The 115,343-nt window shown below is 39.4% G+C and carries 98 protein-coding genes, 1 tRNA gene and 4 pseudogenes (1 of these 103 running past the window's edge); 44 read left to right on the plus strand and 59 right to left on the minus strand.

Features of this window, described 5'->3' with window-relative positions; genetic code table 11:
• Nucleotides 1-467 (minus strand): annotated as a pseudogene (locus tag EZ449_RS13375) (IS1634 family transposase); the annotation flags it as partial.
• Nucleotides 468-567: 100 nt separating this feature from the next.
• On the opposite strand from EZ449_RS13375, the gene EZ449_RS22685 reads away from it, so the two are divergent.
• From EZ449_RS22685 to EZ449_RS13435, 13 genes are all read left to right on the plus strand, one after another.
• Complete coding sequence (locus EZ449_RS22685) at nt 568-738, plus strand: hypothetical protein (RefSeq protein ID WP_165499758.1); 171 nt, start codon at nt 568-570, stop codon at nt 736-738.
• Nucleotides 739-888: 150 nt separating this feature from the next.
• Nucleotides 889-1,386: a cupin domain-containing protein gene (locus tag EZ449_RS13380; RefSeq protein WP_131559600.1), complete on the plus strand. Its 498-nt coding sequence runs from the start codon at nt 889-891 to the stop codon at nt 1,384-1,386.
• 136 nt (nt 1,387-1,522) lie between these two features.
• Nucleotides 1,523-2,251, plus strand: a complete 729-nt coding sequence (locus tag EZ449_RS13385; RefSeq protein ID WP_131559602.1) for an acyl-CoA desaturase — start codon at nt 1,523-1,525, stop codon at nt 2,249-2,251.
• A 455-nt stretch (nt 2,252-2,706) separates the two neighbouring features.
• Nucleotides 2,707-3,039, plus strand: a complete 333-nt coding sequence (locus tag EZ449_RS13390; protein ID WP_131559605.1) for a DUF1475 family protein — start codon at nt 2,707-2,709, stop codon at nt 3,037-3,039.
• 66 nt (nt 3,040-3,105) lie between these two features.
• Nucleotides 3,106-3,900 carry a DUF1295 domain-containing protein gene (locus tag EZ449_RS13395; protein ID WP_131559607.1) on the plus strand — a complete coding sequence of 265 codons (795 nt, stop codon included), beginning with the start codon at nt 3,106-3,108 and terminating at the stop codon, nt 3,898-3,900.
• Nucleotides 3,901-3,938: 38 nt separating this feature from the next.
• Nucleotides 3,939-4,991 carry an SAM-dependent methyltransferase gene (locus EZ449_RS13400; protein WP_131559609.1) on the plus strand — a complete coding sequence of 351 codons (1,053 nt, stop codon included), beginning with the start codon at nt 3,939-3,941 and terminating at the stop codon, nt 4,989-4,991.
• Between the two features lie 39 nt (nt 4,992-5,030).
• Nucleotides 5,031-6,314 (plus strand): NAD(P)/FAD-dependent oxidoreductase, encoded by a 1,284-nt coding sequence (locus tag EZ449_RS13405; protein ID WP_131559612.1) that lies wholly within the window; start codon nt 5,031-5,033, stop codon nt 6,312-6,314.
• A 356-nt stretch (nt 6,315-6,670) separates the two neighbouring features.
• The gene (locus tag EZ449_RS13410) at nt 6,671-7,489 is read left to right on the plus strand and encodes a DUF1365 domain-containing protein (RefSeq protein ID WP_131559614.1); all 819 of its coding nucleotides are present in this window, start codon (nt 6,671-6,673) and stop codon (nt 7,487-7,489) included.
• A gap of 11 nt (nt 7,490-7,500) precedes the next feature.
• Nucleotides 7,501-8,739 (plus strand): SAM-dependent methyltransferase, encoded by a 1,239-nt coding sequence (locus EZ449_RS13415; protein WP_131559616.1) that lies wholly within the window; start codon nt 7,501-7,503, stop codon nt 8,737-8,739.
• Between the two features lie 285 nt (nt 8,740-9,024).
• Complete coding sequence (locus EZ449_RS13420; RefSeq protein WP_131559618.1) at nt 9,025-11,487, plus strand: TonB-dependent receptor domain-containing protein; 2,463 nt, start codon at nt 9,025-9,027, stop codon at nt 11,485-11,487.
• Between the two features lie 311 nt (nt 11,488-11,798).
• A complete protein-coding gene (locus EZ449_RS13425; RefSeq protein WP_165499759.1) occupies nt 11,799-14,930 on the plus strand; it encodes a SusC/RagA family TonB-linked outer membrane protein in 3,132 nt (1,043 codons plus the stop codon).
• Nucleotides 14,931-14,941: 11 nt separating this feature from the next.
• Entirely contained in the window at nt 14,942-16,378 is a 1,437-nt protein-coding gene (locus tag EZ449_RS13430) for a SusD/RagB family nutrient-binding outer membrane lipoprotein (RefSeq protein WP_131559621.1), read from the plus strand.
• Nucleotides 16,379-16,461: 83 nt separating this feature from the next.
• Nucleotides 16,462-18,543, plus strand: a complete 2,082-nt coding sequence (locus EZ449_RS13435; RefSeq protein ID WP_131559623.1) for a S9 family peptidase — start codon at nt 16,462-16,464, stop codon at nt 18,541-18,543.
• 217 nt (nt 18,544-18,760) lie between these two features.
• Here the strand turns inward: EZ449_RS13435 and EZ449_RS13440 are convergent, their stop codons facing one another.
• On the minus strand, nt 18,761-20,395 hold the full coding sequence (locus EZ449_RS13440) for an ABC transporter substrate-binding protein (RefSeq protein WP_131559625.1): 1,635 nt from the start codon (nt 20,393-20,395) through the stop codon (nt 18,761-18,763).
• Nucleotides 20,396-20,441: 46 nt separating this feature from the next.
• On the opposite strand from EZ449_RS13440, the gene EZ449_RS13445 reads away from it, so the two are divergent.
• Nucleotides 20,442-20,894: a substrate-binding domain-containing protein gene (locus EZ449_RS13445; RefSeq protein ID WP_131559628.1), complete on the plus strand. Its 453-nt coding sequence runs from the start codon at nt 20,442-20,444 to the stop codon at nt 20,892-20,894.
• Nucleotides 20,895-20,981: 87 nt separating this feature from the next.
• A complete protein-coding gene (locus tag EZ449_RS13450) occupies nt 20,982-22,055 on the plus strand; it encodes a DUF2891 domain-containing protein (RefSeq protein ID WP_131559630.1) in 1,074 nt (357 codons plus the stop codon).
• 64 nt (nt 22,056-22,119) lie between these two features.
• Here EZ449_RS13450 and EZ449_RS13455 read toward each other — a convergent pair whose 3' ends face one another.
• The 8 genes from EZ449_RS13455 to EZ449_RS13490 all read right to left on the minus strand — a co-directional run bounded on the left by EZ449_RS13455 (nt 22,120) and on the right by EZ449_RS13490 (nt 33,018).
• Nucleotides 22,120-23,871, minus strand: coding sequence for a HAMP domain-containing sensor histidine kinase (locus tag EZ449_RS13455; protein ID WP_131559632.1), 1,752 nt, complete (start codon nt 23,869-23,871; stop codon nt 22,120-22,122).
• Between the two features lie 228 nt (nt 23,872-24,099).
• Nucleotides 24,100-25,221 carry a sensor protein KdpD gene (locus tag EZ449_RS13460; protein WP_131559635.1) on the minus strand — a complete coding sequence of 374 codons (1,122 nt, stop codon included), beginning with the start codon at nt 25,219-25,221 and terminating at the stop codon, nt 24,100-24,102.
• 91 nt (nt 25,222-25,312) lie between these two features.
• The gene (locus tag EZ449_RS13465; RefSeq protein WP_131559637.1) at nt 25,313-26,383 is read right to left on the minus strand and encodes a porin; all 1,071 of its coding nucleotides are present in this window, start codon (nt 26,381-26,383) and stop codon (nt 25,313-25,315) included.
• A 232-nt stretch (nt 26,384-26,615) separates the two neighbouring features.
• Nucleotides 26,616-27,176 (minus strand): K(+)-transporting ATPase subunit C, encoded by a 561-nt coding sequence (locus EZ449_RS13470; RefSeq protein ID WP_131559640.1) that lies wholly within the window; start codon nt 27,174-27,176, stop codon nt 26,616-26,618.
• A gap of 100 nt (nt 27,177-27,276) precedes the next feature.
• Nucleotides 27,277-29,304, minus strand: a complete 2,028-nt coding sequence (kdpB, locus tag EZ449_RS13475; protein WP_131559642.1) for a potassium-transporting ATPase subunit KdpB — start codon at nt 29,302-29,304, stop codon at nt 27,277-27,279.
• 124 nt (nt 29,305-29,428) lie between these two features.
• Nucleotides 29,429-31,147 carry a potassium-transporting ATPase subunit KdpA gene (kdpA, locus tag EZ449_RS13480; RefSeq protein ID WP_131559644.1) on the minus strand — a complete coding sequence of 573 codons (1,719 nt, stop codon included), beginning with the start codon at nt 31,145-31,147 and terminating at the stop codon, nt 29,429-29,431.
• A 37-nt stretch (nt 31,148-31,184) separates the two neighbouring features.
• A complete protein-coding gene (locus tag EZ449_RS23500) occupies nt 31,185-31,262 on the minus strand; it encodes a potassium-transporting ATPase subunit F (RefSeq protein ID WP_082468366.1) in 78 nt (25 codons plus the stop codon).
• A 418-nt stretch (nt 31,263-31,680) separates the two neighbouring features.
• Nucleotides 31,681-33,018 carry a sigma-54-dependent transcriptional regulator gene (locus EZ449_RS13490; RefSeq protein WP_131559646.1) on the minus strand — a complete coding sequence of 446 codons (1,338 nt, stop codon included), beginning with the start codon at nt 33,016-33,018 and terminating at the stop codon, nt 31,681-31,683.
• A 254-nt stretch (nt 33,019-33,272) separates the two neighbouring features.
• Here EZ449_RS13490 and EZ449_RS13495 point away from each other — a divergent pair, with 254 nt between their 5' ends.
• The 10 genes and pseudogenes from EZ449_RS13495 to EZ449_RS13540 all read left to right on the plus strand — a co-directional run bounded on the left by EZ449_RS13495 (nt 33,273) and on the right by EZ449_RS13540 (nt 43,662).
• The gene (locus tag EZ449_RS13495; RefSeq protein ID WP_131559648.1) at nt 33,273-35,741 is read left to right on the plus strand and encodes a PIG-L family deacetylase; all 2,469 of its coding nucleotides are present in this window, start codon (nt 33,273-33,275) and stop codon (nt 35,739-35,741) included.
• 63 nt (nt 35,742-35,804) lie between these two features.
• Nucleotides 35,805-36,026, plus strand: coding sequence for a hypothetical protein (locus EZ449_RS13500; RefSeq protein ID WP_131559650.1), 222 nt, complete (start codon nt 35,805-35,807; stop codon nt 36,024-36,026).
• Nucleotides 36,007-36,441, plus strand: coding sequence for a putative toxin-antitoxin system toxin component, PIN family (locus EZ449_RS13505; RefSeq protein WP_131559653.1), 435 nt, complete (start codon nt 36,007-36,009; stop codon nt 36,439-36,441). Before EZ449_RS13500 ends, EZ449_RS13505 begins: the two co-directional genes overlap by 20 nt.
• Nucleotides 36,442-36,559: 118 nt before the next feature.
• Nucleotides 36,560-38,251 (plus strand): sodium:solute symporter, encoded by a 1,692-nt coding sequence (locus tag EZ449_RS13510; protein WP_131559655.1) that lies wholly within the window; start codon nt 36,560-36,562, stop codon nt 38,249-38,251.
• A 35-nt stretch (nt 38,252-38,286) separates the two neighbouring features.
• Entirely contained in the window at nt 38,287-38,805 is a 519-nt protein-coding gene (locus EZ449_RS13515) for a DUF2911 domain-containing protein (RefSeq protein WP_131559657.1), read from the plus strand.
• 746 nt (nt 38,806-39,551) lie between these two features.
• A complete protein-coding gene (locus EZ449_RS13520) occupies nt 39,552-41,636 on the plus strand; it encodes a glycoside hydrolase domain-containing protein (RefSeq protein ID WP_131559659.1) in 2,085 nt (694 codons plus the stop codon).
• 94 nt (nt 41,637-41,730) lie between these two features.
• Nucleotides 41,731-41,922 carry a hypothetical protein gene (locus EZ449_RS13525; protein ID WP_131559661.1) on the plus strand — a complete coding sequence of 64 codons (192 nt, stop codon included), beginning with the start codon at nt 41,731-41,733 and terminating at the stop codon, nt 41,920-41,922.
• A gap of 629 nt (nt 41,923-42,551) precedes the next feature.
• Nucleotides 42,552-42,809, plus strand: a complete 258-nt coding sequence (locus EZ449_RS13530) for a hypothetical protein (RefSeq protein WP_131559664.1) — start codon at nt 42,552-42,554, stop codon at nt 42,807-42,809.
• Nucleotides 42,767-43,126, plus strand: a pseudogene (locus EZ449_RS13535) (OmpA family protein); the annotation flags it as partial. The gene EZ449_RS13530 and the pseudogene EZ449_RS13535, both read left to right, overlap by 43 nt.
• An 80-nt stretch (nt 43,127-43,206) precedes the next feature.
• Nucleotides 43,207-43,662, plus strand: coding sequence for an NUDIX domain-containing protein (locus tag EZ449_RS13540; RefSeq protein ID WP_131559666.1), 456 nt, complete (start codon nt 43,207-43,209; stop codon nt 43,660-43,662).
• On the opposite strand, the gene EZ449_RS13545 is transcribed toward EZ449_RS13540, so the two are convergent.
• Nucleotides 43,659-44,762 (minus strand): DNA alkylation repair protein, encoded by a 1,104-nt coding sequence (locus EZ449_RS13545; RefSeq protein WP_131559668.1) that lies wholly within the window; start codon nt 44,760-44,762, stop codon nt 43,659-43,661. The two genes, EZ449_RS13540 and EZ449_RS13545, sit on opposite strands and share 4 nt — an antisense overlap.
• Nucleotides 44,763-44,915: 153 nt before the next feature.
• Here EZ449_RS13545 and EZ449_RS13550 point away from each other — a divergent pair, with 153 nt between their 5' ends.
• From EZ449_RS13550 to EZ449_RS13560, 3 genes are all read left to right on the plus strand, one after another.
• Entirely contained in the window at nt 44,916-45,767 is an 852-nt protein-coding gene (locus tag EZ449_RS13550) for an NAD(P)-dependent oxidoreductase (protein WP_131559670.1), read from the plus strand.
• A gap of 93 nt (nt 45,768-45,860) precedes the next feature.
• The gene (locus EZ449_RS13555; RefSeq protein ID WP_131559672.1) at nt 45,861-46,100 is read left to right on the plus strand and encodes a hypothetical protein; all 240 of its coding nucleotides are present in this window, start codon (nt 45,861-45,863) and stop codon (nt 46,098-46,100) included.
• An 8-nt stretch (nt 46,101-46,108) separates the two neighbouring features.
• Nucleotides 46,109-46,708: a hypothetical protein gene (locus EZ449_RS13560; RefSeq protein WP_131559674.1), complete on the plus strand. Its 600-nt coding sequence runs from the start codon at nt 46,109-46,111 to the stop codon at nt 46,706-46,708.
• Nucleotides 46,709-46,721: 13 nt separating this feature from the next.
• On the opposite strand, the gene EZ449_RS13565 is transcribed toward EZ449_RS13560, so the two are convergent.
• Nucleotides 46,722-48,068, minus strand: a complete 1,347-nt coding sequence (locus EZ449_RS13565) for a hypothetical protein (RefSeq protein WP_131559676.1) — start codon at nt 48,066-48,068, stop codon at nt 46,722-46,724.
• A 205-nt stretch (nt 48,069-48,273) separates the two neighbouring features.
• On the opposite strand from EZ449_RS13565, the gene EZ449_RS13570 reads away from it, so the two are divergent.
• On the plus strand, nt 48,274-48,663 hold the full coding sequence (locus EZ449_RS13570; RefSeq protein WP_131559678.1) for a BlaI/MecI/CopY family transcriptional regulator: 390 nt from the start codon (nt 48,274-48,276) through the stop codon (nt 48,661-48,663).
• Between the two features lie 33 nt (nt 48,664-48,696).
• Nucleotides 48,697-50,604 (plus strand): M56 family metallopeptidase, encoded by a 1,908-nt coding sequence (locus tag EZ449_RS13575; RefSeq protein WP_131559680.1) that lies wholly within the window; start codon nt 48,697-48,699, stop codon nt 50,602-50,604.
• Between the two features lie 275 nt (nt 50,605-50,879).
• On the opposite strand, the gene EZ449_RS13580 is transcribed toward EZ449_RS13575, so the two are convergent.
• The 7 genes from EZ449_RS13580 to EZ449_RS13610 form a co-directional block, all read right to left on the minus strand.
• A complete protein-coding gene (locus EZ449_RS13580) occupies nt 50,880-52,169 on the minus strand; it encodes a GntT/GntP/DsdX family permease (protein WP_131559682.1) in 1,290 nt (429 codons plus the stop codon).
• 26 nt (nt 52,170-52,195) lie between these two features.
• Nucleotides 52,196-52,378, minus strand: coding sequence for a hypothetical protein (locus EZ449_RS13585; protein WP_131559684.1), 183 nt, complete (start codon nt 52,376-52,378; stop codon nt 52,196-52,198).
• A gap of 39 nt (nt 52,379-52,417) precedes the next feature.
• Entirely contained in the window at nt 52,418-52,804 is a 387-nt protein-coding gene (locus EZ449_RS13590) for a lipocalin family protein (RefSeq protein ID WP_262711135.1), read from the minus strand.
• A gap of 205 nt (nt 52,805-53,009) precedes the next feature.
• Nucleotides 53,010-53,279 carry a helix-turn-helix domain-containing protein gene (locus EZ449_RS13595; protein WP_225872327.1) on the minus strand — a complete coding sequence of 90 codons (270 nt, stop codon included), beginning with the start codon at nt 53,277-53,279 and terminating at the stop codon, nt 53,010-53,012.
• A gap of 466 nt (nt 53,280-53,745) precedes the next feature.
• Nucleotides 53,746-53,937, minus strand: a complete 192-nt coding sequence (locus tag EZ449_RS13600) for a hypothetical protein (protein ID WP_131559686.1) — start codon at nt 53,935-53,937, stop codon at nt 53,746-53,748.
• Nucleotides 53,938-54,267: 330 nt separating this feature from the next.
• Nucleotides 54,268-56,802 carry an ABC transporter permease gene (locus EZ449_RS13605; RefSeq protein WP_131559688.1) on the minus strand — a complete coding sequence of 845 codons (2,535 nt, stop codon included), beginning with the start codon at nt 56,800-56,802 and terminating at the stop codon, nt 54,268-54,270.
• The gene (locus EZ449_RS13610) at nt 56,795-57,484 is read right to left on the minus strand and encodes an ABC transporter ATP-binding protein (protein WP_131559690.1); all 690 of its coding nucleotides are present in this window, start codon (nt 57,482-57,484) and stop codon (nt 56,795-56,797) included. The genes EZ449_RS13605 and EZ449_RS13610 overlap by 8 nt, the downstream gene beginning before the upstream one ends.
• Before the next feature lie 68 nt (nt 57,485-57,552).
• Here EZ449_RS13610 and EZ449_RS13615 point away from each other — a divergent pair, with 68 nt between their 5' ends.
• On the plus strand, nt 57,553-58,269 hold the full coding sequence (locus EZ449_RS13615; RefSeq protein ID WP_225872317.1) for an arylesterase: 717 nt from the start codon (nt 57,553-57,555) through the stop codon (nt 58,267-58,269).
• A gap of 30 nt (nt 58,270-58,299) precedes the next feature.
• On the opposite strand, the gene EZ449_RS13620 is transcribed toward EZ449_RS13615, so the two are convergent.
• The 5 genes from EZ449_RS13620 to EZ449_RS13640 are packed head-to-tail and all read right to left on the minus strand — an operon-like array spanning nt 58,300 to nt 65,921.
• Nucleotides 58,300-59,868 carry a hypothetical protein gene (locus EZ449_RS13620; protein WP_131559692.1) on the minus strand — a complete coding sequence of 523 codons (1,569 nt, stop codon included), beginning with the start codon at nt 59,866-59,868 and terminating at the stop codon, nt 58,300-58,302.
• Nucleotides 59,868-61,727: a glycosyltransferase family 2 protein gene (locus EZ449_RS13625; protein WP_131559694.1), complete on the minus strand. Its 1,860-nt coding sequence runs from the start codon at nt 61,725-61,727 to the stop codon at nt 59,868-59,870. The genes EZ449_RS13620 and EZ449_RS13625 overlap by 1 nt, the downstream gene beginning before the upstream one ends.
• A 1-nt stretch (nt 61,728) precedes the next feature.
• Nucleotides 61,729-62,559 carry a hypothetical protein gene (locus tag EZ449_RS13630; RefSeq protein WP_131559696.1) on the minus strand — a complete coding sequence of 277 codons (831 nt, stop codon included), beginning with the start codon at nt 62,557-62,559 and terminating at the stop codon, nt 61,729-61,731.
• A gap of 4 nt (nt 62,560-62,563) precedes the next feature.
• The gene (locus EZ449_RS13635) at nt 62,564-64,561 is read right to left on the minus strand and encodes a cellulose biosynthesis cyclic di-GMP-binding regulatory protein BcsB (RefSeq protein WP_131559698.1); all 1,998 of its coding nucleotides are present in this window, start codon (nt 64,559-64,561) and stop codon (nt 62,564-62,566) included.
• Nucleotides 64,562-64,577: 16 nt separating this feature from the next.
• Complete coding sequence (locus tag EZ449_RS13640) at nt 64,578-65,921, minus strand: ATP-binding protein (RefSeq protein WP_131559700.1); 1,344 nt, start codon at nt 65,919-65,921, stop codon at nt 64,578-64,580.
• Nucleotides 65,922-65,971: 50 nt separating this feature from the next.
• On the opposite strand from EZ449_RS13640, the gene EZ449_RS13645 reads away from it, so the two are divergent.
• Entirely contained in the window at nt 65,972-67,045 is a 1,074-nt protein-coding gene (locus EZ449_RS13645; protein ID WP_165499760.1) for a glycoside hydrolase family 5 protein, read from the plus strand.
• 1,183 nt (nt 67,046-68,228) lie between these two features.
• On the opposite strand, the gene EZ449_RS13650 is transcribed toward EZ449_RS13645, so the two are convergent.
• From EZ449_RS13650 to EZ449_RS13660, 3 genes are all read right to left on the minus strand, one after another.
• Entirely contained in the window at nt 68,229-68,837 is a 609-nt protein-coding gene (locus EZ449_RS13650; RefSeq protein WP_131559704.1) for a GIN domain-containing protein, read from the minus strand.
• Between the two features lie 444 nt (nt 68,838-69,281).
• Nucleotides 69,282-69,368, minus strand: a tRNA-Ser gene (locus EZ449_RS13655).
• A 143-nt stretch (nt 69,369-69,511) separates the two neighbouring features.
• Nucleotides 69,512-69,946 carry a DoxX family membrane protein gene (locus tag EZ449_RS13660; protein WP_131559706.1) on the minus strand — a complete coding sequence of 145 codons (435 nt, stop codon included), beginning with the start codon at nt 69,944-69,946 and terminating at the stop codon, nt 69,512-69,514.
• Nucleotides 69,947-70,243: 297 nt separating this feature from the next.
• Here EZ449_RS13660 and EZ449_RS13665 point away from each other — a divergent pair.
• Nucleotides 70,244-72,806: pseudogene (locus EZ449_RS13665) on the plus strand (glycosyl hydrolase); the annotation flags it as partial.
• A gap of 201 nt (nt 72,807-73,007) precedes the next feature.
• Nucleotides 73,008-73,484, plus strand: coding sequence for a glycosylhydrolase-like jelly roll fold domain-containing protein (locus EZ449_RS23095; protein WP_225872328.1), 477 nt, complete (start codon nt 73,008-73,010; stop codon nt 73,482-73,484).
• A gap of 113 nt (nt 73,485-73,597) precedes the next feature.
• Here EZ449_RS23095 and EZ449_RS13670 read toward each other — a convergent pair whose 3' ends face one another.
• Nucleotides 73,598-74,017, minus strand: a complete 420-nt coding sequence (locus tag EZ449_RS13670; RefSeq protein ID WP_131559708.1) for a response regulator — start codon at nt 74,015-74,017, stop codon at nt 73,598-73,600.
• A 212-nt stretch (nt 74,018-74,229) separates the two neighbouring features.
• Here EZ449_RS13670 and EZ449_RS13675 point away from each other — a divergent pair, with 212 nt between their 5' ends.
• Complete coding sequence (locus EZ449_RS13675) at nt 74,230-74,655, plus strand: hypothetical protein (protein WP_131559710.1); 426 nt, start codon at nt 74,230-74,232, stop codon at nt 74,653-74,655.
• A gap of 53 nt (nt 74,656-74,708) precedes the next feature.
• Here the strand turns inward: EZ449_RS13675 and EZ449_RS13680 are convergent, their stop codons facing one another.
• Entirely contained in the window at nt 74,709-75,095 is a 387-nt protein-coding gene (locus EZ449_RS13680) for a hypothetical protein (RefSeq protein ID WP_131559712.1), read from the minus strand.
• 480 nt (nt 75,096-75,575) lie between these two features.
• On the opposite strand from EZ449_RS13680, the gene EZ449_RS13685 reads away from it, so the two are divergent.
• From EZ449_RS13685 to EZ449_RS13705, 5 genes are all read left to right on the plus strand, one after another.
• Entirely contained in the window at nt 75,576-77,135 is a 1,560-nt protein-coding gene (locus EZ449_RS13685; protein WP_131559714.1) for a glycoside hydrolase, read from the plus strand.
• A gap of 721 nt (nt 77,136-77,856) precedes the next feature.
• On the plus strand, nt 77,857-78,051 hold the full coding sequence (locus tag EZ449_RS13690) for a cold-shock protein (protein ID WP_131559716.1): 195 nt from the start codon (nt 77,857-77,859) through the stop codon (nt 78,049-78,051).
• Nucleotides 78,052-78,704: 653 nt separating this feature from the next.
• Nucleotides 78,705-78,929 (plus strand): response regulator transcription factor, encoded by a 225-nt coding sequence (locus EZ449_RS13695; protein ID WP_131559718.1) that lies wholly within the window; start codon nt 78,705-78,707, stop codon nt 78,927-78,929.
• A 598-nt stretch (nt 78,930-79,527) separates the two neighbouring features.
• Complete coding sequence (locus EZ449_RS13700; protein ID WP_131559720.1) at nt 79,528-80,721, plus strand: glycosyltransferase; 1,194 nt, start codon at nt 79,528-79,530, stop codon at nt 80,719-80,721.
• Nucleotides 80,721-81,536, plus strand: coding sequence for a glycosyltransferase family 2 protein (locus tag EZ449_RS13705; RefSeq protein WP_131559722.1), 816 nt, complete (start codon nt 80,721-80,723; stop codon nt 81,534-81,536). Before EZ449_RS13700 ends, EZ449_RS13705 begins: the two co-directional genes overlap by 1 nt.
• Here EZ449_RS13705 and EZ449_RS13710 read toward each other — a convergent pair.
• From EZ449_RS13710 to EZ449_RS13820, 24 genes and pseudogenes are all read right to left on the minus strand, one after another.
• Entirely contained in the window at nt 81,533-82,576 is a 1,044-nt protein-coding gene (locus EZ449_RS13710; RefSeq protein ID WP_131559724.1) for a hypothetical protein, read from the minus strand. The two genes, EZ449_RS13705 and EZ449_RS13710, sit on opposite strands and share 4 nt — an antisense overlap.
• Before the next feature lie 3 nt (nt 82,577-82,579).
• Nucleotides 82,580-83,905 (minus strand): PIG-L family deacetylase, encoded by a 1,326-nt coding sequence (locus EZ449_RS13715; RefSeq protein ID WP_131559726.1) that lies wholly within the window; start codon nt 83,903-83,905, stop codon nt 82,580-82,582.
• Complete coding sequence (locus EZ449_RS13720; RefSeq protein ID WP_131559728.1) at nt 83,892-85,043, minus strand: acyl-CoA dehydrogenase family protein; 1,152 nt, start codon at nt 85,041-85,043, stop codon at nt 83,892-83,894. The genes EZ449_RS13715 and EZ449_RS13720 overlap by 14 nt, the downstream gene beginning before the upstream one ends.
• On the minus strand, nt 85,040-86,131 hold the full coding sequence (locus EZ449_RS13725; RefSeq protein ID WP_131559730.1) for a glycosyltransferase family 4 protein: 1,092 nt from the start codon (nt 86,129-86,131) through the stop codon (nt 85,040-85,042). The genes EZ449_RS13720 and EZ449_RS13725 overlap by 4 nt, the downstream gene beginning before the upstream one ends.
• Before the next feature lie 448 nt (nt 86,132-86,579).
• Nucleotides 86,580-86,813 (minus strand): hypothetical protein, encoded by a 234-nt coding sequence (locus EZ449_RS13730; protein ID WP_131559732.1) that lies wholly within the window; start codon nt 86,811-86,813, stop codon nt 86,580-86,582.
• Between the two features lie 321 nt (nt 86,814-87,134).
• Entirely contained in the window at nt 87,135-88,076 is a 942-nt protein-coding gene (moaCB, locus tag EZ449_RS13735) for a bifunctional molybdenum cofactor biosynthesis protein MoaC/MoaB (protein WP_225872318.1), read from the minus strand.
• Complete coding sequence (locus EZ449_RS13740) at nt 88,045-88,488, minus strand: molybdenum cofactor biosynthesis protein MoaE (RefSeq protein ID WP_131559734.1); 444 nt, start codon at nt 88,486-88,488, stop codon at nt 88,045-88,047. The genes moaCB and EZ449_RS13740 overlap by 32 nt, the downstream gene beginning before the upstream one ends.
• A gap of 10 nt (nt 88,489-88,498) precedes the next feature.
• Nucleotides 88,499-89,602: a HesA/MoeB/ThiF family protein gene (locus EZ449_RS13745; RefSeq protein ID WP_131559736.1), complete on the minus strand. Its 1,104-nt coding sequence runs from the start codon at nt 89,600-89,602 to the stop codon at nt 88,499-88,501.
• 2 nt (nt 89,603-89,604) lie between these two features.
• Nucleotides 89,605-89,835 (minus strand): MoaD/ThiS family protein, encoded by a 231-nt coding sequence (locus EZ449_RS13750; RefSeq protein WP_131559738.1) that lies wholly within the window; start codon nt 89,833-89,835, stop codon nt 89,605-89,607.
• Between the two features lies 1 nt (nt 89,836).
• Nucleotides 89,837-90,334 (minus strand): molybdopterin-binding protein, encoded by a 498-nt coding sequence (locus EZ449_RS13755; protein WP_131559740.1) that lies wholly within the window; start codon nt 90,332-90,334, stop codon nt 89,837-89,839.
• Nucleotides 90,335-91,075 (minus strand): sulfite exporter TauE/SafE family protein, encoded by a 741-nt coding sequence (locus EZ449_RS13760; protein WP_131559742.1) that lies wholly within the window; start codon nt 91,073-91,075, stop codon nt 90,335-90,337.
• Nucleotides 91,076-91,078: 3 nt separating this feature from the next.
• Entirely contained in the window at nt 91,079-92,257 is a 1,179-nt protein-coding gene (locus tag EZ449_RS13765; RefSeq protein ID WP_131559744.1) for a molybdopterin molybdotransferase MoeA, read from the minus strand.
• 5 nt (nt 92,258-92,262) lie between these two features.
• Nucleotides 92,263-93,243, minus strand: a complete 981-nt coding sequence (gene moaA, locus EZ449_RS13770; RefSeq protein WP_131559746.1) for a GTP 3',8-cyclase MoaA — start codon at nt 93,241-93,243, stop codon at nt 92,263-92,265.
• Nucleotides 93,240-93,821 (minus strand): nucleotidyltransferase family protein, encoded by a 582-nt coding sequence (locus tag EZ449_RS13775; RefSeq protein ID WP_131559748.1) that lies wholly within the window; start codon nt 93,819-93,821, stop codon nt 93,240-93,242. Before EZ449_RS13775 ends, moaA begins: the two co-directional genes overlap by 4 nt.
• Complete coding sequence (locus tag EZ449_RS13780) at nt 93,818-94,927, minus strand: XdhC family protein (protein WP_131559750.1); 1,110 nt, start codon at nt 94,925-94,927, stop codon at nt 93,818-93,820. Before EZ449_RS13780 ends, EZ449_RS13775 begins: the two co-directional genes overlap by 4 nt.
• Before the next feature lie 299 nt (nt 94,928-95,226).
• The gene (locus EZ449_RS13785; protein ID WP_131559752.1) at nt 95,227-97,464 is read right to left on the minus strand and encodes a xanthine dehydrogenase family protein molybdopterin-binding subunit; all 2,238 of its coding nucleotides are present in this window, start codon (nt 97,462-97,464) and stop codon (nt 95,227-95,229) included.
• Nucleotides 97,465-97,488: 24 nt separating this feature from the next.
• Nucleotides 97,489-98,508 carry an FAD binding domain-containing protein gene (locus EZ449_RS13790; protein ID WP_131559754.1) on the minus strand — a complete coding sequence of 340 codons (1,020 nt, stop codon included), beginning with the start codon at nt 98,506-98,508 and terminating at the stop codon, nt 97,489-97,491.
• Entirely contained in the window at nt 98,501-98,776 is a 276-nt protein-coding gene (locus EZ449_RS23390) for a (2Fe-2S)-binding protein (RefSeq protein WP_317130436.1), read from the minus strand. Before EZ449_RS23390 ends, EZ449_RS13790 begins: the two co-directional genes overlap by 8 nt.
• A 30-nt stretch (nt 98,777-98,806) precedes the next feature.
• Nucleotides 98,807-99,010, minus strand: a pseudogene (locus tag EZ449_RS23395) (2Fe-2S iron-sulfur cluster-binding protein); the annotation flags it as partial.
• Nucleotides 99,011-99,129: 119 nt separating this feature from the next.
• Nucleotides 99,130-99,570, minus strand: coding sequence for an EamA family transporter (locus EZ449_RS13800; protein WP_225872319.1), 441 nt, complete (start codon nt 99,568-99,570; stop codon nt 99,130-99,132).
• A 383-nt stretch (nt 99,571-99,953) separates the two neighbouring features.
• Nucleotides 99,954-102,080, minus strand: coding sequence for a xanthine dehydrogenase family protein molybdopterin-binding subunit (locus tag EZ449_RS13805; protein ID WP_131559758.1), 2,127 nt, complete (start codon nt 102,078-102,080; stop codon nt 99,954-99,956).
• 17 nt (nt 102,081-102,097) lie between these two features.
• Nucleotides 102,098-103,111 (minus strand): FAD binding domain-containing protein, encoded by a 1,014-nt coding sequence (locus EZ449_RS13810; protein WP_131559760.1) that lies wholly within the window; start codon nt 103,109-103,111, stop codon nt 102,098-102,100.
• Between the two features lie 15 nt (nt 103,112-103,126).
• Entirely contained in the window at nt 103,127-103,906 is a 780-nt protein-coding gene (locus EZ449_RS13815; RefSeq protein WP_131559762.1) for a (2Fe-2S)-binding protein, read from the minus strand.
• 448 nt (nt 103,907-104,354) lie between these two features.
• Nucleotides 104,355-105,272, minus strand: coding sequence for an alpha/beta hydrolase (locus EZ449_RS13820; RefSeq protein WP_165499761.1), 918 nt, complete (start codon nt 105,270-105,272; stop codon nt 104,355-104,357).
• 796 nt (nt 105,273-106,068) lie between these two features.
• Here EZ449_RS13820 and EZ449_RS13825 point away from each other — a divergent pair.
• Together EZ449_RS13825 and EZ449_RS13830 are read left to right on the plus strand one after the other, a co-directional pair.
• Nucleotides 106,069-106,629, plus strand: a complete 561-nt coding sequence (locus EZ449_RS13825) for an AAA family ATPase (RefSeq protein ID WP_131559766.1) — start codon at nt 106,069-106,071, stop codon at nt 106,627-106,629.
• Between the two features lie 59 nt (nt 106,630-106,688).
• Nucleotides 106,689-107,003, plus strand: coding sequence for an ATPase (locus tag EZ449_RS13830; protein ID WP_225872320.1), 315 nt, complete (start codon nt 106,689-106,691; stop codon nt 107,001-107,003).
• A gap of 547 nt (nt 107,004-107,550) precedes the next feature.
• Here EZ449_RS13830 and EZ449_RS13835 read toward each other — a convergent pair.
• Both EZ449_RS13835 and EZ449_RS13840 read right to left on the minus strand, forming a co-directional pair.
• Entirely contained in the window at nt 107,551-109,248 is a 1,698-nt protein-coding gene (locus EZ449_RS13835) for an SWIM zinc finger family protein (protein ID WP_131559768.1), read from the minus strand.
• Nucleotides 109,249-110,228: 980 nt separating this feature from the next.
• On the minus strand, nt 110,229-111,281 hold the full coding sequence (locus EZ449_RS13840; RefSeq protein WP_131559770.1) for a DUF5694 domain-containing protein: 1,053 nt from the start codon (nt 111,279-111,281) through the stop codon (nt 110,229-110,231).
• Between the two features lie 499 nt (nt 111,282-111,780).
• On the opposite strand from EZ449_RS13840, the gene EZ449_RS13845 reads away from it, so the two are divergent.
• Both EZ449_RS13845 and EZ449_RS23100 read left to right on the plus strand, forming a co-directional pair.
• Nucleotides 111,781-112,038, plus strand: coding sequence for a DUF4142 domain-containing protein (locus EZ449_RS13845; protein WP_131559772.1), 258 nt, complete (start codon nt 111,781-111,783; stop codon nt 112,036-112,038).
• A 311-nt stretch (nt 112,039-112,349) separates the two neighbouring features.
• A complete protein-coding gene (locus EZ449_RS23100) occupies nt 112,350-112,577 on the plus strand; it encodes a hypothetical protein (RefSeq protein WP_131559774.1) in 228 nt (75 codons plus the stop codon).
• A 205-nt stretch (nt 112,578-112,782) separates the two neighbouring features.
• Here EZ449_RS23100 and EZ449_RS23105 read toward each other — a convergent pair whose 3' ends face one another.
• The 4 genes from EZ449_RS23105 to EZ449_RS13865 all read right to left on the minus strand — a co-directional run.
• On the minus strand, nt 112,783-113,052 hold the full coding sequence (locus EZ449_RS23105; protein ID WP_225872321.1) for a hypothetical protein: 270 nt from the start codon (nt 113,050-113,052) through the stop codon (nt 112,783-112,785).
• Nucleotides 113,053-113,124: 72 nt separating this feature from the next.
• Entirely contained in the window at nt 113,125-113,391 is a 267-nt protein-coding gene (locus EZ449_RS23110) for a hypothetical protein (protein ID WP_225872322.1), read from the minus strand.
• Nucleotides 113,392-114,454: 1,063 nt separating this feature from the next.
• Nucleotides 114,455-115,051: a mobile mystery protein B gene (locus EZ449_RS13860; RefSeq protein WP_131559776.1), complete on the minus strand. Its 597-nt coding sequence runs from the start codon at nt 115,049-115,051 to the stop codon at nt 114,455-114,457.
• A protein-coding gene (locus EZ449_RS13865; protein WP_131559778.1) for a helix-turn-helix domain-containing protein crosses the window boundary here: on the minus strand, nt 115,042-115,343 show its 3' portion. Its footprint extends 163 nt past the window's final position; only the last 302 of its 465 coding nucleotides appear in the window; the start codon falls outside the window, past its right edge; its stop codon occupies nt 115,042-115,044. The genes EZ449_RS13860 and EZ449_RS13865 overlap by 10 nt, the downstream gene beginning before the upstream one ends.

Consider the following 115,343-nt stretch of genomic DNA (forward strand, 5'->3'; position numbering starts at 1 on the left):
TGTTGCGTATTATAGAGCTTATCCATATAACGATAGATTTTACCCAAATGAAGATCTTCGTCAAAATGTGCCTTCAGGTATTCAATCGTTGCAGATTTGCTCATAGGCTGATCTAGTCTTGAGATAACCAGTTGTCTCAGGATATAATCATCTATCGCATCATATCCAATTGAATCATATACTCTATTTAGTATAAGCTGAGTGCCATTGTGAAGGATATTTTCAATATTGGAAAGCAGGAGGTTGGTAACGTACGCTTCATCTGTCTCCTGGGTATGCTGCTCGAATAAACCTTCTCCCTTTACCTGATTATCTGCCCAGATCTTGCCTTCCTTGTAAAAACGTTCAATCTCGGCCTCATCCCTAGAGACACCAATTGTCTTAACCTCCTTAAATTTACCTTGAACCTTGACCGCTACCACAATGCTAGTGGTGCCAGAACGGTTCTTTTTTTTGCGAACAAACATGCCTAAAGATAGTTCTTAATCGCCTTGCGTCACCCAAATTGGTGATGCAAATACCGTAACTAACATAAGATCAAGTCGTTGTGAAATTTATTAAAAAATCATGGCGAAGTCAGGACAAATTGTAGAAGTACATGGCGGAACAATATGGTTTGAAAGTAATTTAGATCGTGGAATTGCATTTTACATTAATTGCAAAAAATTTTACGGGTTGTTGGTAAAAAGATATGTTGAGTTTGGAGTCAAAAAGAATTCAGTTTTTGAAAGATCTTGATCACTGTTTATACAATTTAAAAAATAAAATGGCCGAAAGGGGTTTTTTAATTTATAAGCATTATTTTTGCGGCAATTATAGAACCACATTGGCAAACTTTGCCGCCAGTGAATAACCAGATAATCATTATAAAAAATAAATTCTTTACCCATGACAAACGACAAAAAAGAAATATTCGATAGCGTTGCACAACGTTTAAAAATTGAAGGTTTTAATGTAGTAAACCGCGATGAAACTCGTCCTTGGGGTGGTTTCTTTGTAATTGATGAAGCACAGGCACAACAATTTGCAGATACTTATTTCGATGGATTAGATGTTGAAAGCTTAAAAATCGGAGGCAAATTAAGTCCGAAGATTTTAATAGTTGCCCCAAACACACGCCTTTCGTGGCAATATCATCACCGTAGAGCCGAAATTTGGCAAGTGGTTACAGGTACCGTTGGCATTAAAACCAGCGAAACCGATGAAGAAGGTGAAGTGAAAAAATATGCACCAAAAGACCAGATTAAATTACAACAAGGTGAGCGTCACCGTTTAATTGGTTTAGATGATTGGGGTGTTGTTGCAGAGATTTGGCAACATACTGATGCTTCAAACCCATCAGATGAAAGCGATATCGTTCGCGTTCAAGACGATTTTGGTAGATAATAAATTTTTTGTTTAGAATCCTGTTCGAAAAATTTGAACAGGATTCTTCTTGTTCTTATATTCCTAAACAGGTGGTTTATTAACTATCGAAAACTAAACGTCATAGATTTACGTTTATTAAGCATACACACAATACATGATTATCCTCATTTTCTTTCTTTGCCATTGGTTTTTATCTCTATTTAGTCAAACCTTTTTTCTTCACCGTTATTCATCGCATAAGATGTTTAAAATGGAGCCTTTTTGGGAAAAATTCTTTTATTTGATATTATTGATTTCTCAAGGTTCATCTTTCTTAAATCCAAGGGCTTATGCCATTTTGCACCGTATGCATCATGCCTATAGCGATACAGAGAAAGACCCACATTCGCCTCATTTCTTTAAGGATGTTTTTGGGATGATGATAGCTACAAAAAACATGTACATGAATTATCTGCAGTTTAAAATACAGCCAGAACCTGCGTTTCAAGGTAATTATCCCGAGTGGCCTGTTGTGGATAAGATTGGAAATTCGTGGTGGTGGAGAATTACTTGTGGTTTGTTCTACATTGGTTTTTACATCATGTTTGCCAACCATTGGTGGTTGTTTATTTTATTGCCAGTCCACTTTTTAATGGGACCCTTGCATGGTGCAATCGTAAATTGGTGTGGACATAAATATGGTTACTCAAACCATGATAACGATGACCATAGTAAGAATTCTTTACCTTGGGATTTCCTCTTGATGGGCGAGCTGTTTCAAAATAATCACCACAAGAAACCAAATAGCCCTAATTTTGCGACTAAATGGTGGGAGTTTGACCCAACTTATCCTGTGATGAAATTCTTGCATTGGGTGAGAATTATTAAGATTAGAAAGGTATAGCCCTTGTCCTGGCCGGACAGGCTTTTTTCTTTTTTACAACAAAAATAAACTAAACCGAGCTTTGCAGCGAGCTCATTAATGCAATTAAAACAATAAGGGCTGATTAATAAATTGATGGCTGAAAATTTTTGTTCTGAAGTCTGTACTTTGGCTTGAGTACTGCGTACCCAAAAATTTGTTTGGCCGGATTGAAGTTAAATGGAGATGTAATACTTAGGCTTGATATGATGGAAAACATGTAGGTAACGCAAATTTCCTAGCGTTTTTTATCTTGGACCTGTCGAGAGGCAATTTTAAATAATGAACTGCACATCGGTTTTCTGACAATGACCTGTGTTAACTAAGGGACAGGAACGAGCGTCCCGATTTTTTTATCGGGATAAAGTGGATGGCGGGGCTATCGGAACCGATTTAATAGAACCTTGCTTTTCTAATAATATTTAAATTTCCTCATCATGATAAATTTCTTGAAAATCGTTTTCTCCGCATTGTTTGTATTCATGTGCTATAAGGTAATTTCTACTTCTTTAGAAAGCAACCTTTTTGAACAGTGGGATTTTCTTGGTAGTATCCCTTGGATGCGTGCCACCCTTTGGGATTTTTACGCCAACATCTTCATTATCACACTGTGGATGTTTTATAAGGAAAAAAGCATTATTCTTAAAATCTCTATCACAGTTTTGTTCGTATGTTTAGGTAGTATAGCAACCTTGGCCTATGTTTTGGTCTATTTATTCAAACTAAAAGAGGGCGAGGGTGTTAAAGAATTGCTGGTAAATAAAGGTTAAAAGTTAATGGGCAATGGTCTGATAGCTTTATAGCCATTAACCATCAAGCCAAAACTATTAACCCGAATGGACTATAGAAATCTACTTTTTATTGCGCTTATCTCCCTTATTGCTTGTTGTGGCATAATGGCTGTTATTTGGCTTTGGGCTAAACGCATCAAAAACGCTGGTGTTGTCGATGTTTTTTGGGCGTTAAACTTCCCTGTCATCACCATCATTACTTTCTTTTTAGCGGAGGGATTTCAAACCCGAAAAATATTAATCTGTTCTATTTTTCTGCTTGCAGAGCTGCGGCTTGGCATTCATTTATGGCAAAGAGTAATTGGTCATTTAGATGAAGAAGAGGGAAGATACCAACGACTGCGCAGCGAATGGGGCGATAAAGCCGATAGAAACTTCTTTGTTTTCTTCCAATTTCAGGCCATTTCAAATGTGCTCCTTGCTATTCCATTTTTCATTATCACGGCGAATATTTCAACTAAAATTTCCATTTTAGAATATATTGGTTTGGCCATTTGGGCAGTTGCTTTTTTAGGCGAAATGATTGCCGACAGACAACTTGCCGCCTTTAAGAAAGACCCGAAAAACAAAGGCAAGGTTTGCGATACGGGGTTGTGGTATTATAGTCGCCACCCCAATTATTTCTTCGAGTGGTTAACCTGGATGGCTTATTTCATCTTTGCGTTGGCATCTCCTTGGGGAATTTTGGCCATCATCAGTCCTGCGATTATTTTATATCTATTAACCAAAGTAACGGGCGTTCCCAATAATGAAGAACAAAATTTAAGGAGTAAGCCCGAGGCTTATAAAAAATATCAACAAACAACTTCTTCCTTTTTTCCGTGGTTTAAGAAAGCTTAAAACCTTAAACCTTTTACCTTACAACCCTCTACCTTGATATGTGGTACGATAAACTTTTAGAAAACGATAAACTTCCTGATTCAGCTTTGCGATTGGGCATTAGAAAACTTTGCAAACAGCGTTTAGATGATGAAACTTTAGGCGATGAAGAGCTGCAGCAAGAGAAATTTATGGATTTGGTTGATGAATTAAAACAATCGCCAATTGCCGTTAATACTGCTGAAGCCAATGAGCAACACTATGAATTGCCTACTCAGTTTTTTCAATATTGCTTAGGTAAAAACCTGAAATATAGTAGTGGATATTGGAAACCTGGTGTTAAAGATATTGATACATCAGAAGATGATATGTTGGCTTTAACTTGCAAACGGGCAGATTTACAAAGCGGACAGAATGTGTTGGAGTTGGGCTGTGGCTGGGGTTCTTTATCGTTATACATGGCGGCGAAGTTTCCTAAAAGCACTTTTACGGTTGTTTCAAATTCGGCTACACAGAAAATCTTCATTGATGAAACTGCAACGCAAAGAGGCATCCAAAACTTAACGGTTTTAACTGCCGATATGAACACTTTTACCATCGCCGATACTTTCGATAGGATTGTTTCTGTAGAAATGTTCGAGCACATGCGTAACTATAAATTCTTGCTGAATAAAGTTGCTGGTTTCTTAAAACCTGATGGAAAATTGTTCGTTCATATCTTTACCCACAAGATTTTAGCCTACAAATTTGAGGTTATTGATGAAACCGATTGGATGAGTAAATACTTTTTCACGGGAGGAATTATGCCCTCGAACCATTTGTTTTTCTACTTTAATGATGACCTTAAAATTGATAAGCATTGGGTAGTAAACGGAACGAATTACGGCAAAACATCCGAAGCTTGGTTAAGTAACATGGATAAGCATAAAAAAGAAATTATGCCGATTTTAGAAAATACTTATGGTAAAAACCAAGCCGTGAAATGGTGGGTTTACTGGCGGTTATTTTACATGAGTTGCGCCGAATTGTTTAATTATAATAAGGGTAACGAATGGATGGTTTGTCATTATTTGTTCAGCCCCACCCAGCTTAGCTCAAGGGGAGGAGCATAAGGAGCCTAAAAATAATTTACAAATAGCGGTTAATTTTATATGAACGATTTAAACTCCTCCCCTTTGGGGAGGTCGGGAGGGGCCAAGCTCGCCATTATTGGCTCTGGGATAGCAGGAATGGGTTGTGCCCACAAGCTGCAACACAAATACGATATTACAGTTTTCGAGAAAGCTGATTATATTGGCGGTCATACGAATACCATTACGCTCGAAGAAGATGGCAAACCCATTTATCTGGATAGTGGTTTTATGGTTTTTAACTATCATACCTACCCGAATTTGACAGAAATGTTCACAGAAATCGATGCGCCCGTAATCAAAACGGATATGTCTTTTAGTGTTCAGTTTTTGCCAAAAAAATTAGAATACAGTGGTTCTAGTTTAAATCATTTATTCGCACAGCGGAAGAATTTGTTCAATTTTTCTTATTTGAAAATGTTGATGCAGATTAACCGTTTCAACAAGCAAAGCGTTGAAATTTTAGATAAACCAGAGTATCAGGATTATTCTATCGGGAAGTTTTTTAAAGAGTTTGGGTACAGCGATGATATGCTTTGGCAATACCTGATTCCGATGAGTGCCGCGGTTTGGAGTGCGCCAATAGAGCAGATTTTAGATTTTCCTGCAGTTTCGCTGATTCGTTTTTTTAAGAATCATGGCTTTTTAGGATTAGATACACAACACCAATGGTACACATTGAAAAACGGAAGTCAGGCTTACCGCGAAAAACTGATTGCGCCATTTCGTAATAGAATCAAAATCAATAATAAAATCGTTTCCGTTCGTAGATTGGAGAATGGAAAGGCTGAAGTAGAAAATTCAAAAGGCGAAAAATTCGAGTTTGATAAGGTAATAATGGCTTGCCATGCCGACCAAACTTTCGATATTGTCAAAGATAAGACAGCTTTAGAAATCGAGTTTCTTTCGAAGTTTAAATATCAATTAAATAAAGCAGTGGTGCATACCGATGAAGACCAAATGCCTAAAGCTAAATTGGCTTGGAGCAGTTGGAATTATCGGGTAGAAAAGCAAGGAGAAAAACTTTTGCCGAGTACGATCTATTGGATGAATAGTTTGCAGGGCGTTTCTAAAAAAACAAATTATTTTGTTTCGATTAACCCAACGGGAAGCTTAAATCCTAATAAAATCCTAAAGGAAATCGATTATAATCATCCATTGTTTGATGTTCCTGCCATGCAGGCGCAAGAACGGTTGCATGAATTAAATCAGAACGGGCCTGTTTATTATTGTGGGAGCTATTTTAAGTATGGTTTTCATGAAGATGCGTACAAAAGTGCGGTGGATTTGTGTAGGGAACTTTAATTTGCTACCGTCATTTCGACCGCAGTGGAGAAGTCTTTCAAAATAACTATTTTTTGTCCTAGCCAGACAGGCTTTTTCTTTTTGATGTAAAAAAGACCTGCGAAGCAAGCTTGAACACAGATGAAAAAATATAAACTTGTGAAAACGCAAAAAAAACCGGCTGAAAATTTTTCTTTTAAAGTTAATGGTTTGGCTTTGACAAGCTATTCCGAAAAATTTGTTAGGCCGGATTAAAGTAGAACGGAGATGGGATGGTTGGACTTAGTTAGATGGAAATGCACGTTGTTAAGCATTTTGCCTATTCATTGCCGTCGTGCTTCAGCCCACGGATAAATAAGAAAATTTTGTAAATTGGAATGGAAATGCAACTAAACTCGTCTATCTATACCGCCAAAGTAATGCATCATCGTATTGCGCCAAAAAAGCATTCTTTTTGGTACAACGTGTATATGTTTTATATCGATTTGGATGAGATAGATTTGTTGGCAAAAAAACTTCGGTGGTTCAGTAGAACTAAGTTTAACCTATTTTCTTTTAGAGATGCTGAGCATTTGCAATTGCCTAAGGGAAATCCTAATAAGGCAAAAAATACTCGTCAGCATTTGGAAGATTATTTGAAAGGATATGGAGTTAATGCTGCAAGTTATAAAATAAAACTGCTGACTAACCTGAACGTTTTAGGTTATAATTTTAATCCAGTTTCTTTCTACTATTGCTTTGATGAGGATGGAAGCCCTGTTTGTTGTGTGGCCGAAATCAGCAATACCTATCGCGAAATGAAGCTTTTTTTCTTTGGAAAAGAAGAATTAGATGGTGATACTTTCAGAAAAATTACTACAAAATATTTTTATGTCTCTCCATTTATAGATCATGATGATTCGTTCGATTTCAATTTAAAAGTACCAACCGACAAATTGGATATCAAGATTGATGATTTGGATAAATCGGGGAAAAAGTTCTTTTTTACCACTTTAAAAGGAGATGAAAAACAACTTACAAATGCCAATCTGTTAAAATGTTTCTTCTCCATTCCACTAATTCCACTGCAAATTATGGGTATGATCCATTGGCAAGCTTTTAGATTATGGTTAAAAAAACTCTCTTTCCATCCAAAGGCCGAAAACCCTGAACTACAACGCAACGTATATAAACCTTATAAACCGCAAACAAAATAGATTAAAAGATTATGAATACGCTTACCGCTACTAAAACATCGACTGGTTTTTATGAAAGGGTTGTGCTAAATGCACTTTCTAAAATGAATTTAGGAAAATTGGAACTTTCTTTACCATGTGGTGAAACCCTAGTTTTTGGGAACGGTGAAGATAAGATTTCGGCAAGTATTCAAGTAAACCACCCAGATTTCTTTAAATCGATAGCATTGTATGGCGATATTGGTTTCGGTGAAGGTTACACATCTGGTTTATGGGATACTTCAAACATCACCAATGTAATTAAGTGGGTTATTCTAAATATAGAAAACGCTCCTTCTATTACAGGGAGCAAAGTAAAATCAGCTGCTTTGAATCTTTTTAAATTCGTAAATAAGTTAACTCATGTACGAAGAGCAAATACTTTAGCAGGTTCACAAAAAAATATATCAGAACATTACGATTTAAATAATGATTTTTTCGCCACTTTTTTAGATAATACAATGACTTATTCTAGTGGTTATTTTAACCCCGAAGGTTTAAGTCTGGAAGATTCTCAATATGCCAAATACGATAGGTTAGCAAAACAACTTAAGGTTAAAGCTACTGACCATGTTTTGGAAATTGGTAGCGGCTGGGGCGGAAACGCAATCTTTCTCGCTAAAAATTATGGTTGCAAAGTTACTTCTGTTACCATCTCAAAAGAACAACAAAAATTGGCGATTGAACGCGTAAAAGAGGAGAATTTGGAGGATAAAGTTACTATTATCATTCAGGATTACCGTAAAATTGAAGGAACCTTTGATAAAATTGTTTCCATAGAAATGTTGGAAGCTGTCGGTCATCAATATCTGGAAACCTATTTTGAGAAATGCCAGCAACTTTTAAAGCCTGAAGGGATTTTTGCCTTTCAGGTGATTACTTCACCGGATTGCAGGTATGATAAGCTAAGAAGCGGCGTAGATTGGATTCAAAAACATATTTTCCCAGGATCTCTATTGCCATCGGTTGCGGCAATAAATAAAGCTATCAATAATACAGGCGACTTAACCATGGTCGATTTAAAAGATATGGGTTTAGATTATGCCAAAACACTTCACCTTTGGTATTTGGAATTTAACAAACATTTGGATAAAGTTAAAGCCTTAGGCTTCGATGAAACTTTCATTCGCAAATGGAATTATTACCTAAATTATTGTGAGGCGGCATTTGCCATGCGTAACATTAACGTAATGCAACTGGTTTATTCGAGACCAAATAATATCTCCAGATGATGTAAGATGGGAGATGGATGATGGAATAGTTGATCTAAGAATAAATTAAGATGGATAATGGGCGAGGAGCTTGTTATCCATTTTTTGCATTTGGCCGCCATTAATCTTACATTTTCCATCTTCCATGATTTCCCGTTTTCCATCTTTTGTCATCTTCCTTAAATTTTTGCCGATAAAATTCGCACCTTTGCCGACTAAATTTACGCAGTCGCATAAAAAGTATTCTTCACCATTGTAACAAATGGCAATTTGTGTCGACTAATAACCAAAGATTAACAAACTAACATGAAACGAATTTTACTCCTAATCCTATCCTTAGGTATATTTATTAATGCTCAGGCACAGTTTCCTGCAGGTGGCTTTGGCGGAGGTGCACAAAAAGCAACTGTTACGGGTCGAATTACTGCCGTAATATTGGATTCAATAACCAAGCAACCAATTGATTATGCTACAATATCATTAATCAAGGTTAAGGATAATAAATCGGTAAATGGAGGTGTAACCGATCCAAAAGGAAAGCTATCACTACTTAATGTGGCTCCTGATTCCTATAAATTAATGATTGGCTTTATGGGCTACAAAACCAAATCTATCTTGGTTACTACAACCCCGACAAAACCCGATAATAATTTAGGAACTTTATATATCTCTTCATCAGAAAACGCTTTAGCCGATGTTCAGGTTCAGGGTACAAAAGCAATTATCGAGAATAAAATAGATAGAATGGTCTACAATGCCGAGGCTGATGGAACCAACGCTGGTGGCGATGCTACCGATGTAATGCGTAAAGTACCTATGCTTTCGGTTGATCCGACAGGAAATATTCAACTACGTGGTGCAGCTGTAAGGGTTTTAATTAATGGAAAACCATCTGGTACCATGGCAAGCAGTGTTGCCGATGCATTAAAAATGATTCCTGCTGAGCAGATTAAAAGTGTAGAGGTAATTACCAGTCCCTCGGCTAAATACGATGCTGAAGGTTCAGGTGGTATTATTAATATTATCACAAAAAAATCTAATGCTCAAGGAGTTTCTGGTAGTATAAGTGCCGCAGCAGGTACGCGTCAAAATAATGGTGCGTTTAACCTAACAGCAAAAACCGGAAGGTTAAGCGTTAATACTAGTTTAGGCACTAATTTGGCCTATGCCCAAGATTCGAGAACAGAGTTTATAACCAATACCGTTTACTCAAATGGAACTACTAATAACATTGTGCAAAATGGTGTTTCTAAATGGAGCCGAAATGGTTATAATGGAAGTGCAGGTTTAGATTACGATTTTAATGCCTACAATAACCTTAGCACCACAGTTAAGCTCAATAACTTTTCTAACGGTGGCCCAGGTTCATCAACCTACAACATAAACGGTTTTCCATCTACCAATATCAGTGATATGGATATGACTTTTAATAACTTAGATTGGAATGTTGATTATCGAAAAACAAGCAAAAAGGAAGGGGAAGAATTTTCAATTTCTGCGCAGCTTTCATCTGGCCGTACGCCAACAAGTTTTAGCAATATCCTTATTCCTGATGGTGCTACAACGGGTATAGAGCGTATAAGCAATAATACTGGTAAAAATAATGAATATACAGCTCAAACAGATTATACCTATCCATTTAGCAAAGCTGTTGTTCTAGAAGTTGGAGCTAAAGGTATTTTCCGTGATATAAAAAGCCAGTTTGATGTTTCTGCCCAAGATTTTGATTATAACCAGAACGTTGGTGCAGGTTACGGTGTAATTAGTTTCGATTTAACAAAAAAGATAAAAGTTAAGGGAGGATTAAGGGCAGAATATACACAGATCGATTTTAATACTCAAAACAGTGGCGTTCAGAAAAACGATTATTTTAATTTATTTCCTAGTGTTATTGTATCGCAAACATTAAAAGGAAGTACAACACTTAAACTAAGTTATAACAGGAGGGTACAAAGACCTACGCAATCTTATTTAAATCCATTTAGAAATGAAAGCGATCAATTCAATATACAACAAGGTAACCCACAATTAAACCCAGAATTAAGTGATAATTTAGAGCTTGGTTATTCTACTTTTATTAAAGGGTCAGTTATCAATGCATCGATTTTTTATCGCCGTACTGGTGGGGTAATCGAAAGTTCTATTTCGCCAATAAAAGAATTAAATCCAACCACAAATTTATTGGTTGATAAAACTTTAACATCTTACATTAACGTGGGTACGGCAGAAACCTATGGTTTTAACCTTTTTGCATCTTACAACATTAAACCAAAATGGACCTTGATGACAAATTTTGCTGGTAATACTTACTCGGTAACCAACAATGAGACCAATATCAATACGGGTACCTATTTTAATTTCAACTGGTTTGTACGTTCTGCCTATGGTTTTGGTAAAGGCTATAATTTTGAGCTTTTCAATGTTATTACCTCTAAAAGACGTACTTATCAAGGGTCAACAGATCCATTCTACATTTATGGCGGATCTATTAAAAAAGATATCTTAAAGAAAAAGGGAAGCATTGGTCTTAACGTTTTAAATCCTTTCACTAAAGATTTACACATAAAAACAGTAAATAATGCAGTAAATGCAACAGGTAAAATTTACCAAAGTGCCAACATTTATTATCCGTTACGCTCCTTTGGAGTTAACTTTAGCTACACTTTCGGTAAGCTTAAGTTTACGGAGAAAAAGAAAATCAAAAACGACGACGTGAAGCAAGATCAACAGCAGCAACAAGGTGGTGGAATGGGTGGTGTACAAAATTAAAAACCCAATTTAATATATATTGTAAAGCCTTTCTGTTTTTTAGAGAGGCTTTTTTTTTGTTAATCGTAATTTTTATTGGGTTTGCCTTAAGCAGTAAAGTGGATTTGTGATTCTAACTTTCTTAATCTTCTATTCTTGGTATGATGAATAAGGTTTGCTAGTAAAAATGCATGTTTTTGCAGTATATATGCAGGATTATGCAATAATAGCGCATATAATATTGTTATTTGGTCTTTTATTGTGCGTGTTTTTTGTTCTGAAAAACCATATATTGCATTTAACTAACAATCGTTAACCTAAATAATAGAGATATGAAAAAAATCTTTACATCACTCTTTTTCCTGTTTATTTTACTTATGGGCATATCCTCAATGGCTCAGGTAAGAACAGTAACTGGGAATATTACCGCATCAGATGATGGCGGGCCTTTACCAGGGGCAAGTATAAAAATTAAAGGAACTACCATAGGTACCTCTACCGATGGAAATGGTAATTTTACGATTTCAGTTCCATCAAACAGTGCTATTCTTTCGGTTAGCCTTATTGGTTATAAGACACAAGAAATTACCGTTGGAGATAAAACAACCATTGCAATTTTGCTGGCTTCTGATTCGCAGCAATTGCAGGAGGTTACGGTTTCAACTGCTTTAGGGATTACTCGTCAGGCTAAATCTTTAGGTTATTCGGCACAGCAAGTAAATAGTGCAGATTTAAATTTTAATCATCAACCCAACTTGGTAAATGCTTTACAAGGAAAAGTTGCTGGTGCTACAATATCCAGTACAGGCGGTGGCCCAGGGCAAGGCGCAAGTATTAGGATTAGGGGAGTAAACTCCATCGATCCAAATATCTCTGGCGATCCACTTTATGTAATCGATGGTGTTCAAATTGATAATTCAACCTCAACCCTTGGGGCAAATCCAGATGGTAGTGCTTATGGTGCCAGAGGCGTAACCAATAGGGCCTCCGATGTAAACCCTGAAGATATTGAAACCATTAATATTCTGAAAGGTGGTGCAGCAACTGCTTTGTATGGTTTAAGAGGGGCAAATGGGGTTGTAGTAATCACTACCAAAAGAGGAAAGCAGAATGGTGTACAAGTTAATTTTAATAGTAGTTATGGTTTTGATCAAGTATTGATCAGTCCAAAAGTACAAACAGAATATACTCAGGGTGTGTTGGGTGCTTATACCAATCCTCCTGGCGGAATTGGACCAGCATGGGGTCCAACAATTGCTGAAGCTAAATTAATTGATCCAACACATCCTGATCAGCTTTTTAACAACTATGATCAAGCTTTCGGTACAGGCCAACAAGTAAAAAATTCGGTTTCACTTACTGGTGGAAGCGATGCAATTAAGTTTTTCTCATCTATTTCTCAGCTTTATCAAAAAGGGATGATGCCCAATACGGATAATAAGAATTTATCTGCAAGATTAAATACCGACCTGATCATCAGTCCTAAGTTTAAAGCTTCCGTTAATATGAATTTTACAAATTCTGGCGGTTATACTTATGCAGCTGATAGATTTGGAGAGGGTTTAGCCTATTTCTCGCCGCGATACGATGTGTCGGATTACCAGAATGCAGATGGTTCTCAAAAATATCTTGGAACTAATAATCCAATCTGGGGTACCGCGAATAATAAGCTCAAAGGCGATGTTAATCGGTTCATTGGTGGAGCCAGCCTAAGCTACGATCCTGCAAAGTGGCTGAATTTATCTTACCGTTTTGGGATAGATACCTACAATGATAACCGCGTAAGAACTGCTCGTGGGCCAATGTACACGGGTGAGGCCATGTATGATAACCTTCAAGGTTTTTATGGAGAATACAATACGAAATTTAGAACTTTGAACAGTACCGTTGTGGCCACATTTACTTCTAAATTGGGCGAGGATATTACCGGTACATTGAGGTTGGGACAAGAACTTTATGACAGGAGGATTAAAGAAATTGGAACCTTGGGTAGCATATTAGGTATTTATGATTTCTTCAATCTTTCTAACGCCGGCGTACTTACTCCAAGTCAAAATATTAGACAAAAACGCTTGGTAGGTTATTTTGGTGAAGCCACCTTTGAATATAAAAACTATTTGTTTTTTACTGTAACCGGAAGAAATGATATTACCTCAACCTTGCCAAAAGAAAGTAGATCCTTCTTTTATCCATCTGCAAGTTTAAGTTACGTATTTTCTGATCAATTTAAATTGCCTACCGTAATCAGCCAGGCAAAATTGAGATTATCTTATGCCCGTATTGGTAAAGACGCTTCGGAATATTCAACTTTTACAGGCTATACGCCATACTCTGCCTTGCCAACAGGTACAGGTGGTTTAACAATTGCATCTAACCTCGGTAATCCAGATTTGCTGCCAGAGTTTACCAATACTTATGAGGCAGGTTTGGAAATGTCATTTTTCAAAAATCGTTTAGGATTTGATTTCACCTACTATTATTCATTGAGTCAGAATCAAATTATTCAAACCCAAATCTCCTCAGCTGTGGGTTATGTAACCAAATCAATTAATGCTGGAGATATTAGAAACCGTGGTGTGGAATTGGTTATAAATGGCAAGCCTATAGTTGGTAAAGATTTCAATTGGAGTGTTAACCTTAATCTTTCTGCAAACAGAAACAAAGTGCTCTCTATGCCTAATGGTATATCAGAAATTGTTTACGGTGCAGCAAGGGGTTATGGAAATGCAGGGGTAACCATGAAACTTATTGAAGGACAACCTTATGGTAACATTTACGGAAGTTACTTCCAGAGGTATTCTGCAACGCCACAAGATCCAATTTTATTAGATAAAAATCTACCTTTATTAATCGGAGCCAATGGTTTTCCAATTATCTCTGGCGGAACACAAAGATTATTAGGCAACTCTCAACCAAATTATATTATTGGTCTAGGGAATACATTCAACTACAAAAATTTCAGTTTGAATGTGTTGTTTGATGCTCGATTAGGTTTTGAGAAATATAACTGGCTAGAAGATTTTTATTCGGCCTTTGGTTTGCCAGATTATACCACTGATAGAAGATCGTTTAAAACTTTTGAAGGAGTGCTTGCAAATGGAACACCAAATACCAAGCAAGTATGGCTAGGGCAAACAACCGGTCCTGATGGAGTTAATTATGGTGAAGGCTATTACCGTATCTATTACAGAAATGTTTCTGAACCATTTGTAAGTGATGCCTCATGGGTGCGTTTACGTTCAGCGAGCTTATCTTATCGCTTCCCAGAAAAGTGGTTACCTAAAAAAGCAATTAAAAATGCTTCACTATCAGTAACTGGAAATAATTTATGGTTGTGGACACAATATTACGGAGTTGACCCTGAATCGAGTTCTTATGATTCTGGTAGCAACAACGATGGATCAGCAGGTTTCACCTATCCATCAGCCCGTACCATTATGTTTACGCTTAATGTTGGATTTTAAATAGAAAAACGATGCAAAAAATTATAAAATATACACTGCTTTCAGCAGCAATTGCAATGTTGGGTTTGCAAAGCTGTAAGGATAGTTACTTCGATAAATTGTCTAACAATCCAAATCAAGTAGCCGCCCCATCCTTAAATGCACTATTGGCTACCTCAACTTACAAAGCTGGTAATAACAATTTCAATGTGGCGAGTATTATTGTTCCTTATGTTCAATATACGGCTAATCCAGCGGCTAATGGTGCAGGAGATACTTATCAATCTATTGATTTTAGCGGTACTTGGGATGCGCTTTATTTTGCCATGGCTGATGCAAATGAAATGAAGAAATTGGCAATCACACTCAATTCAAGTGAATATAAGGGCGTGGCCGATGTACTTATTGCTTACAACTTGATGATGGTAAACGACTTATGGGGAGATGCTCCGTTTTCTGAAGCATTTAATATCAACAATTTAGTGCCAAAATACGATAAGCAGCAAGAAGTTTATACTTCTACAATGGCACTTATTGATGAGGCAATTGTAGAATTGGCAAAAACAAATTCAGCTGTTAAACTGGCAGCAGCAAGCGATTTAATTTATGGTACAACTGCAGCTACAGAAAGGTCAAATTGGCTAAAAATGGCCTACGCATTAAAAGCAAGACTTTTAAACAAGGTGAGTAAAACATCATCATACAATCCAACTGCTGTTTTGGATGCAGTAAGTAAGTCTTTCGCAAATAATGATGAAGATGCCAGAATGCAAACTTTTAGAGAAAGAAATCCTTGGGCAAACGTTGCGCTAAATAATGCAAACCAATCATTAGGCGGATGGCTTTCTGAGCAATTGATAGATGCATTGAGAGGTGTTACTTACCCAGGAGTTATTGATCCAAGGCTTGCAAAGATCACTGATAAGACCGTTGATGGGACTTATATCGGTACAGTTAACGGAGCTGGTAATCGTCCGCCAGGGGCAAATACTTTAAAAAATGAAAATTATATTTCTCAAAGTTCTCCATGGAGTGGGCTTACCTCTCCAATATTTATTGTTACTTATGCGGAGTTGAAGTTTATCGAGGCAGAAGCTGCATTTGATACGGATAGAACAAGATCGTATAATGCTTATTTAGCTGCAATACGTGCTAATATGGATAAATTTCAGGTTTTAGCTGCTGATAAAGAAGCTTATGTAACTTTGCCAAGTGTTTCTGTAGGCGCTGCAGCATTAACAAAGGATTTAATCTTTAAGGAAAAATATATTGCAACCTATTTAAATCCAGAGGCCTGGAATGATGCTCGCCGCTTTGATTACAAGTATAAAGATTTTGGTATGCCAATGAATGCAGCACTTCCAACATTTATTCGCCGATTGGATTATCCTCAAGGCGAAAGAAGTAAAAATGGTGCTAACGTTCCAGTAGAAGTGCTAAGAACTACCAAGTTATGGTGGGATCAGTAACAATCTTGTAAAAAACGAACCTTTCGAGTCCTAATCATCTATTGGTTAGGACTTTTTTATAATTTATCTTCCAAACAATAACAATGAAAAAGCCCTTATTTATTTTGCTTTTCTTCTTTTACTCGGCCATTACATCTGCCCAGTCTTTTACACTGAAATCTGTCCTAAGTTATCCATTTCCCACGCAATTGGTTGCTTCGCCAATGGGTTCTAAAATTGCATGGGCAGCAAATGAGCAAGGAAAACGAAATATTTACATTGCCGAAGCCCCATATTTTAAGGAAGTAAAGCTTACTAATTATACCGAAGACGATGGACAGGAATTAACAAGTCTTTCTATTTCTGCAGATGGAAAATGGATTGTTTTTGTAAAGGGTGGAGATCATGGCGGTAGGGATGGTGGCCCTGTAAATGCAGGCTCTTCACCAATTGCCCCCAAAGTGCAAGTATTTTCAATTCCTTATACAGGTGGAAATATCAATACATTAGGCGAGGGAGATAATCCTACGATATCTCCAAATAATACTGAGGTTTTATTTGCAATTGCTGGCCAAGTAAAATCTGTTGCTATCGATGGTTCTTCGCCAGTTAAAAATCTTTTCTTTGCAAAAGGAATCACCTCGAGTTATAAGTGGTCGCCCGATGGTAAGCAAATCGCTTTTGTAAGTAACCGAACAGACCATTCATTTATTGGTATTTACACTGATCAAAAATCTCCCATTCAATGGTTAATGGCATCATTTTCTAAAGATAATTCACCCGTTTGGTCTCCAGATGGAAAGGAATTGGCATTTATTAGAACACCAGGAGTTGGTGGAGAAATAGATTCGGTTTTATCCAAAAAACATCAACCTTGGGCAATATGGAAAGTGGATGTAACAAGTGGAATGGGCAAGCAGATTTGGAAAGCACCCGAAACCATCCGCGGCTCTTATCCATCAATCGACGGCGGTGCAAACCTCAATTGGGGCGATGGAAAAATTATATTTAGCTCTTATGAAGACGGCTGGCCACATTTATATTCTATGAATACCGATGGATCAAAGAAAGTATTACTTACCCCAGGCAATTTCGCCGTAGAAAATGTAAGGCTAAGTAACGACAAAAAAACATTGGTATTCGCTGCCAATTCTGGCACTGATAGCGATGATCTCGATCGACGGCACATTTATAAAGTTGCTGTAAATAAGGCTAATATGCAAGCTTTAACTTCTGGAAAAGGGATTGAGGCTTATCCAATTATTTCTGGAGATAACAGTACATTCTATTGTTTGAGTTCTACTGCAGAAAGACCGCTTTTGCCAGCAGTTCTTGGGCCTAATAAAATCATTAAATTGATTGGTGAAGAGCTTATCCCCAATGATTTTCCGATTAAAGAAATGGTTATTCCTCAACATGTAAGCTTTATGGCAGCTGATGGAAATACAGTTTACGGTCAGTTATTTTCGCCAAAAAAAGCTCGACAAAACCACCCCGCAATAGTTTATGTTCATGGTGGACCACAAAGGCAGATGTTTTTGGGTTGGAACCCGATGGATTATTATTCTATTGATTATGCATTAAATCAATACTTGGTTAACTTAGGATTTACGGTTTTGTCCGTTAATTACCGTTTAGGTTTGGGCTATGGCTACGATTTTCACAAACCCTTAAATGCAGGCGCACAGGGTGCTTCAGAGTATCAGGATATTAAGGCCGCGGGAGAATGGTTGGCCAAACAGCCAAATATCGACGGCAAAAGAATCGGAATTTATGGCGGTTCTTACGGTGGTTACTTAACCGCACTTGCATTAGGTAGAAATTCGAAATTATTTGCTGCGGGAGTAGATATTCATGGCGTAAACAATCGATTCAGCAATAATGCAAGCGAAGGAAAGGCTCCTGCACCAGATGCAGAATTGGCTGCAAAAATTGCTGCAGACTCATCACCTATTACCTACATCAACACCTGGACTTCGCCTACGCTGATTATCCATGCAGATGATGATCGAAATGTGGCTTTTAGCCAAAGTGTAGATCTAGTTAAACGTTTTGAGGATAAGAAATTTGAGTTTGAGTTTTTGGCAATTCCCGATGATACACACCATTGGATGAAATTCTCCAATGGCTTAAACGTGAGTGAAGCAACAGCAGAATTTTTGAACCGCAAGTTAAATGGGAAATAAAGGCTACTGTTGATTTTTTGCAAAGCAAGGACAGTGCTAATTTTAAGATTTGTTCTTTCTTTCCGCTGTATCCCCGAAGAAAAATCGGGGGATGCCGCTGCAATAAGGTTTAGCAACCTAATTCCGGCAAATAACTCAGACTAAAACAAATCATATATCCCCCCAATAGACAAAGCAAACTTATGTGTTCTTTTATTCCTTTTGTGGTCAATTTAAACTAGTTTTTCTTTATTTTTTTAAGTGTCATTAAACTCAGCGGATTAAAAGCATAGCCACTAATGTTATTTTGGAGCATCACCACCGATTGATCATAAAACAACGGAACAACCGGAGAGTAATCCATTACCATTTGGTCCATTTTACGGTAAAGCTCAAATCGTTTTTCGTTATCGGGTTCATAATAGCTTTGCTCAAACAATTGATCAAATTCCTTATTGTAAAAGGCAGTATAATTTGGTCCGTATGGAACCTTGTTTTTGGTATAGAACATGGAAAGAAAATTCTCTCCATCAGCGTAATCAGCTAGCCACGATCCACGAAAGAAATTCACATTGTTCTTCGACATTAAATCCCGTAAACTCGAACTCGGACTAACGTCAATTTTGGTTTTAATTCCAACCGCAGTAAGTTCACCCTGGATAAACTCAATCAAATCCTTGTAAGTTGTGGTGGTATTTAGTGTTATTTCAGGTAAATCCTTTCCCTCCGGAAATCCCGCTTCGGCCAGTAATTTAGCTGCTTTGGTAGGGTTATAAGCATATCCATGAACGGCTAAGCTATCAAAGCCGGGCATTCCTTTAGGTATAAACCCCGATGTAGCCGCTATGCCGATACCGTTTCTTAAATATTTAATCAGCTTATCCCTATCAATAGAATAGTTGATGGCCTGCCTAATTTTTTTAATTCTCAAAGGCGAATTCTTTACAATGGCTAAGCTACTATCCACCAAAATCCCAACATATTCTGTACATAAATACGGGCTTTTTGTCAAGGTAAATTTCCCTTTATACTTCGAACTCATCTTGCCGCTTTTAGTCAAGATATCATCGCGGTAACTGCCATCAACATTATAGTAAAAGTCGAGATCCTTTTTTAAGAAACTCATAAATCCACTTTGTTTATCGGTGATGAAAGTTGCCTTAACAGCATCCAAGTAAGGAAGCTGAATGCCTTTTTCATCTTTTTCAAAATAACGATCATTTTTTAGCAACACCAAAATCTCGCCCTCTTTCCAATATTTAAACTGGAATGGCCCTGTCCCAACTGGGTGACTTCTAAAATCCTTGCCATAATGCTCCACCACTTCTTTGGGTACAACAGAGCAATATTGTGTGGTAAGCAAACTCATAAAAGGCGGGAAAGGTCGAACGAGTTTGATTTGGAAAGTAGAATCATTTATCGCTATAAAATTCTCTTGATCTTTTACCTTATCACTAAAAATCCATCCACCAGAAGAGGCAACTTTTGGATCGATTAAGCGATAAAAACTATAAGCAAAATCACTGGCTACAACTTTCCTACCCTTACCATTCTTAAATATAGGATCATCGTGAAAATAAACATCACTTCGAAGATTGAACGTGTAGGTAAGTGCATCATCAGAAACCTGCCAAGTTTTTGCAATACAAGGAATGGTTTGCAGCGAAGAATCAATTTGTACCAAGCCATTGAAAATCTGGTTGGTCATCCAAATGGCATTTTGGTTTCGGGCAAAAGCAGGATCGATAGAGGTTAAACCTTGATCGAGGTTGATATTAAAAACCTTTTTGTTCTTATTATCGGCACTTTCCTTGCAAGAGAAGATTAGGGCACAGCAAAAAATCCAAAATATATATTTAAATGAGCCTCGCATGAGTTAAGGAATGTTATTTTTGCACAAATTAATAAATTTAATGCAAATGTCTTTTTTAAACGATTTATTTATTGGCCTCGATGCCGCTAAACAGGAAGAATTACAAGAACGTTTAGATTTAGTAGAACACAAAATTAAGTTTATGGATAAAATGCCAGTAGCTTGTTTGGATACTAACAATAATCCAAGTTATTTTCTTTCAGAAGAAATTGCTTTAGCAGGCGGTAGGTTAGAAACCGACGTTTTAGGTGCAGCATTTATCATTTATTATGAACCAGAAAAAACCTTGACAGATTTAATGAGGGAAGTTCCAGCTGTTTTAAGTGCAGACTGGCAAGCGGTAAAAAATAATCGAATTATCTTATTGAATGATGATATAACCCGAGAGCGATCGGCAGAAAGTGCAGTTGCCCTCATTGAGGATGTTGCGGAAATGCTACATCCTGGTTCATTTATTTTTGGCCACGAGGGTGATAAATGGATTAGATTTGGAGTATAAAAAAAAATGGATGATGGACAATCGTTCCTGAAAACATTCATCAGTTCTAGGTTGATCAGTATCATAAATTCTCAAATTCATTTAACCATGAAAAAAATCTTTGCTGTAAGCGTTCTTGTCCTATCATTTCTTATTTCAAATGCCCAGGTTGTACCAACATTAACAGCTGATGTTGCTGAAAAACTTTCCAAAATGCCTTTAGGTTGTATAGGTCAGGAGTTCCCAAACAAAACCTCGCATGTGGTAAATACTGCCGTTGATGGTCGATTGTTGCCCAGCGAATTGCATCCTGCTTTTTTTGGTTGTTTAGATTGGCACAGCTCGGTTCATGGCCATTGGATGCTTTTAAGGTTGTTGAAAACTGTTCCAGATCTTAAAAATAAGGCAGAAATTATTGCTCAATTGAATAAAACCCTTATGCCAGAAAATATGAGGGCAGAGGCGGAATATTTCACAAAATATCAGGTAGCCAATACTTATGAACGCACTTACGGTTGGGCCTGGTTGTTAAAATTAGATCAAGAACTTTACACTTGGGATAATCCTGATGCTAAAAAGTGGTATGCTGCCATGCAACCCCTGACACAGCAGATCCTAAAGCTTTGGAAAGCCTATTTGCCGAAACAAACTTACCCGAATAGAACTGGTGTACATCCAAATACTGCATTTGGGTTAGTTTTTGCATTAGATTGGGCAAGAACTTTCAAAGATGTTGCTTTCGAGAATCAAATTGACGATAAGGCGAAGGAATTTTATTTAAGCAATACCCAGACGCCAGCTTATTTAGAGCCCGATGGATCAGATTTCTTTTCTCCTAGCTTAGAAATAGCAGATTTAATGCGAAGGGTTTTGCCCAATAAAACCTTTGTGAATTGGCTAAATAAATTTTACGAAAAGAGAAGTATAGATCGGATTAGTGATTTGCCAATCATCAGCGATATTAATGATTATCAAGGTGTTCACCTTGTTGGTTTATCATTTACAAGAGCTTGGTGTATGAAAGGAATAGCAAACGAATTGCCTGCTGGCCATAAGTGGAAGAAACATTTTGAAATAACCGCAGATAAATTTTTATCGAATGCATTGCCTTTGGTGTTTGCAGGTAATTACGGTGGAGATCATTGGTTAGCCTCTTTTGCAGTTTATGCATTAGAAAAATAATCGATAGAAAAACAAGGTCGTGGTGAAAAGCTACGACTTTATTTTTACTTTAGTTTCCTGAGTTTTAATCCACAACTGGTAGCGTAAAGCAGAATTTACTGCCTTCGCCAATGGCGCTTTCTACCCAGATTTTCCCGTCTTCAGCTTCGATAAAATCTTTAGAAATCGCTAGCCCCAAACCAGAGCCTGATTTATTTTGGCCATCGGTAGGAACCTGAAAATACCTGTCGAACAAACGTTTCTGATATTTTTCATCGATACCCTTTCCGTAATCCTGAACAGAAAACTGAATGAATTTATCCTTTTGAAAAACATCGATTACCACTTTCGATTTTTCGGAGCTATAACGCAAAGCATTCGATAAAAAGTTAACTAAAACCCAGGCGGTTTTCTGAATATCAGCGTTCACTTTCGGTAAGTTAGGGTCGCAGTTTAATTCCAGTTTAATTGATTTCTGTTCGGACTGAAACTTAACGGCATCAATAGCGTATTGAACAATTTCTTCGGGTTTTGTTAACGCAAAGGTGAGTTTTAAATTTCCGGTTTCTACCTGAGATAAATCCAATAGTTCGCTTGTGATTTTCAGCAAACGGTCGCTATCTTCTTTAATGTGCGTTAAAAGCTGGCTTTGCTCTTCATTCATGGCGCCTACACGTGCATCATTTAGCAACTTTAAACTCATTTTTATTGAGGAAAGCGGGGTTTTAAGTTCATGCGAAACGGTGGCGATGAAGTTCGTTTTTGCTTCATCCAGTTCTTTAAATTGGGTAATGTTTTTTAAGACATAAACACTTCCTGCAGATTTTGAAGAGGTTATTAATGCCTCTTCTGTGGGTTCTTCATAATTAGGGATTACGATTTCTCGATGCTCTAAAAGGAAGTAAGACTCCTTATCATCAGCATAAATTTTTAGGGTTTTATCTTCGGTTTCAGGCTTGATAATTCGTTTTAATAGTTCATTCTTTTTAATCAGTTCGGCAACATTCTGACCGATGATTTTCTCCTCGTCCAAGCTCATCAGCTTTGCTGCTAAATGGTTTAAAAACAAAACTTCGCCTTTTTCATTTAACCCGATGATGGCATCCTGCATTTGTGCGATAATGGCTTCGATACGCGATTTTTCAGATTTGATTTTCGATAGATTACTATTTTCCCATTCGTTCAATTTAACCACCATGCCGTTAAAGGCATCTGCCAGTTCGGTAAATTCATCATCGTTTTCGAAGTTTAAACGCTGCTTGTAATTCTTCCGACTGATGCCCCGAATTGCTGCACTAAATTCTGCCAAAGGATTGGCTACAAAGCCAGGGAAATTAACAATGAAAGTAAACAGAATGATAAAGCTCAAAGTTGCAGCAATCATGATATACAAATTTGCCCTGCTTGATGCTTGTGTAGCAAGCTCGTTTTTATCATAAATGGCTTTCATATTTAAGCCCTCGATGTTTCGCAAAGCCAAATGCAAATCTCTAATAACCTGTATATTTACATTGTTTGAGGCTGTGTTTTTCAACTTTAAATAAGCTGATTTAAGTTTTTCTACCTCCAGCTTTTCTCCCGGCTCGGTAATGTTGTTGGCCTCATTTTTTATGTTGAGTTCAAATATTTCTTCGTTTTGGGCAGAGAATGGAAATTCATCTTCATTTAATATATTACGCATCTGAGCAACATATTTTAAAGATTTGTAATTGTCTTTCAGGATTACTTTCGATTTATCAGATAGTTCATTCAAAAAGAATAAGGCAATCAATCCAAAGGATAAAACGATGATGAAGAGAAACCCGAATCCGAGGCGAAGCTTGGTTTTTATTTTCATGATGATGATGTTTTATTAACCGCAAAGAATGCGAAGTTTTTCGCAAAGGCACGCAAAGCCAGGCGATATAATATATGCACCTTGCGCCATTTTTTGTACTTCACGGTTAAATTCATACTGTAGTTTTTTCTTTTTTTTGCAAAGGATATGGAGTCTTTCGGAAGGCAAAATTAGGCATTGTACTTTGCGTTCTTTGCGCCTTATCTTTGTGTACTTTGCGGTTAAACTTTAAGACAGTATAACCAAATCAATTTCTTTTGCGGCTAAATTACGCAACAGTTGATTAAAAATTGCCGTTCGCATAATTACTTGAAAAATATTTAAATGGGGCTTACCGATGCAAATGGTGGTGATTTCTTTTTCTGTTGCCATGTTGATAATGCTTTGTGTAACCTGATTGCTTTTAATTTTAATCACTTCTGCGCCTAATTCAGTTGCCAGCTTAAAATGATTGATTAAATGTCGCTGTTTATCGAGCTTAATTTTATCTAAACTTTCTGCATCGCTTTGCACATAAAGTACAATCCACGGCGAGTGATAATAAGAGGCCAGCCTTGCTGTTTTCCGAATCACAACGCCAGCTGTTTCGGCGTTAGAAGAGATGCATGCAAGAAATCTTTCCGGTCTAAGCTTTATTGATTTTGGAATTTCCGTTTGGATTTTCCGCTCCACCTGATGAACCACTTCTTTCAGTGCCAGTTCTCGTAATTGCAAAATTTTATCCGATTGGAAGAAGTTTTCTAAAGCCCTTTCGATTTTACTTTTATCGTAAATTTTTCCCTCTTTCAATCGGGTAACCAATTCATCAGCGGTTAAATCGATGTTGACGATTTCATCTGCAAGCTCTAATATTTTGTCTGGGATTCTTTCCGTTACTTTAATGCCTGTGATGTGTTCAATTTCTTCATTGATACTTTCCAGATGCTGAATATTTACCGCGGATATTACACTAATTCCTGCCTCCAATAAATCGAAAACATCTTGCCAACGTTTGCCGTTTTTACTTCCCTCTGCGTTGGTATGAGCCAGTTCATCAACCACAACAATTTCAGGATGACGGTTCAAAATTCCCTGCAAATCCATTTCATCGATTTCCTTACCGCGATAGAAAATATTTTTTCTTGGGATTAAAGGTAAACCTGCAACCAAAGCTTCGGTTTCGGCTCGTTTGTGGGTTTCTACGTATCCGATACAAACATCAATGCCGTTGCGCAAAAGTGCATGAGATTCTTGCAACATTCGATAGGTTTTACCCACACCGGCGCTCATCCCAATATAAATTTTGAGCTTGCCTCTCCTCGATTTTTGAATGAGTTCGAGGAACTGTTTAACCGAATCGTCTTTTATCATTTATGTAAAATGTAAAGGTGTAAGATGGAAGATGTAGTTTGGACGATGGAACTTCTCTCTTCATCCATTTTACATCTTCCCTCTTCCATCCCTAAAATGCTACCGCAATACTTGCTGTTAAAGTTGTATTCGCATTGACTGAATTACTTTCTCTAGTAAAAATTTTATCCTTGCTATCAAAAGTTTTACCCTCCAAACGAATTACTGCATTTGGAATTGGCGAATAATCTACGTTTAATGAGTAACCTTTTGTTTTGAAACCATTTGGTGTTCCTGTTGATATAAAAATACCATTTTTGTCTTCGTAATATTCAAATCTTGCGGCTACAGCCCATTTATCCGCAAATTTATATTGTGCAATAGCAACTGGAGAGATGACTTCATTTTTATCGTTGCTTCCTTTGGTTTTTTGTTGTGTACCGTAATCGAAACCAAGAGTTAGACCAAATTTATCGGTAACTTGAAAGATACCATAAATATTATGATAGAAACGATTTGCACGAACTGAATCAGCGCCCTCGGTTCCTAAGTAATTGCTGTAGTTTACCGTGATTTTAGGTGTTGGTTTCCAAGTCAATTGTAACCCTCCGGCTGGTTTATCATTTCCATTCTGACGGGTAATTCTTTGCCATCCGTTAAGGTAGAGTAGGGCTGCGGTTAATTTTCCATCTTTTGTCCCGTAAGTGATTTTCGCTCCGGATTCGTAATAAGGTGTATTTTCTGAAGAAATATTTCTGGTTAAAACCCAGCAATCTTTAGAAACAGCACCCTCAAAACCAATATGCGAGGAGAAAATCCCGGCATCAATCCATAAGTTTTCTGATTTTGAAAGTTTAACACCTGCATTGGCTTCGAAAATATTTTTGAGCACACCGGGTTCTGCCGCTAAGTTGGCATTGGAATACGTACCGGCCATTACTGCAATGTTCGCTCTGATTGAGCCGCTATCGTAAGCAGCCTTAATAAAACCTAAATTCAGGTTTACCTCATTGGCTCTGTTATGTGAATAGATAAAACCCGGTCTGTTATGGTCGGCAGGTTTATTAAAATCGTAACCGTAGTAAGTTTCCAAATAACCGGAGAATTTTACTTTGGGTTCGTCTTGTGCGTACGCCGTTATTGTTGCTGTTAATGTTGTTATAAGGGTGATTAGTTTTTTCATGATGTGATTATTTATTATTAGGATGACAAAATTTACCACCCCCTGCCCCTCCTAAAATAGGAGGGGAGTTGTAAGTGCTGAGGGAAATTTTCAGCATTAATTATTGTTTTAGGGTTTAAACCCATCTACTTAAAATATTGCCACAAATTTTAACCGGCAATGTCCAACTCCCCTCCTTAGTTTCAAGGAGGGGTAAGGGGTGGTTTTTTAATGTGCGCATGGTGTGATTTATCTACAAATTATCCAATGCCAAGTTCAGTTTCAGAACATTTACTGATGATGGACCAAACAAGCCCATTAATGGTTTTAGCGTATTCACTGCCACCAGTTCTTTAACTTTCTCTTCGCTGATATTTCTGGTTTTAGCAACCCTGGCAATTTGAATCGCTGCGCCTTGCTCTGAGATGTTCGGGTCTAAACCACTACCCGATGCGGTAACCATGTCTGCAGGGATATCTGATTTCTTTAAGGCTGGATTGTATTTTAAAAGCGTATCAATTCTCGATTGAACTTCTTTTAAATAATCAGGATTTGACGGGCCTTTGTTTGAACCTGCAGAACCTGCGGCATTGTAACCAACGGCTGATGGTCTTCCCCAAAAATATTCCGGTTTGGTAAACGACTGACCTAATAATGAATACCCAACTGTTTTGCCGTTTTTCGCGATTTTTTCTCCGCCGCCATTCCCTTTGGAAAGTTTGCCTGCCAATGCAATGCTGATGGGGTAAATGATGCATAACAATACGATTAAAACTAAGGTTAAGCGTATCGATTGTATGATGTATTTTTTCATGATTTTATGTGATTAAACAGATTTTAAATGATTATGAAGATTTAGCTTTGACAACTTTAAGTGCAAATTGCACAGAAAAGTTGTCAAAGCTTTTGATGTTTTAAACAAATAATCCAACGACTAAATCAATTAATTTGATGCCGATAAACGGAGCGACAACACCTCCAATGCCATAAATAAATAAGTTTCTGCGAAGCAAAGCTGTAGCTCCGATTGGTTTATAAGCCACACCTTTTAATGCCAGTGGAATTAAAATCGGAATGATAATCGCATTGAAAATAACTGCCGACATAATCGCACTTTCAGGTGTATGCAGACCCATAATATTTAAGCTTTGTAGCGCAGGAATTGATGCAATAAATAATGCGGGAACAATGGCAAAGTATTTAGCAACATCATTGGCGATAGAGAAAGTAGTTAGCGTTCCACGGGTAATTAACAACTGTTTACCAATTTCAACAATCTCAATTAATTTAGTAGGGTCGTTATCCAAATCCACCATGTTACCGGCCTCTTTTGCAGCCTGGGTTCCGCTGTTCATCGCTACACCAACATCCGCTTGCGCAAGTGCGGGTGCATCATTTGTACCATCGCCCATCATTGCGACAAGTTTGCCTAAGGCTTGCTCATCTTTAATGTAATTCATTTTATCTTCAGGTTTTGCCTCTGCGATAAAATCATCTACACCTGCTTTTTCGGCAATGTATTTGGCTGTTAAAGGATTATCTCCCGTTACCATTACGGTTTTAACACCCATTTTACGCAAGCGCTCAAAACGTTCGCTGATGCCGGGTTTAATAATATCCTGCAACTCAATTACACCTAAAGCTTTTTCATTTTCTGAAACTACTAAAGGTGTTCCGCCGTTAGTAGCAATGCTTTTTACGTGGTCTTCAATATCAGATGGAAAAATATTTCCCGCTTTTTCAACTATATTCCTGATGGAATCAAAAGCACCTTTTCTAATTCGTCTTCCGTCGGCTGTATCCAATCCGCTTGAGCGGGTTTCGGCCGTAAATTTGATGAATGCAGAACCTTGAGGTGTTCCTGGATTTTTAAATCCCTGCTCATTTGCCAATTCAATAATCGATTTTCCCTCAGGGGTTTCATCAGCTAAAGAACTCAATACACAAGCATCGGTAAAATCTTTAATTACCACGCCTGCAGTAGGGTAGAAGTTCGTTGCTTTACGGTTCCCGATGGTTATCGTTCCGGTTTTATCCAAAAGCAAAACGTCTATATCGCCGGCCGTTTCTACTGCTTTACCGGATTTGGTAATAACGTTTGCTCTTAAAGCCCTATCCATTCCGGCGATGCCGATGGCTGATAATAAACCGCCGATGGTTGTTGGAATTAAACACACAAACAGCGAGATTAAAGCCGCAATCGTAATTGGCGTGTTAGCATAATCAGCAAAAGGTTTCAACGTTACACACACGATGATGAATACCAAAGTGAAACTTGCCAATAAAATAGTTAAGGCGATTTCGTTGGGTGTTTTCTGACGAGATGCACCCTCTACCAAAGCAATCATTTTATCTAAAAAGCTTTCGCCGGGTGCGGTACTTACCTGAACTTTTATCTCATCAGACAGTACTTTTGTTCCACCTGTAACTGAAGATTTATCACCTCCCGATTCTCGGATTACCGGAGCAGATTCTCCTGTAATGGCCGATTCATCGATGGTTGCTATACCCTCAATAATTTCTCCGTCAGTTGGAATGGTATCGCCGGTTTCACAAACAAAAACATCGCCTTTTTTCAATTGATTAGAAGAACGGATTTCAATCGTTCCGTTCGCTAAAAGCACTTTTGCAGGTGTTTCTTCACGGGTTTTACGTAAGCTGTCGGCTTGTGCTTTTCCTCTTGCCTCGGCAATGGCTTCCGCAAAATTGGCAAACAGAACGGTTAGCAAAAGCACGAGGAAGATGAAAAAGTTATATAATGGCGAACCTTGTCCGCTATGGCTGAAAGAATAAACCGTAACGTAAGCCATTACGAGTGTTCCAACTTCAACGGTAAACATAACGGGGTTGCGAACCATTACCCGTGGGTCGAGTTTGATGAAAGATTGTTTCAATGCAGTTTGCACTAAAGCAGGTTCGAACAATTTATTATTGGGTTTCATTTTTATTTTAATTAAGTGATTTCACAGATTAAAATGATTTCACAGATTTTTAATTATGTAAGATGTTTGATGTAATATGGATGATGTCTGGTGCATTACCTTTTTCCATCTTCCATTTTACGTTTTACCTCAACTGTGTAAAGTATTCTGCCAACGGACCTAAGGCCAGCGCAGGGAAATATGAAAGGGCATTCAGTACCAAAATCACAGCAAAAGTCATTAAGGCGAATGTTTTGGTGTCTGTTTTTAAGGTTCCTGCAGATTCAGGGATGAATTTTTTGGCGCCTAACAAACCTGCAATTGCAACAGGACCGATAATCGGTAAGAAACGACCAAGGAAAATAATTACACCTGTAAGTACATTCCAGAAAACATTGTTATCGCCCAAGCCCTCAAAACCCGAACCGTTATTCGCATTTGAAGAGGTGACTTCGTAAAGCATTTCGGAGAAGCCGTGGAAACCGGGATTGTTTAACCATGCTTTAGGTTGAACGGCCCAAGCTGCATCGCCATGATTGGTAAAAACATAACTCGAAATTGCCGTTCCTGCCAATATTAAAAAGGGGCTTAACAAAGTAATAATTGCCGCAATTTTAATTTCTCTGGCTTCAACCTTGTGACCTAAAAATTCAGGCGTTCTGCCCACCATTAAGCCTGAAATAAATACAGCAATAATCAGGTAGATGAAGTAGTTCAGCAAACCAACTCCGCAACCACCGTAAAAACCGTTTATCATCATGGCTAATAATTGCCATAAACCGGTAAGTGGCATCGTGCTGTCATGCATTCCGTTAACGGATCCTGTAGAAATTACAGTAGTTAAGGTACTCCAATATGCAGTCGCTGCCGGTCCGAAGCGAACTTCTTTACCCTCCATAGCGCCTGTGGCTTGTGAGATGCCCATTTTAGCCAAGGCAGGGTTTCCACCTAGTTCCGAACTTAAAGTCGGAATCATCAGCATAAATAAACCAATGGTCATTACGCCGAAAATTGTCCATGCTAATTTTTTCCTGCGGATGAAATAACCAAAGGCAATTATCATGGCAATAGGTATAATTACCTGTGCAATCATCTCCACCATATTGGTTAAATAGCTTGGGTTTTCGAATGGATGGGCAGAATTCGCTCCAAAATAACCACCACCATTTGTTCCCAAATGTTTTATGGCTATCAGTTGTGCAGCAGGTCCGCGGGAAACATTTACTGTGTCCCCTTGAACGGATACGAATTGGTCTTTTCCATCGTAACTGGCCGGTGTGCCGTTAAAAGTTAAAATTAACGCCATTACGATTGATAAAGGCAACAATAAACGGGTAATTGCTCTTACAAAGAATTCCCAAAAATTTCCCAATTGGGTAGTGGTTTTATCTCTGAAAGCTTTGAATAATACAACTGCTGCGGCAATTCCGGTGGCAGCACTTACAAACTGAAGAAACATCAATACGAATTGCTGCGTTAAATAACTTACGCCGCTCTCGCCCGAATAATGTTGCAGGTTACAGTTTGCCACAAAGCTGATAATCGTATTGAAAGCCAAATCAGGTGTCATGCCCGGGTTTCCATCAGGATTAAAAGGCAGTTTATCCTGAAATATCAACACGAAAAAGCCGTAAACTAACCACAAAATATTGATGGTTAGCAAAGCTTTTAACTGCTGTTTCCAGTTCATTTGTTCTTTGATGTTGATGCCCGAAAGTTTATAAATTCCGTTTTCGAGCGGTTTTAAAAAGTCTGTCCAAACTTTTTCTCCTGCAAAAACCTTAGCCAAATACTTACCCAAAGGGATAGCTATAACTAAGGTGAGCAGGAATGTGGCGATGATGCCAATTAATTCAGTGTTCATTTTTTTGTTTTTTAAATTCCCCTTTAGGGGTTAGGGGCTAAAATTTTTCGGGTTTAATCAACACGTAAATCATATAGATAAATACGGCGATTGCGATGATGAATAGTGCTAACATGGCTTTAGATTTTTTCGAACCAATCGATTGATTTGTAAGTTGCCCAGCAGAGCAAAAGGATAATTAGAAATAGGATAATTGTCATAACTTATTGATTTATGAAATGCCTATTGCCAACTCTTGTGCCGAGTGGAATGAAATTTTTGTAAGTTGTTGATATGTAGATATTTGATTTTATTTATGTATAAAATCAAAAGTTTGGGCATAAAAAAAACCTTTCCATTTTGGAAAGGTTTTTATCGTTTTGGAATGACTAAACAGATAATAGATCACTAAGATTTATGATTGGTTTACTACCATTCGGCTCAATAGGGTATAAAATACAGCTCAAATTGATTTGAATTTGAGCTGTATTTTTCTGTAAAATAAGCTGAATTTTGTTTTTATTTTATTATTGGCTCAAAATGAGTTTTTGATTTCACGCCTCGCCAATTCCATACTCTTCAATTTTTCGATAAAGCGTAGTCAATCCAATTCCTAACAACCTAGAAGTTTCCGCTTTGTTACCTTTGGTATGAAGTAGCACTTTTTGGATATGTTGTTTTTCTACTTGCTGAAGATTGAAATTATTCTCCAGAGGAGCAAATTCGAAAAATTCTTGTGGTAAAGCGGAAACGTTTAAGTGGTCACCGTCGGACAGAATGACCAGTCGCTCGATCACGTTTTTCAATTCCCTAATATTTCCTTTCCAGTTATATTTTTGAAAAATACTTAAAATCTTCTCGTCTAGTTTAAGATCGGTATGATTTACTTTTATTGAAAATTCATTCAAGTAATGTTCTGCCAAAGCCGGAATATCCTGTTTTCTGTCTCGCAGGGGCGGAAGAGTAATCGTAAAAACGGAAAGGCGATAGTAAAGATCCGATCGAAATCTTCCCGAGGCAGCATCAGCCTTTAAATCTTTGTTGGTAGCAGCGATAATCCGAACATTAACCTGTTGCGTTAGGGTATCGCCCACTTTAATAAAACTTTGGTTTTCTAACACCCGAAGTAATTTAGCCTGCAAATCAAGGTTCATTTCTCCAATCTCATCTAAAAAAAGCGTTCCGCCATTGGCTTCTTCCAGCAAACCTTTTTTGTCTTTATTGGCACCAGTAAAAGCTCCAGCTTTATACCCAAAAAGCTCACTTTCCAATAATTCAGGGCTAAAACCACTGCAATTTAAGGCTACAAAAGGCTTGGCAGATCTCGGACTTTCATAATGAATCGACTGGGCAAAAACCTCTTTCCCAGTTCCAGTTTCGCCTAAAAGTAAAACAGTGGTGTCAGTTTTGCTCACTCTTTTTGCCAAATCAATGGCTTCTTTTAAAGCTTTAGATTGGCCAATTATTGTAGAAAAATGATGCTTTTTACCCACCTTATCCTCAAGTTCAAAAATTCTGTATTGAATATTTGCCTTATCCATCGCCCGATATAGCAAGGGAATAATTTTGTCGTTATCATCACCTTTAACTAAATAATCAAATGCACCATTTTTAATGGCCAAAACACCATCTGCAATGGTTCCATATGCGGTTAAGTTAATTACCTCAACAAAGGGTTTAAGCAGTTTAATATCTTTTACCATTGCTACACCGTTCACATCAGGCAGTTTAACATCGCTAATTACGATACTCACGTCATTGTTTTTCAATAGCTTCAATCCCTCTTTGCCAGTATTTGCCTGTAAGGTTTTAAATCCCTCTAGTTCAATAATTCTGGAAAGCAAGCTGCAGATTTTTTTTTCATCATCAATGATGAGGACGATCCCGTTCATAGGTGTAATTTATGGTGCAATATTAGATATTTGAAATTGATATTTCCTTTGATGATCAAATTTGTTTTCAGAGAAAATGCAACTGTTCTTAAAATTTTTTCCATAATTCCGGCTTAAAATTTTATTATGTAGCCCATAATATACTTTAGGTTTTCAGTTCCCCCTTTAGGGAGCAAGGGGGTTTGTACCTTTTTCGTTTCCAACTACTCGAAATAAAACCATTTTAAGCATATTTGCTACACAAAGCAAATTCTATGTTTAAGAGACTAACCGTAATATATATTCTTGGTTTTTTCACGATTTCAGCATCGGCCCAACAAATAAGGCCAGCAAAATCGTCAGAAATTTATCGAGAATTGAAAACATTGAGGCATATTCCCAAGGTTCTTTATTTGGCCGCACATCCCGATGATGAAAATACAGGTTTACTATCGTGGTTAATCAATGATCAAAATGTAGAAACCGGATATTTATCACTAACCAGAGGAGATGGCGGACAAAATTTACTGGGAACAGAACAAGGTGCAGCTTTAGGATTAATCCGAACACATGAACTTTTAGAAGCCAGAAAACTAGATGGCGCACAACAGTTTTTTACCCGAGCTATCGATTTTGGTTTCTCTAAAAATACAGAAGATACCTTTAAACAATGGGATGCAGATAGTATCACTGCCGATGTAGTTTGGGTAATCCGTAAATTTCGTCCAGACGTAATTATTTGTCGTTTCCCGCCAACCGCTGCGGCAGGCCACGGCCAACATGCTGCATCTGCAGTTGTAGCTGAAAAAGCATTTAAGTTGGCTGGAGATAAAACTGCATTTCCTAACCAATTGAAATATGTTGATGTTTGGCAACCCAAAAGAGTGCTTTGGAATACTTTCCGTTTTGGTTCGGTAAATACTACAGCAGAAAATCAGCTAAAGGCTAATGTTGGTCAATACGATGCGCAGTTGGGAATGGGTTATGGCGAACTGGCAGGATTAAGTAGAAGTTTGCATAAAAGTCAGGGCGCCGGAACGCAATCTGTTGCGGGCATTCGGACGGAATACTTTACACATGTATTAGGAAATCCAGCAAAAACATCTTTATTTGATCGGATCCCGATGAATTGGTCGGAAAAAGGAATTGGAGATATTGATGAATTGATCGACATTGTTCTTTTATCGTTCGACTATAATCACCCCGATAAAAGTTTACACGGCCTTTTAATGCTTAGGAAAAAGATAGCGGAGCTTCAAGATTTGAATTTGAGAAAAGAAAAACTTGCAGCCATCGATCACATCATTTTAAGCTGTACAGGTTTTATGGGCGAAGTGGTTACGAACCAGCCAGAGGCCATCGCTGGAAATGGTTATAACTTTCGCTTAAATGTAATCGCCAGATCATCAACCGCTGTAATTTTGGAACAGATAAATTGGATCAATCAAACTGATAATTTAAATAGAAAGATCTCTGGAGATTCATTAATTACGATAGAGCGCAAAATTCAACTTCCTGCTAATGCTGCCACAACCGAGCCTTATTGGTTAGAAGAGCCAGCGAAAAACGCCGCAACTTTTAGCGTGGCCAACGATACATTAATTGGTTTGCCAGAAGCAGAATCTGCATTGAATGTTATCATTTCTTTAAAAATAGAGTCAGAAAAATTCGCGATCAAATTGCCGCTTTCCTATAAAAAACTAGATCCCGTTAAAGGGGATATTGTAGAAGTCTTGAGGATTGTTCCTGCCTTAGATTTAAGTTTTACCGAACCTGTTTATTTCGCAAGGGAGAAAGAGGGTTTATCAGTATCCTTAAAATTAAAAGCGAATAAAAATATTAATTATGGTAAGGTAACTTTCAAAATAGGAAATATCATAGTGAAAACTTTCACAGGTTTAAATCTGCTTGAAAATACCGTTACCATTAAGGATTTTCTTATTCCGGTGGAGGATTTAGCGAAGATTAAGACTAGCCAAAATAAATTGGAGGCAGTTTTTTCTTCAGAAAGTAATGAATTTACTAAAGGGCAAGTGCTTATTCAATATCCGCATTTGCCAACACTGCAATATTTCGTGCCAGCAACAACTTGGTTGTTAAAAGGTGATGTAAAAGTGCTCGCTAAAAAAGTTGGTTACATTGAGGGCGCTGGTGACTTAATTCCGGAATTTTTAAGACAAGCGGGCATTCAGGTAGATGTATTAAATGAGGCCGATATCCTTAATCCAATTAAGTTGGCCAGTTATGATGCAGTTGTAACAGGCGTTCGGGTAATCAACACTGAAAAGAGAATCAAAAATTGGCAAGTGGCGCTAAAAACTTATGTAGAAAATGGAGGTACAATTGTAATGCAATATAATACCACCCAAGATATGGCCCTGCAGGATTTTGGAGTTTATCCTTTCAGTATCAGCGGCAAAAGAGTAACGGAAGAAAATGCAGCCGTAAAGTTTTTAAACCCTAATCATAAACTTCTTAACTATCCCAACAAAATAACGGATGCAGATTTTACAGGCTGGGTGCAAGAACGTGGTGCTTATTTCCCCGATAAATGGGATGATAAATATGAGCCTCTTTTTGAAATGAATGATACTGGAGAAGAGCCTTTGAAAGGATCGACACTATATGCGAAATACGGGAAAGGGAATTTTATTTATACCCCTTTAGCATTTTTCAGACAGTTGCCTGCCGGAAATGTTGGTGCAGCAAGGTTGTTTTTTAATTTTATCTCGGCAGGAAAATAAAAATATAATGAGTTACATTTTCCGTTGAATAGAAAATTGTTTTCTTTTAATTAAATTTGAGCTATGGAAAGCATGCGAATTGATATATTAAACCCAAAAGCCGTGAGGCTATTAAAAGATTTAGCAGCTTTAAATCTCATCACAATTCAAGATACTTCTAAAAATAGTTTTGCAGCGCTATTGAGAAAATTAAGATCTAAATCTAAAGCTACACCCACACTTGAAGAAATAACAAAGGAGGTAGAGTTGGTAAGATCTAAGCGTTATGCAAAATCGGAGAAGTAGGATAATTATTGATACAAATCTTTGGATTAGCTTCTTAATTACTAAAGATTTTTCCAAGCTCGATAAAATTATTTTCTCAAAAAAGGCCATACTCATATTCAGCCAAGAGTTGTTAGATGAATTTTTGCAAGTGGTTCAACGGCCAAAGCTTAAAAGATATTTTCTTCAAACAGATTTGGAAGATATACTAGAAGCTATTGGTGAGTATGCTGAATTTGTTGAAGTTACAACAGCCACAAAAATTTGTAGAGACGAAAAGGATAATTTTTTGCTATCTCTTTCTGAATATGGTAATGTAGATTTTCTCTTAACAGGCGATAAGGATTTATTAATTCTTAATCCTTATGGAAAAACCACGATCACTACAATTTCTACTTTTATGGCAAATGATTTTCACAAAATCCTAGCTAAATAATATCAATCCAAAAATACATGAATAAGCGGTTCAAAAACTGGAATACTTGGTACATACTTTTGGCCCTCGCACTGGTTTTTCAAATCATTTTCTATTACCTTTTTACTAAATTTTGGGCATGAGTAATATCGATTGGTTCGTACTCATTTTTACACTTCTTGCCGTTGTTACTTACGGTGTTTTCATCGGCCGCGGACAAAAAAGCAATGAATCTTATCTTAAGGCAGACAATAAAATGCCTTGGTACATTGTGCTTTTGGGTATTATGGCTACTCAGGCCAGCGCTATCACTTTTCTATCGGCACCTGGCCAAGCCTATACCGATGGAATGCGTTTCGTACAGTATTATTTCGGTTTGCCATTGGCAATGATCGTGATCTGTATTACTTTCATTCCCATCTTTCAGCGTTTAAATGTTTACACCGCTTACGAGTATCTGGAGCAACGCTTCGATAAAAAAACAAGGGTATTAACTTCCTTACTTTTCCTTTTTTCCCGAGGATTATCAACCGGAATTAGTATTTATGCACCAAGTATAATCCTCTCAAGTGTTTTAAATTGGAACATTTATTTAACTAATGTTTTAACCGGTGGAATACTGTTGATCTACACTTATGTCGGCGGGGCAAAAGCAATTGCTCATACCCAAAAGCTTCAGTTTTTGATCATTATTGGAACGATGGCTTTTGCAGGATATTTATTGGTGCAAAATATGCCAAATGGTGTTGGTTTTAGTGATGCACTATACCTTGCAGGCAAATCTGGTAAGTTAAATGTAATTACAACCGATTTCGATTGGAAAGATAAATACAACATTTGGAGTGGATTAATCGGAGGTTTTTTTCTTGCACTTTCTTACTTTGGTACCGATCAAAGTCAGGTGGGGCGATACATCACCGCTAAAGATAATACCAATGCAAAAATGGGTTTGTTGTTAAATGGCTTGGTTAAAATTCCGATGCAGTTTGCCATTCTTTTAATAGGTGCATTGCTATTTGCTTTCTTTTCCTTAAAACCCGCACCAATATATTTTAACGAGCGTTCTTATCAATATTTAAAGGAAAGTCAGCCACAACAAGCGGACGTTTTCGAAAAGGAACATCAAGTTTTAGAACAGCAATTTAATAATCAATCCAAGTTGATTCTTGATCAAAAGGAAAATCAATCGGCAAAACTAAACCAATCGATAGCAAGTTTTAAAACCACTCAAACGGCTATAAAAGCACTTCACGGTAGGGTAGAAGAAGCCATTAATAAGTCCAATTATAATGCAGAGAAAACCGATACTAATTATATCTTTTTATACTTCGTAAAAAACACCTTACCTGTTGGCATGATCGGCTTATTATTTGCCGTAATATTTCTGGCCAGTTGGGGCTCAATTTCTGCGGCCTTAAATTCACTCGCGGCATGTTCATTAAAAGATGTACACTTAATTTTCAATAAAAAACAACTTGATGATGCTACAGAATTACGATACAGTAGACTCCACACTTTAGCTTGGGGGATATTTTCCATCGCAGTAGCCATGTTCGCCACGCAAATGGGTTCGTTAATTGAAGCCGTTAATGTTTTGGGGTCACTTTTTTACGGACCGATTTTAGGTATCTTCTTGGTTGCATTTTATTTTAAGAAGATAGATGGAATGTTGGTTTTTATTTCTGCCATCTTATCAGAAATTGCCGTAATTACCGTTTATGAATTAGATATTGTATCGTTTCTTTGGTTAAATGTAATTGGTGCCGCAGCGGTTATCATTTTTTCGACCGTAGGATTATTATTTTATCGTCCCAAAGCGCTAAATTCGTAAAATTAAAAACAACAAAAACAGATAAATATAATACTATGAAAACGATGATTAAATCTATCGCCTTGCTTTTTACAGCAATAACGATTTCGGTAAGTGCGATGGCACAAGATGCTCAACCAAAACCAAGTCCGGCTGCTACAGCCACAGGTAAAGTTAAGGGCGCAACAATTACAATTTCATACAGCAGCCCTGCCGTAAAGGGCCGTAAAATTTGGGGTGGTTTAGAGGCTTACGACAAAGTTTGGCGTGCTGGAGCAAACGAAGCAACCACTTTCGAAACCGATAAGGATATTATGGTAGAAGGTAAGGCACTTGCTGCTGGAAAATACAGTTTCTTCCTAATCCCTAAAGAAAGTGGAACATGGACGGCGATTTTCAATAAAGAGCCTAAGCAATGGGGCGCTTACAAATATGAAGAAGCAAAAGATGTTTTACGTGTTGATGTGAAAACCAAAGCATTAAAAGCCACACAAGAGCGCTTGGTTTATAAAATTACCAAAAGCGGTTTCTCTTTAGATTGGGATAAAATCTCAGTTCCAGTAATGATCAAATAAGAACTTCAAATTTATAGGAGAGCCATTTCGATTTATCGGAATGGCTTTTTTGTTTTATGGAAACCTTGATTCAATTTAGATATTGATGTAAATTTTAATCTGGGCGTTTTAATCCCGAAAAATCGGGATCCGCTGTATTTTTTTTGGTAGAAAAAGCCAAAAGTTTGCCCCTTTCATCCTACCGTGTACCCACATCTTTTATTGTGAGTTTTTGAACGATTTGCTGACTTCCTTACATTAAAAGCAGGTCTTACCGAAGAACTCCGTCAATCCCAAGTGGCAGGAAAATCAAAAAAACAGGTGCATTAAAGAACAACCAGCACTACCAAACCTAAAACGCAGTGGTTTTGTGAAAATACTCTACAAAACTTTCATTTAGCAGGCACGAACAAAACAAAGTGCCTCTGTTTTTTTGATGAGCGGTGGATTGTGTGGAGCCACCTTGCTGGATTGAAATGCATTTTTGCATACTTTTGATGCCTCAAAAGTTTGTGCCCTGCGGCATCAGCAGAAAGATAAATCATAATTTAAAGAGAATATTGTGGGTACACGGTAGGCTTCCATCGTTAACGCTAGCAAACCGCAAAAAACTATTTAATGTTTTAACTACCATTCTTATCGAAATCTTCGGGTTTTAAATACAATTAGAGCAGAATTAAATCTCTTACGTAAAGAACCTAAAACATAATATGTACTTCATCTTAAAATGCTATTTTAGGCGAAACAAAAAAGCAACATCCTATAAAATGAAGTTTTCCACGACAATAATTATCTTTCTTTCACTTATTCACTTAAACGTTTTAGCGCAACAGAAAGCGGATAATTTTTCAATTCTTGAGAAAAGGCCTGTTGATTTGGTCAATGTCTTTTTGGGTTCCTCAGCCGATCATGGGCAAATGTCTCCTGCGGCCTCCTATCCATTTAGCATGTTAAGCATTGGTCCACAAACCTATCCAAAAACACATACCGGTTATGAATATCTGGCCAAGAAATTTGAGGGTTTTACGCATAACCGTTTCGAGGGCGTAGGTTGCCAAGGATCTGGAGGAAATATTTTCATTAAACCTTTTTTAGGGAATGATGCCGATCAATCCGTATTAATTAAGTCATCAGAAAAAGCTTCGCCAGGTTATTATGAGGTTGGTTTTGAAAATAAGATTAAGGCAAGTTTTGCTGTTTTAGGTAATGCTGGCAAGCATGTATATCAATTTCCAAAGGGAGAAAAGGGAGTTTTTCTCGATTTGGGTTATGCATTTAATGGCGCTTTCGTGGCCGAAGAGCATACTCTCGTTGGAAATGCCATTAGCGGTTGGGTAGAATCGAAAACAACCTGCGGTGCAGGGAAATATCGCATCTATTATTATTTGGAACTAAATGGAAATGCGAACTGGCAGAAGTTATCCGATCATAAATTGGTTGTGAAACTAGATCCAAATGCTACATCGGCAGAGATTAACATTGCACTTTCTTCTGTGAGCGCTGAAGCCGCAAAAATAGCCATCAATAAGAAAACGCTACAAGAGATTAAATCGCAGAGCAGTACAGATTGGAACACCAATCTTTCTAAAATTGCGGTAACTGGCGATATGGAAAGTGCCAAATTATTCTATTCCTTGCTTTACCGCACCATGCAGTCGCCTTATGTAATTTCAGAAGCTGATGGACAATATCGAAACACAAAGGGTGAACTGCAAAAAGATAAGGAAATTCGTTATAATGGCTGGGCAATTTGGGATAATTACCGCACTCAATTGCCATTGCTTTCATTGATAGCGCAAGATCGATATGCAGGAATGGTAAGCTCAATTGCCGATCTTTATAATTCTGGCAAGAAAGATTATGCGGGGCAGAATGAGCCATCAAACACCGTTCGGTCTGAACATGCAATCGTTGTTTTGGTAGATGCCTATCGCAAAGGTTATCCAGTAGATTTTAGCAAAATCGCAGATTCATTGGTGAAAGAGGTTAATGGTTTGGATTATAAATCGCCAGATAAAGCTTTAGAATCAAGCTATGATAATTGGGCGCTTTCAGAAATTTTTAAAATATTGAATAACCAAGAGAAAGCCGTTTTTTACAAAAATAAGGCCCTAGAGTACAAAAAATATTGGAACAAGGATTTTAAGGATATGGGTAAACGCGATGTAGATCAAATGCAGGCTCGTGGTTTATATCAAGGGACCATTTGGCAATATAGGTGGTTTGTTCCTTACGATTTTAAGGGGTTAATTGAGTTAGATGGTGGAGAGCAATCTTATCTAGCAAAGTTGGATGAATTTTTTGCCAAGGATTTATATAACCATGCCAATGAGCCCGATCTTCAGGTTCCACTAATGTATAATGTAACCAAAGCTGGGTATAAATCTCAATATTGGATGCATCAAATAGCTGCCGATACGGTTATCCAAAATTACTTTAACGATAACAGTAGAGGCATAGGTTCGTTTATCGGGAAGATTTATAAAAATCAACCACAAGCCTATTTGCGAACCATGGATGATGATGCTGGAGCGATGAGCGCTTGGTATGTTTTTACAGCGAGTGGTTTTTCTCCAGCTTGTGTCGGCTGGCCAGTGTACTATCTAAATGTCCCTTTATTTCCCACAGTAACATACAATTTACCAAAGGGAAAATCCTTTAAAATTATAACAGAGAACTTTAGCCTTAAAAATAAGTACATAAAATCAGTTACCCTAAATGGAAAGCCTTTCAACAAAAATTATATTACACAGGCTGAAATCTATGCAGGAGGGGTTTTGAAGATTGCTTCATCAGCAACGCCTGTTAAGATCTCTACAACCGAAAATTGGATATCGAGTATAGAAAAGTAAGTCGAGTTTGGAAGATCCCAAATATGAATTTATTGATCAACTCTGACAAACAAATTCACCAAATCCATGTTTTTGATATATAAAACGATACGACATGGCACCTTTAAAATTAAGCGAAGAACAGCATGCTACATTAAGCAATAGAAGCACAGTAAAAGAAGTTAACGATCAACTTTTAGAACTTCATCCAGAAGCCTATAAAGTTAAAGGGCCATCGCCCGATAAAATGAAGTCAGTATCAGCATCATTGAAAAGCTATGCGCATGGCTTATATGGTTTGCTTTAATACCGACCATCAAATTCTTTTAAAATTATTAGAGGCGATCTTACTAGATTCCGCCTCTTTTTTTGATTAATTATTTCCCCGCTCTGCGTATTTCAAAATAATTTAGGGTAATTTTTTGCCCATAATTATTTCCCAAAGTCTGAAATCATTGAAACTCCTGACGCCTTGTAAATTCCTTTCGTTTTGCATGAGGCCTATTTCATAATTATTTTTTTAGGTAACATAAAAGTTAAGGGTATTTATTTCCTCATTTTCAAATCCCGTTTTCCCCGATGTGGTTATTTATTTCCTCACCTAAATTTTCCGTAAACCATTAATCATGTCTTATTCCCAAAATAGCGCTTATCGGTGTATTTGGATTGGTTTTTGGTTTAATCGTGCGACTAAAGGTAGCGCTCTATAAAAACACATCTGGCCATCCTTAGCAATATTTTAAATAATTTTTTTGACTAAGTAAGTATTATCCTCTCAATGCATTTCATACCACTCTAATAAGGATCCTCTTGCAGCTGAAAGCTAAGCGCATAATTCTTACCTCTAAATATTGTCGAGCCAATTGCGCTCAGCGAAGAATTTTATATAACCCTTAAATCGAGCATCAATTGCGAATGCTTTTTTAATTCAATGATATGAAAAAACACCTACTCCTAAGTTTGGGCTTAATGTTTAGTATTTTAACTGTTGTTGCCCAGCAGAAAGTAAAAGATGGTACCGTAACCGGTTCAAATTTGCCTAATAAAGATGCCATACTAGAGCTTGAAAGTTCTAATAAGGGGCTTTTGCATGTAAGGGTAACACTAAAGGCGACAACCAATGCTTTTCCATTAACCGCACACGTTGCAGGTATGATTTCGATAAATCTAACATCAGACCGGATGCAGCTATAGAATTGGATAAGTTAGTGAAGATTATGAAGGACAATCCAACGATCTGGATCGAACTGGGATCACATACCGATAGCCGAGGCAACGACCAATATAACCAATGGCTATCGCAGAGCAGGGCAAACTCGGCGGTGCAGTACATCATCGATCGTGGTATCGAGAAGAACAGGATCACGGCAAAGGGATATGGAGAAAGCATGTTGTTGAACAAATGTTCAAATGGTGTGAAGTGTTCTGAGGCAGACCACCAGCTGAATAGAAGAACGGAGTTTAAATTACCAAACAATAAATCAATATATCAACCAAAAACACAAATGTAAAGCCACCGGAGGAGAAAAACTTAGGTGGCTTTTTTGATTGATTAATTAAGATTTTAAATTCTGAAAAGTTAACTTGCATAATGAGACAAAGTGCAGGTTTATTACTTTTTCGTAAAACGGATAAGGGATTAGAGTTCTTTCTTATTCACCCTGGTGGACCTATTTTTGCAAAAAGGGATTTGGGCGTATGGTCAGTACCAAAAGGTGAACTGGATGCAAACGAGGAACCACTCGATGCAGCCATTAGAGAATTTGAAGAAGAAGTAGGAACAAGGATAAATGGAGATTTTATTGAGTTAAATCCCATCATCCAAAAGGGAGGAAAAAGAGTTTTGTGCTGGGCTATTGAGGGCAATATAGATCCTGCAACATTAGTGAGCAATACTTTTGAAATGGAATGGCCGCCAAAATCTGGCAAAAAGCAAAGCTTTGTTGAGGTAGATAGAGGGAATTGGTTTAATTATGAAGATGCTATTAAAGCGATAAAAGATCGACAGATTCCATTGCTTGATGAACTGATTTCGATTATTGGCTAGGCCATCAGTTCAAAATAAGAAATCTCCTTTTCTGATCCATTGATGATGATCGAAATTTGATGATCTCCTAGATGTAACTTTCTGGTGGTAATTAAAACGAACTTTTGTTTTCGTATAATACTTACTTCAGCATGGGCTGGATAAATCCTTTCAGAGATTTTATAGACCTTTTTAGTGTTTTGTCCGTTTTGCTTTTTATAGTAAATGGCATATTCCAACCTCACTTTTTGTTCAGTCAGGTTTTCATTTTTAATGATGAAAGAAAATGACAAACTTCCGCCAATATTTACTTCTGGAGTTAAAATTTTGAAGTTGCTTAAAGAAATTCCCTTATCATCCAAGCCATAATGTTTTAAAATTTCTGCATGGCCTTGCTTTAATAATGTTCTGCTGCCATGTTTAATAATTGCATCTGTTTCGGTACCCAACCCCGACCAACGTTTTGCAATATCCATTACTATTTGCGGGTGATCCTTAGCAATATCATTTAAGTTGTTGGCCACGCTTCTTCTCACATATTCAGATGGATCTTTCTTCAGGTTTTCAAGTATAGGCAAAATGGAGGTTGGATCTTTTTTCAAGAAAGGAATGCCCATTGCCCAAGGCAAACGTGGACGGCTGCCCTCACTGGCCAGTCTCCTCACTTTGTGGCTTGTATGTAACGACCAATTATTCATTTTCTGAATCATTTTGACTTCGTATTTTAATATAAACGGACGAACAGCAAATTCACAGCTTACAAATTGGGTTACAAATTCGAGTGCTTCAACCGATTCTTCGAAATGATTAATTCCATATTTTTCTAAATAATCGGGGATGAACATGTAGGCCAATCCATCTTCCCCAATTCCCTCGATTCGCAATTGCGAAATGGTTTTTTTGATGAGCGCAATGGCTTGAGGATAATCATTCGGTAAAAATTGATGCAACACCACAGCCGTATGTTCCATCCTTTCCTTTAATTCTTTCGATTCAAAACCCGATGTGTAAATCTTCTTGATAAACTTTGATTTATCAAAATCGGGAACCGTAATCACCAATGCATCGGCTAATCGATTGTAAAAAGTAGGCGAATATAAATCCTTAAGTAAGCTGCTCATGTGAGCAAATTTAGGTTTTGTGTTGGTGATATTCCTTAAATGTTTTAAACATTCAAAAACCTTTTTGGCAAGCTTAATTCTAGAAAAATAAAATATTTCCCCACCATTTAAGCCTTTTCTTTTGCAAATTTGTTAATCATCAAAACAACAAAAATGAGTACAAGTAAAATAGGGTGGATTGGTCTTGGTAATATGGGGATTCCGATGGCGGAGCAACTGATTAAAGCCGGTTATGCGGTTACGGTTTACAATCGAAGCAAGGAAAAGGAAGCTGCATTAATGGAAATGGGTGCTTCCATAGCGCAATCGCCAAAAGAACTGATTCAGGAAACGGATGTAATTATGATCATGGTTTCTGATGATGAAGCCATTAAACAAATCTTTGAAAGCGATGGCGGTTTGTTGGAAGCAAAAACTTTAGGAAAAGTCATCATCAATATGAGTACGGTTTCGCCAACAATCTCCAAGGAAATGGCAGCAAAATGTGTTGAGCAAGGAAACAATTATCTGGATGCGCCGGTTTCTGGAAGTGTAAAGCAAGCCGAAACTGGTCAGTTGGTGATTATGGTTGGAGGGGAAAATAACGCTTGCGAGAAAGTAAGGCCAATATTAGAGAATTTGGGTAAAATGGTTTTATTAGTTGGTGAGAATGGCGCTGGAAATCAGGCTAAATTGGCCATAAATTCATTGTTAGCGCTTTATACCCAAGGTTTGGCCGAAACTATTCTATTCGCGAACTCAAACGGAATTAAAACCGAAGACCTGTTAAGCCTCATCAATAACGCAGCAATTGGAAATATTTTTACCAAAATTAAAGGCGATGCTATTCTGAACGACAATTATAAAGCGGCCTTTGCATTAAAACATATTGTAAAGGATTTAAGGTTGGCGCAGGATGAAGGAATTTCATCGCCATTGGCTAAAACAGCCTTAAAAACTTTTGAAGATGCAGCAGCTGAGTTCGGTGAAGAGGATTTGATAGCCGTAATTAAGGCATTGAAATAATTTGGATTTGTTCTTATATTGATACTGAGGATTATTATCTATTTAAACATTTTTTGATTTTGTATCTTTACTTAACACCTTAAATAAATTGTGATGAAAACGAATTCCATTGTAGATAAGCTGCTCGAGGTAAACACCAATATGGACGAATTGGGCAAGCAATTGGCTTTTGAAAGAGGAAATCCTTATTATGCACAGTTTTCTGAAGATGGTGGCTATTGGAGGAAAGAACTTCCAACCGGTGAGAAGTTCGTTGTTGAGGTGGAAATTATTTGTGATGATCAAGGTATGCCAAAAGAAATTAAGGATACCATTATAAGACAAATTGCGTAAAAATTAATATGCCCGAACTGATCTTTGTAGCAGGATGTAATGCAGCTGGAAAATCTACTTTCATAAGAACAAAACTTAGTTCTCTAGAAGGCTATGAGGTTTTTATGACTGATGTTTACAAAAGCAGGACAAAGGAACTGGTCAGCATTGCCTTAAAATCGGGTAAAAATATCATTTTGGAAACGGTTTTTAATGATGCTTCGTTTCGAGAACTCGTAGATTTGGCAAATACGTTAGGATACGAAACTTCATTAATTGTTCTGTTTTTGGATAGCATGGAGCAATCATTCAAAAGGGTTGGTTTAAGAGCAATTGCACAAACAGGACTTCTGATTTCTGAGGGTAATGTTAAGCTCAACTTTAATGAAAGCTTTAAGAATGTAAGCGAGTATTTTCTTTATTTTAATCGAACTCAATTTATCTATACTGGTGTCGATACCGTAAACCAAAACATCGTGAGTTTTCAGCATGCAACCTTGGATAAATACATTAGTAACAACTTGAATTATATTCAAAACTTTGCCAAATACGGTCTTTCAAGGGGTAGGCTAGATCAGGTTGAATATGATGTAATCACAAGAAATAAAGATTATAACATGAATTCATAGGCTTTACTCTAACTTACATTTTCATTAATGCAGGATAAATTCTGATAAAAACCTGAGCGCCGATTGGGTTTTTGCCATAAAGATTATCCAACATCGCATTTGCCTTGTAAAGCGAAACTTGCCCGCCAATGGCAGTTCTAAATTTACCTAAGTTAAATACATCGTAATTAAGCCCCAAGCTTAACGCATTTACGCCGAAAAGTTTATGACCATAAATGGTTTCATCTAGATTTAATTCTTCTACAGATTTCTGCACCCACTCATAACGACTGTAAAAGGAGAATTTCTTTAAGCGATAGGCAGCCTCCAGCAAAGCTGCATTTTCACTTTCATGTCCTTTGGTTTTATTCATGCCCCATAAAACGGTAGCATTTAAGTTTTGCTCGTCACCAATTGGCAACGCATATATTGCCGAGGCAATAGTTCTGTTTACATCTTCGTTTTCGTGTAACTCTTCAGGACTTTTGATCCAGCCCTGCGAAACTTGCAAGGCCCAGTTTTTGTTTGGATTAAAGGATAATCTAGCACTGAAAGAATCAAATCGAGGTTTATCAAAATCGAAACGATTTTCGTTAGGCTCTCTTCCCGTGAACGAAGACGCCTCTATTTTAAACTTATTGTACCTAAAACCTAAAGTGGCCACACCAAAAGTAATGTGAGTTCCATCATTCCAATGGTGGGAAATTGGCGCATCGGGATTAGCCAATGCTGATGGACGATGCATAAATGCCACGGAACCAAGTGCCGGTTCTCCAGGATAACCAAGATAAAGGGTAAAGTCTGTTTTTTTTGAAAAAGCATAAGTGTAAGCAACAGAAAGTTCAGAAAATAAATCATGTGGGTGCTGTCGATCAACTAAAGGCTGACCTTTCCAGCTTTCACCAGTTTGAAATAAAAGCGGGTAACCAGCGCCGCCTTCTGTAAATCGATCCAAGGAAAGCATAGAACTGAAATGGAATAGACCTTTTTCGCCAACTTTTCGTTGACCCATAAACATAAACCAGTTGGGCGCATCAAATTTATCGCTACCACGACTTCCCTTCTTTTCAAGATCTTGATTGGTATAACGCAGTGTGATATTTCCATGCAACATATACATCCATTTTTTAGCATGAATCATCATGCCATACATTGGCGATGCATCTGGAAGCCATGCCGTACCAGATCCATTTCTTTGCATGGGAAGATTTAAGGAATAGGAATGGCTCATGGGAAATTCCATATCCATGTCGCCCATATCATGATCCATTTTTAGGGAATCATTTTTTGTAGAATCCTTTTTGGTATGCATTTCATGTTGTGCATTTGCACTGGCGAACGCGAAAATTAGTAGCGCCGATAACAAAACTTTGAGCTTCATTTTATTATTTCATTTGGTGTGATGCAAAAATGACTTTAAATATTCCAATCCTTGTTACATCATTTTATAAATGTTTTATATAATTATCTTTTATAAATGCCTTTTAAACCTACGTTGGTGCTTATTTGAATGATCAACATAAAAAATATTAAAAAATAATTTAGGTAATATTTGCATCGTACGAAAACTATCGTACCTTTAGATTATGAAGAATGATCGAGCTGAAAATAATTTGCCAGAACCAACCAAAGCTGAACTAGAAATTCTGCAGGTGCTTTGGGAATTCGGGCCATCTACAGTAAGGTTTGTGAATGATAAACTGAACGAAAATAGGGAAGTGAATTATACTTCAACCCTTAAGCAAATGCAAATCTTAACCGAAAAAGGAATTTTAAAACGTGATGAAAGCCAAATGAAGCACATTTATATTCCTGTTGAGGCAGAGGCAAAAACGAAAGTTCAGTTGTTAGATCGTTTTGTGAGTACGCTTTACAAAGGTTCGGCATCGCAATTAATGATGCAGCTTTTGGGCAACGAAAAAACATCGAAAGCAGAAATTGAAGAGATTAAGCGGCTATTGGATAGCATGGAATAATTAAGGAAACCTAAAACATTAAAGAACCACTTAATGGAATTCAAACTCATTAATCTATCGCCAGAAAACTGGCTACAAGCAGTTGGGGCAACGCTATTTCATTCGCTTTGGCTTGGCGTTATCTTGTCGCTAGTTTGTGGCGTAGTTATGTTTGCTACCCGAAAAGCAAGTGCCAGTTTGCGCTATAATTTGCTAACCATTTGTTTGTTTTTATTTGTTGGCGTCATTGGATTTACTTTCTTTGTTGAACTTCAAAAGCCTGCATCGGCTAATTTGGCAGGATTGGCAAATGAGACGCAAATCAATCTTCAAAAAGTAGATGTTAAGCAACCAGTGATCTCAGATTTTCAGCATCAGTTGTATGCAGGTTTAAGCAATTTATTAAACATTTGGAATGAGTATGCTTACCAAATTGTGATGGTTTGGTTCTTGATTATCTGTGGTAAAAGTATTCAACTTGTTGTTGGACTAAATGGCGTTTATCATTTAAGGAACAATCAAACTTATCCATCAGGTAAGCAGTGGGATGATAAATTGGATACGCTGGCCAAAAAATTGGGTATTCATCAACAAGTAAAAATGATGCAGTCTGGTTTAGCGCAAATGCCATTGGTTGTCGGTCATTTTAAGCCTTTAATCTTAATTCCCTTGGGCTTAATAAATGGTTTGTCTAACGCAGAAGTTGAGGCAATTTTATCTCACGAGTTGGCCCACATTAAACGCAGAGATTACTTGGTTAACCTGTTGCAGAGTTTTATCGAAATCGTATTCTTCTTCAATCCAGCGGTACTTTGGGTATCGCAATTAATAAAAACAGAACGTGAACATTGTTGCGATGATTTGGCCATCGCCTGTGTAAACGATCGCAAAAACTACGTTAAGGCCTTAATATTTTGTCAAGAGTTTAAGCAGTGCGCACCTGCTTACGCAATGGGCATTACGGGCAAGAAAGGTAGCCTACTACATAGGGCAAGTAGGATGTTATTTAACACCAATTCAACTTTAAACAAAATGGAAAAAACAATATTAACCATCGCATTGGTATCGGTTGTGTTTTGCACTGCCGCATTTAAAAGTGTTAGCTATGCAGCAACACCATCGAACAAAAAGGAAATGTTTACCGAAACACAAGTTGTACAGGATACCACAAGAAAAACGGCAAAAAACGAAAAGACAAAGTCAGTTGAACAGTTAGAACAAGAGATTGAACAAAAACTTAAATTGGCCGAACAAAAATCAACGGACAAGAGTAAGCTAAGAACCAGTAAGGAAGAAGCTAAAAAACAGTATAAAACTGATAAAGAGGAATATACTAAACGGGCAAAGGAAAATGCCAAACAAGCCATCGTTAATGCCGACCAAGCAAAAAAAGATGCTGAGCAAGCGATTCTTGATGCCAAGCAAGCAAAGGAAGATTCGAAGCAGGCAATTATCGACTCACAGCAGGCGCAAGAAGATTCAAAGCAGGCTATTGCTGATGCTATGCAAGCAAAAGATGATGCCGAGCTTGCTAGGCAGGATGCAATAGGAGATAGAATTCCAAAACCGGCGAGAGCTCCAAGAGCGCCAAGGCCACCAAAGCCGCCTGTAGCGCCAAGGGATATTAATTCTAAAATGCCACCTGCACCTCCAGCACCACCAAGAATTGATAGAGAAGCGGCCACAACAAAAACAATTTCTGAGCATGTGTCAACATCCAAAAGTGTTACCAATGGCGATGGGAGAGATTATACGAACCAAATCAATAAAGAATTGCTGAATGACGGAATTATCAGTACCACAAATAAGTTATCGTACAAGCTCAACAAAACAGATTTGATTGTAAATGGTGTAAAACAGAATGACCAAATTCAGAAAAGGTACAAGCAAAAGTTTTTAAAAAATGAGGGCCATTCCTTAATGTACAACTTCTCGGTAGAAAACCACAGCACTAACTTTTGATCGCATACCTTAATCGGATAAAATTAATGCAATTAATACTACTTTATTGATGGGTTTTAATACGAGAGGACTAAGGAAATAACGCAGTATTATAGTCCACAAGGGCTATTGCCGCTGGTTTATTGGATGAGCATCTTTGTATCATTCAGATTAAATCAATGGGACGATTTAGATGACGTAGATATGGCCAGCGATTCGCTGGCCTATCTCATTTAAGGCCATTTTATTTTATATAGAATATACGCCAGTTTGAGGCTTCAGAAATCAAGTTTGCCTTAACTAACAAACTGGTTTAATAATAAGACTCCAATCAATCCCAAAATAGAAACAATACTTTCCATTGCTGTCCACGTACGGAAAGTTTCCTTAAGTGTAAGGTTGAAATATTCCTTAAACATCCAAAAGCCGGTATCGTTTACGTGAGAAAACATCAAACTACCTGCCCCAACAGAAAGCACCATAAGCTCTGGAGAAGCACCCGGACCGATTAATGGTAAAACCATGCCCGATGCTGTAAGTGCAGCAACTGTTGCCGAGCCTAGGGTTACACGAAGCGATGCCGTGATGAGCCAAGCCAATAATAGCGGCGATAAATTTAAGTTTCCTGTTAATTGTTTTACGGTTTCACCCATACCGCTGTCGATTAGTATTTGCTTAAAGGCACCTCCAGCGGCAATAATGAGAATAATCATGGCCACGCCCTTTACGCCCTCTGTACAGGATTCCATTGCTTTTTCTATGGATGTTTTTTGTACTAACAGCGTGATAATAACCGAAAGCAATAACGCCGCAGTAGGGTCTGCCAAAAAAACAAGGACAGGTTTTCCTATATAATTGGCGTTAATTGCGCTTCCAATGGTTCCTGCAATAATAAGGAATACAGGTAATAGGGCAGTGATAAAGCTTCTGGTTCCCGATGGCAGGTGGGCTTCGTCGTCTATAATAAAATCCTTTGCTACGGGTTGATTTCGATTAATAATCAGCCTTGGGAAATAAACACCGGCAATTACGGCGATCGGCAAACTTAAAATCAATCCATAAATAAGTGTTTTGCCAATATCGGCATGGAAAATTCCGGCCAAGGCAACAGGCCCAGGATGCGGAGGTAAAAAGCCGTGGGTTACTGAAAGTGCAGCAGCCATCGGAATGCCAATATATAATTTTGATAAACCAGTGGCGGCAGAAATGGCAAAAACCAATGGAATTAAAACCACAAAACCTGCATTGTAAAATAGTGGAATCCCCACCAATAAACCGGTTAACAAAACGGCCCACTGAATATTTTTCTTTCCAAATGCCTTAATTAGTATAAAGACGATCTTTTTGGCCGAACCACTATCCTCAATCAGCTTACCCATCATTGCACCAAGGGCGAGTACCATAACCATACTGCCCAAGGTACTTCCAATTCCATTGCTGATGGATCCCATTACTTTCACTGCAGGCATGCCCAATAATAAACCAGTGATAATTGCAACAGCTGAAAGTGCAATCATCGGGTTTATCTTTTTTAAGATCAGCACAAATAACAATAGGATACCGAAAAGTAGGAAGAATAGTGACATGGATCGATAGGGATTTTAGGTCTAATTTACTTTTTTACGGTGATGGTTCTTCCTGTAACCAGATGAAATTCGTAAATTCTGTACAAACCGTCATCGCTAATCTCTATGGTTTCTACCAATCCCGTTTTGCTAAAGGTATCGGTCACCATATTCCCAATCCTAACTTCTTGAAGTACATCACTTGGTGTATCGTTATTCAATCTAATCATGCTGTAAATGTATTACTAATTGAATTAAAGCCTAAATTATTATTGATCATGTTTTGTCCAAACTAGGGTGGAGGTATCATAACCTAAAGCTTGTGCTTTTTTAAGGTATTCTGCCTTGACATTTTCGGGGATGCTCGGTTTTCTTGCTAAGATCCAAAGGTAATCCAGGTTATTGCCAGCAATTAACGCGAACTGATAATCTTCATCAATTTGAATAACATTGTAGCCCGCATAAAAAGGACCGAAAAAGGAAACCTTTAACCTCCCCTCATCGCTATTATTTACAAACTTCGCCTTGCCAACACTTTGCTTCCATTCCTTTTTCACGTAGTTGTAACCACGGTTATCCACCTTAATGGCGCCATCATCTTTAAGTGAATACGTCGCCGTAACATTGTTCAGGTTTTTCTCAAACTTGAAATCCATTCGGGCAATCTCATACCATTTGCCCAGATATTATCTTTTTTGAAAGGCTTTACTGCGGTTGCTCCCTTTGGTATAGAAACGCAGGAAACGAGGTTTATCGCTATTGCCCCAACTCCTAAGGTTAGGAGTAATAATTTGGTTTTTTTATTCATCATGCTCTAATTTTCAAAGAATAACATCACCAGCAGAAAAATGTTCCAAATAGTCAAATAAGCGTATTAAACTTCGATTCGATATGGTTTTTAGCTTGTTTTTGAAATGCCTCTGGCGTTTGCTGCGTTTGCTTTTTAAAAAACCTGCTGAAATATGGTCGATCAGAAAAGCCTAAATCGTAAGCAATTTCCTTAATGGTAAGCTCGCTGTGGATGATTTTTCTTTTGACCTCCAAAATGATGCGATCATGAATAATCTGCATACCGGTTTTATTCAGCTTTTCCTTAAGAATCTGATTCAGTCGCTTAGAGCTAATGCCAATTTTCCCTGCATAAAAATCTGTATGTTAAAAATGATAATGGAGAAATTTTGGTAGAAAATCCTTTGGAGGTAGAAAGCTATTTCAAATACCCAGATTTAACGTTTCAATGTGAGTTTTTAGCAAAACAATACAAGAGACCATTCAGGAAGATATTTCTGAGAACTACAATTTATTTTGCGTTACGATGAACTTAAGCATGCAATTCAGAATATTGTTGATATGCCAGATAAGGAAATTAATAGTATGATTGTATTTCATCACCAAAATAAAGGATGTTTTCCAAAGCGTAGAAGAACTGATTTCGTTAAGTTAATGGATGAGGAGATTCAAAAAATGTAAGAAATTTACAATGAAATTTTTAATTAATACTTGTTCTTATGGTAAGGAATATTGATTTTTGATATTTTACAGTATCAAAAAACGCCCATCCTTATCGGTATGAGCGCTAGTTGTTTGATTATTGTTTTTAATGCTTCACATCGGCAGGAGCATTTGTAGTAGAATCGGCTGTGGTATCAGCACTTGTACTATCAACTACCTTATTGGTATCTGCATATTTGTACATGCTATCAGCATTTTCCTGATCTGCTTTTTTACCGCTACACGCTGCCAATCCCAAACCAAGGGACGCAACTAAGATTAATATTTTTGCTTTCATGTTCAACTTTATTGGTATTTAAATACAATCCTTTTTAAAAGCGAATTGTTTTGGCAAAAGGGATATTAATTAACCACAGATAAGAAAGGATAGGCACAGATAAAGAATAACAACCCAAGTCTGTGTGATCTGTGTAGTCTGCGGCTAAAACCTAAGCCCCAAGCTTTACCAAATGATAAAACACATAAAAATTAACAACCCAAATCTGCGTTTATCTGTGCAAATCTGCGGGAAAAGTTAAGCTTCTGGCGTCACTAAATAATTATCCATATAAAAATTAATAACCCAAATCTGTGTTTATCTGTGCAAATCTGTGGCAAAAATCTTCCTTTAACCCTCGGTTCTCAAAATCTTTAGTGGAGGCTGATTTAAGATACTTCTAGTACTTAATACTCCGGTAACCACCACAATTAACATAACAGAGCCAAACAATAAAAGGGTAGGTACAAATGGCGGAACAAAGTTTGCATCGAAAGTAAATTTGGCCAATGCCCAACTTCCGCCTAGTGCCAAAATTAATCCTGCACCTGCTGCAAAAGCACCTAAAAAGAAATATTCAATAGCGTTTATGGCCAAAATCTGTTTTCTACTGGCCCCCATTGTTCTCAATAATATACTTTCCTTTATTCGTTGATTTTTACTGGTAAGTACAGCAGAGATTAATACAATCCAACCGGTTACCATACTAAAGCCTGCCATGAACTGGATTACAAAACCGATTTTACTCAACAATTCATCTAATAGTTTTAATACGAGGTCTAAGTCTATTACCGAAACGTTAGGGAATTTTTGAACAACTTCCCCTTGAAACTTCGCCGACATTTCGCTGGTGGATACTCTCGTCATCAGGACGTGAAACTGCGGTGCCTCCTCTAATACACCAGCCGGAAATACCACCCTAAAGTTGGTTTGCATTTTGCTCCAATTTACTTCTCTAAAGCTTCCAACAACAGTAGGAATCATCATTCCCTGTACATTGAATAATATTTTGTCATTAAGACCAACATTAATTTGTTGCGCATAGCGCTGATCCAATGAAATGTAAATCGTTTCTCCAGATTTTATCCTTCCTATCCATTTTCCTTCTACAATTTTCTCAGCAGCAGTAAGGCTATCCTGATAAGTTGCCCTAATCTCATTTCGATAAGCACGACGGTTATTGGTATCAGCATTGGCTTTCTTTCCATTAATCTCCTCAATCCGCATCGTAATCACCGGAACTTGATTCATCAAGGGTAACTTGAAAGCTTTCGTTAAACTATCTAAACCCTCTTTTTGGGTATTCTGAATATCGAACATCACCATATTTGGCTGATTACTTCCTGATGAAAGCGTAACCCTGTTCATTAAAATTCCCTGAACAAAAAACAGTGTGCAGATAAAAGCGGTTGATAATCCAATCGAAACAGTAAGCATTAAGGTTTGGTTGTTTGGACGATAAAGATTTGCAAAACCTTGCCGCCACAAATAACTAGATGATTTAGGTAAAAGCTTTTTCACCAAGAACATCAACAATTTCGATAAAACAATAAGCAAGATGAAAGCAATGCCAATACTTAAGGTAAAAGCCAATGTTTGTACCCAGGTTTTCATTTGTAAATGGGTAAATCCCGTTACAAAGGCAGCCATAAGAATGTATACCAGCCAGGTTAAGGGATCTCTTTTTCCGCCAGCTTTTTCAAATGAGATTCTTATTGCGTTTAATGGGGAAATCTTTCGCACAGCTAACAGCGAGGGCAATGCAAACAGGATCGAGATAATAAGTCCAAGCAAAATACCCTGACCAACGGCTGGCCATGAAACCTGCATGGTAATTTCAACTGGAAGAAAATCCTTTAGTACCAATGGAAGTAAAAACTGGATTGCTGTCCCCAATATAGAGCCGAGAAGCGCTGCAATAAGTCCGATAAAAAAAATCTGGACAAGATAGATCAAGAAAGCGTGGCGAGACTTTAGTCCGAGGCACCTCAAGGTTGCAATTGCACTAAGTTTTTCCTGGATGTAAACATGAATGGCGCTTCCAACGCCAACGCAACCTAACAATAATGCAATAAATCCCGATAATGCCAAAAAGCGATTTACGTCCTTAAATGATCTTCCTGTTTGCTCCTTTCTGGATTCAACCGTATCGGCATCAAAGCCCTCTTTCTCTAATTTGGGCTCATTCTTTTTTACCCACTCATCCACACCCGATGGATCATTATAGCGGTAGTAAAATTTATTGTTAATCCTACTTCCTGTTTTAATCAGGTTGGTTTTATCTAAGTATTTTAAGGGAATATAAACTGTTGGCGCAACACTTGAGGCGATCCCGGTTTGCCCAGGGGCCTTAATCAGTGTGCCTAAAATCTTAAAGTTAAGCTCGCCCACTTTTACCGAATCTCCAACCTTGGCGCCAAATTGGAGCATCAAGGTTTGATCAACCAATGCATATTGATCATTTTGAAAACCATCCGCTGCCTTTGCAGGAATGGTTTCTATAATTCCATAATAAGGATATTTTCCCTGCAGCGCTTTCATTTGCACTAATCTACTTCCGCCACCTTTTTGGAAATAGATCATTGATGCAAAGGTTTTCTCCTGAGAGCGATCATCGCCAAGCGTATCGAGCATTTTCTGCATCGCTTTGCTTACGCCTTTTCTACTATCTAAAACTAAGTCTGCTCCCGTTAGTTCCTTTGCCTGCGAATCGATATCACGTTGAAGATTATCCTTAAAAGAATACACAGCAACAAGCGCCGCAATACCCAAAACGATAGAGGATATAAAAAGCAACAAGCGAGAGCGGTTCTTTCTACTATCTCTCCAGGCCATCTTAAATAGCCAGGAAAATTTAATATTCTGCTTCGGAATTTGATTAGGCATAGCTTGCTTTCTCGTCTGATAGGATTATGCCACCTTTTACTTTGATGGTTCTTGAGGTTCTTGCCGCCAATTCTAAGTCGTGGGTAACAATTACCAAGGTTGTTCCAGCATCTTTATTAAGGTCGAACAGTAATTTAATTACTTTTTCACTGGTTTCCGCATCGAGGTTTCCTGTTGGTTCATCGGCAAATAGAATAGCAGGTGCATTAGAAAATGCCCTGGCCAAGGAAACACGTTGTTGCTCTCCGCCAGATAATTGAACGGGATAGTGATGCGAGCGATCTGCCAAACCAACTTTATCCAATAAATCCATAGCGTGTGCCTTAATGTTCTTTGCACCCCTCAACTCTAGCGGAACCATTACATTTTCTAATGCGGTTAAGGTTGGAAGCAGTTGAAAGTTTTGGAAAATGAAGCCAACGTATTGATTGCGTACTGCCGCACGTTCATCTTCATTTAATTTTTCAAGGGCAATGCCATTGAGTTCTACCGTTCCGTTGCTTGCCCGATCTAATCCGGCGCAAAGGCCAAGTAGCGTTGTTTTTCCACTCCCTGATGGGCCCGTAATGGCAACTGTGGAACCTGCATCTATAGAGAAATTGATATTGTTGAGAACAGTGAGTTCCTTTCCGGCACTTTGGTAAATTTTGCTTACATTTCGAATGTTCAGTATGCTTTCCAAGTTTCTTATTTTAAGGATTTGCTTAATGGATATTTGCCAAACATAACAAGGCTTTGCCTGTTAAGATAATGGTTTTTTTATTAGAGATAGAATTAGATGATATGTTACGAAAACGCTTTATAGGCCTATTTGTTTTGGTTTTGATGTTTGCAGCCTGTGGAAATAAACAAGATAAGGGCAAGGATAATGAAACATTAGATTCAGCTGACCAAACTACTGCAAATACAAAAATGCAGCAAAAAAATATCCTATTTTTTGGAACCAGCTTAACCGCCGGATATGGATTAGACCCAACCGAGGCTTACCCAGCATTAATCCAGAATAGAATTGATTCGCTTAAACTGCTTTATAAGGTAATTAATGGAGGTTTAAGTGGAGAAACATCAGCAGGTGGGAAAGGTCGAATTGATTGGCTTTTGAAACAACCTGTCGATATTTTTGTGCTTGAGCTTGGTGCAAACGATGGGTTACGTGGCCTGCCCGTAAAACAAACCATAAAAAATCTTCAGGATATCATAGATCGGGTAAAGTCTAAATATCCAGATGTGAAATTGGTGATCGCAGGGATGCAAATGCCGCCCAATATGGGTGCGAAATATGCTGCCGATTTTAAGAACATCTTCCCCGATCTGGCCAAGAAGAATAATATGGTATTAATTCCCTTTCTCTTGGATAAAGTTGGAGGCATTCCTAAGTTAAATCAGGCAGATGGCATTCATCCAACAGCCGAGGGAGATAAAATATTGGCAGATAATGTTTGGGTGGTGCTTAAGGATTTACTCTAGGCCACCATCTCCAACCACTTATAACCACGGCTAAAGCACACTGTATAATATCCAATTTTTGCTCTGTTGAACTTTTGTAAGTGTTAAACCATCCTTTTGAAACCTATCGAACGCTTCGGTATTTAACAGACTGAAATTTTGGTAAGGATTATTTACGCTTGGCATTAGGATATAGTTTACATTATCTCTTGGAGAGGCAAGTGCAGCCAAAAATGTTTTTTGTGCAGGGATAAGAAAACGCTTGCATGAACTTGAGATTGCAATAATTCGGTAGGCTGTAGCATCATCGGCTAAAATTGTTTTCGTAGACGGAATGTTATTAATGTACTTTGCCATTGTACCATCCTCATCAGGAGTAATTAATTTTTGGTCGAAGATCAAATGCTTAAACTCGGTTACGTATTTTCTTTCCTCTGGAACAGATGAGCTGTTCATCATAAAATAACCTGTAGCCAATTGTAAAATAATGATGAATAAATACAGCTGGCCCATATATTTCAGGTTCTTAAAATTCTGGGCGTTTAAGATAATTCCCCAGCACATACAGATAAATGCAGCATAAAAACCAACTTGAAGAAAAACATCAGGATACTTGATTTTTAAGAACTCCATAAATAGGAACAGGGCAAATACCACGAAAGTATTTCGTAAATTACTTTTAAAAACCGAAAAGCACAAAAGTATCATCGGTGCATAAATCAAGATCTTAATTGTGGTTAAAAAGCTGGTCTCAGTAATAAACGAACTCACCTGATCTTTCGCAAAACCTGTAAAATTCTCGCTCTGGTTTATCACCGCCAGGTAATTGGCATAAGGGCTATCTAAAAAATAATTAGAATCACCGGTATAGGTTTCATTCAAAAGCCTAAAGGCAAAAATTGCGGTAAGTGGTAACGCAAATACGATTAAATAAACTGCAAAGGTTTTATTTCCCAACTTTCTTCTAATGGAAAGACTGTTAAAGGCGAATGCAATTCTTTCCCATGGATCGCTTTTGGCAATCTGCATCGATTGTAGTGCGGCAACAAAGATTACGGGTAGAAGAAACAAGGCCAACCATATAAATTTGAAATTGCAGAATACCAGCATCGTAAAGTAGATACTGGCGACAGAAATATGATAAGAAGTATTATACTTGAAGTATTTGTAAAGGGCAGAAATAAAGAGGTAAAAAAAGAGGAGCATCATATAATCGCTCTTGCCAGATACAGCTATGAACAAAAAGGTAGGGTGAAAAAGAAAAGTTACCAATATCCCCGCAAAAAGCCAATTTTTGTACTGATGGGTTTCAATGGAATTGGCAATGATATAAAATAGTACCGTTGTTCCTACGGCAGAGGCAATAAATGGCGCAAACGTACTGTGGAAAATGGAGAATAACCAAGTAGAGAAAAAGGAAAGCTGAGGGAAGGTTAGCCCCACAATGGTTAGTCGATCTACACCTCCATTACTGAATAGAATTGCTTTTTCGGCAAAGAAAAGTCCCTCGCTACTGTATACGCCCTTAGAGAATAGTGCATAGGCTAACGCAAGGTAATACAAGAAAAGTACTGCCGATATGGGGTATAATCTATTCTTAAATGGTATCAAACTTTTCATTATTCTGCTTTTTGATTTTGAGTGGTGGTAACCTTGCTCAATCCGTGATTTGTCTTTTCCCAATAAAATGGCTTGGTAATTAGCTGCCAAAGCCCCTTGTAGGCAGAAATGGAGTGCATTAGCCAGTAAACGGGATTAGTGATGGCGTACAAGATCAGCTCGTAATACCTGCGTTTAAAAACGGCAATCATATTCACGTATATCATCAATATATTGCCGATTATGAAATTAAAGGTAGAAATGTAAAGTACCCAATCTGGAAATATGGTCTTAATGTTCTGGATATCAAATACGAGGTAGCTGATAAATAAAAGGAGTAAGATTGGATAAACCAAAAAGGTGATGGGAGTTGCCCCAATAAAGAAATTGAACCCTAGAAATCCTTTCCATCCAATTTTTTGGATCAACTTTGCGGGGTTGCGCATGTGCACCAAATAGGTTTGCATGTAGCCCTTAATCCACCTCGATCTTTGTCTAATCCAGTTAAAAGTCTCGTTATTTGCCTCTTCATAAGTGGTGGAATTAACCAGAGCAACCTTATAGCCCTTAGCAAATGCCCGAATGCCCAAATCGGCATCCTCAGTAACATTAAATGGATCCCAGCCGCCCAATTCGATGAGGTTCTTCATTTTAAAATGATTGCTGGTACCGCCTAATGGGATTGGAATATCCAATGTTCCAAGTCCTGGAAGCATGTAATCGAACCAATATGAATATTCTAGGGTGAACATTCTGGTTAAGAAGTTCTCGTTCCTGTTGAAATAGTTTAGTGCACACTGAATGCAGATATAGTTTTGGGGTAGCTTACGGAAAAGGGCAACTACTTTTTTCAACTGATCCGTATCAGGCACATCCTCAGCATCATAAATGGTAAGGTATTCTCCACGAGAAAAGTGCAACCCATAATTGCAGGCCTTGGGTTTTGTTTTTGGCATGTGGAAAGGAACTACAATCACCTCGAAAATGGCCGGAAAATCAAGGTCTTTTACGGCGTTGAGGGTTTTGTCGTCGTCTTCTTCAATAAGCAGTTTAATATCCAGCTTTTCCCTTGGATAATCCAACGATTGCAGGTTCCAGATCAGCTTACGAATCAATTTGTCTTCCTTGTAAACTGGCAATTGAATGGTGAAAACTGGTAAATCATCGTTATCAATCCCTTTTAGCTCTTTCTTGCTCACCGCTTGATAAAGTTCTAGCTTCGATCCCGATAGGGCTAGGTAAAGCTTAAACACAATGGCGATTAAAAAGAATGTACTCATCAGGATATTGATGATAATGGAGGTGTTAATGAAATTTAAGAACAATGCAACCACCACCACACCAATTAGCGAAAAGATTATAACCAGCTGCTTTTGGGTAAAGGTAACCAAGGCAGAACTATCAGGATCTCGGTTAAGCAGTTCGAAAACTGCTGATTTAACATATTTTTCGCCAAGTAATTTGTGGGCCAGCCACAATATATCCAAATCTGATGCCACCAGAACCACCAATTCCATCCCGAATTTCTCCTGAATCTCAATAAGATCATCAGTAATATAAGGGGAAGCAACCGCAACAACTAACTTGCCATGTTCCTTTCTAAGTGGAAGAATTAAGTTTCCATCAACTTTCATCAAGTCATTTTGCGACATTACAGCTGCATCGATCTGCTCAGCTCGGACATCGATAAAAACATAGCCCTGTTCTTCCAAACACTTCTTAAATTGTTTTCTGCTGATGTAGCCAAAATTGAGAGCGATCTTAATGAACGAGAGTTGGTTTGAACGCGAAAAATTATTGATATGCGCCAATTGTTCGGCAGTAAGCAGTCCGGCTGAGATCAGTAGATCTTCTAAGCTTTCTAAGTAGGTATCTGTCATATTAAAAGCGAAAAATTCCCATTACCATTACCCCTTGGCCAATTCCCGAATTCCGGTTAAGGATATCATGAAATGGACCTGCATAAATCCAGTTGTCACCAACTATCCGTTGTCCAATACCGAGTGTTGCCTTTAAAAAGGTAAACTGTGTATTGGAAGCTAAATTTTCAGGATCGAAAAGACTAGATCGATAAGCACTTACGCCACTCAATTCGCCCATGATCTGATTATTTTTCCCTATTTTTATTCCAGAAGTGGCCAAATATGTTAGCTGCCCGATATCGCCTTTCCCACCAAAAAAGTGCCTGTAGCCACCTTCAAGATTAAAATAAGCTTTTTCGGTAACCAGGCCGCTAAACATAAGTTTAAACTCAGTTCCGAATTGTCCATACCCAGGTACAGGATTTTTCTTAAGTCCATAAAGTGGAATACTAGCCAACCCCTGAGCCGTAAGGAAATACCGATCTTTATTAAATTTTAAGAAATTATATTTAAAACCAAGCTCTAAATCCGTTAACGAGGTATTCTTGTTCCCTTGAAAATCATCTTTAAACTGTGCTGTGCTCAAGGGCATCTTCAACACAAAGTCAAGCCTATCGGTTATGCCGTGTTCCAGATATAACTGTGCGGTAAAGGAACTGTATTTGCCACCATTTCCATAGTTAAATTTGTTCCCGCTTAAATCTCTGTAAGATTTGGCAACGAAATAACTTAAGTATGGCGAAAGCAATGTCTTTCTTTTGCCCGTTGGAAAGCCACTTGAATGCGCCTCCTGGAAAATGCACATTAAGAAAATGGCCGTTAAAGAAAGACTGATCGATCTGATAAACATAATTTTAAGTGTTAACAATGGTTTGAGAGTGTTTAACTTTAGTACGCACGTAGATGTAGCCTAAAAAAACCATGAAAAGTACACCAGCCAAAAACAACAACTTGTATCTCGTCCAAAAGCTAATCCATGGACCATTTTCATCGCCACTATATTTGATGTTATTGCTGTTCTGAGCGAGATTGAAAATTTGGTGATTCTTTTTATTGCTAATGAGAATATTTCCAGAGAACTGGTTAAGCTGCTCGCTCATATCGGTTACGGTTTGCTGTAATGCCGCTTTCGAAAAGCCATCGTTGGGAATGGTAATTGATAATACCGCTGGAAAACGGCCATCTTCGAATATTTGGGCTATAGTAGATTGATCTGGGGACGACAATTGATACATAATCTCATTGTTGTTATCGCCATAAATGGTAAAGCCTTTACTGTATTGAAGGGGAATATGCGTTAGCTCTGTTAAAAGAGAATCTTTTCGAGTGGTCAGCAGTATAACATTCTTGCCCGTGTATTTATTGGCATTATTACTGAAATCGATTATTGGCCGGTAGGTAACCTCATTGCTATAGTGATCATTCAGCTGATAAGCTAAATCTGCAATCGCCGAAATAGACGAGGAAAGCGCATCTTTCGAAACTAGAATGGCAGCATTTTGTTGGAATACATCAGGATAACTGTAAAAACTGATCTGCTTCTCGTTTAGGTTCGAGCCCACATCTAAAAAGGAGGATTTAACATCCACCTGCCCAACAAAATTGCTTACAGTGCCAGTGCGCAAACCATTAGCTGTATTGTACACAAACTCAGTTCTTAGGGTGTTAAACTTTTTAATCTGGTAGCGGTTAACAGAAGCGGCAACCCTTAGCGATCCAGATTCATTTAATTGGCGTGAGGTTATGAGCGTGTTATTTAAATAAACGTTAAAATAGCCACGGTCGTTTTTGCCAATTCCTGTATACTTAACATGTAGCTCCATATTAAGATCTGCCGGAATATGTGCAAAGGCCGATGTTTTAAAATTAAAATCGTGTGAGTTACTTCCGCCCCCTGGTTCTTGGTTGGCATTATCATCCAGATCTGATAAAAATAACTTATCGTCTTTTTCAAAGGGTTTATAGCCTGATGTTTTGATGATTAGCTGATTCTGGAAATTGGCGCTTAATATTCCAGGTGTTAAAACAGCATCTAATGCTTTCGATAAACCCAATGCATCAATCGCGGTCATGAACAATATCTGCTCTACGTTTTGCTCACTTTGTCCAATCAACCCTTTATGGATGTACAATAAGCCATCGCCAGATTTGATCTTGGCGCTTATCATGGTGCGATATGCAGGTTTTAGCTTATGTAACAGCCCAATATAAATAAAATCTGATAATCCGCTGGGTACAGCATCCTGTGCATAAAGTTTTATGTTGCGCTGTCCCGATCTGCGTAGTTTGGCGTAGGTTAGGGCAACGGCCTGTAGCTCTCCCGAAGAAATATTGTTGGGATATACAATTGCTGTTTTTGAAAATGTAGTGTTGGATAAATTAACCGATGCCAAGCCATAACTTTGATCTGCAGCCCAGGTAATATTCGATTGTGGAAGAATATTTAGCCACAGTGATGGGTTGTTTTCTTCCTGATAAGGTGTATTCCCAATAAAAAGCTGACTCTTTACCGTCAGTTTTAAAAAGGGCGCTTTAGCGTTCTTATTGTAAGTAAGTGGAATGATGAGCTTGTTGATAGTATCTGGCTTAAAGCGGCTACTGTAGCTGGGCTCGTCGTTAACAAAAACATGAACAAATGATTTAGCCATGTTCAGCGTTCTCGGTACTGAAACCGATAGCGATAGGGTACTTCCATCTATCTGCTGGTTCGGAAGCACTCTAAAATAATAAGTGTAAGATCCATCACTTCCCCTTAAGGTTTGGGTGGCGTAACCATATTCCTTAAATGATTTTTGAGCGAATAGGCCGCAGTGTAGTAGTAGAAGAGAAAGTATAAAGTAGAGTTTTTTCATATGCGAGCGTAAAATTTTAAAGAGAGGTGGGTTGATCAAATGTTAACTTATAAGTGACGGACTCGTCGCCCTCATGAAAGGATAACCGAGTATTTATTTTTTTTGCCAATAAGCGGCCAATATATAAGCCTGGTGCCGGGCTGCCTGCCCTTGTATCACTAGCTTGGCGTTCAGCCTTATTTATTTTGCGTTCTGTAGCCGATTTTGAACAGGTTAACAAAAGGCTTGTTCCATCTTCCTCGTTGGCAACCGAAGCCGTAAGATGGGTGCCTTTTGATGAAAACCTTATGCAGTTCGCAAATAAATTATAAAGAAGCTGTTCGTAATCAAGCTGATCAATTTGAAAGATATGGCTGCGATCGTTCGGTAAGGAAATAAAATTGATACCAGAACGAGAGAACTGCTCCTCCATCGATTTGGCAACTTTGTTAAATGTTTGTTCAATGCTTATTGGCTCAGCTGCTGTAGTTGCCCCTTGCTTTTGAATATTTTGCTCATTGGGGAAAAGTGCTATCAATTGTTCTAGTCGAGAAATATTATCCCCCATCATATTGGCGGTCTCTTGTTTCTCGTGGTAGCCTGCATCTACGGTATCAAAATTGCAAGCCTCCACAATAACTTCAATATCACGCTTTACTAGAGATAAAAAGGCTTCCTGTTGCATCACCACTTCGGTTAATTGGGCGTTTGATGATTCTACTAAGAGATTTTTTACATGCAATTCTTTATGAAGCAATTGTAGCTGAGCCGAAGTATTCTTAACAACAATGTCGTTTAATGCATTTCTCTTAATGATGCTGTATCTCACTACTGGAATAAAACAAGAGAAAAAACCCGTCATAATAAAAAGTCCGGCTCCTTGGGTAATAAAAATCTGTATGCTTCCGGTATTAAAAAGATGAAAGGAAACAACAATCATCAACAGGGTTAAAAAGAAATGCACAAATGAATAAGAGGCAGGCCAAAACACCGTTAGGTTAAATAGCATGAAAAGACTGGCATAAAGCAGGAAGAAAATGGGTGCCACTTCAAAGGGAACAATGTTGCACAATATAGCTGCATTTACGGCGATCGTTGCAAATGTCATATGCAAGGCAATCAGCGGTGAGCTTTTCGTTCTCGAGCAGATATCGTAAACAGCATAAATTGCGAGTACCGATATCACCTTGATCAAGATCAAGGTTTGGTAAAGCTCATAGGCATACACATAATCAAGTATTCCCAAAAGGGGATAAAAGAAAATGACCATCCAGATGATGATGTTAGCGTAGTAAAGAGATTTTTTGCTCAACTCTTTACTAAATACAGCAGTATCTATATGGATGTACTGGAATATACTATCTTTGGGTTCAAACTTCATAATAAAATAGGTGACAACGCCCTAAATGTATTAAGAGTTGAGCTATGAAAATGAAATTTATATGCGTTATGTTGCTTTTTGTAACTAATTTTCGCACTTTTTCCCAAGATGTTACAGCAATCGGACGAAGTCAGGCGATAGCAAAAGGGATTAACGTCTCTTGGTTGGAGCATTACTGGGATTCTCATGTTTTATCAGATTTAAAGATAAAAGATGGAGACTTTGTCCTCATTGCAAAAATGGGTTTTAACACCATCAGATTGCCGGTCGATTTTGAACATTTCTACCTAAATGCCTCCCCAACACAGAAAAATCTGTTGGTTAGTCGCATCGATTACATGATAAAAAAATGCAAAGCTTACAAATTAAAGCTCATTTTGGTGAATCACTATGGTAAGCTAACCCAAAAGAATTTTCAACAAGATAGCGACAGGTTGGTGAGGCTTTGGGCCGATTTGGAAAAACGATACCGACAAATATCTACTGAAAATCTTTATTTTGAGTTGTTGAACGAGCCCACGATTAAAGACACACTCTGGTTAGCCACCGCGGCCCAGGTTGTGTCTGTAATCCGAAAATTTTCTCCTGATAGAACCATCATTATTGGTGCATCAAATTACAATAGTTTATATGAGCTTAGCAGAATCAAGCCCATAAACCATAAAAATATACTTTACACATTTCACTTTTATGAACCATTTATCTTTACACATCAGGGTGCCGAATGGGTAGATAAGCAGGTTGCCACTATTGGGATTCCATTTCCCTATTTACCAAATCTAATGCCAAAAATGAGCAGGAATGCTATTGGTACTGGTGGAGAACCAAACTACAATAATTATAGCAATGAAGGTAAGGTAGGCTCTATTAGGGACAAGATCCAGATTGCTAAACAATGGTCGGTAAAATATAAGGTCCCTGTACTTTGTGGTGAATATGGTGCTTACCGTAAGCATATTTCCGATGATCATATCGCCAATTACATCTCCACGGTAAGAACTGAACTTTTAAGGGTAGGCATCCCGGGTATCATCTGGGATTATAACCAAAACTTCTCTCTTTTCCGAGGACCAGCTAACATCAAAAACCTATCACCACGCATGCAAAAAGCATTGGGTATGTAAAATGTCTCACCGTTTGTGGCTCAAAATGATATTTGTTGTTTGATCATTTAATTCGCTTACCTCTATACTTTATGGTAATAATAAAGATGAAATTTTAATCGCGCCGATTAAATCAATTTCTTAGATAAGATGAATGAGGTGTCGAATCCATTTTTAACAGATTCATAAACGATAAAAGCCAAGCATTTATTGTTCTGCTCGGCTTTTAATAATCAATTAATGTTGTGCTTGGCTTATTTTGCCTACATAATATAGAATTTATTAAAGCATCGGTAGCACTTAAATCGCTTTATGGATATAAAAGGCAAGATGGTTTTAAAGAGAAAGCCCCTTCTTACCCGGCTAGTTTCTTGATTCTTGCATTTTGGGCAAATCGGACAGGTTTTTTCAATGGTAGATTCAGGGGATGAAATCATAATAGGGGATATTATTAAAACTTTAAAATTAAACCTTTTTGCTTGCCCAGGCTAATCCTTAAAAGACAATTATTTGCTGCTCATCTACTTTATAATGGTGTACATCTTTTCTATGCTGTTTTACAGTCGTTTTTAATGAATGTTTACAGAAAAACATTTTGCTAGTCGTTAAAAAAGTTCATTCATAAAAGCTATGCTTGGCCTGTTTAAAAGGACGCAAGCTTAAATTTTACCAGAGTCATTTTTGTAATGGTAAATTTTCTTTAAATATTAACGCTAATTACAGGATTATTACTAATATTCAGCCATTAATAAAAAATGAGACAGATTTTTCAGGTAGAAATGGTATATTCTTAAGGTTTTATTAAAATCTAATACAAATTAACTTATTTAATTTAAATTTTCACACCATTTATTCCTGAATTGATTTTAATCAACAAAATTTAACTTTCAATTGTTCAATTATATATTAAGTAATGGAGACGTTGTTGAAAATGTTAGGCGAATTGCCACTTGGGAGTGGTTCAAGAAGAAAAAAGAATAGTCTTTGTTTAAGATCAATCTAAAAGGAGAGTATCGGCGATTGAAATAGTCTTTTATGATCTAAAGAGATTTAGGTTATTGTATAGCCTTATTTTCCCCATGCTACAGCTAAACACAATTGTTTGGTTCTGGATGGAACTAGCATCCGCCACTAGTGAGCCCTAAACAAATAAAGGCCATCTGTTTTATTCAGATAGCCTTGATATATGATGGTGTGCTTATTTTTACTTCGCTTTTGCGATTTCTTTTTCCACTGCGTTAGCTTGAAACGAACTGGTAGTTGTATTTAATGCTGCGAACCTGTCCATGGTAAGCTTTGGCGTTTCGCTAATTATTAAGGTATGGTCATCTGTAGCGCCGCTAAGTTTCAAGTTGGCATTGTCCGAAATTACGGTATAAAGTCCTTGACTAGTGGTATTGATATCCGCTACGGCATTTTCCTTTAAAAATATCTGCAAAAATTGAGTATTTAGTTTTCCTTGGGTCTTAATTGATGCATTTTCCGATGCTTCAATCCTAAATAAGTCATTCACACATAGAATCAGTTTGGTAGGCTCATTACTGCTGGCGCTAATCTGTAAAAGGTCTCCATTCCTTATTACTTTGGCCGAGCCTAAATTGTCGTCACTATAGCTAATGCTCATCTTAGTGCCTTGCACCAAGGTAACCTCTACATTTCCCTTTACTGAGATTTTTCTGAAATTGGCTAGCTTAGCTTTCTTTACAGGTGAAACTGTTATGGTATTTACTGGGATAGTGGTAGCAAATGCGCTAGTTGAAAGCATGATTGCTGAAACTGATGCTGCGATGATGGTTTTGATATAAGTTTTCATAACGTTATTATTTTAGGTTTTTAGTTGGTTTTTTATTTTGTTTTCTGATGATAAGACGCTAAACCAATAGAAACGTTGCAGCGTTTTCCAGTACTTTATACCATGAGGGATATATTCTCGACCAACAGGCATTTATCCTAGACAAGCGCTCATTAGATATGGTCGCTTAAACATCTGCCATTCAAAAATAGGGGCGTGTCAATATATTTTCAGCTTAGTTGAGACCGAAAGTAATGTGCTAACTAATGTTATATTTAAAGACTGCTGTTGCAGGTAGGTTAGTAAAAAAAGGATATAATCAATAAACTGATACCTTATCGGGCATATTTTGACAATGGCCGATCCAGCTTATTGATTAATCATAGGATGAAGGAAGAGTTTTAAAAAGCAAAAAAGCCTGAAATTTTGCAATTCCAAGCTTTTAGTAGGTTTTTGATACCTCGGCGGAGAGTGGGGGATTCGAACCCGCGGACCCTTTAACAAGTCAACAGTTTTCAAGACTGCCGCAATCGACCACTCTGCCAACTCTCCGCCGCAAAAGTACGAACTTGCAGCAAATCTGCAAATCATTTCTACTTTATTATTTTATTTAAGTATTTAATATTTGATAATCAATTATTTATCAAATAAAAAACAGCTTAAATTTGATCTTTTTTCGTCTTTTTCAATTGTTTTTAGGATATAGCTTTCTCCCTTTCTACTGAAATAACGCCGTCTCCCTCCACAATAAAGCAGATTAATCCGATTAATACCAATGATGAAAACCAAAATTCGGAATAAGGCTTAAATATTCCTGCTGATATATTGATGAAGAAAACCGCACCGATTAGGATCGGCAGGTTTACTATACAAAACAATCGGGTATGTGTGCCAAGGGCAATTGCTACGCCGCCAATAATGTGTGCAATAATAATCAAATGTGCCGCCAAGCTAATGCTAAAAGCTGTACCTAGCATCGTGCCCCGCATCAGCTGATTGAAAACTTCCATATGCATGTAAAAGTCGATGCCTTTCCATACCAGTACAATTCCAAGCAGGATTCTGAAATAATCGAGCCATTTTGGGTGATGGTGATCTCCCCAGTCTTGAATTTTCTTGAACAGTTTCATAATTTCTATATTTTGGTTAATTCAATTTACAACATATAATTCAATTGCACTCATTACCAAGCTTTTTTAACATTTCATATACCAATATCCTTGGCCGCTGAAGTTCTTAAGAACAATTTAGGCGTGTTCACGCAATTAATTTTGAAAGTATCAATTCCTAAATAAAGATCGCTCATTGTAGGCAGATGGATAAGTTATGATTTTGCGGATAAAAAATATCATTTCTGCTACGCAGGATAAATTTATCTGTGTAAATTGTAGATTTAAATTTTGATGGAACCCTAATCCACGCTACGAATGACTAAATTAGATTTAAGAATATTTCTCTGCGCCTTTGCTTTATTTATCCTATTCAGCACTGGTACATTATTAGCGCAGCAAGATCGTTCAATCAAGCAGTTAGAGAAAATTAAAACCGCCTTTATAAATGCACCCGATACCATTCAAACCAGTGTTTATTGGTATTGGTTATCAGATAATATCTCTAAACAAGGTGTAATTAACGATCTGGAGGCGATGAAAAAAGTCGGCATCAATAGGGCTTTCATTGGGAATATCGGTTTGGAGGATATGCCTTTCGGAAAGTTGAAGATGTTTTCTGAAGAATGGTGGGACATTATGCATACGGCGTTAAAAACCGCCACCCGATTAAATATCGAAATCGGACTCTTTAACAGCCCGGGCTGGAGCCAATCTGGTGGCCCATGGGTAAAGTCCACACAGGCCATGCGATACCTCACTTCTGCTCAGGTAAGCGCAACTGGCCCAACAAATTTCAGTCAGAAGCTCCCATTGCCCAATCCAGTTTTTGAAGATGTAAAAGTGATTGCCTATCCCGCTGGCGATAATGACAATATCATTTTGCTAAAACCCAATTTAAGTTCCACGCCATCAACAAAGGATTTAAGGCCTTTAATGGATAATTCATTTACATCCGCTATTAGATTAGAAAGAGAGCAACCTTTTACGCTCGATATTAATGTAGATCAAAATTTTACAGCGAGAAGCTTAACCATTTATTTTGCCGATAATGCCACTTCCTTTAGGGTGAAAATCCTTGCAGAAACAAATGGCAGCTACGAGGAAGTAAAAAATATTAAGGTTAACCGTTCCAATAGCAACCTCAATGTGGGTTTCTCTCCCTACGGACCAGCGGCTATTTCCTTTCCGGAAAGCAGGGGTAAAAAGTTCAGAATTGTGTTTAGCGAAATATCCTCATCCTTTGGAATAACTGAACTAAAACTTTCGCAAACACCAATCGTAGAAGATTATATCGAAAAATCACTGGCGAAGATGTGGCAAACGCCACTCCCTTATTGGGATGCTTATCTTTGGAAAGATCAGGCAGCCTCAACTGATCAAAAATTATTGATCAACCCCAATCAGGTAATTGATATTTCGAAACTGATGTCTGCCGATGGAACGCTTAAATGGAAAGTTCCCGCCGGAAACTGGATTATCGAGCGTACCGGTATGACGCCCACAAACGTAACCAACAGTCCTGCCGCTCCGGAAGGAAAGGGATTGGAGACCGATAAGATGAGCAAAGAGCATAGCTGCCCATTTTGATGCCTTTATGGGCGAGGTGCTTAGACGCATTCCTGCAGAGGACAGAAAAACCTGGAAAATGGTAGTTCAGGATAGTTATGAGACTGGTGGGCAAAACTGGACAGATGATTTTATTAAACAGTTTCGTAAGCGTTACCATTACGATCCAATGCCATTCTTGCCCGTTCTTCATGGAAAAGTAGTGCAGAGCGAAGATTATTCTAATCGCTTTCTTTGGGATTTAAGGCGTTTGGTGGCCGATAAGGTTGCTCACGATTACGTTGGCGGACTGGGTAAAATCAGTCATAAAAACGGACTTCGCACCTGGCTGGAATGTTATGGGCATTGGGGCTTTCCCGGCGAATTTTTACAATACGGCGGTCAGGCAGATGAGGTTGGTGGTGAGTTCTGGAGCCTGGGCGATCTTGGGAATATCGAAAATCGTGCGGCTTCATCCTCAGCACACATTTATGGAAAAACCAAGGTATCTGCCGAATCATTTACCAGTGCCGATCCTGCCTTTTCACGTACACCAGCGGGTATGAAACAAAGAGCCGATCGCTTTTTTACTGAGGGCATTAATAGCTCCTTACTCCATGTTTACATCCACCAACCAAATGAAGATAAATTACCAGGTGTAAATGCTTGGTTTGGTAATGAATTTAACCGCCACAACACTTGGTTTGCAGATATGGATATTTTCTTGCAGTACCTTAAGCGATGCAACATGATGCTGCAACAAGGTAAATACGTGGCCGACATAGCTTACTTCATCGGGGAGGATGCGCCTAAGATGACGGGGATTCAAGATCCAAAACTGCCAGATGGTTACAATTTCGATTACATCAATGCGGAGGTAATTGAAACCCGCATGAAGGTTAAAAACGGAAAGATGGTGCTGCCAGATGGCATGCAATACAGTATTTTGGTTTTGCCCAATCTACAGACCATGCGACCAGAACTACTGGAAAAGATTCGAAATTTGGTAATATCGGGAGCGGTAGTTTTGGGGCCAAAACCATCAAAATCACCAAGTATGCAAAATGGCCTAAAAGCCGATCAAAAAGTACAAAAACTAGCTGCCGAACTTTGGGGAGCAATCGATGGAAAAACAGTTCAGGTGAATCCCTTAGGTAAGGGAATGGTAATGAGTGGTATGGATCTCCAGCAGGCAATGGACTACCTGAAGATTCCTGCAGATTACAGTTCAAGCGAAAAAGACATACCGTTTATCCATAGGGAAATAAACGGAGGCTCGATTTTCTTTCTTTCTAACCAAAATAATGCACCTGTAAGTTTTAACGCTAAGTTTCGAGTAGCTGGTAAACACGCCCAGCTTTGGAATCCCGTTACCGGACACATAAGAAAACTCCCTCATGTTAAAAATCTAGAGCCCTCAACCGAAATTCCACTTGAACTAGCACCATTGGAAAGTGCCTTTATCATTTTTACTGATGAAGATCTATCCTTACCCAGCCAGCAACAACTTAATTATCCAAAGCCATCGCGTACCTTGGCAATTGAAGGGGAATGGTCGGTACAGTTTGATCAAAAGGGGCGTGGGCCAAAAAATCCAATAGCATTTACAACTTTACAGGATTGGAGCAAAAGTGAGAACGACAGCGTCAAATATTTTTCTGGTCATGCCATTTACGCCAAATCCTTTAATTTCGATCAGGCAAAGCAGGGAGAAACCATTATGCTCGATCTTGGAAACCTTACGGCAATTGCCAAGGTGAAATTAAATGGTATTGCTGTTGGTGGTGCTTGGATCGCCCCATTTCGCATCGACATCACCAGTGTCCTAAAGGCAGGAGAAAATAAGCTGGAAATTTCTGTCGTTAATACTTGGGTAAACCGATTGATAGGCGATAGCAAGCTTCCCGAAGCGCAAAGAAAAACTTCGCTAACCGTTAATCCTTACAAACCGGATAGCAAATTGCAGCCGTCAGGTCTTTTAGGTCCAGTGAAGATTGAGGTGATGAATTAGTAATTCAATTATAATGATTTAGCGCAAATCAATGAAGTTTTGAAGAACATGCCAGCGATATTCAAACATTAACCAATTATTATGAGGGCAAAAGCTTTAGTTTTGATATAGCATTATCGTTTCTTCATAATGGTCCTGATCTTTGGAAAAAGGCCACTATCAATAATTGGGGTACGCAGGTAGGATTTTACCAATTTAGATAATTCATCAATATGGAAAGGCTTTTCCAATACAGCATTACAGCCATATTCTGTCATGGGAAAAAGTACCCTGGCGTAGGCAGACATGATGATAATTGGAGTTTGCTCAAATAGATCCATCCCGCGTATTGCCCCGCTAAGTTCTCCTCCATTCCAATCAGGTAGCATGTAATCGATCAAGAAGAGGTCGGGTTTAAATTGCTCCATATGAGAAAATACGTGTTCTGTATCGGATATGCCGAGGCATTCATAGGCATCCAGTGTAAGTATTTCCTGAATGGTTTCCAGTAGTACCAGATCATCCTCTATGATCATGATTTTCTTTTGGGGCATTTGTTGCTCAGTTTTATTAGAAACAGCTTATACTGGCCATTTGTTTCATCATTTAAGCTATATTTAAGAACTAAATCCTAATTTGACTAGGGCTATTGTTTGATAAGAAATCCAGTTCACTAAGGCATGGTTTTTGTATTGCGCAGAAAAGCCTTAAAAACGATATTAGTTGATTCATACTGTTAGTAGGAGAGTACCTAAAACCAAAATTCATGAAATATATTATTCCAATAATTGCTGCTTTTTTAATGTTTACCATTCGAGCTCAGGCTCAGGTAACCCCAATACGAACAGGGTGGCATTCCCTTACCATTCAATGGATAAGTTTTAATGAGGCCGAACCTGGAAGGGTTTACATTAGGTCAATTGGTAAAGATGAGTATAGTATACAGGGTGAGCAAGTAGATAGGGATTCAAAAGAGTATGTGAAGATAAATGGCACCTTGCTTAACAAAGGGCGCACACTGAAATTCAATGGAAATATAGTCTCCAAGATCAATTCCAATAATGATGGACAGCCCTGCGAACTTAATGGGCTTTACCTATTTAAGGCGAGTGGAGTGCGGAAATATTGGCGCTTGCAACACCTGCTCAATTGCGATGGAGAGACCACCGATTATATCGATATCTTCTTTTAAGTTTTTTAGTAGATTGGGGCCCGAAGTTATTGTGGGCAAAAATCCGTATCAAACTATTCTCTCACGAAACGATAACCGCATCCCTCAAAGCAAGGTGGATTTAGAGTGAGGGACCTTGCAGAAACCTTGTAACGATAAGGTATGGACCTCATGTAGGATTTTGAATAGACTTCCATTGTTACACTATCTAAAATCTTGAAAGTCTGTAGATCAGATAATGCATCCCCATTCATCTGGCCCGATCGCTCGAGGTTAAGATACTGTGGATTTCCTTTCACTTTCATGTACCTACCACTGCCATCTCCGGGATCTGCCAACGTTTCGGTAAGCTTCCATCTCCCATAAATTTCTCCCGGACCATCTTCAACAGTATCCTTGTTTTTTTTGCAGGCGAAAATCATTAAGCTTATAAAAAGCATTACGAGAGATGTTCTTTTCATGATGCTGGTTTTTTAATATAAACGACTTAAATATATAAATCGCTACAATGAACAGAAAAAATTTTAATGGATCTTGCAACTCTTTCATCCTGTTTCGCAAGGCCTTTCGTTGCTTAAGCAGGTCATTGGGTTTCCGATCAACGTGGTTAACCTACTCAAGATATCTCCTTGGTTTTACCGAATCGTGACCTGCGCTCAATAGCGAAATTTAATAATGAAAATATCAATTTCTTTATCATGGGTGATCAGTTTCTTCAGAAAAGTTATAATTTGGCAATATCATTGCCAAGGTATTAAAGGCAATTTGTGATCTCAATTTAGAATCCAATATCCCTATAGAATTAATATTGCGTTAGTAAAATTAAGCCCTAAAATCCTGAAATATGATTGAGGGAAAATATGGTCATATTTTGTTAATTAAAATCAATAGAAGACAAGCTCAAATGGCTTTATTTGTACTTAACGTTTATGCATTTCAATATGAATAAGATAGTGGCACTTTTACTCCTGTCGTTCGGACTTACCATAACGGCATCTGCCCAGCAGCAGGATTCCCTGGTCGCCATCAGTATCGATCTCAATAAAACTTATCAAACCATAGAAAATATTGGCTCATCGGGCTGCTGGTTTTCTGAGGGTATCGGGAAGTATTGGCCGGTAGCAAAAAGAGAGCGCATTGCCGAAATGCTATTTAGCCAGGAACTAGATGCAAAAGGCCAGCCAAAAGGCATTGGTCTTTCTGCTTGGAGATTTAACATCGGCGCCGGCACTTTAGAGCAGGGCGATGCCAGTGGCATTAAAGATTTCCGACGCAGGGCAGATGGTTTTTTAAATGCCGATGGATCTTACGATTTGACCAAGCAGGCTGGCTACCGTTTCTTTTCGCAAAAAGCCAAGGATTATGGCGTGGAAACCCTCATCGCTTTCTCCAATTCTCCACCGGTACAATTCACAAAGAATAAGCTCGGCTACAAAACAGAAAAAGACTACAGATCCAATCTGAGGGAAGATGCCTATGGCGATTATGCAAAATTCCTGACCAAAGTAATCAAACATTTTGATGAGCAAAAACTTCATTTCGATTACATTAGCCCTGTTAATGAACCACAGTGGGATTGGTCGCACAAATACATGGAGGCCCATCAGGAGGGAAGCCCATGGAGTAATGAGGAGATCTATAAAATCACCAAAGCCCTAAATACCGAGTTAGGGAATGAAAGGCTGACGAGTAAAATATTGGTAACCGAGGCTGGAATGCTCAACTATTTGTATGGAGGCAGCGGTCATGCGGCCAATCAGATCCAAACGTTCTTCAATCCTAAAAGCCCACTTTATTTGGGTAGTCTTCAAAATGTGCCCAAAATCGTAGCGGGGCATGGTTATTTCACCGAATCTAACGATAGTGTGTTATTCGATATAAGAAAGCATTTGGCAGATACAGCAAAAGTATATGGGGTAAAATATTGGCAATCGGAATACTCCATGTTGGCCGATGGATTTAAGGAGGGCAACATGGGCGACAGAACTGCAATGGACTGCGCTATATTTCTCTCAAAAGTGATTCATGCCGACCTCACAGTAGGCAATGCCACGGCTTGGCAATTTTGGAATGCCTATGAACCGGGCAGCGCAGAAAAAAACACGAGATACTACCTCATTGCCTTACAAGGAAATCCAGATTTTAAGGATGGAAGTTTTCAAGACACCAAAAACCTTTGGGCCTTGGGCCATTACAGCAGATTTATTCGGCCAGGGATGATTAGGGTGGAAATGCAGCAAGATGGAAAACTGAAAAATAATCAACTGATGATCTCGGCATTCAAAAATTTAGACGGGAAATTGGTAGTTGTTGCCACAAACGCAGGCAGGGAAAAAATTCGGTTGAAAATGAACATATTGAATGCTAAAAAATACAGTTGGGTGAGCAGATACCTCACTACAGCTGATTTAAACATCAATATGTTATCCGAAGTAATAAAAGACGATCAAAGGTCGATTATATTACCTGCCAGATCAATCTCAACATTTGTGATGGACTAGAATACATTTATTTAATTCTTCTAAATGCTGAGGAGGGTTCGGCAGCTAAACCCAACTGTCCCGATATTAAAATAAATCCTAATTCCAAGCTTGACCAATCATCAATTTGATTCATTCGTTAACATTAGCTGCCAAATCTATGGGGTATAGGTACAGATGAGCGTACAAATGGAGGTCTGTATGCGTTTGATCTATGGGGGAATATTATTACATCCAAAACAATTATGGACTTAAACAGGCCTAATAACTTAGACATCGCCTATGGCTTGAGCATTAAGGGTAAAGGCCGACATTGTAGTAACCACCGAACGTTATACCCATTAATTGAGAATCTATTCGCTCCCCAATAACCTTTCATTTCTATCCCTGGGAGGATATAGCAAGGAAAAAGTTAGATTTGAGCCATTAGTGATATGGAAAGTGACCCTCCAACGCCGATAGCTAAATGCTATTGATCCCTAATTTTTTTAATGCTGCTCTGGGAAGCGCGGTAATTGGTAGATCCAAAACAGGCGCATATGAATCGACCACAGACCAGCGGGCGGGAGATATGGTATGTTGGGCGAGCTGTTCAGTTATTTTGGTCGTTGAGCAAAGAGACTTTGTCCCGATTTATCAACAAGATAGGCTCAATGTTTTGGACTTCAGGTATAATTGTAACAATTAGCATGTATTAAAACCATATCCACAAAGACCTGTTATTCAATCTCAACTAAAAAAAATGAGAAGAGGTAAGATAATTAATATAACCCTTTCCGAGGGAAGGGGATTCATAATAGATGAGAATGATGAGGAGATTCCATTCTGCCTGAAGATGCTAGACAATCGCCTGGGAATTGCAGATGAGGTACTCTTTGAGATCGTCAAGACCAACTACGGTCTTACGGCAATGAATATCAAGGCTCTCGTAGCCTAAATGCACCTTACAGAATATTTATAGTTATGATCGTTGAATTGCTTGCGCTATTTAAATACTTGAGAGTAGGATGAGGTCTTGATTGATCCAGATAGGTTTATTGGCATCGTCAGAACAGTCCTAATATCCCTGATGATATATTATTGAACAACTGACGTACTTTTTTGGTATTAGTCTCAAATTCCTTAAGTCACAGAATCCTGATCAAATATTTTGGAGAACATTTGGAGTTACAGATGCAACCATAAGAGGCTAAACCAAAATAATCCGACAAGCTCTCGGGTGATGTATATTTACTATCACCCCTGAACGGGTTAGTGTCTTTTTATTCTGGATGCGAAACTCATGGGCCGCAGTCCAAAAACACTTCCTTCAGAAATATTTCCAGTATTAGCGATCCTCATTTTACTAGATTCTGTAGAGGATACGGCAACAATTTCAAGAATGGCTTGTTTGGTGAAAGTTCTTATTGTACCAGTCGAGGCTTTGTCCAATAGCTAAATCAATTTACCCCATATATATTCGGTCGTATTGAGCCCTTGAACAATTTTCATAATAGGTCAGGTTGCAAAGGGCATAATGAGCTTATCCGCCACATGTAACAATATTCTTATATAGAATAATTGCCCAGTGATAATCCATATCTTCCACAGATGGAAAACAATATCCCCCCAGATGCCGTAAACAAATTATCTGACAAGCTGGAACAGGTATTGATCTTGGTTGCTGAAGGTGCTACAAATGCAGAGATTGGTGAAAAACTCTTTTTGAGTAAAAGAACTATTGAGAAGTTAAGAGCTGATTTGATCATCATTACACGGACAAGGAATACCGCATCACTAATCACTTTTGCCTTTAGGAATGGGTTGATTGTCTAAGTGCAATCTGTCCACACCATTTTGTCTCTAAAAATGTACGGAGTCTCCATTCATTCCCCAACTACGCCTTTTAAGCTTTATCTTTATTATTCCATTGCGTTAAGGTATTCTCCTATAATGAGTGCACTCTTAATAAAACCCTTTATCTGCTGGAGAATATTCTTCCATCTTCTCACGATCTGTAGTTCTTGTGTAGTTGTTCATGTTAGTGGATCTAAGATGACCTGGAAGGGTGGGTCGGTGGCCATTTTTTGGAGTGTTGGACTTTGATCATTTTCAAGGCGATGTCCAATATATTTGCAGATGGGGTGCCGGAGGGCCTGCTGTCACTTGGTTGACCAATTTCACTGAACTCATTCGGCCAGCCCATTAAATAGGTCTTAGTACCTTTGACGATTGCAGATTCATTAAAGGTTTCTGGCCCGTTGGATTTCAACTGTTGCCAAATAACGCCTTATCACCTCGCACTTCCCTTATCCAATCAGCTGTTTGCCAAGTGTTAATTTAGGCTTATCGAAGGGATTCATTAGATAGAGATTCACAGAACTTTATCCCCCAAATCATGTTCTAATTACACCACCAAGATCATTTTATCCCCATGAGTGCAAATTTACCACTAAGTGCAGAAATATGTTTTGAGGAACCTGCTCACCCGGCATTGAGACTATCAGTTATTATTCCGGCCAAGGACGAGGCCGATTTCATCACGACAACCTTGGATGCATTACGCATGCAAGTGGATAAGTATGAAAATGATATTCCTGACAATACCTATGAGGTATTGGTTTTGACTAACAATTGTTCAGATGATACATTTGAGATCTGTCAGTGCTACCAAGCTAAATATCCCCACTTTCGGCTTTTCATTCAGAACGTGGTACTTGCCCCGTCAATAGCGCATATTGGTACGGTGAGACGCCTTTTAATGGATGCAGCCTATAAACGCTTAAGTTTCATAGCGGGGTATAGGGGGATAATTGTCTCTACCGATGCAGATAGTGAGGTAGATTCGCAATGGATCTATCATATAATTTCGGAAATGGATAAGGGAGTGGATGTTGTCGGTGGTAGAATTCTGCCACGAGCAACGCCAATCTTATCGAGAATACACCACTTAAGGGATGTCGCCTATCGTTTTCTTCGAACGCGATTGGAGGCCGAGCTAGATCCTTGCCAATCTAATCCCTGGCCCAGACATTTCCAATGTTATGGGCCAAGCCTTGCTGTTACCTGTGATATCTATGACCGGGCGGGTAGGCTTCCTGCCATTCCATATTTAGAGGACGAGGAGTTTCGAAAGGCCCTCAAGCGTATCGATGCAAAGATAAGGCATGCGCCAAATGTCCGGATCTATACATCTTCTAGACTTGTAGGAAGAGTAGATTTTGGGTTTTCGGTACAATTACAACAATGGACGAATATGAGCTTGAACAAGGAACAGCAAATGGTAGAATCACTTCAGAGCGTTTATCTCCAATTGGGTCTTAAGCATGATCTTCGCAAGTTATGGTTGGCTATAATTGCTGGCAGGGATGTATTGTTGGAAATTAACGCGCTTGCCTTTAAGTTACAGTGTGATGGCGAGGAGCTTTATATGATGCTCACCACAAGCGCTTATTTTGAGTCCTTATGGGAGAAGATAGAACTGCAGTTGGTTCAGTTGCAACCCAGTTTTGTAAGTTTACAGCCTATTTCGGTTGCTATAGAGGATTTTAGGGCATATTTTTCTAAGCGCACCACTACCAAGCCAAGTGCGTTGATCAATGCCATTATACCTGTTGACTTAATCTAATGGATATTTCAGTAATTACCATAGTTCGCGGAAGAGAGCGTGCACTTGTTCAGTTGATCTTGGGTTTATCGCATAATAAACAACTTCCAAGCGAACTGGTCATCATACTTATGAATGAACCGGTGCGGAAATTACCAGAGGCTCCATTTCCAATAAATCAGTTGATTCTTAACCATTCCGCTACCTTGCCATTAGCAGCTGCCAGAAATCTTGGAGCAAAAAATGCCAGAGCTGTCCAACTTGTATTTCTGGACGTAGATTGTATACCTGCACCTGATCTTATTGAGTTGTATTCCGTCAAATGCCAGGCGGGGTTTTTGAATAATGGGATAGTACGCTACCTTAAAAAAGGCGCAACGGATGTAGATGGATTTTGCGACAGGCTGAATGAGATGAGTGGTCCTGATCCAGTCAGATCCAATCTCGGTCATTTGCCCCATGAACTTTTCTGGTCACTAAACTTTTCCTGTTCTGCCAATGATTATCATAGAATTGGCGGATTTGATGAGGCTTTTACAGGATATGGTGGCGAGGATACTGATTTTGCCTTTATGGCAAGGGCGCTTGGAATGGGAATGACAAGGATTGATGCAGTCGCCTATCATCAATATCATGATGGCTATGCCCCTCCGCTCAACCATTTCATCGATATTGTGGACAACGCAGGCAAATTTTTTCTAAAATGGAATAGATGGCCTATGGAAGGTTGGTTAAGGGCTTTTGCAAAAATGGGCTTGATTACTTTTGGTACGGATAGCATACAGATAAATCGCTTGCCTAATATTGGGGAGATTGAGCAATCAAAAAAAACCTAGGGATTAAAAAGTTCTCCAGCTGTATCGATGATCGCCTTGGCCATGCGATAAGCTCCCTCAGCATCCGTGACACCTTGCCAGTCTGGTGTTTCACTTTCCAGTTCCTGGAAAATAACAGGCCAGTCTTGGTCAGCTAGATCCGCCAGGCCAATAATCTTGATGCCCTCCCTCTCCTGAATCGCCCGTGCTTTTTCGAGCTGCTCGTCGAAAGGACGAATTTCGGGGATTCCCAAAAAGCGTTTATTGAGAGATGCCACCTCCATTACGGTGTTGTGTCCCGTATTTCCAATAATGAACTGACAGGATCTCAATATGCTTTCAGGCGATAATAATCGACCGTGCCAGTAAACGTTGGGATTTGAAATTTCGTTTCTATCCAAGCCCAGGACATGGAAAATATGATTTGGGAGTTTTTCAGCAATGCTTTCGATCAGCTCGGCATTGATGGAAGAACCACCACTGCCGATGAGCACCCCAACTTGGCCCCTAACCTCAGATGACTGATCTAGTATGTGGTCAAACCTGGAAAATCCCCCAGTAAAAACTGTTTTGCTGTAGATCCAATCCTCCGATCCAAGATGTTCTGCCCTAGCAAACGGCGCTATAATTAAGGCCGCACTTTGGTAGGCCATTAAATGGGGCAGGTCATCTCGTATTCCGTGTTGTCGGATAACAACTGTGGGTACAGAGCAGAGCCTTGCGAATAAGGCAACCTCAACAGAAACATCGACAACAAGTATTAAAGGGGAGATTCGCCTGAAGAGATCCGCCATGATGGACATGCGCTCCCGAATGCCCGAAAGTCCAATAGGTGCATAGTGAAAGGTATCTGGAGTGTTACCTATGGGTAGTTCCTGATCTGTAAAATCTGGTGGAAGATGGATTAAGGTTACGTTTTCTGGTAGCGGATGAACAGTGTTGTTCAGCTCACTTCCCAAGAGGATAACAGAATATTCCGTAAGTTGGGTAGCTATCTTTAATGTGCGTATTAAATGGCCCGACCCATGGTGATGGACATAAAAGGCGATCGTAAATGACATATCCTATGGTTTTCTATATACGTCCAAGCGATAGTGCTCATGCCTTTTAACATCTAGGTGCGGCATCCCTAGATCATTAAAAAAATCATGTACATGGTCCCCAGTCAGTGGATAGTCTGCTACAAAATGTGTCCAGTGAACCAAGATTAGTATGCCGCCTCGGCTCAGGCTTTTCACGATCTGTTCCCCTACAATTAGCAGATCTTCGATAGAGAGGTAATAGCCGACCTCGCTCATGACAATTAGTTCGAACTCACCAGAGGGAAAATCCTGAGGGATGCCACCGAGTAAAAATTCTACATTGGTGGATTTTGACAATCGCTTGCGGGCAAGATCGAGTGCTGTTTCACTGATATCCATCGCCAGTAATTGTTTACATCGATCCGCCAACAACCTGGTAAATACACCTATTGAACAACCAATCTCCAATGCCCTGGAGTAGTTCCCAGGTGGTATAGCTGCCAACGTAGAGCGGTATTTCGCATCTTCATATTCGCTTTTCTCAAAGTCCCATGGATCTGTGTCTTTCTGGTACAACTCCTCGAAATAACCCTTAGGGAGCGTTTCGCTGGGATTAATTTTTTTCCTCTCCATAAAATATTCTTTTTGCTGTGTAAAATTCGCGATAACCTCCGGCAATAGTATAAATCCATCAGGATCATCGTCTATAAAGCGTGTAGTCTGCGAGATATGCGCCTGGATACATTCAACTTTAAGGTTAAGGTATTTTGCCACGTCTAGCGCTAGTAGTTCTCCGGCAATCAAGTCTGGGATATCACTGGCCATCGCATTCTCGTAAAGCCATATCGGATATTCCCAAATTCTTGGACGGGGGATCCGTGCCTGCTCCAGGGCGGAGATAAGTAACTGATGAGTAGCCCTATGGTCGCAGTGTGGATCGAGTTCGTAGGGTACCAGAATAAGGTCTGGCTGAATTAGAATCAAGTCAGCCTTTAGCCGAGTGACCAATTCGTCAAATCCATCCAAGCCCTGAGAGGGCATACTGGCATCTACCGCCCCATAACAGCGGAGCGCATCCGCCCCAAGTCCAAGCAGATCCATGGCCAGCCTTAGTTCCTCTATACGTAGAAGAGCAAGTTTATCTGGTGGGTATCGCTTTGAGTTTGGATGTGACCTGCTTCCATCTGTTGTTAGGATGATGGTTACCAAGGCGCCGTTCCCAATGAGGGTAGCAATCAGACCAGCGCAGGCCAATGACTCATCGTCGGGATGTGGCACCATAACCAGGCAGCGTTTAATGTGTTCCAATTCAGTGCCCAGAACCGGAATAGCATTTTGCCAGAATCCGATCTTATCAAATGTGTTCATCAAATGCTGCAGGATATTTTGTGAAAAATTCGCCTACCTTTAATCTAGTTGCATCGGGTGCTGGCTGTCTCAGGTAAAAACTTAGGTCACGGAAGATTCTACCCAGGGAATAAGGTTCCATGAGGCCTCTTGCCCCAACGGAACGATTAGCGTCATCCATTACTTTTAGGCAAATTTCCTCAATATTTACCCTAGTCATGTTTGCAAAGGCAATGAGCTCCTCATTATGTTCGCCTCCATCTGCCCAACTATCATAATATTGCCCAGCCTTTTCGAGCCAGAGCCTGCCACTCACAACTGCAGACATCATATTGGCGAGCCGTAATTGCTGAAACGGATCTCCCATTCTGCAAAGCTCATCTAAATAGGCAATCGTGGCTTCTGCGATGGCTTCTGCTCCGCCCAGTTGAACAGCGGAAAACCGCATAGCTCCCCCATTGAAATAAGGTTGATTGAGGTATATGCCGGGGCAACCTAGGAACTCTTCGCCTCGCAGCTGATAACCCGAAAAGTCCACCTTATAACTGCCAGAGGCTTTCATGCCCAAGGGCTTCCAGCTTTCACGATCGATCCGATCATCAGCCAGGCTATCCATGTTCAAGATGACCATCTGCCAACCCTCTCGATCCGCTGAACTGATATCGCCGGTAATTAAGGCCCTGTTTACAAGGGTGGCTCCTGAGCAAAAAGTCTTACATCCATTAACGATAAATCCATTCTTTTCAGGAATCAACGTTATCCCATTTTTATCCTGTGTATTCCAGATGCCAAATAAGTGACCGTATTCCCTCACGCCCTTATACCATTCCTCCTGTTGTGCCACATCGGCATAAAGGTGAATAAGGTAGAGCGTGTTAATGTGGCCCTCAAAAATTCTTCCCACCGAAAGGTTAGCTTTTCCGATGTCCTTTAACAACTTGAGTAGGGCAGGCATATTTGGGGTATTAAAATCCAATAAGCCCCCTGGGAGTACCAACTGAAGCGCACCACAACTACGAAGCCACTCAAATTCGGTTTTTGGTCCTAAGGGGTCATTTTCGGTACTTGACGCTCGCTTAGCTATCCTATCCAAAACCTCCTCAAAGTGATGCTGGATAAACTCCGTAGCTGGATTTATGCTATTGTCTTGGGTCATCATATGGCATAGTTAAGATTTCGCTTTTCCTCGATAATATCTTCGAGAAGCTGTTCATAGGCCGCAATCATATGGTGAAAATCAAAACGATTAACTGCATGAAGGTGAATCCTTTTTCTTTCAAGGCCCATAGCCTGGCAAATGGCATTTCCCAGTGCAGGCACATTGCCAAATTCTACCAACACCCCTGTCTCAGCAGTAACCAATTCCGGGAGGGCCCCCATATTAAAACCAGCTATTGGTGTGCCGCATGCCATAGCCTCTGCCACTACAAGACCAAAAGGCTCCTGCCAACATGGGGTGATAAGACATACGCTTGCCTCACCAATCTCTTGGTTAAGCTGCTTTTGGTTAAGCAATCCCAGTAAGGTAATATCTGTGTCAAGGATAGGCACTATCTCTCGGTCGTAGTAGCGCTTATCAGATATGGCTCCAGCTACATGTAGGGCTATACCTGCTGATCTAGCAGCTTTAATGGCCAAGTGTAAGCCCTTATCAGGATGAATCCTTCCAAACCAGATTGCATATTGCTCCTTAGCTGGTGAAGAATAAAAGTCCCAGTCCTGTAGCATTATCCCGTTGAGGATAACTGGACATTCAGCTATCAGCTTTTGCCAGTTGAACGCACTTTGATATGATACAGTCACATAATTCATAACAGGTCGTCGCCGCTCTGCTGCGATAGCCAATTCAAGCTCATAAAAGGGGGGTGTATGTAGTACCGTTACCATGGGTGTTCTGATGGTATTGGCCATAGTGATTGGAATATAATGCAGGCTATTATTGAATATAACATCGAGGCCCAACGCATCAATTTTGCACATTAGCCCAAAATAGGCATGATGCTCAGCGATGTATTCTGAGGGCAGATTTCTTTGTCCTTTCCTGGTCCTGCTCACCTGATCATAATGATCGTCGGAAAGTATAGCTTCTAGAGGTAAGGTTGGATCCGATGATGAACTTGCAAACAAGGTCACCTGATGTCCCAATGCCGTTAAGGCATTCGTGACCTGATGGGTGAATACCTCAAGCCCGCCGGCAAACGGAGCACTAATCGGATGTTTTAGATGGGAAATGACTCCTATTTTCATGGGTGGTTTAAGTGGGTTATGATAGGCTTAAGACACTAAAAATGCTGAAATGGTTTTTAAATTGCCAAATAAGGAGTTGCAGAAGATCTGTTAGGATACAGCGGATAGTTTTGATTGATCCACTGGAATCATCATTCAAGATCTAAACAAGGTTCACAAAAGTTTATAAATGGAAAGAAACTAGATGTTAGGTATTAAATGTGTAATATCCTCAATTCGGCGGATGCACAGAGGGCATAGAATGGCCCGTGGATCCTTGGCAGTAACTCCATTTGTAGATGAAGATTGGTGGTTTGTGGTTGTAATACCAACTTAAGGCATATCCGATGATTTTTCAAGAGCTGTATCCTTAGTGGTAATATATACACCAAAACCTGTCGGGCCAAATCACATTGGATCACCGAGGTAATTGCTCATAACTGGTGCCTATCGCAGAATATTTCATATTCTAAGCACTATCTACGTCGCCTCCGTCTCGCTCTTCCCGCTTCTGGTCTTGATCGGGATGGTCAATGAGAGCTTCATCGCCATCAGCATCACTTCCCTCCATTTGTTCTTCCAAATCGCCAGATGATACCCTTTCATCACTTGGATCGTATTGTAGCCCGGGTTCTTTCTGAATCTTTTGATGAACCTCCTTGATATCTCTAAGAATATCATTATCATTTTTACTGTCTTCCATAATTTTCCTGATTACATATTTGTATAATGATGACAAGTACAAGTACAAAAGGTTTTCAAAAATTTGATTTATAAGTGGTTAAGTTCGAGTGTATTCCAAAAATATCCACATGGAAGTTTTAACTAGGTTGTAATGATCATAACTTTCAATTTCAATAACCACCGTTTTCAGAAGCCCTATTTTCGATAACGTCCGTCACTTCAATGATAAATTTATCCATTTCAAATGAAATATAAAGCTGGCCAGATACTTTCCCTTTCCGATTATCCACTTAAACAGTGGGCAATCAAATTGTAGATGCATCCTAAACCAAGCATCAAACTAATGCTTTTGCCCTCCCTTTACATCAAATAAGTGTAAAACCTGAGGGAATAATGCATCCATAAATTCAGTCACACCATTTTTTGACCCTGGAAGTGTAAGGACCAATGTATCCTTTATAAAGCCTGAAATACCTCGTGATAACATGGCATAGGGCATTCTTTCCTGTCCATATCTGCGAGCGGTTTCCATAATACCCTCAATATTACGGTCGATCAGTGGTTCAACGGCTTCGGGCGTTACGTCCCTTGGAGAAAGACCCGTGCCTCCCGTGAACAGGAGTAGGCTATACCCTGCATTACTCAGTTCAATAGCCTTGGCTCTGATCAGCTCGATTTCATCAGGAACGATTTCATACCTTTTCGTGGCAATTCCAAAGTTTTCGAGGCTGGCAATAATGGCTCTGCCTGAGCGATCCTCCGTTGTTTTTTGGTAAACGGAGTCAGAACATACAACGACTGCTGCACTTAGCTCAGGGTAGGTTAACTTCCTTATATCCGATTTTCCACCGTGTTTTTCAACCAGTCGGATATTTTGGATCTCCACGCCCTTATCAATTGGCTTTAGCATATCGTATATCGTCAAGGCCGTTACAGATGCACCATGCATGGCCTCAACCTCAACCCCTGTTTTATAAATGGTATGCACCTCAACTGTAATGAGTATGCTTAAGTCCTGAACATCATAGGTTATTGATGTGTATTCCACTGGTAAGGGATGACAATCCGGGATTACATCACTAGTCCTTTTAACGCCGAACAAACCTGCGGCCCTGGCAAACTCGAAAACGTCACCCTTTGGTATCTTCCTTTGTAGGACCGCGTCAATGGTTTCCCGCCGTGATACTTTTACCGTTGCACTTGCAATAGCAATCCTTAAGGTACTTGATTTTCTTGTAATATTTACCATTTTATTGATTCTCCTTCCATCGATGCGTATCATCAGCAAATATTTCCTTTCCCCAAATTGGAAGTGCTGATTTTATGCGCTCAACAATCTCATCGCAGGCATCAATTGCCGGTTTTCTGTGTTTTGACGAAGTAAACACAAACAGACAGATCTCCCCTGCATAAATGGTTCCCAAACTATGGTGGACATGCATGCAGCTAAGTGGATACTTATTGAAAATAGCCTCCCTGATGTCCTGCATCTTATCCAACGCCAGCTCCTCAAACGCCGTGTAATCAATTGCCGAAACTGTTTTGCCATCAATCTCATCCTTTCTCACCTGTCCCATAAAGATACTGTGCCCACCAATACCGGTCTTCGAGCTATGATTACTAATGCTTTTGGCGATAAATTCGGGTGCTATTGGCCCATTTACGAATATATTCTTGATTTTTTTGTCGCTCATACCAGGTTGCTTAAAAATAATTGCTCCATTTTGTAATTCCACCCTTCACGCTGTAGATGTTTTTAAGATCGCCATATTTTTCATTAAATAATTCAGCCGCTGTTGCACTTCTGATACCATGCTGACATAAAAAAACGATGTTCTGCTCGCTGATATCCTTTGCCAGTAGTGATTCCAGTTCTGATAATGGCACCGGCAGAATTTCTTTATCATGTAATTTGGGATACTCGTGCCGCTCCCTTACATCAATGACCAATGTCGTGGATTGTTCCCGTAACGATTTCAGATCGATGGCGCTTATTTCAGTATAGTTTTCAGCATCCTGGTCTACATCCCCGTACTGAATTGAAGATAGTTCCGCTTTGGTTTTTGGCAGGGTATAGTTAGCGCCGGGGCTTATATTCATCTCGTATTGTTCGCCACTCAATAAATTGTAATGCCTTAATGTGTTAATCAACGGCCTGCCAATCTTCGTAATCAGCTTGATAATTTCTCCGGCGGCCATAGCTCCGATAATCCCCGGTAGAACACCCAGAACTCCATTTTCAGCGCAATTTAGAATCTCACCGTCTTTCGGCTGTATGGGGAACAGATCGCGATAGTTGGTGCGCTCATCTCTTTCGCCGGCAATGTTGAATATTGCCAGCTGACCTTCATAGCCCGATACCGCTGCAAAGATAAGTGGTTTTTTCAGCAGCGTGCTTGCATCGTTAACCAAATACCTGGCGGTAAAGTTATCTGATCCATCGAAAATAAAATCATATCCATTTAGTACTTCAATGACATTACTGCTATCGATCTTAAAAGGGTAGATGGTGATATCAACTTCGGGATTGATTCTTTGTAGGCGCTCGCTTGAAACCTCTACCTTTAAACGCCCAATATCATCGGTGGTGAAGAGCACTTGCCTGTGGAGGTTGGATACAGAAACAATATCATCATCGATAATTCCAATCGATCCGACACCGGAGGAGACAAGGTATTGTAGGGCGGGACAGCCCAAGCCTCCGGCCCCGATCACGAGCACACGGGCATCGGCAAGCCGACTCTGTGCCGGTTCCCCAAATCCCTGCAAAATGAGTTGCCTGCTATATCGTTCGTTGTTGTATCTCATTTTTATCCTCCAGAAAATGGTGGCATTATCGCAATAATATCATTGTTCCTTAATTCCTGGGTTGATTGAACAATGTCCTTATTCAGGGCAAGTTTATATTTCATGCTCGCAAGATTTGGAAATAATTGTTCCAGATTTGTCTGCAATTCATCTGTGTTTGACGCTTCTACTTCAATCTTTTGATTTGGTATAAGTTCTGATATTTTTCCGAAGGTTACTAGTTCTATTTCCATTCTAATTTGCCTGCAAAATACTTATTTTATTTAACCCTTTAACAAATCGTCTCCCAGCTGCCAGGTCACCTGTAGAAATCATTGCTATATTCCCCTTCTCCGATTTTTTCGGATCGGTATCAAAACTTATCAGTATCAATATATTGTTCCCATCTTTAGCATTAAAGATTTCGTTCCATGAAAAAACGACCTTGTAGTTATCTGATGCAGTGAAGACCAGATAATACTCGCTCAGTCTTTTTGGGGACGGTTCATCAATGATTATATTCGATAGGATATCTTTCAGGGCAACACCTTTGATGTTCTTGATACTGCTCTTACGCTGTAAGAGGTGATCGAAAATTACCATACTATCCAGGCTGACCGTTTTGTACTGTGTCAATGATCCCAAATCAAATGTTGACTTGTTCTTTACTTTTCCATCGACAACAAATTGTTTGCTTTCCTGCGCTTTGGCGACAAGATTTAAGAAAAGAAGAATAGGAAGAATGTATCTCATTTATGCCTGTGTAAATAATAATTTATAAGCGGCCAAGGCGAGCACGCAGGCCAATACGTTCTTCAGTACGGCTTGAGGAAACTTCAACGCACCAAAATAAGCGCCGCATATCCCGCCTAAGAATGCGATGGACACAAAAGTGAGCATGTCGGCATTGAAATAAAGTCCCTTGATTAACTGCCCAGCTAAACCTGCTAGCGAATTGACGAAAATAAAGGCTGCGCTAATGGCTGCAGTCTTTTTTTGATCGGCCCATTTCAGCAACAATATCACTGGAGAGAGTATAATTCCCCCACCGATGCCGATCATACCCGATAGTAAACCAATTGTTCCGCCGATGACCAGGGAGAGCGGGATACTGGCCTTATTAAAATCTTTCGGATCTGTATCTTCAAAGAAGAAAAATCGGATTACCGGAATTAGAAGCAAGACCCCCAATATCTTTTTATAGGCCGCACTTTCAATAGCCATAGTACCGCCCATGAAGGATAGTGGGATTGAGGCCGCGGCAAAAGGCCAGAACATTTTCCATTTAAAATGTCCTCCCCGGTAAAATTGAATGAATGAGGTAGAGGAAACAAAAAGATTTAATAGCAGAGCGGTTGGCTTCATAACGGCAGGTGAGATTGCAAAAATAGCCATTAGCGCCAGATAGCCGCTTGCACCTCCATGACCGACCGAGGCATAAAGAAAGGCCACGATGAAGAGTAGGATGTAAAACAGTAAAAAACTTTCTTGCATGGGCTATTGGGGTAGGAGCAGAACATCAACACCCTCACCTTGGTTAAAAGTTTGTTGTGTCTCACTTAAACAGATTAGACAATTCGATTGCGCAAAGGAGCTCAGGCGATAAGATTCTTGGGCGTTCAATGGCCTCACCATACCATTTTCATAGATACCCTTTAAGAAATGAGCAAGGCCTGCCGGTTTTTGATAGCCGAAGCTCAAACTTGCCTTTACAGTTATTAGGGAGTTCTCTTTGCAGGCCAATCCTGCTAAAGCCGGTAAAACATAATTATAATAACAACTCAAAACTGAGGATGGATTCCCAGGCAGTCCAAAAATGAGCTTATTTTCCCTGGTGCCGAAAAATAGCGGTTTGCCCGGTTTCTGTCGCACTTTATGAAAGATCTGTTCGATTCCGCAATTCTTGGATGCCTCAATAACAAAATCATAATCACCAACACTAACCCCTCCCGTGAGTAGGACAACATCATTGTTAACTAAAGCATTACTTAAGGTGTCTGTCAATTTATCTATCTCATCGACCACCCAAAAAAGTTCAATGTCCGTAATTCCCTGAATTTTCATTGCAGCAGATAGGGAATATGAATTGGATTCATAAACCTGACCGAAATCCAATGGTGTGCCGGGTTGTTTCAATTCGTTACCAGTAAGAATAATAGCTACTTTTGGCATCGGATAAACTTCAGCTTCGGTGATACCGATTCCTGCAAGAAAACCGATCGCAGCAGGGCCAATTAAATCACCTTTCTGCATGGCCAATTCACCTGCCCTTATTTCCGAACCTTTCTCCCGAACATTCTTTCCGACTGAAAGTTGGGGATCATCTAGCGTGATCCTGTTGTCGGATTTATCGATTTTTTCCTGCATCACAACGGTATCGGCGCCCTCGGGAAGCGGAGCCCCGGTAAATATACGGCTGGTCTCTCCATATTTTATTTCTAGATGGTGACCTGTGCCAGCGGCCATTTCACCAACCAGAATTAATTCACTTAACTTTTTATCGAAGCTGAATGCATAACCGTCCATTGATGATTGTCTGAACGCCGGAATGTCGTAATGGGAGAAAACATCCTCAGCCAGCACATGACCGCAAAGCTGATGTAGTAACAGCCTTATTGGGCTAAGCGGGTAAACGTTTTCGGAAATGAGACCTTGGGCCTCTTGTACGCTAATCATGTCCTCTAGCCTCCTATAGTAATCATACTTCGGTTTTTGATCGCCCCTGGGTCAATATGCTCAAAGTCGGTAATCAATTGCCCGCCCAATTCTTTCTTCTTACTCATGATAGATGCCCTGATAAGCGGCAAAATTTCTTCGTTGTTTCTAAGTGCAGAAAGTAGGTCTGTTTCCCCATTAGAGAAAAGGCAATTTTTTAGCTTACCATCAGCAGTCAGTCGCATGCGGTTACATGTACTGCAAAACGGTGCTGTCATTGTACTGATAATTGCAAATGAGCCCTCATGGCCTGGAATCATGAAATGTTTTGCCGTATCGTGAGGTGTTCCCTCAACGGGTAGAACCGTAAAATCCCTTTCGATCCTGTTTAAGATTTCTTTTAGGGAAAATAACTTATTGCTGGTCCATTTATTGCCCGTAAAAGGCATAAACTCAATGAATCTGACCTGAATAGTGTTATGTTTTGTCCAGTCTATGAAATCCCGTATTTCGCCATCATTCAGCCCTTTCATCACAACCATGTTTATCTTGACACTGATTCTCTCCTGAAGCAGCAATTCGATATTACTGCGAACCTGATGAAACACATCGCGTCGGGTGATGAGCAGGAACTTTTCTGGCTGAAGTGTATCCAGACTGATATTTATACTCTTAATACCCGCTTCCTTTAAGATGGGTAGCATTTCAGCTATTCTGGTCCCGTTTGTGGTAATCACCAGCTCTACAGGAAGCTTTCCCAATGCTGAGATAATGGCCGCAGCATCTTTCCTTACCAAAGGTTCACCTCCGGTCAAACGTATCTTCCTTACGCCCTGATCAACAAATATTTTCGCCAGCTTAATAATTTCATCTGTCTGCATTAATCTTGATGCGGGTGTAAAATCATGATCTTCTTCCGGCATGCAGTAGAAACAGCGGAAATTACAGTTATCCGTTAAGGATATCCTTAAGTAATCATGTACACGCCCAAAGGAATCTGCTATCATTGTTCTTTAGTTAATTTATTATAATCTTCCTGTGTATCTACATCCAGTTGGCCCAATGGAAAATCAATCGTTTCCATATCCGCTGAACTATCAAGTAAAATCGCTCTTGCGCCACTATCACCCTTTAAAGCCAGTAATGCAGCGAAGTATCTTTTATCAAACAATACCGGCGTACCGGATATCCCTGAATAGCAACTGGCAATTATACCTTTCCCTGTTTTCTTCTTTTGCTCAAGGAGCGTTTCAAATATAGCAGTACTGATGTATGGTTGATCAGAAACGGATAGGATTATATTTTCTAATTTCGCATTCACTTTTAATATATGCAATAGCCCTGTGGCAATACTTGACGAAATTCCCTCCACCCAGTTATCGTTAATGATATAATCTAGGTTCAGTTTTTTGATGAGTAGGGAGCTGTGTGCCCCCAATACGACAATAATTGGGCCCAAATTGGCTTTTATAGCCGCTTGGGATACAATATCTATCAGTAGTTTTCCATTAAAGTCTAGAAGCTGTTTCGGCCTGCCCAATCTCGAGGAACTTCCTGCGGCTAATATAATTATTCCTGTTTTCATCCTTGATTATGGATATGTATCGGCTCTTTTTTATTCTTTAACCGGATGCCAGATGCACCGGAAAAAACCGCCTTGATTTCTGCAACAATGGCGACTGCGATTTCTTCTGCAGTTTCAGCGCCGATATCCAATCCAATTGGGCCGTGTATCCTCTCCTGATTTTCCACCGTATTCAATGCCAGTTCATCAAGCATCCTGATCAGCTTCTTTTTTGGCCCCAGGGTGCCGATGTATAACACCTGAGTTGGGATTAACCTCTTTAGCAGATCCAGATCATAATTATAGTTATGGGTCATCAGTACAAATGCCGTATGGGCGTCAATATCAACCTGCCTTACAAGTTCCCCCGGGTTGGCTATAAGGACGTGGTTCGCACATGGAAAACGTTGTGTCGTTGCATGTGCAGGTCTGCCGTCTGCAATGATGGTTTCCCAGCCCAAGGTATTCGCTATGGATGATAATGGCTGGGCATCGTTTCCCGCTCCTGCGATAATCAAGCGTAATGGGGGAGGAATAAACTCCAGAAAGGCCTCATATTCACTCCCCTCGATCGAATAGGTTTCAAATCGCGATATTTTTAGCTTCAGCACATCGAAAGCATCATTCTTTAATGAACCGGAAATCTCAGAAGATACTTTTTCTAGAACATTATCGCCTATAAAGGACATTACCGTACCAGGTTGGTTCTTGTTTTCAATTGAGAAGAGCGTTGCCACTACGCAGTCTTCCCGTTTGCCGTTGGCCGCCATCAACAATTCAATAGGATTAAGCCTTTCGCCGACTAAAATGGGTTCAAATAGAATGTGTACAATGCCATTGCAGCCAAGTTGTACCCCAAATTTTGCATCATCCTCATCAGTTGTATCATAGACGACCAGCTTATTCTCCTGTTGATAGATTGCTGAAAGCGCCTTTCGCAGCGCATCTCCCTCCAGGCAACCACCGCTAATGGCACCGGTTAATATGCCATCTTCCGTAATAAGCATTCTGGCGCCAGGCCGTCTGTATGAAGACCCCTCTACCTTGACAACCGTTGCCAGCGCCATCCGGAGTGTTCCGCTTACGGCTTTATGGTAGGCTCTCAAAATATCTGAAATCTCTTTCATTGTCCCAATTGTTAAATTTCAGCAATATACCAATCCCTGTTTAAAATCATTGAACACTTCCCAATAGGAAGGTAATTTTCTGACACGTTTCTCGGTCAGATCAAATACATGGCGCAAGGGCAAAGGGGGTAGGCCATGCTTGTTAAATTCTCCAGCATCTTAATCATCCTCCCCCATATTAATCAAAATGGGAGGGATGTCGTCTATCCTTGACATCCTATAACCATAAAGATTTTGCTGCTCAATCAGTTCATCCCCAAATGCTATCCCATGAATGATTAATCTGTCCAATGCTATTTTTAAAATAGCTCATCGAAATGTATCGGTAGTTTATTGATACGTTTACCCGTTGCATGATAAATGGCATTTGAAATTGCTGCAGGCATTGCAACAAGGCCGATTTCTCCCACACCCTTTGTTCCAATTTCATTTATTAGGTCATCTTTCTCCTCTGTGAAGATCACCTCAAGTTCTCCTATATCCGCATGCACGGGTATATGGTATTCGCCCAGGTTTGCATTGATATATTTGCCTAGTCTGGCGTCCATAATGGTTTCCTCGTGCAGCGTCTTACTGATACCCCAGATCATCGATCCGAGAATTTGACTCCTTGCCGTTTTCGGGTTGATGATCTTTCCTGCCGCTACGGCAGTAACGGCCCTGGTTACCGTAACTACACCCAGGTCCTTGTCTACCTCGACCTCGACAAAAGATGCACTATGGGTAGCCAGACTATATTTTCTGAGCTTTAGCACATGTGGCTTACCCATGTTGGTGGTTTTTATTGGGCGTCCTGCGTTAAATGCAATAATCTCCTTTAGGGAGATAAATGTTTTCATGTCTTCTTTTAAAAGCAAGTTCCCCCCTTTGAAAACAACCTGTTCGGCTGCTACATTTTTAAAAGGGGAGTCTTTCATCTCACCAGCTTTCCTCACCAGCTTTTTTCTAAGCGCCCTAGCTGCGATTACGATTGCCACTCCTGTTGAGGAGGTTGTTGCAGAACCGCCCTGAAACATTGAAAAGGGCTTTTTGCTATCTCCGTAACGAAAATCTACGTCTGCTATGTTAAGGCCAAGTTCATCTGCCGCGATTTGGGTCATTATGGTCAATGTCCCGGTTCCAATATCTGTTGTGGCATTGTTTAGTATAAGTTTTCCATCCGCGCTGATCATTGCCTCCACTCGTGCCGGAAACTGAAAGGCATCCCAAATTCCCGTTGCCATTCCATAACCTACCAACTTATTCCCTCGGGCCATACTTCCAGGCTCTGGCGAGCGTTTATCCCATCCAAATTTTTCGGCGGCTTCGAGATAACATGCCCGGAGCGCCTTGCTTGTATAGGGCTTTTCTGCCGATGGGTCCATGTCCGAGTAGTTAATTAAGCGCAGATCAAGCGGATCGATCTTGAGTTTATAGGATAGCTCATCCATTGTACACTCAATAGCATGCAGGGCTGTACTTCCTCCTGGGGCCCGCATGTCCATTGGCGTATAAACATCCAATGGAATAAGGTGATGTTCAAATAATGTATTCGGCGCAGCATAAAGGCGGTGACTCCACGAAGCTGTGGGCTCTGTATAATCCTCGAAGTTTGAGGTCTCTGCGAAAACCTCATGGCCAAGGGCTGTTATCCTGCCATTTATATCTGATGCGAATCGCAACTTTTGGATTGCCGGCGGGCGATGACTGAATGAGAACATCTGCTTCCGGTCTAGCACCACACGCACATTACGTTTAAGGTGAAGTGCGGCCATTACACAGAGAAAAAGCTGATATTGGGGACGAAGTCCTGAGCCGAACGCACCCCCGACAAAAGGCGCCAGTACCCTGACATCCTTGTAGCGAAGCCCAAAAAGATTCGCTACAAAAAGTTGGTTGTTAATAGTGCCCTGTGTCTTATCATAGATCGTTAGTTTTCCGTTTCCCTCAAATATTGTTGTTGTCGCGAAAAGCTCAATAGGATTGTGGTGTTCGGTACCATGCTGAAATTCAGATTCAACCTTAATTGCAGCATTTTCAAAAGCATTTTCAAAGTCTCCCGTAGGGGGAGGGGGAGGTGGTTTCAATGCTGTTGCAAAACCCTTTTTAGCAGGTCTTGCCCTTGTAAGGTTATCCTTCAGGACCGTTTGAAAATCTTGCTCCTCAAACTTGAAAATGATCTGGGTTGAGCCATACCTTGCCGTTTCGAAATCTTTGGCGATGATTAGTGCGATTGGCTGACCGTTGTACAGGATGTTTTCATCATATAACGGTTTAAAGACCGTACCAGGTGGGGCATCCATGTCCGTATACTGTAGATCGAACCATGCTAATTTTGGGCGATTTTTATGAGAGATGACCTCGACAACGCCCGGTATATCGATCACTTTGGTGATATCAATGTCAATAATCCTACCTTTGGTGATTGGGCTGCTAACAACGTATCCATGAAGTAGGTTGTCGGCCTGATATTCAGCCGCATATTTTGCCATACCAGTCACCTTTTCCCTGCCCTCTAGTCGGCTGATCGGTTTGCCTACAATTTTGTCTATTCCCATATCAATATATCTGTATGTTGGATTTTAAGCAGATGGCTGTGCACCGGGCAGTTGTGACTCAGGCTTCAGGGCCATTAAGCCATTCCTGATAATTGCCTTTTTGGCAAGCTTGATCTTGAAATCGTTGTGCCCGAATCCTTTTGCCTCCTTTAGGATAAGATCTGCCGCACCTGCAAAATTTTCAGCATTTGCCTCCCTGCCCTTTAAAAATGCCTCAGCGGATAAAGACCGCCAAGGTTTGTGTGCTACACCACCAAGGGCAATCCTGGCCTCTAGAATTCTATTACCATCAAGGGCCAATCCTGTGGCTACCGAAACCAGGGCAAAGGCATAAGAATGTCTATCACGGAGTTTTAGATAAGCGTAATTCGTTGCAAAACCTTTTTCAGGCACTTTAATAGCCGTTATTAATTCACCTTCTTTTAAGTTGTTATCCAAGTGGGGCGTGTCTCCCGGCAGTCGATGGAAATCAGCAAAGGCAATGCTCCGATTACCTTCAGGTCCAGTGACGTTTACAACTGCATCCAATGCAGCTAATGCCACACACATATCAGAGGGAAAGACTGCTATACAATGTTCACTTGTTCCTAAAATGGCATGCATTCTGTTATACCCGCTCATCGCTGGGCAACCAGATCCTGGAATTCTTTTATTACAGGGAACCTCGTGGTCATAGAAATAATAACATCGTGTTCGTTGCAATAGATTACCTCCGTTTGTAGCCATGTTTCGAATCTGCGGAGACGCACCGGCCAAGATTGCCCGAGAAAGCAAGGGATAATTTTGTTCAACTATAGGATGGTAGGCAGTTTCTGCATTCCTGACGCCCGCACCTATCATGAGTACGCCATCCTCAAGCAGCCTAATTTCTGAGAGTTCCGTAAGGTGGTTAATGTCGATAAGCTGAGATGGATTGGTGATATTATATTTCCATAGGTCTAATAAGTTCGTCCCACCAGCGACAAATGTTGTCGTTCCATCTGCCCTGGCCAGACTTAATGCCTCAGGGATATCTTTGGCCTGTTTATATTCAAAGCTATTCATGGCCGCCTCCATCCTTAACCTGCATGATCGCATCAATTATTCCGACATTTGCACCGCAACGGCAGAGATTGCCGCTCATCATTTCCTTTACCTCTGTTCTGGAATTGGCCTTTCCCTCTTTTAGTAGGCCAATGGCACTGCATATCTGTCCAGGTGTACAATAGCCACATTGAAAAGCGTCATGGTCAATGAAAGCCTGTTGTAAAGGATGAAGCTCATCACCTTTCGCGATGCCCTCAATGGTCGTAATTTCAGCCCCATCTTTCATCACGGCAAGGCTAAGGCAGCTCAATATTCGCTTGCCATCGCAAATTATCGTGCAGGCACCACATTGGCCGTGATCACATCCCTTCTTAGATCCGGTCAGGTTTAAATGGTCTCTTAGGCAGTCCAATAAACTTACCCAAGGCTCGATGGAGATGGACTCTCTTCTCCCATTAATAGTGAAGCAGATCGATTGGCTGTCAACTCCCCGCTTAGGTGCCTGATTTTTTGTTAACATAGAATTACTTGTTAGTGTTACCCCTAATCATGCTAACATTAAAAGCAACTATAAGTTTTAATGTAACGTTGAAAAGTTTTTTAGGTAATGATTTATTTTACTAACTAAGGCCTGATGGGTCAATCACCCGGGTCTGAAAGGGCAATCAGGACCGCGCCTGCTATCATGACCGTGCCACCCACAATAATTTGCCAAGTGAGCTTTTCACGAAGAAAGATGACCGATAGGACAATCGCGATAACCAATGATGACCGTTCAATGGTAGCAACGTAAGATGCACGCCCCATCGACAGGGCCTTGTAGGAGAAAAGTGTTGACAGGGAGGTGAATACTCCTGCTGCAAGCAAGCATACCCAGGCTTTAGTCGTTATTGAGCTCCAATCCCCTTGATTTCCCTGATAGAACACCACGGACCAGGTAATCAACAATATCAATATCGCCTGGATGGCAAAGGCAAGGCTAGAATCTACATTCTTCAATCCCGCCTTGGTCAATACGATGACAAGTGCTGCTGATATTGCAGCTAGTACCGCCCATATAATCCACATAGTCTTTTTCATAACAAACATTTATAATGCGAAAATGATTTGGCTAAAAACAAATTCTTGACGCTATCGAAAATATCGCAATAACCTAGTGTGCAAGCGGCGGCTTAACACCAATAATAATCCAGATGTTTCTGAGGCTTCTTGAAACCTTCTACAGCGACATATGGTTGTTTCATAAACCTAAAATCGAGCGTTATGGATATAGATCCAGAAAATGAAGAAGTGACCTTAGAGCGGATTAACCAAAAAAGCACCTATTTTATCAGGAAATAGATCGCAAGAAAGATCGCTAGGCCTTTACCGCCTCTTGATATACGTAAATCCAGTTCTTTTTAAGAACGGGCTATTTTCGGCAATTATCGCCGAAATCGCGAACGTTTAGTGAATTGCCGATGCTAAAGTAATTTGTCTGGGGTGATTGGTAAACTTCTGACACGCTTACCGGTAGCGTTGAATACAGCATTTGCAACAGCTGCTGCCACGCCAACAATTCCAACCTCTCCGATACCTTTTATACCCATTTTATTTGGGATTTTATCGTCCTCCTTAATAAACATGGCGTCAAGTTTGCCGATATCAAAATTGGTAGGAACATGATAATCACCAAACGAACGGGTGGCAAAATTACCCCATCTTGGGTCGATAATTGATTCTTCGCTCAATGCCATTCCAATCCCCCAAATATTACCTCCTATAATCTGCGAGCGGGCAGTCTTAGGGTTTAATATCTTTCCAGCGCCAGTTACAGCTAAGAAGCGGGTCACTTTTATCATGCCTGTATGTATATTCACATGGACTTCCGCAAAGTTTGCATTAAAGCTATGTGCCGAATACTGCTCTGCTTCCATTGGCGCTTTGGCATCTGCTCGAGTGTCGAAACTATTGATATGTTCACTGATCATGAGTTGACTGGCGGTAGGTCGAACAAAGAATTTCTTATTGGATTTAACCAGAAGCTCATCAGTAATCTTGGTACATGCATCATTAACGGCATTTGCAAAACTCGCAGCACCAACTGAGCCCACCGAACCTGCAGCAGGTGGCAAATTAGAATCCCCAATTTTTACAGTTATATGTTCCATCGAGATCCCAAGGCCATCGGCTGCGGTTTGTGCCAATATCGTATTTGTGCCAGTGCCAAGATCTGAAGCTGCAATTTCTACGGTTGCAGTAACCAAATTGCCATTTCTAGTTAGCTTGATTACCGCTGAGCTATCCCGCTGTCGTGCAGGATAACTGCCGCATGCAACACCATAGCCAATCAGATTGTTTCCAATTCTGTTTTTTCCTGGCGTGGCATTTCGCTTTTCCCAACCAAAGGCTTTTGCACCTTCTCTCAAACAGTCAATGACTTTTCTCGAAGACCATGGTTTGCCATTGGATGGATCTCTTTCAGGCTGATTTTTTAAGCGAAATTCTATTGGATCGATATCCAGTTTATAGGCAAGTTCATCCATTGCAGACTCAAGAGCAAAACTTCCTGTAGACTTTCCCGGTCCGCGCGTGTAGGTTGGCAAGATGATGTTCATAGGGACGACCCGGTAGGAGATCAGGGAATTCGGGGTTTCGTACATGATTTTGGAACAATCTCCACACGGCTCTATATATTCGCCATCTATCGCGGTATGTGTGGTGGTTTCATGCGCAAGGCTGATTAGCTTTCCATCTTTGGTCGCACCCAAACTTATCTTTTGCTTGTTCCTTTGTCGCAGGCCAACAGAATTAAACATCTGCTGGCGGGTCAATGCCAATTTTACTGGCCTGCTCACCATCTTTGCGGCAACAGCCGTTAAAACCAGATTTGCCCACTGTCCACCTTTTGAGCCGAAACCGCCACCTATAAAGGGCGATATTATCCTTACCTGTTCTGGCTTAAGGTTTAAGGTAGCCGCTGCTGAGGCTTGAGCACCATTTATGATCTGTGAACCATTATATAAGATGACGTTCTCACCTTCCCAAACCGCCACCGTGGAATGTGGTTCCATGGGATGATGGTGTTCTATTGGGGTCTCATAGGTTTCCACTATTTTCACCGCAGCCTCCTCAAGCGAGGCTTTAGCATCCCCGCGAAACAGATCGGCCAGCTCTTTTCCCTGAGGCATGCCTGCCGATGGAGCTAATTTTTCAAAATCTATCTTCTCTTCTTTTTTATGATACTCAACCTTTATCAGGTGAGCCGCATGTGTTGCCTGTTCAAAGGTCTCTGCAACTACGATCCCAATATGTTGCCCATAAAAATAAACTTCCGGACCTTGAAGCAAGGCGCCTCCACGCAGACCACCCTTAACATTTAATCGTGGTGCATTTTTATGCGTAATTACTGCTAGTACGCCCTGAGACTCTTGGGTTTTCGTTGTATCAATGTCTGTAATTGTACCAGATGCAATTGTACTTTTGAACAGTACGGCATAAGCCATGTCCTTTGCAGGATAATCAGTTGCATAAGTAGCTTTACCTGTAATTTTAAGTACACCATCAATCCTGTTAACGGCTTTTCCAATCAAATTGTTTTTTTCTTCCATGTTGGTTCAGCGATAAATTACGCTACGGCATCTGTGCCCTTCGATGCCAGTTGCAGGGCGGCGGTAATCGTGTTGGCTCCTAGCCCGACTTTAAATTTATTATGAAACAAAGGCTTGGCGTGGCTCATTTCTGCCTCAGCTGCCAACCTGAAATTAGCCAACGTTGCAGCTTTGCCTCTTAATAATGCCTCAGCAATTGAGGCTCTCCAGGGTTTATGCGCCACACCGCCCATAGCTATATGTGCTGAAACAATTTTATTTCCATCTAATACCAAACCTGTTGCAACCGAAACAAGGGCGAAGGCATACGAATTCCTATCGCGGACCTTTACATATGCCGAGTGCGCAGCAAAATTATTTTTTGGGAGCTCAATTGAGGTGATCAGCTCACCATGGTTAAGTGTATTGTCCTTTTCTGGATGGTTCCCTGGTAGGCGATGAAAATCATTGATGGCAATAGATCTTATCTGTCCCTCTTTCTGCATTACGTTTATATTTGCATTCATCGCAGATAAGGCAACAGCCATATCCGAAGGATAAACAGCAACACATTCATTCGACCAGCCAAATACTGCATGCATTCTGTTAAAGCCCTCCATTGCGCTACAACCTGAGCCGGGAGACCTCTTGTTGCATGGCATTGCTGTATCGTAGAAGTAAGAACAACGGGTTCTTTGCATAAGATTCCCGCCGTTGGTAGCCATATTCCTTATTTGGGCAGAGGCGCCCGCCAAAATTGCCTTCGTTAGTAGTGGGAAGTCTTTTCTTATCAATTGATGATTGGCCGCATTTGTGTTCTTTCCAAGCCCACCGATAAGGACGCCCCCTGCATTTTTACCCCTTGTGATAGAGGAGATTGATGTTAAATCCAATCTGGTAATATCAATAAGTTCATCGGGTCGTTCCACATCTTCTTTCATTAGATCGAGGAGATTTGTGCCGCCTGCCAAAAAGCTTGCATTTGGATTTCTATCCAAAAGGTTTATGGCTGCAGAACTATTTTTGGTATTGGTAAATTTGAATGGTCTCATAATTTTTTGATCTTTCTAACCGGCAAAAAGCCAAGTCTGTTCAATGTTTTTTCCTGTCTGTGCCTCCTTAATTGCCGCTACAATGTTTGGATAGGCGCCGCAACGACAAATATTACCCGACATCCGTTCAGCAATTTCATCGTCAGAAAGCATCATGCCCACTTCTGTCTCCCTTATATTCGTTGATACATAGCTTGCCTGTCCCTCTTTGGCTTCTTTCATTAATGCTACTGCAGAACAGATTTGGCCGGGTGTACAAAACCCACACTGAAAACCATCGTGCTTCAAAAAAGCCGATTGCATAGGATTCAGTTCATTGTTCCTCGCAAGACCTTCTATGGTAATTACCGATTTGCCCTCGCAGGATGCAGCCAGGGTCAGGCAAGACAATACACGGTTTCCATCGAGAATAACCGTACAGGCTCCGCACTGGCCGTGATCGCATCCCTTTTTGGATCCGGTTAACCTAAGTCGCTCACGAAGTGTGTCAAGTAAGGTTGTCCTGGAATCGATAAGTACTATTTTTCCTACAGAATTAACCTTAAGGTTTACGGTAACGCCATTCTCAATCGCAATCGGAGGCAAATCTTCAATCTCCATATCAATCGCCCTGGCAAAAAGCTGTTCGGCACCTATAAGGTGACTTGTTAATAGGCCAGCAGAAGCAAGCCCTATTAATTTCACGAAATGTCGCCTATTTAAACCAGATTGAATGATTTCATTTAACTCTTCGGGCATGAGATCGCCGAAAAGCCTTTCTTCCTCTTTGGTAAGTTTTGTATTATTATCGCTCATGCTTTTGTTGTATTGGCTTAAAGCTGCCTTAATCTATTGATTAGCAAGTAATTTTAATTTAAACATTGGATCGATCGTATGGTTTTATAAATCAAAAATATTACAGACGCAAATGATTAGGATTAATCTTGAGCGAAGAATGTAGGACGATTTGTCTTGGGGTTTAAATATCCATTATGATGTCCTTCTCCTGGTTCACATTTTCTTGGCATATTTTCAGCGCCAGGAGGTGATCTTCCAGTATTAACTTTCGCTCATCGCTGAACAAAAACATCACCTTACCCTTTTGGAAATAAAAGAGCACGGGTTCATGGGGAGGCGCCAGGGAAAGCTTTCCATGGAGGTAGGAATTTTGAATAACGGGGGGTAACCGCGTTCCAAATCATTCGGCAATCTGACTTGTTTTGAAAATCAATACGATGGCGGTTTGTATTACTCAGTTTGTTGATCACCTGAGGTGCAGATCGAACCACGCGTTGAATTCATGTTCGTCTTCGTCCATGCCCTTCCATCCATGCGCTGCACCAGGTTTTACTACTAACTTGACAGGAACATGTAAATAATGCAGTCTTGTGGCCAAAGTTTGAGACTGCTGAATTGGGACCAAAGGATCTTTATCGCCGTGCATCAGAAAAGTGGGCGGCGCATTTTTCCCTGCCACTTGCGCAGGGGACATCAATGAATCGATTTTTCTTCGTTGTTGCAGGTTATCGATGGGTATATAGGTGCGTGTAGCACTATCCCAATTGGTATAACCGAACGCTCCGAGCACACCAACCTTAACCAGGGTTGGTTTGTCTGCTGCCAAATTGTAATCGGTCCGGCCGAAATTCAGAAGGTCAGTGGGTGGGCAGAAGACGGCAACGGCCTGCAGTCGGGTAGAAACCTTTGCGATTGGATCCTTACTGATCGGGTCGGCTACGTCTTTACTCAATGCGGTGAGCAGCGCAAGGTGTCCGCCAGAGGAGGTGCCGGTAATGCCCAGTCGCGCGGGGTCTATATTGTAGTCTGCAGCATGGTACCGGACAAACTGTACTGCGCGTTGTACATCCTCTAACATATCGGGCAGTGCAAAACGTGGCGCAGATCGGTGCATCACCAAAAATACCGTATAGCCATGCCTCACAAATGGCAGGGCGCGCTCCCTGTATGCAGTAAAGGAATTGTAATCGGAAACGAAATTTCCGCTCATCAGGCTTATGATACCCTTGCCATTTGCGTTTTTTGGTGTAAGTATGGTGAGGGTAAGCGAGGCGCCATCGCGGCGATCGTAGGTTGTTTCCCGTTGGCTAAAAGGAAGCTCGGCCTGCGCAAACAAACTGTTGCCCACCAAGGTCAATAGGATTGACAAGATGATTTTTCTCATATTCCGCATAAGGTAAACTAAAATAGGCAAAAAATGCGATTAACTGCTGTTTTGATCTTGCGTTATTTCATCTGAAATCTGTTGTTTCAAACAATACTATTGGTTACGGTATACCTTGAGGTTGACAGGGCGGGCGGGGCGCATCTGTTTTTCTGTGATCACCCTGAACATGATATTAACTATTTATCAGTATAACTTTAGAACTAAACACCCCTATTTACCCTAATTCTGTGACAAAAAATCAATTAATTCACCCTAATTTTGTGACGAAATACATGCTAATTGTTGGACAGTTTAAAAAAAATAAGGGAATATATCTATCTCAATCTAGCGCTTGCTGGAATTGCTCATCGGAAGAACAACGGAAAAGAAAATATTGTCAGAGGCGCCTGCCTCGTCCTCATAAGAGCTCTTGGCAGTCTTTGGCAGGAGAAGAGTCGGAAAAACTCTTTTGATCCGATAGGTCTTCCAGAAACAGCTCATTTTTCAACTGTCTGGGGTTCACGACGCGAATGCTACCAAGCAACTACTCAATTTCAGCAAGGCTATCGCAGATGCTCTAGGTTCAGGGTTAACTCCTGCAGCTCCTAGGAACTGGACGGAGGCTTTCTGTCAGCTCAGGGAATTTGCAGTCCCTATACTTAAAAAAAGAAAAGCTGTAATTTTCTTTGACGAGTTCCCTTGGCTAAGCTCGCATAAATCAGGCTTTCTTTCTGCATTCGAATATTTCTGGAATCAATGGGCCTCACAGCAGCCGAACCTGATTGTTGCTATCTGTGGATCTGCGGCCACTTGGATGATCAAAAAAGTTGTCAACAGTAAAGGAGGCCTGCACAATCGTTTAACGCGTAAAATCCGCTTGTTACCTTTTACCTTGCATGAAACAGAACAGTATCTGATAAGCAATAATATTCATATTGACCGTTATCAGGCCCTAACCATTTATATGGCAATGGGCGGTGTGCCCCATTACCTGAAAGAGCTCAGGAAAGGGGAAAGCGCTACCCAGGCCATTGACAGGCTTTTCTTCACCAAGGATGGCCTGCTTTCAACAGAGTTCGCAAACCTGTACCGCTCTCTGTTCGAAAACGCAGACAGGCATATTTCCGTAGTGAAAGCACTCGCGGATAAACCATCGGGATTGACAAGAAATGAAATCATAGGGGCATGCAACCTACAGAGTGGGGGACTACCAGTCTTTTACTTGAGGAACTTGTGGGATCTGGCTTCATTTCCCCGCATCTGCCCTTCCAGAAGAATGCCAATCAAAGCATTTACAAACTTAGCGATGAATACAGCCTTTTCTACCTTAAGTTTATTGAACATTCCCGCGCCACGGGTGCAGGTACATGGTTAAAAAAATCATCAACGTCTTCCTGGAGGAGTTGGAGCGGCTACGCATTCGAAAGGATCTGCATGAAGCATACAGATAATATTAAACAGGCGTTTGGTGTTTCTGGAGTGTTCACGGAAACATCAGCCTGGCGGCATTCTTCTAAGGATGGAAACGGCGCACAGGTCGATCTTTTGCTGGACAGACAGGATAATGTGATAAGAATATGTGAAATGAAATTCTCAAACGCTGAGTTTGCTATAGATAAAACCTATGCTGCTGAGTTAAAGAACAAACTTGATATATTTCGTCGAGAGCGTAAAACCAAAAAAGCACTGTTCCTAGCTATGGTTCCACCTATGGCACTAAAAACAATATGTATTCTATTGGTCTGGTAGAGAACGAAGTTATCATGGATGATTTGTTTCTACCTTAATATAATATATCAAAAGTATTCGAAAAGCTGTTTTGATCAGTTTGTTATGCTCACTAAAAAACCAAAATCCTTGGCAGATAGCTTATGTACTTAACCAATTCTATGTCAAATCATTAATCTATATACGCTAATCTCGTGACGATATGTAGGGAATAGTTTGTGCGGAGCAAAAACACGATTAGGGTGGTTAAACTGATTGCAAACTTACTTATTCAATTGTTGATGTTTGGTATCTCTCTTCAAGAAAATAATTAACCAATGTGCGCATTTAGGAATGGTATTATTGTACATCACTGTTTATAGGGAGCAAGTATTGTCTTGACCGTGGGCGAGATACCCTGGTTGAAAACAGTAGATTTATATGCATATATACCTAGATTATTAAGTTGCTATTGGTTTTTCAGATTTTATCGACGCACCCTTTTCGAGAGAATTTATAATACACAACCAAGCTTTTAAATAATTTATTTCTGTTCTGATTATTTTCTCACCGTTTAAACTTAGAGGAATTAACTGGCCGATGACTTTCTACCCACATATTTCACGAATAAATTGGCCCATGTCCCATAAACCTTTTCTCTCGCCTTAACGATAAGCATTAGATTTTCCACCCCATATTTCAAAGCTGCAATTTGATATACCCTTTCCAATATCTCGTCAAGCATAGCAGGATTATCCATGTTCAGCCTATTATCGCGGTCACTATCAATCTTGGTAATAAGCTTTTTTATAAAAGCTTCCGCCGAATATAGGATTAACTGTTTTGAATACAGTGCAATACTATCGTAATCTGCATTTTCATCCAGATAGGCTAATAGCCCATTAAAATCCTTTTCCGAATTTCGAAGTGCGAGGGAAAAATCTGCAGCATTTTTATAAAAACCAGCGAGCTGTCTTGCATTTGCCAAGACCTGATTTCTCCATTTTTTAAATTGGGCATCAGGTTCAGTATTGGAACGAACAAGTATGTAATTGTCAAAGTTAGGCTTGTACAGCAGTTCCCTTGAAAGCACTCCAATAAGTTTCTTGTCATCCTTTGTCTGGGTGTAAATCTGTTTCAATCTTGAAATATAATCCTTGTCGTAGGTGGAATCGGTATTTTGATCGATTTGCTCAATACAGTAGGTTTCCGCAGTATTCAACTCCCCCAGCTCGATTAGCGAATCTATCAGTCTAATGTTATACACCAAGGCATGTCTTAATGGCCGGAATACATCCTTATATTCAGGAAAGTTTTTATTGATTACCACCATGTGCAGCAACAACTGCAATAATTCTTTTGAATCCGTGACTCTCTCATCTTTCCTAGCCTGATAAACTTCCGCTGTTATGCCTACAATCCTAGCGCGCATCTGGGCTGAGCTTGAATTGAATATATTTACGAATATATTGGTATATTCCCGGCGAATCCCGCCATAGCCATCAAGAAAAAATTCTTTCGAAAGAAGGGATAGGCACTTAGTGCAGGTATCATCATCGCGAATATTCAAGATAATCTCCTCTATCTGAGTTAGGATTTGTTTGAAATAGGTCTCAAACCTCTTACTATTGGTCTGTATTCGATATTTGTATTCAACCACAGTGTCAATCAGGACATGGACCTTCTTAAAATAATCCTCATTGGCAGGCTCAGCGAAATATTGATCCAAAATTGGCTTATGAAGCTCAGTCCACAGATCGATGATCTTCTTTACCTCAAAAACCTCGGCTTTTCGTCTTTTACCAGTCACTGCCATCACTGCATTATGAGTTAGGGCAATAATTTCCTCTGGTGTATAATTCTCGGATTTATCAGAGAATTCATTCATGAAAGCAATACTCAGATCTTTGTTTTTCTTTAACGTCCTTAAAATCCAGTCCCTGATTTTCTCGGGATCAGCTTGCTCTAAGGCCTGTTTTACAGGATCGATCTTTTTTGTGGCAGTGATCTTGGGGGCTGGTTTTGTACCTCTGGCAATAAAGGCTAAAAGTGCAATCTTATGCTGGCAGAATGGGAGAGGACTTATACATTCACAGTTAGAGATGATCACAGTACCTTTTTCTAACTGTATCCTCACATCATAACTTTTATCAAGTTCATCAACATAGGATTCAAAATGGCTAGGGTTAACCTCATCACACTCTCTGACTGTGCACCGCTGTGATTTTTTGATCAACTCACTATCCAATTTGGTTTTAAAATTCTTGCTGGTAATTTCGTCTTTCATTTTTAAGTACAGATGTACTCAAAAATAGGTTTTTCAATGATATTTCGTAAAGGTAAATCTCTTTTATTGCAGGTCGTTAATTGATGTGATTAACGGAATCTCTTATAGAAAAGTGGTTTGTTGCCCACTTTTGCCCAATTCCATAATTTACATTTTGTCAGTGGATGATTTAAACAAAGTTGGCACATGGCCTTTATTGAGCACTTGCCCGTTTTCTAGAGAGTCTAATATCCTGTTCTGTGTTCGCGATTTGCGAACAAAAAACAATTTACCAATATTTTTTATGAGAGCACATAGCGGAGAGCGTCCACAGAATATAGTAATCTAGCTAAAGATCATTTCCATAGGAAGTGAACTTTGGCAGTATAGGGATTTATCTTTTTTCGCTAAAGATCAGGATCCCTGAAATTTCTGAATCAATAAACAGGAGCGAGCAGGCTGGCTTATTATGATTAAGAGATTATTTAGAGACGCATTAATGGAATTTATACAATAGGTAGATATTGTGCCTTGGAAGAGCTTGGCCCAGATGTAATATTTGTTGGTGGGGCTATCGTAGCTAAATATTCCCTAACTTTTTTTGCGGGTCTGCCTGGGAATTTTAAGCGTTCAGTCATTTGAAACATCTTACATGCGACCTTCTTATATGAGCAATACTCTTTAGAAATTGTCTAGCAAGAAAACACTGTTACTCTCAGTGATTACAATATCCAATAGTTCAGGGTTTTGAAATGGAATTTTCCATTTCTATCTTTTCTTTACCAATAAGCTTTTCGCTCATATTTTCGTTTTAAAATGGAGTCACCAACTTGAACATCATCCCAACCTATACCTTCCCATCTTTTTTCAGTTTTAAAAGCATACTATAATCGACAGATAAACTGATTTTAAAAAACTTATCGATCTACAGATTAACCAACTCTTTAGAAGTCAGGAATAAGATTCTCACTTGAAAGAGGTAATTCTAAGGCTTTAGTAACCTATTTTACTTCATTTATATTTCTAACTTTTACTCCAGGCATCTTATCAAAAATTTCCTGCATATATCTGCGGTGGTTGGCCCCAGCTATTACAACAACCCGCTTGACACCATTTTTCCTAGCACGGTCTACCACATTGCTGCACATGCCTTTGTTTCTCATTATCCACCAGTGGATCTTTGAGAGCATTTCCTCTTTGGGAAACTTTTTCATCGCATATAATTCAGGCAAGTAGAAGTCACCCGATGCAGAAATCTCCGAGGCCTCAGGACTGTTCAGCCACTCAGTCACCTTATAGGAGGTTTTCTCAATTCTATCATATTCTTCAAAGCCTCGATTCATTTTAGCCAGCTTTTCTTTTAGTTCCTTTTGGACCATAGGTGAGGCATCTTTCCTAAACTCCTTAAACTTTACATCAAATGCAGCCCAGGACGCATTCCAGTTTAAATCATAATCCTGGCAGTCCATTGGAAGAAGTTCCTGTATTTTCAGCTTTTGCATCATTGGAAACCCTATTAATGCATATTCTGAAGTCTTCAATCTTCTCATGCTCCGCCCTGTAGTATCCAAATCTGGACTAAGCAGTTGGTCAGTGTACTCCTGTAAGCTACGATCTGGCGCTTGCTGAAGGCGCTCATAAATCTGCCAGTATAGATAATGGCCATTTGATACATCCTGATCAATATAGTAGGCATGTGCCAAGTCTACCTTTAACTCATAATTAGTGGGTTGTTTCCTTGATAGTTTTTGGAGACTGTCGATCTTGTAAGCAACAATATCAGGATCAATATCTCTGTTATTTCTTAGCCTATTTAATCGGATCAGGTTATCCCTCTTACACCAATAATCCATCACCTTTCGCTCATCATCGTTACTCAAGAATTCTCCAAAAAATGCCTCAGGTTTAAAATTTTCAATCTTGCGGTAAATATCAGAAAAATCCTGTTTCGGATATTTGCTATAGTTATGAGAAACTCCAATCAATAAAACATCAATCTCCTGGGCATTTGACTGCATAGAAAAGATAAGAAATAAAAATAACATGTTTCTCATTGATTGCAATTTTTAAACAAATGGTAAGTTGGCTATAATATCCGTCATTCATTGGATGTGATGGTTGAAAATAAGGCTTTTATTAATGCTAAACAAGCTTAATTAATAATTAAAAAATGATATCACGTTTTCTTAGGCACTATTTTGTTCTCAGTTGTCTAGAAAGGGATGCTCTTGCAGGCAATATGTTCTCTTCGCCATAATTGATCTCAGAAACATACATAGCAAAAGACTGTGATAATGGGAAGATGCCTTCTTTTTTCAAACCCATAAGATCGTTTGAATTTGCAACAATCTGTTAGTATTTTTTTGGCGATAGTAATGTAACTTCTGTAGGTTAGGTAAATTCTTTACCTCGGGTCTGCGCCCCAGTTCGTCTTATTTAGAATTAATATTTGTGTATAACATTGCAAGCTAGATTCCCTATATTAAATCTATTACTTTTTTAAACTAATTACCAATCCAACCCGAAGCCTGCAGGATACTTCGAAAATAAAAAATGTGGGTGGCGAAGCAGGAAATACTTGTCAAAGGGCAAATAATGTTAGGTACTTCTGAGGTTGAAGTTTCCGATTCCATTGAAAGACTTAGGGCATTATTTGGTGCTGAATTTGATAAGCCTTATTTAGAAGTGGTTAGAGAAGATCAACTTAAGGTTATTTCACTTTTTCATGAAGCAGGTAAATCTTCCGATAAACAGATTAGGACTTTTGTCAATAGATATTTGAAGATGCTAAAAAAGAGCATTTGCATTTGATATATCAGTGAAAGATTATGGAAAGGAAATCAATTTGGATATTGAAAATTTGACGATAAGGCCGGAATTTGAGGTTTTGAAACCATACTTTGAAAAATTTTTAACAACAAAGTCGGTTAGAGCCGAAATTTTTTTAGTCCTAAGAAGTGGTGATATCATAGCTAAATCGGCTAGGTGGGAAGATATAAAAAAATTAAGCTAATAGGATTACGAGTTGATGTAAGTCTAGGATCCGCTATGCAAATTGTCCCGTTATTACCCATATGATTTACGTGGCATTATATAACTTCATAAAATCAACAATTTAGAATATGGAAAATTCATTTAAAACTGGCACACTTATGGAGCGTAAAAAGGAAAAAGATAAGATGAGAAATATTTATTTAGTTTTCGCGCTATGCGGGTTGATGTTTTCAACAGGATGTTATACCGCCCGAACTGCAGGGAATAGCGGAAAAATTCCCCCTGGACAGGCAAAAAAAGGAACAGGTTCCAAATCGGCAAAACCTTTTGCCCCGGGACAGCAAAAGAAGAATTAAGAGCAAAAGGCTCCTGATTGGGAGGCTTGTTTGCATATGCATGCGAATAAGCGTAGTAAACACCACCTCTGAACTGGAAAATCCGTTGGCAATAACATGGTGTAGAGAAAAAATCTTTAAGAATTACTAATAATGCTTCATCTAATAATTTTTAAAAAAAAAGCCGCCCTTAAAAGACAGCTCTAATTAATCATAAAGGATTTGCTCATTTTGCTAATACTATTGCATTCTGCTCCGCTTCCATAATCGCTTGAGAAGCATATGATTCTGATCTAAGACTGGCAAAGTCAGCTAATTTTATATTTTTCATATTGCTAGCAATCATTGTACTTTGATCAGCAGTACCATTTAATTTTAATACCGCATCATCCTTAACGATAGTATATAAACTGCCTGCTGTAGTTTTGATCTTCGCTGCAGCACTTTGTCCCAAAAATAACTGAAGGTATTTTACATCAAAATTATTGCTGGTCACCACAACTGATTGACCATAAGCTTCAATCCTTTCTAAATCTTTTACGGTAATATTCAGTGTTACCTGACTTGTTTATAATGAATTGATTAATAAGGTTTTTCCATCAGTTGATACTGAGGTTCTTGCTGCGTCATAGTTACTTGTACCCTCTACATTTTGCTTGTCACCTTGCGTTAAGATAAGTTTCACGTTCCCACTCACCCAGATCCTGTTGAATTTTAATAATGATGAAGTTTTTGTTTCTGTTTTAACTGGCTCAGCGGCAAAAGCTGCCATTGCTGAAGTAAATAATACTGTTGTTAATGCTGCTGCGAATAATGTTTTTGCTAATGTTTTCATATCTTTTATATTTTAGGTTTTTGCTATTGTCTTGTTATTAAGACGCCGATGGGCATCAAACGTTGCAGGCAAAAACTTTGTATTATACCAGTGTTAGCAACCGCTAGACCAACGCCTGTAATTTCTAGACGAACACTTTCCAACTTTCTATCCCAACCAGTATTAAATCCAGAGTTTGCGGTCATACTCGTCCTTCGCTGTCCGCTTTATTTAAAAAATATGGCAATGTTCATTTTAATAGCTTGTTCATGAAACATGAACAAAGTGATTTTTTGAACACTCAAATTTATTATACCACACAGGGTATAAACATGAGTAATCCATTATCAACATTTTTAAGAACACAACGTAAGCTACTTAAGCTCTCACAGGACGAATTGGCATTCAAAGCCGGCATAGAACTTCGTTTCCCCCGGGAGTGGATATTCCCACCCATGCCTCTCAATGGGTGGCGCAGTATGGGTCGGAATATCCATTTTGATTTCGTGACTGTAATATTTATCTGTAAAAATATACTGCTTTTATCAATATTAGCAGTGTTTTTTACGTAACCAAATGCTGTCTTTTTAAAAAGAAATGAACATAGATATTCAGGAGACAGTCGAAGGTCTGTCATAATTCATCATAAAATGTAAATCTAAATCTAAATGCTTACCATAGAAGCAGTATAAGATCTGCTTCTACCTGGCCAGTCCCATAATTCTTTCTGACGTTCAGCCAAACTCTAATACTTATTGGTCTATTTAACCTACTATTAGAGTAGAAAAAGACTATGTACTTTTTAATTTTTTATTTGAAGAACCATATTATATTTAAATACCGGAATGGCCAATTGACCAGAGTTTTGTGGCTCAGGATGGAGAGCCCATTTACCGTATCATGTCATGAAGACAATTTAGACGATAAACATACTACCTTAATCAATCAATTTTTAGGGCGGCTGTCAAAATCCCGATTTGGCCGGTCATTGACGCTTTATTGGGATCACAAAACCTCCTGCACAGATTGTTTCAATTCTTACCTCATTATTTCAGTCAACTACTTAAACGTATATACTGTGCGATTAACTTCGCGCAAATTTTATCAGGTCATTGATAGTACCGCGATCTGCCTTGCGTAATGCGCTAATGTAATTAGTCCGCATGTCATCAGCTTTAACCAATGTCGAACTTCCCCAGCTAAATACTTCAAACTTGTAAAGATTCGCGATGATAATATCTGCAATCAATCTTGAATGGCGCCCGTTTCCATTGGGAAAACAATGTATAGCTACGATTCGGTGCTTGAATCTGATGGCTATTTCCTCGGGAGGGTAAGTTTCTTTTTCATGCCAGTAGAGTGCGTCATCAAGTAGCAACCTAAGATCTGTTGCTACCTTGTAGTATGGTACCCCGATGTTTTTATTCGATTTTCTAAAATTACCCGCCCATGTCCAAACATCACCATACATTTTTGCATGCAACTCTAGCATAAAATCCCCGGTGATGATTTTTTTTGCGGGCCATCTATTTTTGAGAGTCCACTCGACTGCCTTTTGGATATTTAACTGTTCAAACTCATCCAACTCTTCTCTAATTGTAATGGTATCAATCCTAAGTCCCGCCTTTTCTTCTTCTTCGAGTGGGGTTTGTCCTTCCTGATATTCGATCTCTAAAGCCATAGGTATTTTGGAAGTTCATCTTTGATATCCTCTGCTTTTTCTATTATCGATTTGCTAAGACGTTCCTTGGTGTTCTCCTGATCCTCAAGTCTCATGGACGCTGAAGTTCGCATAACTATTTTCTTAGCCATCTCATACGCTCTTTGTTCTATCATTTTGCCCAGGCTTTCATCTTTGGGTACTAATGCATAAACTAGTTTCATATCCAGGCATTCTGCAACTTCTTTAAGTGCGTTCAGTGTGATACTTCCACTTTGCTCTCTTAATTCAAGATTTTTGACACCCTGTGGAG

The organism is Pedobacter frigidisoli (assembly GCF_004331675.1).
In the GTDB taxonomy this organism is placed as follows: Bacteria; Bacteroidota; Bacteroidia; order Sphingobacteriales; family Sphingobacteriaceae; genus Pedobacter; species Pedobacter frigidisoli.

Excerpts from the sequence above, each read along its gene's own strand:
- EZ449_RS13815 (WP_131559762.1), bottom strand. The coding sequence starts at position 103,906 with ATGAGCGATAATAATACAAAACTTACCAAAGAGGAAGAAAGGCTTTTC.
- EZ449_RS13455 (WP_131559632.1), bottom strand. The coding sequence starts at position 23,871 with ATGAAAATAAAAACCAAGCTTCGCCTCGGATTCGGGTTTCTCTTCATC.
- EZ449_RS23110 (WP_225872322.1), bottom strand. The coding sequence starts at position 113,391 with ATGAAAACATTAGCAAAAACATTATTCGCAGCAGCATTAACAACAGTA.
- EZ449_RS13575 (WP_131559680.1), top strand. The coding sequence starts at position 48,697 with ATGGAATTCAAACTCATTAATCTATCGCCAGAAAACTGGCTACAAGCA.
- EZ449_RS23100 (WP_131559774.1), top strand. The coding sequence starts at position 112,350 with ATGGAAAATTCATTTAAAACTGGCACACTTATGGAGCGTAAAAAGGAA.
- EZ449_RS13460 (WP_131559635.1), bottom strand. The coding sequence starts at position 25,221 with ATGATAAAAGACGATTCGGTTAAACAGTTCCTCGAACTCATTCAAAAA.
- EZ449_RS13680 (WP_131559712.1), bottom strand. The coding sequence starts at position 75,095 with ATGAAAAGAACATCTCTCGTAATGCTTTTTATAAGCTTAATGATTTTC.
- EZ449_RS13425 (WP_165499759.1), top strand. The coding sequence starts at position 11,799 with ATGAAAAAAATCTTTACATCACTCTTTTTCCTGTTTATTTTACTTATG.
- EZ449_RS13860 (WP_131559776.1), bottom strand. The coding sequence starts at position 115,051 with ATGGCTTTAGAGATCGAATATCAGGAAGGACAAACCCCACTCGAAGAA.
- EZ449_RS13725 (WP_131559730.1), bottom strand. The coding sequence starts at position 86,131 with ATGAAAATAGGAGTCATTTCCCATCTAAAACATCCGATTAGTGCTCCG.
- EZ449_RS13845 (WP_131559772.1), top strand. The coding sequence starts at position 111,781 with ATGTGGGTGGCGAAGCAGGAAATACTTGTCAAAGGGCAAATAATGTTA.
- EZ449_RS13660 (WP_131559706.1), bottom strand. The coding sequence starts at position 69,946 with ATGAAACTGTTCAAGAAAATTCAAGACTGGGGAGATCACCATCACCCA.
- EZ449_RS13435 (WP_131559623.1), top strand. The coding sequence starts at position 16,462 with ATGAAAAAGCCCTTATTTATTTTGCTTTTCTTCTTTTACTCGGCCATT.
- EZ449_RS13695 (WP_131559718.1), top strand. The coding sequence starts at position 78,705 with ATGGAAAACAATATCCCCCCAGATGCCGTAAACAAATTATCTGACAAG.
- EZ449_RS13495 (WP_131559648.1), top strand. The coding sequence starts at position 33,273 with ATGTTTAAGAGACTAACCGTAATATATATTCTTGGTTTTTTCACGATT.
- moaCB (WP_225872318.1), bottom strand. The coding sequence starts at position 88,076 with ATGATACGCATCGATGGAAGGAGAATCAATAAAATGGTAAATATTACA.
- EZ449_RS13395 (WP_131559607.1), top strand. The coding sequence starts at position 3,106 with ATGGACTATAGAAATCTACTTTTTATTGCGCTTATCTCCCTTATTGCT.
- EZ449_RS13540 (WP_131559666.1), top strand. The coding sequence starts at position 43,207 with ATGAGACAAAGTGCAGGTTTATTACTTTTTCGTAAAACGGATAAGGGA.
- EZ449_RS13560 (WP_131559674.1), top strand. The coding sequence starts at position 46,109 with ATGCCCGAACTGATCTTTGTAGCAGGATGTAATGCAGCTGGAAAATCT.
- EZ449_RS13675 (WP_131559710.1), top strand. The coding sequence starts at position 74,230 with ATGAAATATATTATTCCAATAATTGCTGCTTTTTTAATGTTTACCATT.
- EZ449_RS13730 (WP_131559732.1), bottom strand. The coding sequence starts at position 86,813 with ATGGAAGACAGTAAAAATGATAATGATATTCTTAGAGATATCAAGGAG.
- EZ449_RS13420 (WP_131559618.1), top strand. The coding sequence starts at position 9,025 with ATGAAACGAATTTTACTCCTAATCCTATCCTTAGGTATATTTATTAAT.
- EZ449_RS13470 (WP_131559640.1), bottom strand. The coding sequence starts at position 27,176 with ATGAAAAAATACATCATACAATCGATACGCTTAACCTTAGTTTTAATC.
- EZ449_RS13400 (WP_131559609.1), top strand. The coding sequence starts at position 3,939 with ATGTGGTACGATAAACTTTTAGAAAACGATAAACTTCCTGATTCAGCT.
- EZ449_RS13700 (WP_131559720.1), top strand. The coding sequence starts at position 79,528 with ATGAGTGCAAATTTACCACTAAGTGCAGAAATATGTTTTGAGGAACCT.
- EZ449_RS13615 (WP_225872317.1), top strand. The coding sequence starts at position 57,553 with ATGGTTTTTTTATTAGAGATAGAATTAGATGATATGTTACGAAAACGC.
- EZ449_RS13605 (WP_131559688.1), bottom strand. The coding sequence starts at position 56,802 with ATGCCTAATCAAATTCCGAAGCAGAATATTAAATTTTCCTGGCTATTT.
- EZ449_RS13500 (WP_131559650.1), top strand. The coding sequence starts at position 35,805 with ATGGAAAGCATGCGAATTGATATATTAAACCCAAAAGCCGTGAGGCTA.
- EZ449_RS13550 (WP_131559670.1), top strand. The coding sequence starts at position 44,916 with ATGAGTACAAGTAAAATAGGGTGGATTGGTCTTGGTAATATGGGGATT.
- EZ449_RS13715 (WP_131559726.1), bottom strand. The coding sequence starts at position 83,905 with ATGAACACATTTGATAAGATCGGATTCTGGCAAAATGCTATTCCGGTT.
- EZ449_RS13585 (WP_131559684.1), bottom strand. The coding sequence starts at position 52,378 with ATGATTAGATTGAATAACGATACACCAAGTGATGTACTTCAAGAAGTT.
- EZ449_RS13545 (WP_131559668.1), bottom strand. The coding sequence starts at position 44,762 with ATGAGCAGCTTACTTAAGGATTTATATTCGCCTACTTTTTACAATCGA.
- EZ449_RS13515 (WP_131559657.1), top strand. The coding sequence starts at position 38,287 with ATGAAAACGATGATTAAATCTATCGCCTTGCTTTTTACAGCAATAACG.
- kdpA (WP_131559644.1), bottom strand. The coding sequence starts at position 31,147 with ATGAACACTGAATTAATTGGCATCATCGCCACATTCCTGCTCACCTTA.
- EZ449_RS13755 (WP_131559740.1), bottom strand. The coding sequence starts at position 90,334 with ATGAGATACATTCTTCCTATTCTTCTTTTCTTAAATCTTGTCGCCAAA.
- EZ449_RS13720 (WP_131559728.1), bottom strand. The coding sequence starts at position 85,043 with ATGATGACCCAAGACAATAGCATAAATCCAGCTACGGAGTTTATCCAG.
- EZ449_RS13800 (WP_225872319.1), bottom strand. The coding sequence starts at position 99,570 with ATGAAAAAGACTATGTGGATTATATGGGCGGTACTAGCTGCAATATCA.
- EZ449_RS23390 (WP_317130436.1), bottom strand. The coding sequence starts at position 98,776 with ATGAAAGATGGGGCTGAAATTACGACCATTGAGGGCATCGCGAAAGGT.
- EZ449_RS13630 (WP_131559696.1), bottom strand. The coding sequence starts at position 62,559 with ATGTTTATCAGATCGATCAGTCTTTCTTTAACGGCCATTTTCTTAATG.
- EZ449_RS13820 (WP_165499761.1), bottom strand. The coding sequence starts at position 105,272 with ATGAGAAAAATCATCTTGTCAATCCTATTGACCTTGGTGGGCAACAGT.
- EZ449_RS13765 (WP_131559744.1), bottom strand. The coding sequence starts at position 92,257 with ATGATTAGCGTACAAGAGGCCCAAGGTCTCATTTCCGAAAACGTTTAC.
- EZ449_RS13510 (WP_131559655.1), top strand. The coding sequence starts at position 36,560 with ATGAGTAATATCGATTGGTTCGTACTCATTTTTACACTTCTTGCCGTT.
- EZ449_RS13645 (WP_165499760.1), top strand. The coding sequence starts at position 65,972 with ATGAAATTTATATGCGTTATGTTGCTTTTTGTAACTAATTTTCGCACT.
- EZ449_RS13490 (WP_131559646.1), bottom strand. The coding sequence starts at position 33,018 with ATGAACGGGATCGTCCTCATCATTGATGATGAAAAAAAAATCTGCAGC.
- moaA (WP_131559746.1), bottom strand. The coding sequence starts at position 93,243 with ATGATAGCAGATTCCTTTGGGCGTGTACATGATTACTTAAGGATATCC.
- EZ449_RS13390 (WP_131559605.1), top strand. The coding sequence starts at position 2,707 with ATGATAAATTTCTTGAAAATCGTTTTCTCCGCATTGTTTGTATTCATG.
- EZ449_RS13555 (WP_131559672.1), top strand. The coding sequence starts at position 45,861 with ATGAAAACGAATTCCATTGTAGATAAGCTGCTCGAGGTAAACACCAAT.
- EZ449_RS13775 (WP_131559748.1), bottom strand. The coding sequence starts at position 93,821 with ATGAAAACAGGAATAATTATATTAGCCGCAGGAAGTTCCTCGAGATTG.
- kdpB (WP_131559642.1), bottom strand. The coding sequence starts at position 29,304 with ATGAAACCCAATAATAAATTGTTCGAACCTGCTTTAGTGCAAACTGCA.
- EZ449_RS13380 (WP_131559600.1), top strand. The coding sequence starts at position 889 with ATGACAAACGACAAAAAAGAAATATTCGATAGCGTTGCACAACGTTTA.
- EZ449_RS13830 (WP_225872320.1), top strand. The coding sequence starts at position 106,689 with ATGAAGCATACAGATAATATTAAACAGGCGTTTGGTGTTTCTGGAGTG.
- EZ449_RS13580 (WP_131559682.1), bottom strand. The coding sequence starts at position 52,169 with ATGTCACTATTCTTCCTACTTTTCGGTATCCTATTGTTATTTGTGCTG.
- EZ449_RS13505 (WP_131559653.1), top strand. The coding sequence starts at position 36,007 with ATGCAAAATCGGAGAAGTAGGATAATTATTGATACAAATCTTTGGATT.
- EZ449_RS13620 (WP_131559692.1), bottom strand. The coding sequence starts at position 59,868 with ATGAAAAGTTTGATACCATTTAAGAATAGATTATACCCCATATCGGCA.
- EZ449_RS22685 (WP_165499758.1), top strand. The coding sequence starts at position 568 with ATGGCGAAGTCAGGACAAATTGTAGAAGTACATGGCGGAACAATATGG.
- EZ449_RS13440 (WP_131559625.1), bottom strand. The coding sequence starts at position 20,395 with ATGCGAGGCTCATTTAAATATATATTTTGGATTTTTTGCTGTGCCCTA.
- EZ449_RS13835 (WP_131559768.1), bottom strand. The coding sequence starts at position 109,248 with ATGAAAGACGAAATTACCAGCAAGAATTTTAAAACCAAATTGGATAGT.
- EZ449_RS13690 (WP_131559716.1), top strand. The coding sequence starts at position 77,857 with ATGAGAAGAGGTAAGATAATTAATATAACCCTTTCCGAGGGAAGGGGA.
- EZ449_RS13415 (WP_131559616.1), top strand. The coding sequence starts at position 7,501 with ATGAATACGCTTACCGCTACTAAAACATCGACTGGTTTTTATGAAAGG.
- EZ449_RS13450 (WP_131559630.1), top strand. The coding sequence starts at position 20,982 with ATGAAAAAAATCTTTGCTGTAAGCGTTCTTGTCCTATCATTTCTTATT.
- EZ449_RS13405 (WP_131559612.1), top strand. The coding sequence starts at position 5,031 with ATGAACGATTTAAACTCCTCCCCTTTGGGGAGGTCGGGAGGGGCCAAG.
- EZ449_RS13740 (WP_131559734.1), bottom strand. The coding sequence starts at position 88,488 with ATGAGCGACAAAAAAATCAAGAATATATTCGTAAATGGGCCAATAGCA.
- EZ449_RS23500 (WP_082468366.1), bottom strand. The coding sequence starts at position 31,262 with ATGTTAGCACTATTCATCATCGCAATCGCCGTATTTATCTATATGATT.
- EZ449_RS13520 (WP_131559659.1), top strand. The coding sequence starts at position 39,552 with ATGAAGTTTTCCACGACAATAATTATCTTTCTTTCACTTATTCACTTA.
- EZ449_RS13650 (WP_131559704.1), bottom strand. The coding sequence starts at position 68,837 with ATGAAAACTTATATCAAAACCATCATCGCAGCATCAGTTTCAGCAATC.
- EZ449_RS13530 (WP_131559664.1), top strand. The coding sequence starts at position 42,552 with ATGAAAAAACACCTACTCCTAAGTTTGGGCTTAATGTTTAGTATTTTA.
- EZ449_RS13625 (WP_131559694.1), bottom strand. The coding sequence starts at position 61,727 with ATGACAGATACCTACTTAGAAAGCTTAGAAGATCTACTGATCTCAGCC.
- EZ449_RS13465 (WP_131559637.1), bottom strand. The coding sequence starts at position 26,383 with ATGAAAAAACTAATCACCCTTATAACAACATTAACAGCAACAATAACG.
- EZ449_RS13635 (WP_131559698.1), bottom strand. The coding sequence starts at position 64,561 with ATGAAAAAACTCTACTTTATACTTTCTCTTCTACTACTACACTGCGGC.
- EZ449_RS13445 (WP_131559628.1), top strand. The coding sequence starts at position 20,442 with ATGTCTTTTTTAAACGATTTATTTATTGGCCTCGATGCCGCTAAACAG.
- EZ449_RS13710 (WP_131559724.1), bottom strand. The coding sequence starts at position 82,576 with ATGTCATTTACGATCGCCTTTTATGTCCATCACCATGGGTCGGGCCAT.
- EZ449_RS13780 (WP_131559750.1), bottom strand. The coding sequence starts at position 94,927 with ATGAAAGAGATTTCAGATATTTTGAGAGCCTACCATAAAGCCGTAAGC.
- EZ449_RS13430 (WP_131559621.1), top strand. The coding sequence starts at position 14,942 with ATGCAAAAAATTATAAAATATACACTGCTTTCAGCAGCAATTGCAATG.
- EZ449_RS13750 (WP_131559738.1), bottom strand. The coding sequence starts at position 89,835 with ATGGAAATAGAACTAGTAACCTTCGGAAAAATATCAGAACTTATACCA.
- EZ449_RS13525 (WP_131559661.1), top strand. The coding sequence starts at position 41,731 with ATGGCACCTTTAAAATTAAGCGAAGAACAGCATGCTACATTAAGCAAT.
- EZ449_RS13410 (WP_131559614.1), top strand. The coding sequence starts at position 6,671 with ATGGAAATGCAACTAAACTCGTCTATCTATACCGCCAAAGTAATGCAT.
- EZ449_RS13385 (WP_131559602.1), top strand. The coding sequence starts at position 1,523 with ATGATTATCCTCATTTTCTTTCTTTGCCATTGGTTTTTATCTCTATTT.
- EZ449_RS13565 (WP_131559676.1), bottom strand. The coding sequence starts at position 48,068 with ATGAAGCTCAAAGTTTTGTTATCGGCGCTACTAATTTTCGCGTTCGCC.
- EZ449_RS13570 (WP_131559678.1), top strand. The coding sequence starts at position 48,274 with ATGAAGAATGATCGAGCTGAAAATAATTTGCCAGAACCAACCAAAGCT.
- EZ449_RS13590 (WP_262711135.1), bottom strand. The coding sequence starts at position 52,804 with ATGGATTTCAAGTTTGAGAAAAACCTGAACAATGTTACGGCGACGTAT.
- EZ449_RS13840 (WP_131559770.1), bottom strand. The coding sequence starts at position 111,281 with ATGAGAAACATGTTATTTTTATTTCTTATCTTTTCTATGCAGTCAAAT.
- EZ449_RS13825 (WP_131559766.1), top strand. The coding sequence starts at position 106,069 with ATGATCAAAAAAGTTGTCAACAGTAAAGGAGGCCTGCACAATCGTTTA.
- EZ449_RS13805 (WP_131559758.1), bottom strand. The coding sequence starts at position 102,080 with ATGGAAGAAAAAAACAATTTGATTGGAAAAGCCGTTAACAGGATTGAT.
- EZ449_RS13810 (WP_131559760.1), bottom strand. The coding sequence starts at position 103,111 with ATGAGACCATTCAAATTTACCAATACCAAAAATAGTTCTGCAGCCATA.
- EZ449_RS13685 (WP_131559714.1), top strand. The coding sequence starts at position 75,576 with ATGAATAAGATAGTGGCACTTTTACTCCTGTCGTTCGGACTTACCATA.
- EZ449_RS13790 (WP_131559754.1), bottom strand. The coding sequence starts at position 98,508 with ATGAATAGCTTTGAATATAAACAGGCCAAAGATATCCCTGAGGCATTA.
- EZ449_RS13760 (WP_131559742.1), bottom strand. The coding sequence starts at position 91,075 with ATGCAAGAAAGTTTTTTACTGTTTTACATCCTACTCTTCATCGTGGCC.
- EZ449_RS13705 (WP_131559722.1), top strand. The coding sequence starts at position 80,721 with ATGGATATTTCAGTAATTACCATAGTTCGCGGAAGAGAGCGTGCACTT.
- EZ449_RS13670 (WP_131559708.1), bottom strand. The coding sequence starts at position 74,017 with ATGCCCCAAAAGAAAATCATGATCATAGAGGATGATCTGGTACTACTG.
- EZ449_RS13600 (WP_131559686.1), bottom strand. The coding sequence starts at position 53,937 with ATGAAAGCAAAAATATTAATCTTAGTTGCGTCCCTTGGTTTGGGATTG.
- EZ449_RS13640 (WP_131559700.1), bottom strand. The coding sequence starts at position 65,921 with ATGAAGTTTGAACCCAAAGATAGTATATTCCAGTACATCCATATAGAT.
- EZ449_RS13745 (WP_131559736.1), bottom strand. The coding sequence starts at position 89,602 with ATGAGATACAACAACGAACGATATAGCAGGCAACTCATTTTGCAGGGA.
- EZ449_RS13785 (WP_131559752.1), bottom strand. The coding sequence starts at position 97,464 with ATGGGAATAGACAAAATTGTAGGCAAACCGATCAGCCGACTAGAGGGC.